This is a genomic window from Pseudomonas sp. Leaf127, assembly GCF_001423155.1.
GTDB lineage: Bacteria > Pseudomonadota > Gammaproteobacteria > Pseudomonadales > Pseudomonadaceae > Aquipseudomonas > Aquipseudomonas ovata.
This window is the reverse complement of record NZ_LMOA01000025.1, coordinates 1-115,343: the sequence shown is the minus strand read 5'-3', so window position 1 is coordinate 115,343 and position 115,343 is coordinate 1. Positions and strand designations below refer to the sequence as shown.

The window sequence follows — 115,343 nt, the reverse complement described above, 5'->3', positions numbered from 1 at the left end:
GCTGACTTCTGGGGCCTTGAAGCCCAGGACCTGTGGCGCCTGGCGCAAACCCCATACGGTAACTTCGCGCTGCAAAGCTCGGCCGACTACACCCGCGCCAACAACCGCGACACCGGCGAGGCCCTGCCCCGCATCGCACCGCTGCGCCTGAATACCGCGCTGCTGTGGGACTACAACCAATGGCAGGCCAGCCTCGGCGCCGAGCACGCCAGCGCCCAGCACCGCGTGCCGCGCGCCGAACGTGACAGCGACGGCTACACCACGCTCAATGCCAGCCTCGGCTACCGCTTCGAGGTGGGCCAGAGCGAGTGGCTGGCGTTTGTGAAGGGCGACAACCTCAATAACCAGACGGTGCGCTACGCCAGCTCGATTCTGCGCGATGAAGTGCCGGCGGCCGGTCGCAGTGTGCAAGCGGGGGTGAAGATGAGCTTTTGAGTGTCGGCCGACTCAACTGTAATCGAACGAAAACAGCACCAGCCCTTCGATGGGCTCGTACAGCATCACGATCAGGTCAGCCCCGGCGCTGCGGTAGTTCCAGCCGTGAGCGCTGGCCACGTGATAAAAGCGGTTGCCGGCCGGGCTCAGGGGATAGACCAGGTAGTCGCCGTTGTCGGGATCGACTTCGATGATCTCCTTGGGAAACTCGATGGTCTCGACCCAGTTGCCCAGCCCCGCCTCGCCGCCCAGTTGCTCGACGAACGTGACCGGTTCGTCGTGATCACAGTCCGGGCGCACCAGGATGCCACGGGCCTTGTACACCTCGGCGGCCTTCGCGTAGGCCTGGTGCTGCTCGGCGTAATGGCGCTCAAGGTCGGCCCGGGCGCCTGGGTGCGGGTCCGGCAGGCCGGCATTGTCCTTGTGCAAGAAGAAATAGCGCGGGTCGCCGCACAGGCGGTAACGCCCGTCTTCGAGCTTGAAGCCGATCCAGTTGGTCTTGAGCAGGTCGCCGTGATAGCCGTCCCATTCGGTGAGTTCACCGACCAGGCTTTCATAGGGCTCCAGCGGGCTGAGCATGTGCAGCACACCCGACCACTCGGGATTGACCGTGCTGATGTCGAGGCTGAACAAGGGGTGCAAGTGGATGGCCAGCTCCTGCTGGTCGGGCACGAACACCGACTCTGGCGCCGGAAACGGCTGCATGCCGGCAGGCACCCGGGTGTAGTCCACGGTTTCATCCTGGGTCATCGATCAACTCCTGTCATTGAATAAGCCCTATGCAGACAACGGTTTGACGCTGAGGATTCATAACGCTCTGCCATAACGCTTGAATTGGTCATTTCTGGCGTGCAGACCCTGCCGAGACCTTTACCTGACCTTTACAGACTCTGTACCTGGATTTACAAAAAACCGGTGTCTTATGGATACATGGCCAATACACAGGCCACATGAGGAGACACACCATGTTTTCGAAGATCACCAGAATTCTGTTGCTGTCCGCCAGCCTGCTGGTGGCCGGTACTGCCGGCGCCGCCGATCGCCACCTGGATGCGCCCGTGTTTGCCGGCGCGTCGGTCGATGCGGCCCCGGCCACCCTGCTCGCGCGCAACGACCGCTACGATGACCGTCATCACTATCGTCGCCCGGCGCCGCGTGAATACCGCAACCACTACTACGCGCCGCGCCGTTCGCACTATGAGCACCGCCGCTATGCACCGCCACCGCGTCATCACTACCGTCAGCATGACCGCCACGATCGTCGCTACTACTATGATCGCCGCCGCGGGTAAGCGCTGAGAGACCGCCGCCGCACGCTCATCAACACAAAATAAATTATTGATTTTATTGGATATTAATTCACTACCGTAGGAGCCCGCTTGCCGGCGACCGGCTGCGCAGCAGTCGTAAAAATAGTGGTGTTTCATCATTTTTTGCGAGCACTACGCACTCGGTCGTCCGAGTACGGCCCAGGCCAAGCGCGCTTTACCTGGCCACACGCTTGCTGCGCGAAAGCGCGCCGCCTTGGCGCTCCGCCTTGGCGCTGTGTCAGTGACACAGGGTGGGCTCCTGCAAGCAGTGAGTTTAATATCCAGCATCTGCCTGATGAGCGCTCGCCCCCAGCCCCTCAACCCTTGCGGGGCTTGATCCGTGCGGTGGCCTCGGCCACCAGCGGGTCATCCGGCCAGTAATGCTTGGGGTAGCGTCCTTTCAAATCCTTCTTGACCTCGCTGTAGGTCGTGCGCCAGAAGCTGGCCAGGTCTTGTGTCACCTGCACCGGGCGGCGCGCCGGGGACAACAGGTGCAGCTTGACGGCCTGGCGGCCGTTGGCGATGCGCGGTGTGTCGGACAGCCCGAACAGCTCCTGCAGGCGCACGGCCAGGATCGGCGGGTGTTCGCTGTAGTCCAGGCGCACCGACGAGCCGGAAGGCACCTGCACATGTGAGGGTGCCAGTTCATCCAGGCGTTGCGGCAGCGGCCAGGGCAGCAGGTTGCGCAGCATCGACGACAGGTCGAGCGCGCCGAAGTGGCTGAGCCGGGTGACCTTGCCCAGGTACGGCAGCAACCAGTGTTCCAGGCTGGCGAGCAACGCGCTGTCGCTGACATCCGGCCAGTCGCTGGCAGGCTGCTGTTGCCTATCCAGCGTGCGCAGCAAGCTGACGCGGGCTTGCCACTGGCGCAGCTCGGGCGTCCAGGCCAGCAATTCCAGGCCCTTGCGCCTTACCAGCCCCAGCAAGGCCTGCCCGCGCGCAGCCTCATCCAGGCTCGGCAGCGGCTCGCTGCCGAGCACCAGTTCGCCGACCTTGCGCTGGCGCTCGGCGCGCAGCACGCCTTCGCGCTCGTCCCAGTCCAGTTGATCGACGTTGCGCACCTGCTCGGCCAGCACCGTATCAAACAGCGCAGGCTCCAGATCGGCGGCCAGGTAAATGCGCTCTTCGCGCTGGCCCTGGCGGCTGCCCAGGTCGGCGACCACCAGCCATTCGTGCTTCATCAGGGCATCGCTGTCGCCAAACAACGCGGCGCGACCGTTGGCCAGGCGGTACTCGGCCCCACCGGGGCGTCGCTGGCGCGCCACCCGGTCCGGGTAGGCCAGCGCCAGCAAGGCGCCCAGCCAGCGCGGATGCTCGGGATCGCTGACGGCCTGGGCCGGCTTGCCGCGCATGTGACTGCGGTACTGACGGGCCAGTTGCCGGGCACGCTGCACACCGCCCTGGGCGTTGCGCTGGGCCTTCTGTTCGCCCGACAGCAACACAAGGCGGCTGTGCAGGTCGGCACCGGCGCCGCGCAGGATATCGCGCTCGCCCAGCAAGGCGGCGACGTCACAGGCCATGTCGGCCAGCCCCAATGACTGACCGCGCAACAGCAGATGGGCGATGCGCGGGTGCGCCGGCATTTCGGCCATCGCCTGGCCATGACCGGTCAGGCGCCCGTCCGCTTGCAGCGCGCCGAGGCGCTGCAACAGGTCGCGGGCCTGGCCAAAGGCGGCCATGGGCGGCAGGTCGAGCCACTTCAACTGGTTCGGTTCCACACCCCAGCGGGCCAGTTGCAAGGCCAGGCCCGCCAGGTCGGCCTGGAGGATTTCGGCACTACCATAAGCGGCCAGTTGCTCGTGCTGGGCCTCGGACCACAGCCGGTAACACACGCCCGGCTCCAGGCGCCCGGCCCGGCCGGCGCGCTGGGTGGCGCTGGCGCGGGAAATACGCTGGGTGTCCAGGCGGGTCATGCCGCTGCCCGGATCGAAGCGCGGCACCCGCGCCAGCCCGGCATCGATCACCACGCGCACGCCATTGATGGTCAGGCTGGTCTCGGCAATATTGGTGGCCAGCACCACCTTGCGCGCACCGGACGGGGCCGGGTCGATGGCGGCGCGCTGGGCGTTGAGGTCCAGCTCACCATGCAACGGGCACAGCAGAATGTCGCTTCGTTCACCCAGGGCGTCGGCCAGTTGCTGATGCACCCGGCGAATCTCGGCCTGCCCCGGCAGGAACACCAGCAGGCTGCCGGTCTCGCTGCCCAGCGCATCGAGCACGGTCTGCACCACGCGCGGCTCGACGAACTCGCCCGGCTGGAACGGCCGCCCCCACTGGATCGTCACCGGGAACATGCGCCCTTCACTGCGCACCACCGGCGCGTCGTCTAGCAGGGCCGACAAGCGCTCACCTTCCAGCGTGGCGGACATCAACAGGACCTTGAGCGGCGGTTCGTCGCGCAGCAGTTCACGGCCGTTGAGGCTCAGGGCCAGTGCCAGATCGGCGTCCAGGCTGCGCTCATGGAATTCGTCGAAGATCACCAGCCCCACGCCCTCCAGCGCCGGATCGTCCTGCAATCGGCGGGTGAGGATGCCTTCGGTGACCACCTCAATGCGGGTCCCGGGCCCGACCTTGCTGTCCAGGCGAATGCGGTAACCCACGGTTTCACCGACCTTCTCGCCCAGTTCGCTGGCCAGCCGTTCGGCCGCGGCGCGCGCGGCCAGCCGGCGCGGTTCGAGCATCAGGATGGTCTGCCCGGCCAGCCACGGCGCCTCAAGCAGCGCCAGCGGCACGCGGGTGGTCTTGCCGGCGCCGGGCGGGGCTTCGAGCACCACCTCGTGGCGCTCGTTGAGGGCTTGGCGCAGGGCCGGCAATACAGCGTCGATGGGCAAGGCAATCATGGGCTACTCCCGAACTGGGCGGGCAGTATACCGAGCAGGCGCCGGGGCAACAGCGCCAGCGCTGCAACCCAGGGGCTACAACGCCTGCAACAGCCCCTCGACCTGTTGCAGTTCCCAGGCGCTGAGAAATGCCACCGGGTCGGTGCCAGCCCGGTGCCAGTCCTGCATCGAGCCGAGCCGGCCATCCGGGGCGCGGCAGAACTGACACAGGGCCAGGCCCTGTTCATCGAACGACAGTGCCAGCAACCAGTCATCGACAGTGACCAGCAGCGGCTCGTCGCCGGTTTCGTTGTCCAGTTGTTCATCGATCTTGCACAAAGTGCGTTGGCCCAATGCCAGTTCCTTGAGCACCTGGTAGACCTCACGGGCGTCCAGCGGGTCGAACTGCTTCAACCAGTCATTGGTTTCCTCCAGGTCGAACAGGGCGGGATCGAACTCATTGCCGAATGCCTCTTTGATTTCCGTGTGCTCGGGATGTGCAGGATCCGCCAGTGCCTCCAGCATGAATTCATAGCCCGGCACGCCTCCGATATCCTCCGGGGGACAGGCATTGGCGCCCTCGAGGCAATAAGCCGCCTGGGGGAACGTGCTGGACGACAGGCCGCGCTTTTCGACCGTGACCTTGTGGTACCAGTCATCGCCAAAATCATAGAGATAGACGAAGCTCTTTTTTCTGCCCAGCGCCTCGCTCAGGGTATACAGGGACTCAGGCTCGGCAGGACTGCGCCACGGGTCATCCTCGAGCGACTCATCGGGCGGACCATAGACCTTGTCGCCCATACGGAAGGAGTGCAGGTGCTCATTGTCCCAGCCCATCACGCCCTGCAAGACCTCGTGCAACTTCTCCAGATCGATATCGGACGGTACGACGAACCGGCGCCAGACAGAAGGTACACAGTCCTGCAACTCGATGTGCAGTAACCAGAAGTCCGCCCTGGACCGGGGAGTGGAAGCTGCCTTGACCATAAATCGTGATCGCCCTGCAAGATTGAAAAGAATCGAACCCGCCAGACTATAACGCGCTTTTCATGCCCTCTTAAACCTGCAGAAAATTTCTGCACCCGAACCTGCGCCGGGCGCAATAGTCTTAGCCCCGCAGTCTTTGCCTTGTATAGTTGCCCTCTTCACTACAGGAGTTTTTCCCATGCGCCTTGCTTCGCGTTTGATCGGTGGTGTTCTGGCCGCCACGCTGCTGACCCAGTTGTCCGCCTGCGGCAGCATTTTCTATCCCGACCGTCGCGGCCAGATCGATGGCAAGGTCGACCCGGCGATTGTCGTGCTCGATGCTTTGGGCCTGCTGTTCTACGTGATTCCGGGCGTGATTGCTTTGGGCGTGGACTTTGCTACCGGTGCGATCTACTACGCGCCCAACGAGCAGGCACAGGTCGATCCGGTCAAGCTCAAGCCAGCCGTCAAGGCCGATGGCAGCGTCGACACGCAGAAGCTGCAGGTCATTCTGGAACAGGAACTGGGCCGCACGTTCCCGCTGGACGATCCGCGCCTGATCCAGCACAAGGGCAGCCTTGAGCAACTGGCCAGCCTGGGCCTGCGCCCGGCGGCCTGAACCTGAAGACCTGCACCTGAAGGACACGCATGCACGCCAACGCTGAACATACCCGCCTGCTGCGCCTGGCCACCCGGGCCTCGCTGACGGTGGCGATCATCCTGATCATCACCAAAGGCGTGGCCTGGTGGATGAGCGGCTCGCTGAGCCTGCTGGCCGGGCTGACCGACTCGCTGCTCGATGGCGCCGCCTCGTTGCTCAACTTGCTGGCGGTGCATTACGCCCTGCGCCCGGCCGACGACGACCACCGCTACGGGCATGGCAAGGCCGAAGCCTTGTCGGGCATGGCCCAGGCGCTGTTCATCACGGTCAGCGGCGTGCTGATCGGCATTCAGGCCATCGAACGCATCCAGAATCCCGAACCGCTCAGCACAGCCTTGCCGGGCATTGTCGTGACCTTGCTGGCGCTGGGGTTGACCCTGGCGCTGCTGGGCTTTCAGCGCAAGGTGATCCGCATCACCGGTTCCAGTGCGATCAAGGCCGATGCCTTGCACTACCGTTCGGACCTGTTGCTCAACGTCAGCATCCTGCTGGCGCTGAGCCTGACCTGGCTGGGCTGGCAGCAGGCCGATGCCTGGTTCGGCCTGGCGATTGCCGGGTATATCGTCTGGAGTGCGGTGCAGATCGCCCGGGAAACCTTCTCGGTGTTGATGGACCAGGAGCTGCCACCCGAGGTCAGCGCCCACATGCTGGAACTGGCGCGCGGGGTGCCTGGCGTGCTGGGCGCACATGACCTGCGCACGCGCATCTCCGGGCAGATCTGGTTTGTGCAGCTACACCTTGAGCTGCCTGGCTCGCTGACGCTGTCGGTCGCGCATGAATTGTGCGACCGCGCCGCCGCCGCCATTCATGCCCAGTACCCGCAAGCCGAAGTGCTGGTGCATGCCGACCCGCAGGAAGTGGTCGGGCAGAAACCGGTCTGATCGTCTAGGCTATTGCACGCTGTAGCCACGCTCGTACAGACACGCCCCCATCGCCTGGCGATAGGTGTCTATGACTTCCTCGGCTGGCGCATAGGTGACACTGGCGGGGTCGAAGCCACTGCGGTCGACGGCCCAGCGGTAGCATTGGTAGCGATCGTACTCGACACGCTCCGGCGTCTGCCCGGCGATGGGCGAGAACGACGGGTCGTACTGACTGGCAGAAGGCGGCGCACCCTGGCTGTCTACCTGAGCCTGCGGCGGGTTGACCACCACATAGTCCTGGCTGTCAGGCTGCCAGGCGTAGTAACTGCCGGCCGCCAGAAACAGCAGCGAGCCCCCCACCCAGAGTTCTTGTGAATAGGCCGGCAGACTGCTCACCCGCACGCCCTGGGGCGGCGTCACCACCACATAGCGCTCACCTTGCGGGCGATACCAGTAGCCGTCGGCATAGTAGTAATCCTGGCCGCGCCACGGAATACGGGAATAGCCGCGTGGCACCTGGTTGAGGCTGTTGCCCGGGCGGTAGCGTGGACCTGTGCCCCAGCCATCGCCGCGCCCATCGGGGCGCCCGGCCCACTGCTGGCGTGGACGTTGGTCGCGCGGCAGGTCCTGATAATTGCCCTGGCGGGGTGGCTGGGTCTGCCACGACTCGCGCGGTGCACTTTGCAGCGGAAGATTGTCCTGGCGTTGCTGTAACTGCTGGCGCTCATCCTGACGCTGTTGAGTCTGGATCTGGCGCTGCTGCTCGCGCTGTTGCTGCTGTTGCTGGTACTGCTGCTGTTGTTGCTGGCGTTCGGCGTTGCGCTGCTGGTTCTGTTGCTGCTGAACCTGGCGGTCCTGCTGGCGTTCGACCTGGCGCTGCTGGTTCTGCTGATCCTGGATCTGCCGTTGCTGCTCACGCTGCTGCTGGTAGATCTGCTGTTGTTGCTGTTGCTCGACGCTGCGCATCTGCTGCTGTTGCTGCTGGATCTGCCGATCCTGCTGGCGCTCGACCTGGCGTTGCGGGTTCTGCTGCTGGGGATTGGCGCCACGCAACTCGCCCGGCGACTGGTCGCCGGCCTGCACAGGGGCGGCCAGGCTCAGGCACAACAGACTCGGAACCGCGAACTGCCAGAGGCCGGTTTTCATGCTGTGTTCACCTGAACAGGAAAGAGACGTTAATTAAGACTGCAAGACGGCGATGGGGTTCTGCGCGGCGTCTTGAGTGCACTTTATCAGAGCTGTGCAAACGCGGTTGGGCGACAAGCCGAAGACAGGGTCCGTAAAACCAATACCGCTGTTGCGCCTGTGCCGCAGCCGTCGCGGGCAGAGCCCCCTCCCACATGAGTTGACCGCGTCGCCCTTTTCTGCAGGGCATGAAAAAAGGGACCCTGGGGCCCCTTTGGGATGCTTCGTCCTGGCTCGACGCTTGTGGCGCCGGCTCACTTCACACCGTCTTCTGGACAGGGTGCAGCCCGGGGGCCTGATCCACCCGGTTGGGTGGGAGGCCGCAGTTGGTCTGATTCGACCGACTGCAGTGGACGTGATGTCCGGGCAGTGATTGGTGTTGAAAAGAATAGGCTTTCAGGCGCAGCAGAGGATTGCGAAGATTGCTTAAAAAAAGCCCGCTTGCGCAATTTTTCACTTGAGATCAATATTTCAGCGCAATAGAACCTAGAAAGGTGAACATCGTGAGCAAGCTCGACAGATACGACCTGAGCATTTTGGCCGAATTGCAGCGCGATGCGCGTATCTCCAACCAGGAACTGGCAGAGCGCATCGGCCTGTCGCCCTCACCCTGCTCGCGGCGGGTCAAGCAACTTGAAGACGACGGCTATATCGTGCGTCAGGTCGCGTTGCTGGACCGCAAGAAACTGGGCCTGAGCCTCACCGCCTATGTACTGATCGGCATGGACCGCCACACACCTGAACGCTTCGAGAACTTCGAGCAGCACATCCGCAACCTGCCCCAGGTGCTCGAATGCAGCCTGGTGACGGGCATGGATGCCGACTATCAACTCAAGGTGGTGGTGCCGGACATGGATCATTACCAGAAGCTGTTGCTGGGCCACCTGACCCGCATCGACGGGGTGACCAGCGTCAAGTCCAGCTTTGTCCTCAACCAGGTGCTGGCCAGCACCGAAATGCCGCTCACCCACCTGCGCCCGTGAAGCAGCGGCAAGCCAACGCGGCGCCTGCCCTGCTTGCAGCTCAAAGCGTGAACTGGTTCAGTTCCCGGTACTGTCCCTGCTCCAGGTCGTCGAGCGACCATGGTCCGATGCGCACGCGCACCAGGCGCAAGGTGGGCAGGCCGACAGCAGCGGTCATCCGCCGGACCTGACGGTTGCGGCCTTCCTTGATCACCAGTTCCAGCCAACAGGTTGGAATGCTTTTGCGAAAACGCACCGGCGGATTGCGCGGCCACAACGTCGGCTCTTCAAGGGCACGGGCCTCGGCGGGCAGGGTCGGGCCGTCGTTGAGCGTCACCCCCTCACGCAGTTGCTGCAGCTGCGCCTCGCTCACCTCGCCTTCGACCTGCACCCAGTAGGTCTTGGCCAGCTTGTGCCGGGGATCGGCAATTTTTGCCTGCAACTGGCCGTCGTTGGTCAGCAGCAACAGGCCTTCGCTGTCACGGTCCAGGCGCCCGGCCGGGTAGATGCCCGGAATGTCGATGAAGTCCTTGAGCGTGGCGCGTCCCTGATCGTCGCTGAACTGGGTCAGGACATCGAAAGGCTTGTTGAACAGGATCAGCTTCGGCTCGGCCGGCGGCGCCTTGGCAGCGCGCCGCGGGGCGGCGGCCTTGCCAGAGACGGGACGCCGGGGCGCGGGACGTTGAATACGGGACATGACGGTAACCGGAAAAAACAGAGCCCGCATTGTAGACGCGTAGGCGCGCGCTTGCCCGCGACCGAGTGCGAAGCGCTCGCAGAAATCTGTGAAACGCTGMAAWTTTACGACTGCTGCGCAGCCGGTCGCGGGCAAGCGCGCTCCTACACCGGGTCCATGTTTGCTGCGCGAAAGCGTTGTGTCAGTGACACAAGGTGATCTCTCATCAAACACAAAGTAACTTATTGATTTTATTGGTTATAAAATTCACACCTGTAGGAGCGCGCTTGCAAGGGGCTGTCAGCGGAACGGTGGCTCGTCGAAGCTGCGCAGTTTGCGCGAGTGCAGGGAGTTGAGTTCGGCGCGCAGCAGGTCCAGGGCGGCGATGCCGATCTTCAGGTGCTGGCTGACAGCGCGGTTATAGAACGCGTTGGCCGAGCCCGGCAGCTTGATCTCACTGTGCAGCGGTTTGTCCGAGACGCACAGCAAGGTGCCGTACGGCACGCGCAGGCGGTAGCCTTGCGCGGCGATGGTGCCGCTTTCCATGTCGACCGCCACGGCCCGGGACAGGTTGATCAGCGGGCGCTCCTGGGCCCAGCGCAGCTCCCAGTTGCGGTCGTCGTAGGTCAGGACCGTGCCGGTGCGCAGGCGTTTCTTGAGTTCTTCGCCGCGCTCGCCGGTGACCTGGGCGGCTGCTTCCTGCAACGCCAGTTGCACTTCGGCCAAAGCCGGGATCGGGATGTGCGGCGGCAGCACGCGGTCCAGGATGCCGTCGCGGCGCATGTAGGCATGGGCCAGCACGTAGTCGCCGATGGTCTGCGACTGACGCAACCCGCCGCAGTGGCCGATCATCAGCCAGCAGTGCGGGCGCAGGACTGCCAGGTGGTCGGTGATGTTCTTGGCATTGGACGGGCCGACGCCGATATTGACCAGGGTCACGCCATGGCCGTCCTCGGCCACCAGGTGATAGGCCGGCATCTGGTAACGGTGCCAGACCACGCTGGCCACTACGCTCTGCGCCTCTTCGGCGTCCATGTCCTTATCGACGATCACATTGCCCGGCAGCACCAGGCGCACGAAACGCGGGTCGTCACGCAGGGTCTCCAGCCCGTGCATGATGAACTGGTCGACATAGCGGTGGTAGTTGGTCAGCAGGATCCACGGCTGCACATGGCGCCAGTCGCTGCCGGTGTAATGCACCAGGCGGCGCAGCGAAAAGTCGGTGCGGGCGGCGTCGAACAGCGCCAGCGGCAACGGGTCGGCGTTGGCCCAGTCGTGCAGGCCGTCAGCGATGCCGTCGGTGGTGGCCGACAGGTCGGTGCTGGGGAAAACCCGCGCCAGGGCGGCGGCGGTGATGCCGGTGCCGGCCAGTTCGTCGCCCTGCTCGACCACGTACGGGTAAGGAATGGTCTTGTCGCTCAGGCCCACTTCCAGGGTGACATTGAAGTCACGGATCAGCGGGCCGAGCTGCTCGAGCAGGTATTTGCGAAACGACGCCGGCTGGGTCACGGTCACGCTGTAGGTGCCGGGCAACTGGACCTTGGCATAGGCACGCGTGGTGGTCGGCACTTCGCCATTGGAGGTATAGGTCAGACGCAGCTCGGGGTAGCGAAACAGCGCGCGTTGCTCGGCATCGGGCTCGATGCGCTCCTTGAGGTAGCGCTTGAGGGCCTGGTTCAAGGCGCCAGTGGCGCGCTCGTGCAGTTCGGCCAGGTGCTGGACGGCTTGTTCAGCGGTTTCTACGACAACAAAAGCGTGGCTCACGGTAAGGATCCTGTCTGACATGCATGCTGCATCCTAACTCACCTGTGGCGCTGCACGCGCCAGTAATGTTGCGCAGTCCACGCCCCTGGGCAGCGCGCCATAGGCCATTGCCGGCGAGCGCAAGCGACCGGCAATGAAGGCATCGCTGACGGCACTGACGCCGGCATCGAGCAACAGTCGCGCCTGCAAGGCCACGGCGATGCCTTCGGTCAGTTGCCGCGCGCGGTACGGCAGGTCCTGATGATCGCCGAGATCCTGTTTGAGCCGGCAAACATGGTCGGCCAGATCAGCATCGCCACGGCCGTCGTCGAGTTCGTCGAACAGGGCATCGAGTACGCCGGGCTCGCGCGCCAGGGCCCGCAGCACGTCCAGGCACTGGACATTGCCCGAGCCTTCCCAGATGGAATTGACCGGCGCTTCGCGGTACAGGCGCGGCAGGATGCTGTCTTCGATGTAGCCGGCACCGCCCAGGCATTCGGCGGCCTCGTTGATCATGGCCGGTGCCCGCTTGCAGATCCAGTACTTGCCCACCGCCGTCACCAGGCGAATGAAACGCGCCTGGTGGTCATCGTCGGCGCGGTCCAGGGCGTGGGCCATGCGCAGGCTCAGGGCCAGGGCGGCCTCGCTTTCCAGGGCCAGGTCGGCGAGCACGTTCTGCATCAAGGGGTGTTGCGCCAGCACTCGCCCGCCCACCTGACGGTGCGCACAATGGTGCATGGCCTGGGTCAGGGCCTGGCGCATCAGGGCGCTGGAGCCGGTCATGCAGTCGAAGCGGGTCATGGCGACCATTTCGAGGATGGTCGCCACGCCGCGCCCCTCCTCGCCCAGCATCCAGGCCAGCGCGCCGCGAAACTCGACCTCGCACGAGGCATTGGAGCTGTTGCCCAGTTTGTCCTTGAGGCGCTGGATCTGGAAGGCGTTGAGGGTGTCGTCGGGGCGGTGGCGTGGCAACAGGAAACAGCTCAGGCCCTTGTCGGTCTGGGCCAGGGTCAGAAAGGCATCGCACATCGGTGCCGAGCAGAACCATTTGTGCCCGACCAGTTCATAGGCCTGCCCCGGACCGCAGCTGCCCACAGGATGGGCACGGGTGGTATTGGCCCGCACATCGGTGCCGCCCTGTTTCTCGGTCATCGCCATGCCGAGGGTGACGCCGGCCTTGTGCGCGATGCCGACGTTGCGTGGGTCGTACTCGGTGGCCAGCACCTTGGGCAACCAGGCACTGGCCAGCTCAGGCTGCAACCTGAGCGCCGGCACGCTGGCAAAGGTCATGGTCAGCGGGCAGCCGCTGCCGGGCTCGGCCTGGGTGTGCAGGTAACTCATGGCAGCGCGGGCCACGTGGGCGCCGGGCTGTGGCTCGCGCCACGGCAGGGATGGAATGCCATGCTCGATGGCCGTACGCATCAGTTGATGCCAGGCCGGATGAAATTCGATCAGGTCGATGCGGTGGCCGTAGCGGTCATGGCTGTGGAACACCGGCTTGTGACGGTTGGCCAGAAAGCCCGCCTCCATCAGCGGCCCGCCGGCCAGAGCACCGTAGGCGTCGATGCGCGGGCTGGCCCAGGCAGCACCGAAGCGCTGCACCAAGGCTTGCAGCGGCAGGTCGATGCGGTACAGGTTGAGGCCGTCGAGCGGAGGCGGCTGGTTGGTGACGTCGTGGGTCCGGGCCAATGAATACAGGTTCATTCAGCGCTCCTCGATCAGTCGCAAACAAGGCCTGTCAGTGAATCACGCACCCCGCAGGTTAAAAAGCGCCATACCGGACGAAGTGTCAGTGCATTTTCCCTCTTGCTGGCAAATGGCAGGGCCCACCGTCGGCAAGGACAGGGTCAGGGTGAAACAACTGCCGCGTCCGGGCTCGGACTGATGGCTCAGGCGCCCGCCTTGGAGCTCGATCAACTGCCGGCAGATCGCCAGGCCAATGCCCAGGCCACCGTATTCGCGGGTCATCGAGCTGTCGACCTGGAAGAAGCGCTGGTACAGCACCGCCTCGTCGAGGCGCTTGAAACCGATGCCGGTGTCCATCACATCGATTTGCAACTGGCAGGTGTCGGCCTGGCGACATTGATTGCGCAAACGCAGCGTGACCGTGCCATGACGGGTGAACTTGATCGCATTGTCGAGCAGGCACTCGATGCACTGGTACAGTTTGTCCGGATCACCGCGCAGGCAACGCGGCAGCCGGGGGTCCATGTCCAGGCGCAATTGCAGGCCCTTGGCCTGTGCAGGCGCCACGAAGCGCGCACGCAGGCGGCGGGTCAGGCTGTGCAGTTCGAAGGCCTCGGCCTGGGCCGACAACGCGCCGGCCTGCAATTCGGTCAGGGTCAGCATGCCGTTGATCAGGTGCATCATGTCTTGAGAAGAGCTGGCGGCCGTCTGCTGATACATCTGCAATTCAACGTCCATGGGCACGGTGCGCATCAGCTCCAGAGAACCGATGATGCCGTTCATGGGCGTGCGCAGTTCATGGGTCAGCGTGGCGAGAAACTCATCCTTGAGGCGGTTGCTGGTAGCCAGTTGCTGGTTGAGCCGCTCCAGATCCTTGCCGGCTTCCAGCAGGTTCTGCGCCTGCAGTTCGCGGGCATGGTTGATACGGTCGGCCAGGGCCAGCGACAACAGGGCCACTTCGATCGCCGAGCCGATCTGGCTGGCATACATGGTCAGGAAGGTATTGGGCAGGTAGCCCATGAGCATCACGGCATTGACCAGGCCGCCAAACAGGAAGGCCGACCAGGCCACCAGAAAATAGCGCGCCACCCTGACCCGCCTGAACGAGGCAATGATGCCGGTGGTGAACACCAGCACGGTGAACACCACGGCCAGCAGGGTCACCATGCGCAACGCCAGGCCGTAGTCGGCAAACAGCGCCAGGGCCATGACCACCCCGGCGCTGCCCATTACCCAGACCAGCGCAGTGTCCAGCCAGCGCCCCAACAGGGCGGTCTGCAGGAAGCTGCGCGTGAACTGGCTGGCAAACAGCACTGAAATGCCGATCAGAAACGGCGTGGCCACATTGGCCCACCAGGGGTTGTCCGGCCACAGGTACTCGATGGCGGCGCCGTTGACCGACACCTGGTACAGCCCGAACGAGGCGATATACAGGATGTAGTACAGGTAACTGCTGTCGCGCACGCTGACATAGATGAACAGGTTGTAGAGCAGCATGCCCAGCAGCACGCCGTAGATCAGTCCGAGGATATAGATACGCGCCGGCTGCTCTTCAAGGTAGGCATGGCTGGACCACAGGTTCAACGGGGCCTGCACCGAGCCGCGGCTGGCGACGCGCACGTAGGCAATCATGGTTTCGCCGGGTTTGAGCGGCAACTCGAAGACAAAGTTGTTCTGGCGGACCTGGCGGCTGGAAAACGGCAGCATGTCACCGGTTTTCCAGCTCATGTGCTGGCGTCCACTGGCGTCGAGCAGGTACACATCGACATGATCGATCGGCGGATAGGCCAGCTCCAGCAGCCAGTCGGCATGCCGGGCCGGGTCGCGTGGCTGGTAGGACAGCCTGATCTTCATCCAGAACGCCGAGTGCGAATAGCCGGCGTTGAGGGTTTTCGCGTCCAGGGGCCGGAACGCCTGGGCCATGCCAGGCGCACTGACCTGATCGATACCCACGGCGGCGCTGGTGTCTTCGAACACTTCGGTCCATTGACCCAGTGACAGGTTGCGGGTGCTTTCGTCGAACTCGACGGCATGAGCCCACAATGGCAGGCAAGCAACCAGCAACATCAGCAAGTAGCGCAACATGAAAGCCCCAAGGTAGTCCGTCGCGCTTGCTCGATCCGTGAAGCGACGCCCTGCAGTTCCCATCCGTGAAGCAGGTTCAATAGGTTCTGTGACCCTGTGCCGGGCGGCGCTGCAGGCCGCAATGGACGGGCCTTTTGCTTGTGTGCACGCACAGACTGTCAAGGATAGCCGTTAATCGCCCAAAGGCACCATGTCTTTGACTCATAAGCCAAAACCGCGACATAGAGCATCGGACGCCGACTGCGGAGCCTGCGGCACAGCGCAATCGGCTACCGTTCCTGCAATGGCGGCGCCCCATGGAAAATTTCAGGCACCGGCAGCGACCGCCGCCGGGTTAGTGATAAGCTCGCGCACCATGAACACTATCTATAGCACCCGCCCCGTAGTTCTCTGCCTGTCCGGCCACGACCCCAGTGGTGGCGCCGGTTTGCAGGCCGATATCGAAGCCCTGCTGGCCCAGGGTTGTCATGCGGCTCCGGCCGTCACCGCCCTGACCGTGCAGGACACGGTCAATGTCAGCGATTTTCGCGTGCTGGATCGTGAGTGGGTGCTGGCCCAGGCCAATGCCGTGCTCAACGACTCGACCGTAGAGGCTGTGAAGCTGGGCATGCTCGGCTCGCTGGAGATGGTCGACACGGTGGTCGGGCTGCTCAGCGCCCACCCGCACCTGCCGGTGGTCTGTGACCCGGTCCTGCGGGCCGGCGGCGGCGGCCGACTGGGCAAGGATGAGGTCGGCTATGCGATGCGCGAGCGCTTGTTGCCGCTGTCGACCATTGCCACGCCCAACCTGCCTGAAGCCCGTATCCTGGCCGAACTGCCCGAAGGCAGCGCCGATGAGTGCGCGGCGCGTCTGCTTGAGTATTGCCAGCACCTGTTGATCACCGGTGGCCATGGTGATGAAGAGCAGGTGCACAACCGTCTGTACATTCGTGGCCAGCCGCCGCTCACCTTTACCTGCCAGCGCCTGCCGGGCAGCTATCATGGTTCAGGCTGCACCCTGGCCAGTGCCCTGGCCGGACGCCTGGCGCTGGGGCAGGAACTGGTCAGCGCCGTCGAGTCAGCGCTGGACTACACCTGGCGCACCCTGCGCGATGCCGACCTGCTGGGCCGGGGTCAGTTCGTACCGCGCCGTCTGCCGCTGGACTTCTGTTCGTGATCACCCTGTCGAGGCCAGTTCCATGAAGCTACGCGGCCTGTACGCCATCACCGACGGCCAACTCCTGGCCGGCCGGTTTCTGTCCTACGTCGAGGCCGCTCTTGAAGGCGGCGTCACGCTGCTGCAGTACCGCGACAAGACCCATGACGAATCACGCCGTCTGCGCGAGGCGAGCGAACTGCTCAAGCTGTGCGAGCGCTACAGGACGCGCCTGATCATCAACGATGACGCCGAACTGGCGGCGCGCCTGGGCGTAGGCGTGCATCTGGGCCAGACCGACGGCTCGCTGTCCAATGCCCGGGCCTTGCTGGGCCACAAGGCGATCATGGGGGCGACCTGCCACGGTCGGCTGGAACTGGCCGAACAGGCCAAGGCCGACGGCGCCAGCTATGTGGCGTTCGGCAGGTTCTTCAATTCGATGACCAAGCCTGAGGCACCGGCCGTCCCGCTGGAGCTGCTCGGGCAGGTGCGGGCACGGATCAACCTGCCCATTGCGGTGATTGGCGGGATTACCCTGGAAAACGCAGCGCCCCTGGTAGAGCACGGTGCCGACCTGCTGGCGGTAGTCAACGGCCTGTTCGGCGCCGACAACACCGCCGAAGTGACCCGCCGGGCCAAGGCGTTCAATGCCCTGCTGGGTCGCTAGACAGCCAATACCGAGCGATCTTTCGCGGCTGAAGCCGCCCCTACCCCAGCTTGAAGCCCTGCGCGCATTCCAGCGCCAGCAGAGCGCGCTTGCGGTCGACGCCGCCGGCATAGCCGGTCAGGTCCCCGGAGGCGCCCACTACCCGGTGGCATGGCACGATGATCGAGATCGGGTTACGCCCATTGGCGGTGCCCACCGCCCGTGAATGACCGGGGCTCAGGCCCATCTTGCGGGCCATGGCGCCGTACGACAGCACCTCGCCATAGGGAATGCGCGCCAGCGCCTGCCAGACCTGCTCCTGAAAGGGCGTGCCCCTGGTACGCAACGGCAGGTCGAACACCTGCAACTCGCCGTTGAAGAATGCCTGCAGCTGTTCACGCGCCCGATCGATGATGCGCGGCACAGGCGTGTCGTCATTCACCAGCAGCAAGCGTTCGGGATAATGTTTCTGGCCGGTGAAGAACACACCGGTCAAGGCATCGTCTTCAGCGCGCAGGACGATATCGCCCAGGGTGCTGCTTAACAGATAACCCGCATTCATTGTTTTGCCTCCTCACTCAAGCGCCACAGGTGCACCACGGCATACGCCCGCCAGGGCGCCCAACGGTTGGCCTGTTCGTCGAGCTGCGCGGTCGTGGCGCAGCCCAGGTATTTTTTCAGCACCGCGTCACCCTGCACGAATGCATTGGGCCAGCCCAGCGCCCGCATGGCAATGTATTGCACGGTCCACTCACCGATGCCGCGAATCCGGCGCAAGGCCGCAAGCGTTGGCTCCAGCGGCACCAGCGGTTCCAACACGATACGGCCCGTTGCCACTTCCTGGGCGACCTGGATGATGGCCTCGGCGCGAATACCGATCAGCCCGGTGGCAATCAGCGCGGCAGGCTCCAGGCGGGCCAGCACCTCGGCGCATGGAAAGGCCTGCACCAGTGTTCCAGGCGCCTGCGCCACCGGCGTTCCGTAGCGCTCGGCAATGCGCGCCAGGATCTGCCGCGCCCTGAGTACAGAGATCTGCTGGCCGACCACCGCACGCACGGCGATCTCGAAGCCATCGAAGGCACCCGGCACGCGCATGCCCGGCAAGCCTTCGGCCAGTGCGCCCAGGTGCGCATCGACCAGGTCGGGCCGGCAACCGGTATCGAACACCCGCCGCAGCAAGCCCAGCACCTGAACAATGGTCGGTTGCAGGGCGCTGGATATCTCGACCCGCAAGGCATGGCGTGCAGGCGCATGACGCACCTGCACCCAGCCGGTCAGGCGCACGCCCGCATGCTCCAGTTCAAGGGCACGGCTGTAGCTGTCAGCCTCGACCCGCTCGACTCCGGCAATGCCGCGATGGGCCAGGAAAGCCAGGACACCGGACCAGGAAAACGGTGGCCGGTACGCCAGCTCAAAGCTCAAACCGTGCGCCGCCGCGACCGACCGCGCCTTGCGCAGGTTCGAGGGATTGAGCCCGTAGCGCGCCTGGAAGACATCGTTGAAGCGGCGCACGCTGCCGAACCCGGCCATCAGCGCCACCTCGACCATGGGCAGCGAGGTTTCGGTGAGCAAGCGCTTGGCAACCAGCAGGCGCTGGGTCTGGGCAAACTCGACCGGGGTCACCCCGAAGTGCGCCTCGAAGAGCCGGCGCAGGTGGCGGGCCGTGACCCCTACCCGCTGCGCCAGGTCCTGAAGAGTGCGACCATTGAGGTAACCTTCCTCGATCAACCGGGCCGCCGCCTGGGCCAGCCGTTCGGAGGCATCCAGGGCCGCGTGACCCGGCGCCAACTCCGGGCGACAACGCAGGCACGGGCGAAAACCGGCCTGTTCGGCAGCCGCCGCCGAGGTGAAGAACGTGCAGTTGCGCGCCAGTGGCGCCCGCACCGGACACACCGGCCGACAGTAGATACCGGTGGAGGACACGCCCATGAAAAACCAGCCGTCAAAACGGCGGTCGCGAGCGACAAAGGCGGTATAACAGATGTGCGGGTCGAGGGTTTTCATAGGCCGACTTTAAGCCAGCCCGGCGCGCAAGTCTGGCTGAAATCGGACATCGACAGCCGCCAGTCAATTTGCATTTGCTATAGTGCCGGCTCCTGCGCCGCCTGGTGTTTACCTCCCGGGCGCAGACACGACTTCCCGTTTCAAAAGCAGAGACCCGATCATGTCCCGTTCCGAAGCACTGTTCGCCAACGCCCAAAAACACATCCCCGGCGGCGTCAACTCGCCGGTGCGCGCATTCAAGAGCGTCGGCGGCACGCCGCTGTTCTTCAAGCACGCCGAAGGCGCCTACGTGACGGACGAAGACGACAAGCGCTACGTGGACTATGTCGGCTCCTGGGGGCCGATGATCCTCGGCCACAGCCACCCGCAAGTGCTCGATGCCGTGCGCGCCCAGCTTGAACATGGCCTGTCCTATGGGGCACCGACCGCGATGGAAACCGAGATGGCCGACCTGGTCTGCTCGCTGGTGCCGTCGATGGAAATGGTGCGCATGGTCAGCTCCGGCACCGAGGCGACCATGAGTGCCATCCGCCTGGCCCGTGGCTACACCGGCCGCGACAGCATCATCAAGTTCGAAGGCTGCTACCACGGCCATTCCGACAGCCTGCTGGTCAAGGCCGGTTCCGGCGCCCTGACCCTGGGCGTGCCCAGTTCGCCCGGCGTGCCGGCGGCCTTTGCCAGGCACACCCTGACCGTGCCGTTCAACGACCTGGACGCCGTGCGCGCCATGCTCGCCGAAGTCGGCCAGGAAGTGGCGTGCATCATCGTCGAGCCGGTGGCCGGCAACATGAACTGCGTACCGCCGGCCCCCGGCTACCTGCAAGGCTTGCGCGCCCTGTGCGACGAGCATGGCGTGGTGCTGATTTTCGACGAAGTGATGACCGGCTTTCGGGTCGCGCTGGGCGGTGCCCAGGCGTATTACGGCGTCACGCCCGACCTGTCGACCTTCGGCAAGATCATCGGCGGCGGCATGCCGGTCGGCTGCTTTGGCGGCAAGCGCGAGATCATGTCGCACATCGCACCGCTGGGCCCGGTCTACCAGGCCGGCACCCTGTCGGGCAACCCGCTGGCCATGGCCGCCGGCCTGACCACGCTGCGCCTGATCAGCCGTGAAGGCTTCCACGACGAGCTGGACACTTACACCCGTCGCCTGCTGGCCGGTTTGCAGGCGCGCGCCGACGCGGCCGGGATCGCCTTTACCACGACCCAGGCCGGCGGCATGTTCGGCCTGTATTTCACCGAGACCCAAGCCATCGTGACCTTCCAGGACGTGATGACCAGCGATGCCGAGCGCTTCAAGCGCTTCTTCCACCTGATGCTGGAAGGCGGTGTGTACCTGGCGCCCAGTGCCTTCGAGGCCGGCTTCACCTCCATTGCCCATGGCGAGGCCGAGCTGCAATTGACGCTAGATGCTGCCGAAAAGGCGTTCGCCGCGCTCGGATAAGGCAAAGGCGCCTGCCTGCGCTCAGGCGGGCGCCCATCGCTTAGTGCCATACCCTCTTAAAACAAGGCTTTTAAAAGCCGTGCAGCAGAAAATCCGTAAACACTTTGTAAGGTGGGCTCCGCTTATTTCATAATGCGCAGCCAGCACCTTTAGCTGCACGGTACGCCCGCATCTTTTTCCAGAGGCACGTCGACTCCCATGAACCGCACCGGCCGCACCCTTGCATTGGGCTGCCTGTTGCTTGTCTATCCCCTGCTGACCCAGGCAGCAGGCGGCAACTCGTTGTTGATCCCAGCGATGGGTCGCTGCACCCTCAATACGCTGCCCGAGAACCTGCCCGACGCCCTGAGCGCCTGCCAGCAGGCCGCGCAATCGGGTGACGCACAGGCGCAATACGAGTTGGGCGAGTTCTACTACGAAGGCAAGCAGGCCGAACGCGACCTGGCCCAGGCCCTGAATTATTTCGAGAAAGCCTCGTTGCAGGGCCATGCCCAGGCGCAATACCGGCTGGGCTCGATGTTCGCGGCTGGCGAAGGCGTACCGGTGAACAACATCCAGGCGTATGTCGTGCTCAAGATGGCGGCGGTCAATGGCTCGGAAGACGCCCTTGATGCCGCCGATGAAGTCTCGGCCAGGATGCAGCGCAACGAACTGGAAATCGCCACCCAGGTGCTGGGGCAGATCTTCCGCAAGTACCTGCTTGAGTTGCAGACTGCCGAAGGCCGCACGCCCTTCTCGCCGCTGCCTTAGACGCAGCCTTGGGCGCGGCGGACCGACAGCCTGCCGGATTATTTCTCCGGCATTGGCACCGGGAATGGCATGACGTTGCTGCCGCCCTTCGCTTCACTGATCTTCGGCGTACCCATGCGCTCGACTTCATCGATGCGCACGATCGAGTGCATCGGCACGAAGCTGCGCACCACGCCTTCGAACTGGGCCTTCAGTTTTTCTTCGCTGGGGTCCACGACCACGGTCGTGCGCTCGCCAAAGACAAACTCCTCTACTTCAAGAAACCCCCACAGATCGCTCTGGTAGATTTGCTTGGCGTACATTTCGAACACCTGGCCCTGATTGAGGAAAATAACTTTGTAGATGGGAGATTCGCGTTTGGTCATGGTCGACAGGCAATGATCACAGAGGTGAAAAGAGCGGAATTATAGCATGCCCGCCGGACAGGCAATGCTAGATCACTGCACGCATCACCCCTATAATGCGCGGTTCTTTGAATCAGCAGACTAGTGAGCATGGCCAAGAAGCTTTACATCGAAACCCACGGTTGCCAGATGAACGAGTACGACAGCTCGCGCATGGTCGACCTGCTGGGCGAACATCAAGCCCTGGAAGTCACCGCACGCGCCGAAGATGCCGACGTGATCCTGCTCAATACCTGCTCGATTCGCGAGCGCGCCCAGGACCGGGTGTATTCCCAGCTCGGCCGCTGGCGTGAACTGAAACTGGCCAACCCCGAGATGGTGATTGCCGTCGGCGGCTGCGTGGCCAGCCAGGAAGGTGCTGCCATTCGTGACCGCGCGCCCTACGTTGACGTGGTCTTCGGTCCGCAGACCCTGCACCGCCTGCCGGAAATGATCGATGCGGCCCGTGTCAGCGGCCAGCCGCAGGTCGATGTCTCGTTTCCGGAAATCGAAAAGTTCGACCATTTGCCCGAGCCCCGTGTCGACGGCCCGACCGCTTATGTCTCGGTCATGGAAGGCTGCAGCAAGTACTGCACCTTCTGCGTGGTGCCCTACACCCGCGGTGAAGAAGTCAGCCGCCCGTTCGATGATGTCCTGGGTGAAGTCATTCACCTGGCAGAAAACGGCGTGCGTGAAGTCACCCTGCTGGGGCAGAACGTCAACGGTTACCGCAGTGTCAACCCTGACGGCAGCGTGGCCGACCTGGCGGACCTGATCCGCGTCGTGGCCGCCATCGAAGGCATCGACCGGATTCGCTACACCACCTCGCACCCGCTGGAGTTCTCCGACAGCCTGATCCAGGCCCATGCCGAGGTGCCCGAACTGGTCAAGCACTTGCACCTGCCGGTGCAGTCCGGCTCCGACCGGATCCTGGCGGCCATGAAGCGCAACCACACGGTGCTGGAATACAAATCCCGCTTGCGCAAGCTCAAGGCGGCGGTGCCGGACATCTGTATCAGTTCAGACTTCATCATCGGCTTTCCGGGCGAAACCGAGAAAGACTTCGAAAACACCATGAAGCTGGTGCAGGACGTGGGCTTCGACTTCTCGTTCTCGTTCGTCTACAGCCCGCGCCCTGGCACCCCGGCAGCCGACCTGAAGGACGAAACCCCTGAAGAAGTGAAAAAGCAGCGCCTGGCTGACCTGCAGCACCGGCTCAACCAGCAGGGCTTCGAGATCAGCCGACAGATGGTCGGCTCGACCCAGCGCATTCTGGTCACCGACTATTCCAGGAAAGACCCGGGCCAGTTGCAGGGACGTACCGAAAATAACCGGATCGTCAACTTCAGCTGCGACAACCCCGCCCTGATCGGCCAGTTCGTCGATGTGCACATCGATGCCGCACAGCCCCACTCGCTGCGCGGCTCGCTGCTGCAATAACGACACCTGGTAGGAGCGCGCTCTGCCCGCGACCGGCTGCGTAGCAGTCGTAAAAATAGTGGTGCTTCATCAATTTTTGCGAGCGCTGCGCACTCGGTCGCSGGCAAGCGSGCTCCTACYRGTCGGYGCCTGCCSGAATAGCCTGCTCTAATGCCGGACCACCGCGACCGGCTGCGTAGCAGTCGTAAAAATAGTGGTGTTTCATCAATTTTTGCGAGCGCTACGCACTCGGTCGCGGCGGTCCGGCATTCCGGCAAGCGCGCGTCATTACAAGTCAGACCTTTCGCACAGGCAGCACTGGGGTTATTCTTCAGTTCAACCCCAACAGCCGTCAGGCGGCCAAAAAGAAGACCTTGAACGCACCCATAGAACCCCATCGTTTTACCCTCGAACCCTTCGAGGCCCATCGTTTCGCCAACCTGTGCGGACAATTCGACGAGCACCTGCGCCTGATCGAGCAGCGCATGGACATCGAGATCCGCAACCGGGGCAATCAGTTCGAACTGATCGGCGATGCCAGTCTCACCGCCTCGGCAGAAAACCTGCTGCGCCGTCTGTATCGGGAAACCAAGGCAGCCGACCTGACCCCGGACATGGTGCACCTGTTTCTGCTGGAAACCGGCGAGCAACAGGACCCGGTCAGCGAAGCCAGTGTCGCCCTGCGCACCAAGAAGGGCATGATCCGCCCGCGCGGGCTCAACCAGCAGCGCTACGTCAAGGCCGTGCTGGGCAACGACATCAACTTCGGCATTGGTCCGGCCGGTACCGGCAAGACCTGGCTGGCCGTGGCCTGCGCAGTCGATGCCCTGGAGCGCGAGCAGATCCGCCGCATCCTGCTGGTGCGCCCGGCAGTCGAGGCCGGTGAAAAACTCGGCTTCCTGCCCGGCGACCTGGCACAGAAGATCGACCCGTACCTGCGCCCGCTCTACGACGCGCTGTACGAGATGCTCGGATTCGAATACGTGGCCAAGCTGATCGAGAAGCAAGTCATTGAAATTGCCCCGCTGGCCTACATGCGCGGTCGCACCCTTAATAACAGCTTCATCATTCTCGACGAAAGTCAGAACACCACCGTTGAGCAGATGAAGATGTTCCTGACCCGCATTGGCTTTGGCTCCACCGCCGTGATCACCGGCGACATCACCCAGGTCGACCTGCCACGCGGCACAAAGTCGGGCCTGGCGCACGTCATCGACGTGCTCAAGGATGTACCGGGCATCAGCTTTACCCATTTCCAGCCCAAGGATGTGGTCCGCCACCCGCTGGTGCAACGCATCGTCGAAGCCTACGAGCGCTTCGAGGCGCGGCCCGAGGAAGGCAACCGCAATGCTTGAGCTGGACCTGCAGATCGCCAGTACCACCGCAGCGCCCACTGAAGCCCAGTTTCGCCTCTGGTGCGAAACAGGCCTGCGCCCGCGCACGGCCGATTCGGAGATGACCATCCGGCTGGTGGATGAAACCGAAGGCCGCGAACTCAATCACACCTGGCGGCACAAGGATTACGCCACCAACGTGCTGTCGTTCCCGGCCGACGTGCCCGATGACCTGCTGGACATCCCGCTGCTGGGCGACCTGGTCATCTGCGTGCCGGTGGTCAACCGCGAGGCGCAGGAACAGGGCAAGCAGTGTGATGCGCACTGGGCGCACATGGTGATTCACGGCTGCCTGCACCTGCTCGGTTTCGATCATATCGACGATGACGAAGCCGAAGAAATGGAAGCGCTGGAACGAACGTTGCTTGCTGAACTGGGCTACCCGGATCCGTATGCGGACGACGACAGCGAAGAACCTCATCATTCAGAAACACCAAGCAAGGACCACGAGTAAGGGCCATGAGCGAAGATCGATCGAGCAACGGGCAAAAGTCATGGCTGGGCAAACTGACCCAGGCTTTTGCCCACGAGCCCAAGAACCGCCAGGAGCTTCTGGAGCTGCTGCGCGAAGCCCACCAGAACAAACTGCTGGACAGCGAGGCGCTGGCCATCGTCGAGGGCGCCATCCAGGTGGCCGACCTGCAGGTACGCGACATCATGGTGCCGCGCTCGCAGATGATCAGCATCCGCGCCACCCAGACGCCGCGCGAATTCCTGCCATCGGTCATCGATGCCGCCCACTCGCGCTACCCGGTGATCGGTGAAAGCCACGACGACGTGCTCGGCGTACTGCTGGCCAAGGACCTGCTGCCGCTGATCCTGCAACAGGACAGCGACAGCCAGGACATCAGGAAACTGCTGCGCCCGGCCACCTTCGTGCCCGAGTCCAAGCGCCTGAACGTGTTGCTGCGCGAGTTTCGCGCCAACCACAACCACATGGCCATCGTCATCGACGAATACGGCGGCGTGGCAGGCCTGGTGACCATCGAAGACGTGCTGGAGCAGATCGTCGGCGACATCGAGGACGAGCACGATGTCGAGGAAGACAGCTACATCAAGCCATTGCCCAGTGGCGACTTCCTGGTCAAGGCACTGACGCCGATCGAAAGCTTCAACGAATTTTTCGACAGCGAGTTCTCCGACGACGAGTTCGACACCGTCGGCGGCCTGGTCATGAATGCCTTCGGCCACCTGCCCAAGCGCAACGAGACCACCGAGATCGGCGCCTACCGCTTCCGCATCCTGAACGCCGACAGCCGCCGCATTCACCTGCTGCGCCTGAGCCCCCTGTCACGGGCCTGACCCGTCATACGTTGTATTAAGGATCTTTGATGCGCTGGATCACCCGCCCCGGCTGGCCCGGTAACCTGCTGGCCGTGGCGGCCGGTGGCCTCACCACGCTGGCCCTTGCGCCGTACGATATCTGGCCGCTGGCATTGCTGGCTGCCGCCCTGTTTTACCTGGGGCTGCGCGACCTGAGTCCGCGCCAGGCCCTGGGGCGCGGCTGGTGCTATGGCTTCGGTCTGTATGGTGCCGGCACCAGCTGGATCTACGTCAGCATCAACACCTACGGCGGGGCTTCGGCCCTGCTGGCAGGCCTGTTGATGCTGGCGTTCATTGCCGCCATCGCCTGGTTCTTCGCCCTGCCCGCCTGGGCCTGGGCACGCTGGCTGCGGCGCACGCCGCAGCCGCTGGCCGACGCCCTGGCGTTTGCGGCCCTGTGGGTGGCCCAGGAAGCCTTCCGTGGCTGGTTCCTGACCGGCTTTCCGTGGCTCTATTCCGGCTACAGCCAGCTCGACGGGCCACTGGCAGGCCTGGCACCGCTGGGCGGCGTATGGCTGGTGTCCTTCGCCCTGGCACTGACCGCTGCCCTGCTGTGCAACCTGCCCCGCTTGCGCATGCAACGTTCATGGTTGGCAGGCGGCGCGGCGCTGCTGGTGGCGCCCTGGGTCATCGGCCTGGCACTGAAGGGCCATGCCTGGACATCACCGTCCGGCAAACCACTGACGGTCGCGGCCGTGCAAGGCAATGTCGAACAGATCCTCAAGTGGGACCCCGAGCACCTCAACGCGCAACTGGCGCTGTACCGCGACATGACGTTTCGCTCGAAACAGGCCGATCTGATCGTCTGGCCGGAAACGGCCGTGCCGGTGCTCAAGGAAATGGCCGAAGGCTACCTGAGCATGATGGGCCGCTTTGCCGCCGACCGGAATTCGGCGCTGATCACCGGCGTCCCTTTGCGCCAGGCCAACCATGAAGGCGAATACCGTTACTACAACGGCATCACCGTGACCGGCGTTGGCGATGGCACCTACCTGAAACAGAAGCTGGTGCCCTTTGGCGAATACGTGCCCTTGCAGGACCTGCTGCGGGGCCTGATCGCGTTCTTCAACCTGCCCATGTCGGACTTTGCCCGCGGGCCGCACGACCAGCCGCTGTTGCAGGCGCAGGGCTACCAGATTGCGCCGTACATCTGCTACGAAGTGGTGTACCCGGAGTTTGCCGCCGGGCTGGCAGCCCGCAGCGACTTGCTGCTGACGGTCAGCAACGACACCTGGTTCGGCACCTCGATCGGCCCGTTGCAGCATCTGCAAATGGCCCAGATGCGCGCACTGGAGGCCGGTCGCTGGATGATTCGTGCGACCAACAATGGCGTCACGGCCTTGATCGATCCGTATGGCAGGATCACCACCCGCCTGCCCTCGTTCGAACGCGGCGTACTCTATGGCGAAGTGGTGCCCATGCACGAACTGACACCGTACCTGCGCTGGCGCTCCTGGCCACTGGGTAGTGTGTGCGTACTGTTGCTGGGCTGGGCGTGGGTTACGGCACGCCGTGCCCGCCACGCAGGACCGTAGAACCGTAGGAGCGACCAACGGTCGCGAAGGGCCCCGCCTGATTCACCGCGGTATTCGCGACCGCAGGTGCTCCTACGGATAAATCCACGGGTAGACCAGCAGGCCTGCGGCCTCGTTGAGCAGCACGGCGCTCTGGCCGAAGGCGCGGCTTTCCGGCAGCCCGCCGCCGAAAGGCCGGGCGTTGTCCACGCCGAGAAACCCCACCGGCGCACCGATGACGGTAAAGCCGGCCTGTTCGAAGCTCCAGCGTGATCGCGGCATGTGCCAGGCGTGGGTCACCAGCACCACGCGCCTGACGCCTTGCGGCAACAACTGTCGGGCGCTCAGGGTGGCGTTTTCCCAGGTTGTACGGCTCTGCTCCTCCAGCCAGCGCACCTCGACGCCGAAATCCTCGCGCAGGGTGTCGCTCATGATCCGTGCCTCGCTGGGCGGCTCGCCGTAGTGCAGGCCGCCGGTCACCAGCACCGGCAACCCGGACACTTTTGCCAGCCGCGCGGCCAGTTGCAGGCGCTCAAGTCCCATTGCCGTCGAGGCATCCGCCCCCCAGGTGGGCGAGTTGCGTTCCCGGCCACTGCCCAGCACCACGATCGCATCAGCCTGCTGCGCCAGCGCCTGCCATTGCTCGCGGGGCAGCGGCGGTACTTGCTCCAGGCCACGGGCGGCGTGTTCGATCACCACCGGCAGGCTCATCAGCCACAGCCCGCCCAGCCCCACTGCAAAGCAGGCAGCCGCCAGGCGCGGCCGTGAATGTCGCCAGCACCAGCCCATCAATAACAGCACGAACAGAATGCCAGGTGGCAGCAGCAGGGTTTTGAACAGGTAGCGTAAAGGCATCGGACATCTCCAGAGATGTCCGAAGCCTAGAAGCAATGATGCCAAGCGACAATGCTTGAAAGACGGGCCCGCAGCCCGCGATGGTCAGAACTTGAACGGGGTCGTCGGGTGACCGCTCGATCGGCCTGCGCGACCTTTGCGTCGCCGGTCCTTGAGCCAGATGACCCTGGCCGGTTCCCGCGCCGCGTGCAGCGAAGCGGATGGCTCCGGCAAAGCCCTTGAACTGTCCTGCGACGTGTCTCCAACAGCCCCGCTTGCCTGCCTTTCGCCGTTTTCCAGGTAGGCCTCAATCAGCTCGATCTCGTCATCGCTCAACCCGTCGAACTCCAGCTCGACAAGCAACTCGTTGCGAAGACGAACGGCGGTGTTTGCCGCTTCCAGCGCAAGCTCCATACGATTGATCAAACGTTCATACAGCTCAGGAGTGCCTGATATGTGCTGCAACTCTGTCATCCGCTCACCTCTTCGAAGATAGGACATACCCTCGTTCTTGAGCTTAGCGCTGCTATCGAAACAGGCGCGAAACTGCGACCAACGGCGGGAACTATTCGTTGAACGCGTCACTCATCGGTGCTTTTGCCACCGGGCTGCGCAATCAGGGTTTCCCTCGGTAGACAGCGCTCATGTATGCTACGGCGTTTCCTTAACCCCACTTGCGCTCACTCGAGTCACGACGCACCGCCCAGGCCATCACCCCCGGTGCACGCCTGACCCGGCGAAGCGATGAAGAGGCCAAGGGTCACCCATCTCTAGTAAAAAAAGCCATGCACGAACTCTATCAGCCCCGCGAAATCGAAGCCGCCGCCCAGTCCTTCTGGGACGAGCAAAAATCCTTTGAAGTCAGTGAACAGCCAGGCAAGGAGACTTACTACTGCCTGTCGATGTTTCCTTACCCCAGCGGCAAGCTACACATGGGTCATGTGCGCAACTACACGATCGGTGATGTAATTTCCCGCTACCAGCGCATGCTCGGCAAGAACGTCCTGCAGCCGCTGGGCTGGGACGCCTTCGGCATGCCGGCAGAAAACGCCGCCATCGACAACAACGTCGCCCCGGCCAAGTGGACGTACGAGAACATCGACTACATGAAGACCCAGCTCAAGAGCCTGGGCCTGGCGATCGACTGGTCGCGTGAAGTCACCACCTGCAAGCCCGATTACTACCGCTGGGAACAATGGCTGTTCACGCGCCTGTTCGAAAAAGGCGTGATCTACCGCAAGAACGGCACCGTGAACTGGGACCCGATCGACCAGACGGTCCTGGCCAACGAGCAGGTCATCGACGGCCGTGGCTGGCGTTCGGGCGCGCTGATCGAGAAGCGTGAAATCCCGATGTACTACTTCAAGATCACCGCTTACGCCGATGAACTGCTGACCAGCCTGGACGATCTGCCGGGCTGGCCCGAGCAGGTCAAGACCATGCAGCGCAACTGGATCGGCAAGTCGCGTGGCATGGAGGTGCAGTTCCCGTACGACCAGGCCAGCATCGGCCAGGCCGGTGCCCTGAAAGTCTTTACCACGCGCCCCGACACCCTGATGGGCGCGACCTACGTCGCCGTCGCTGCCGAGCACCCGCTGGCCACCCAGGCCGCGCAAGGCAATCCCGAGCTGCAAGCCTTTATCGATGAATGCAAGGGCGGCAGCGTCGCCGAAGCCGATGTCGCGACCCAGGAAAAGAAAGGCCTGCCGACCTCGCTGTTCGTCGAGCACCCGCTGACCGGTGAAAAACTGCCGGTGTGGGTCGCCAACTATGTGCTGATGCACTACGGCGACGGCGCGGTCATGGCCGTACCGGCCCACGACGAGCGCGACTTCGAATTCGCGACCAAGTATGGCTTGCCGATCAAGGCCGTCGTGCGCACCAGCGCTGGCGATGAGGTGACCGGCGAATGGCAGGCCGCCTTTGGCGAGCACGGCGAACTGATCAACTCTGGCGAATTCGACGGCCTGGACTTCCAGGGCGCGTTCGATGCCATCGAAGTGGCACTGATCAAGAAAGACCTGGGCCAGTCACGCACCCAGTTCCGCCTGCGCGACTGGGGCATCAGCCGCCAGCGCTACTGGGGCTGCCCGATCCCGATCGTGCATTGCGAGCAGTGCGGCGACGTGCCGGTGCCCGAAGATCAACTGCCGGTCGTGCTGCCTGAAGACGTGGTGCCGGACGGCGCCGGCTCGCCACTGGCGCGCATGCCCGAATTCTACGAGTGCAGCTGCCCGAAATGCGGCGCACCGGCCAAGCGTGAAACCGACACCATGGACACCTTCGTCGAGTCGTCCTGGTACTACGCGCGCTACGCCTCGCCGCACTATGAAGGCGGCCTGGTCGACCCGAAAGCGGCCAACCACTGGCTGCCGGTCGATCAGTACATCGGCGGGATCGAACACGCCATCCTGCACCTGCTCTATGCGCGCTTCTTCCACAAGCTGATGCGCGACGAAGGCCTGGTCAGCTCGGACGAGCCGTTCAAGAACCTGCTGACCCAGGGCATGGTCAACGCCGAAACCTACTTCCGCATGGAAACCAGCGGCAAGAAGACCTGGATCAACCCGGCCGATGTGACCCTGGAGCGTGACGCCAAGGCCAAGGTCATCAGCGCCACCTTGACCAGCGACGGCCTGCCGGTGCAGATCGGCGGCACGGAAAAGATGTCGAAGTCGAAGAAGAACGGCATCGACCCGCAGACCATGATCGACCAGTACGGTGCCGACACCTGCCGTCTGTTCATGATGTTCGCCTCGCCGCCCGACCAGAGCCTGGAATGGTCCGATTCGGGCGTCGAAGGTTCCAGCCGCTTCCTGCGCCGCGTCTGGCGCCTGGCCCAGGCCCATGTGGCCCAGGGCCTGCCAGGTAGCCTGGACCTGGCGACCCTGAACGACGAGCAGAAAGTCATTCGTCGCTCGATTCACCAGGCGATCAGGCAGGCCAGCCAGGATATTGGCCAGCACCAGAAATTCAACACAGTCGTCGCCCAGGTGATGACCCTGATGAACGTGCTGGAAAAGGCCCCGCAAGCCAGTGCACAGGACCGCGCCCTGCTGCAGGAAGGCCTGCAGACCGTCGCCCTGCTGCTGGCGCCGATCACGCCGCACATCAGCCATGAGCTGTGGCAGCAACTGGGCCATGCCACGCCGGTCATCGATGCCGGCTGGCCGGTCGTGGATGAAAACGCGCTGGTGCAGGACAGCCTGCAGCTGGTGATTCAGGTCAATGGCAAGCTGCGTGGCCAGATCGAGATGCCGGCCAGCGCCAGCCGCGAAGAAATCGAAGCGGCTGCACGGGTCAACGAGAACGTGCTGCGCTTCATCGACGGCCTGACGATCCGCAAGGTCATCGTAGTGCCAGGAAAACTGGTCAATATCGTCGCAAGCTGATGGTCCCGGGCGCCCGACAGGTTCGGGCGCCCGGCCTATTTCCAGGGTGCGCACGAGCGCCCCAGACGGATTCAAGGGGAATATAAAGATGATCAAACGCAATCTGCTGGTGCTGGGTCTGGCTGTGATGCTGAGCGCCTGTGGCTTCCAGCTGCGCGGCACCGGCAGCAACGAACTGGCCATCAAGGAACTGGACGTCAGCGCCCGCAACGCCTATGGCGACACGGTGACCCAGCTCACGCGCGTGCTGAGCAGCTCCGGCGTCAATGTCTACACTGGCGCCCAGTACAAGCTGCAGTTGGTCAACGAGTCCGAAAGCCAGCGCACCGCCAGCTATTCCGGTTCCGGCCGCTCGGCCGAGTACCAGCTGACGACCACGCTGGACTACGAGATCCATGGTATCCAGGACCGCTTCCTGCTGGGCGACAAGGTCAGCGTCGACCGCATCTACGTGCATGACGGCAACAACCTGACCGGTTCCGACCAGGAAGCGGCGCAGATCCGTCAGGAAATGCGCAGCGAACTGATCCAGCGCCTGCTTGCCCGTCTGCAACAGCTGACCCCGGAACGCCTGGACCAACTGCAAGTCCGTGCCGACGAAGTCGCCCGTGCCGAAGAGCAAGCCCGCCAGGACGCACAACGCCTGCGTGATGCCACGCCTCAGCAGTCACCTGTCGAAATCCCGAACCGCTAAACCTCTACGGGGCCAGCCTGCTGGCCCCGATCGCCGGCCCCACCATGAAACTCGCCCCCGCCCAACTCGGCAAACACCTGCAAGGCACGCTCGCACCGGTCTACATCGTCAGTGGCGATGACCCGTTGCTGTGCCAGGAAGCGGCCGACGCCATTCGTGCCGCTGCGCGCCAGCAGGGCTTCGATGAACGCCAGGTGTTCAGCGCCGACGCCAACTTCGACTGGGGCACCCTGCTCCAGGCCGGGGCCAGCCTCTCGCTGTTCGCCGAACGACGCCTGCTGGAGCTGCGCCTGCCCTCGGGTAAGCCTGGCGACAAGGGCGCGGCGGCGCTGATCGAATACTGCTCGCGCCCGGCCGAAGACACCCTGCTGCTGATCAGCCTGCCCAAGCTCGATGGCAGCGCGCAGAAGACCAAATGGGGCAAGGCGCTGGTCGACGGCGCACAGTGTCAGTTCGTACAGATCTGGCCGGTGGATGCCAACCAGTTGCCGCAATGGATTCGCCAGCGCCTGTCCCAGGCCGGCCTTGCCGCCACCCAGGATGCCGTTGAACTGATCGCCGCCCGGGTCGAGGGCAACCTGCTGGCGGCCGCGCAGGAAATCGAAAAGCTCAAGCTGATGGCCGAAGACGGGCAGATTACCGTCGAGACCGTCCAGGCGGCCGTTGCCGACAGTGCGCGCTTCGATGTATTCGGCCTGACCGATGCGGTGCTGGCCGGCGATGCGGCCCATGCCTTGCGCATTCTGGAAGGACTGCGCGGTGAGGGCGTGGAAACCCCGGTGATTCTCTGGGCCCTGACCCGCGAACTGCGTGCCCTGGCGACCATGGCCCTGCAGTTCAGCCAGGGCATGCCGCTGGACAAGGTGTTCAGCTCGGCGCGCCCGCCGGTCTGGGACAAGCGCAAGCCACTGATGGGCAAGGCCTTGCAGCGCCTGTCCAGCAAGCGCTGGAACCAGTTGCTGCTCGATGCCCAGCAGATCGACGCACAGATCAAGGGCCAGGCACCCGGCTCACCGTGGAGCAGCCTGGCGCGACTGGCCCTGATGATGGCGGGGCAACGGTTGCAGTTGCCGTAGCAGCCTACATGGGACCGGAGTGTAGGAGCGCGCTCTGCCCGCGACCGGCTGCGTTAGCAGTCGTAAAATTGTGGCGTTTCACAAATTTTGAAAGTGTTCACAGTCGTAAAATTGTGGCGTTTCACAAATTTTGCGAGCGCTGCGCACTCGGTCGCGGGCAGAGCGCGCTCCTACAAAGGGTGAATTCAATATCCAGCAAAATCTGTCAGTACTTGTATGTGTGATTAGTGTGAAGGTCGCTTCATAGCACAGGTCTATTGGACACGCTGCGCGTCGTGTCCGATCATGCGTCCCGCACACACCCGAGGGAATTATTGCCATGAGCAAGAACAAGCGGCCCAACAAGGCCAAATCCATCATTGCCCAGCCATTGTTCCGCAGCCGCCAGGAGCGCCCGGCCAAGGGCAAAGGCAGCTACCGCCGCGAAGCCTTCCAGTCGAAAGACCGGGAGGCTTTTTACTTTATGGCTGCCTGATAAATGTCGTTACTTTCACAGCACCCGCAACCTGGCTGGCGTGTTAAGGTCTGCATCTAACGGTATTTGCCTGGACCCCAGCATGCACTTCTGTTTTACCCCACGCTGGCCCCTGCGCCAGTTGATCGCCGCCTCCAGCCTCATTGCCCTGGTCGCCTGCGCTGAAAAGCCCACTGCGGCCGACGCCACCCCGCTTCAGAACGTCAACACAGCCGCAGCGACTCCCGCGCCGGCTCTTGTTGCCCCGCTGGCGGTCGACGATACCCTGTCCCTCCAGCCTACCGTGAGTTTCAGCGAGTGGCAGGCCGGCTTTCGCAACCAGGCCCTGCAGGCCGGTATCCGCGCCGACGTCTTCGACACGGCCTTCGCCGGGGTCACACCCGACATGAGCGTGGTCAAGGCCGACCGTAGCCAGCCCGAGTTCAGCCGTCCGGTCTGGGAATACCTCGACAACGCCATTTCCAATGCCCGCGTGCGCAAGGGCCAGGCCCTGCTGACCCAGTACGCCAGCGAGTTGCAGGCCATCGAGCAACGCTACAACGTCGACCGCCAGACCCTGGTCGCCATCTGGGGCATGGAAAGCAACTTCGGCCAGTTCCAGGGCAGCCAGTCGGTGATCCGCTCGCTGGCCACGCTGGCCTATGAAGGCCGTCGTCCGGCCTTTGCGCAAAGCCAGTTGCTGGCGGCCCTGACCATCATCCAGCAAGGTGACATCAGTGCCGACCGCATGATCGGCTCGTGGGCCGGCGCCATGGGCCAGACCCAGTTCATGCCGACCACCTACAACACCCATGCCGTGGACTTCGATGGCGACGGCCGCCGCGATATCTGGAGCAGCCCCAGCGATGCCCTGGCCTCGGCCGCCCACTATCTGCAAAGCTCGGGCTGGCAGCGTGGACAGCCGTGGGGATATGAAGTGGTCCTGGCCAGCGGTTTCGACTACGCCCTGGCAGACCCTGCGATTCGCAAGAGCCTGGCGCAATGGCAGGAACTGGGTCTGAAGCTGCCCGACGGCACGCCGCTGCCGCCCGCCGCCGCCCAGCAACAGGCCTCCCTGCTGCTGCCGGCCGGTTACCGTGGCCCGGCCTTTCTGGTATTGGACAACTTCCGCGCCATTCTCAAGTACAACAACTCAAGCTCCTACGCCATGGCCATCAGCATGCTGGGCGATCGCTTCAAGGGCGCCGGTTACGTTGTGGGCAGTTGGCCGCGCACCGACCTGCCGCTCAGTCGCTCCGAGCGCATGGAGCTGCAGAGCCTGCTCAGTGCCCGCCAGTACGACGCCGGCGCGCCTGACGGAATCATTGGCACCAACACCCGCAAGGCGATCCGTAGCGCCCAACAGGCGCTGGGCTGGCCGGCCGATGGCTATCCGACCCACGAGCTGCTCAACAGCCTGCGTCAGCAGTAGGCGCCTTTTCAGCGCACATGAAAAAACGGGCCGCAGATCACTCTGCGGCCCGTTTTTTTATGCCCTGTGATCAGAGCGCTTGCTTGGCGATCTTGGCCTGCTCGTCGGCATGGTACGACGAACGCACCAACGGCCCGGACGCCACGTTCTTGAAGCCCATGCGGTAGCCTTCCTCGGCAAACCAGGCAAAGGTGTCCGGGTGCACGAAGCGCTGCACCGGCAAGTGGTTGCGCGACGGTTGCAGGTACTGGCCCAGGGTCAGCATGTCGATGTCATGCTCGCGCATGCGCTGCATGACTTCGATCACTTCTTCGTCGGTCTCGCCCAGGCCCAGCATCAGACCGGACTTGGTCGGCACGTGCGGCACCATCTGCTTGAAGCGTTGCAGCAGGGTCAGCGACCACTGGTAATCGGAACCCGGACGCGCGGCCTTGTACAGGCGTGGCACGGTTTCCAGGTTGTGGTTGAAGACATCCGGCGGCTCGGCGGCAGTGATTTCCAGTGCCACGTCCATGCGCCCACGGTAGTCGGGCACCAGGGTCTCGAGCTGTACGTTGGGCGACAGCTTGCGGATTTCGCGCAGGCAGTCGGCAAAGTGCTGGGCACCACCGTCGCGCAGGTCGTCGCGGTCTACCGAGGTAATCACGACGTACTTCAGGCGCAGGTCGGCAATCGCCACCGCCAGGTTGTGCGGTTCTTCGGTGTCCAGGGCCTTGGGACGGCCATGGCCCACGTCGCAGAACGGGCAGCGACGGGTGCAGATGTCACCCATGATCATGAACGTGGCGGTGCCGCCGGAGAAGCACTCGCCCAGGTTCGGGCAGGACGCTTCTTCGCAGACGCTGTGCAGCTTGTGTTTGCGCAGCAGTTGCTTGATGCGGTCGACTTCCGGCGAAACCGGGATACGCACGCGAATCCAGTCAGGCTTTTTCGGCAGTTCGACGGTTGGAATGATCTTGACCGGGATGCGCGCTACTTTTTCCGCGCCACGCAGCTTTACGCCTGCTTCGACTTTGGGGCGGGGCGCACGCTCGGACACATCCAGCGTCGGGATCAGGGTTTGCACGGTATCAGTCATATCAGTCTATTCCGCCCGTAAGGGTCGCCTGCTCAGCATAGTCGAGGTGTCTGACGAGCTGCGCGCGCAGCCGGGCACTTACCTCGGCAAATTCTATTGACCCGGCATGCTCACTCAGCTGGGTCATCGTCAGCCCTGCATAACCGCAGGGGTTGATACGCCGGAACGGCTCCAGGTCCATGTCGACATTCAGCGCCAGGCCATGAAAGGAACAACCGTTACGGATGCGCAGGCCTAAAGAAGCGATTTTCGCGCCTTCGACGTAGACGCCTGGCGCTTCGGCCTTGGCCGCCGCCACCACGCCGTAGCTGCCCAGCAGATCGATCAGGCAGTTTTCGATACGCGTGACCAGGTCACGCACGCCACAGCCCTTGCGCCGGACATCAAGCAACAGGTACGCCACCAGTTGGCCGGGGCCATGATAAGTCACCTGGCCACCACGATCGACCTGTACGACAGGAATATCGCCCGGCAGCAGCAAATGCTCGGCCTTGCCGGACTGGCCCTGGGTGAACACCGGCGGGTGCTGCACCAGCCAGACCTCATCGGCGGCCTCGCGGCCACGGGTGTCGGTGAAGCGCTGCATCGCATGCCAGGCCTGCTCGTAGTCGACCAGTCCCAGCTCGCGGATGCCGAGAACATCGCTCATCAGAGCACCATGTGCACGACACCCGTCGCGCGCAGGGCGCTATTGATGTCGCGCAGCTGATCCTCGCCGATGGCGATGATGTGCAACTGGACGGTGGTGTACTTGCCGTTGCTGCTCTGACGCTCGGCCAGGGTCTTGAGATCGACTTCGGCGTGTTTCTTGAGGATCTCGATCACGCTGTTGGTAAAGCCTACACCGGTGTCACCGATCACCTTGATCGGGTAGTCGGCGCAGGGAAATTCGATTCTTGGTGGCTGTACATCGGTATCGGTCATGGCAGTAAAGGTCTCACAAGCCGTGACGACGGACACGCCGCCCGTCCGGATCACGGACGGGCGGCGAGAGAGTCGGCATTGATTTCTGGATTGTCAGTTGAACAAACCGAAGAAGAACAGGCGAATGCTATCCCACACACGGCGGAAAAAGCCACCTTCCTCGACGCCATCGAGGGCGATCAGGTCGGCGGTGTGCACCACTTTGTCTTCCATGCGCACTTCAACCTTGCCGATGACATCGCCCTTGGCGATCGGCGCGACCAGTTGCGGGTTCATGGTCATGCTGGCAGACAGTTTTTTCATCTGCCCTTTCGGCATGGTCAGGCTCAGGTCATCGGCAAGGCCGGCCTTGACCTGGCGGGTAGCGCCTTTCCAGACCGGGGCCTGGGCCAGCTCGGCACCCTTCTGATAGAAGTTCTGGGTTTCGAAGAAGCGGAAACCGTAGGTCAGCAGTTTCTGGGTTTCAGCGGCCCGGGCCTGCTCGCTGTTGGTGCCGAAGACTACGGCGATCAGGCGCATGCCGTCACGCACCGCCGAGGACACCAGGCAATAGCCGGCTTCGTCGGTGTGACCGGTCTTCAGGCCGTCGACGGTCTTGTCGCGCCACAGCAGCAGGTTGCGGTTAGGCTGCTTGATGCCGTTCCAGAAGAACTCTTTCTGCGAGTAGATCGCGTAATGAGCCGGGTCTTCATGAATGATCGCCCGGGCCAGCTTGGCCATGTCGTGCGCCGAGGAGTAATGCTCGGGGTTCGGCAGGCCGGTAGGGTTCATGAAGTGGGTGTTGGTCAGGTTCAGGTCGGCCGCGGTCTTGTTCATCATGTCGGCGAACGCGTCTTCGCTGCCGGCGATGTGCTCGGCCAGGGCGACGCTGGCGTCGTTGCCCGACTGGATGATGACCCCGTGCAGCAGGTCGCTGACGCTGACCTGGCTGCCGACCTTGATGAACATCCGCGAACCGCCGGTGCGCCAGGAATTCTCGCTGACCGTCACCGGATCGTTTTCGCCGATCTGGCCACGGCGGATTTCCAGGGTCGCGATGTAGGCCGTCATCAGCTTGGTCAGGCTGGCCGGAGGCAGGCGCTGGTCGCCGTTGTTCTCAACCAGAACGTTGCCGCTGGAGGCATCCATCAGCACGTAGGATTTGGCGGCCAGTTGCGGTGCCGCCGGTGTCATCTGTTCTACGGCCCAGGCAGCAGGCGTGATGATCAGTGGCACTAGCAGGCACAAACGTTTTGCAAAGGTTGTGATGTTCATCCGTCTCTCTAAATTGCTGATGGCAAACATGCCCTCGCGGGCAAAACTCAAGGATCCGTGAAAGGGCGCGCCTTCCCGTCTCCCGTGACGCCAGGCCAGGCCTGGCAGGCAAGAAGCATCTTGCCGCTGCATCGTCACCTACTGCTCTGCCCGGCAGGTTGAGGCCATGATGCGGTGCGTTTGCCTGCCGTGAAGACGGCAGGCGGCGCGGTCAATCAGGGGTCACCATGCTGGGCGAACCCAGGTTGGCCGACCTTACGCTGTCCTGCAGTTGCTGGGCTTCACCCTGGGTGGCCACCGGCCCCATCCGCACGCGATAGAGTGTCTGCTGGTTGCGTGCGATGGAACTGACGAACACCGGCGCCCGGACCATCGTGCTCAGTTTCGAGCGCAGCAGCTCCGCAGCATCCGGGTTGGCGAAGGCCCCTACCTGGAGAAACAGCCCAGCGGCTGATCCTGAATCGTTTTTTTTTGCCTCAACCTGCAAGGGCACGGTCGGGGCGGCATGCTGCTGGGGCGGCGGCGTCCATTGTTCGATCGTGCCGGTGGAGGCGGTGATCACCGGTGCCACGGCCCTGGGCGCCACTTGCGGCTGGCTGAGCATCAGCGGTGCCTGGCCGCCGCGCTGGTCCCACCACTGTTGCGGGTCGATGCCTTCGACCTTGACCCTGGCGGTACCGCTTTCGGCATAACCGAGCTTCTTGGCGGCGGCGTACGACAAATCGATGATGCGGTCCGAGTAGAACGGCCCACGGTCGTTGACCCGCAGGACAACGGTACGGTTGTTGTCCAGGTTGGTGACCTTCACGTAGGTCGGCAGCGGCAGGGTCTTGTGCGCGGCACTCATGCCGTACAGGTCATAGACTTCGCCGTTGGCGGTGTTCTGGCCGTGGAACTTGGTGCCGTACCAGGAAGCGGTGCCAGTGGCGACATAGCGCCGACCGTCGCTCATGGGAAAGTAGTTCTTGCCCAGTACGGTGTAGGGGTTGGCCTTGAAGGCACCAGTGTGCACGGTTGGCGTGGCATCGGGAATCTTGGTGATGTCGACGTCCCACCAGGGCGCACCGTCCTTGTGGGCACGGTTGATGTCCAGGCCTGGCGTGGCACGCACGACCGGGCCGCTACCGCTTTTCTGGGGAGATCGGCTGGGTGACGAGCAACTGGCAAGCACCAGTCCGAGCCCGGCACACAGCAGCAGTTTCAGTGAGGTACTTGCCCGCATTACTTGAAGCCTCGAGCTTGAACCAGCGATTCGGATAACTGATGCACGGCCATGGCGTACATCACACTGCGGTTGTAACGGGTGATTGCATAAAAATTGTTCAATCCTATCCAGTATTCAGGGCCTTGATCGCCTTCAAGGCGAAAGGCGGTGACCGGCAGGTCGGCGCGCAGCGCATCATGACTTGCCCAGCCCAGGGCTCGCAACTCCCCAAGGCTCATGACCGGGTCGAGTCCGGGGCTCAGCCCCTTGTCGACCTGCGGCCCCTGTACGCTGGCACGGCTGACAACCGGCTGTCCGGCCGTCCAGCCGTGGCGCTTGAAGTAGCTGGCCACACTGCCGATGGCGTCGTCCGGGTCGGTCCAGATATTGATATGGCCATCGCCGTCGAAATCCACGGCATAGGCGCGAAAGCTGCTGGGCATGAACTGCGGCAGGCCCATGGCGCCGGCGTAGGAGCCTTTGACAGTCAGCGGGTCGATCTGTTGTTCGCGGGCCAGCAGCAGGTACTCGCGCAGTTCCTTGCGGAAAAAGTCGGCGCGCGGCGGGTAGTCGAAGCCCAGGGTCGACAACGCATCGATCACCCGGTAGTTGCCGGTGTTGCGGCCAAAGAAGGTCTCGACGCCGATGATTGCCACGATCACCTGGGCGGGCACGCCGTATTCACGCTCGGCACGGGCCAGCACCGCTTCGTGCTGGCGCCAGAAATCCACACCGCGGGCGATGCGCGCCTCGGTCATGAACATCGGTCGGTATTCCTTCCACGGCTTGACCCGTTCGGCCGGGCGCGAGATGGCATCGAGGATCGCCTGCTTGCGCTCGACCTCACGGAAGATGCTCATCAATTGTTCACCGGCAAAACCATGATCGCGGGTCATCTGACCCACGAACTCGGCTACCTGGGGCGAACCTTCGTAGGCACCGGCCATGGCCTCCTGCAGCGAGCCGAGAAGTCCCACCAGGCCGACCAGCGGAGCGTAGCGAGCCCAGTTGCGCACTGCTTGCATTGAATAGTTCACCTTGATCAAGTTTGTGCGATCCATTTGCGATGGGTATGAATCGACATCAAAATTCCAAACGCTGACAGCAGGGTCACCAGCGAAGTTCCCCCGTAGCTAATGAAGGGTAACGGAACCCCCACCACTGGCAGCAAACCGCTGACCATGCCGATATTGACGAACACATAGACAAAGAAGGTCATGGTCAGTGCCCCGGCCAGCAACTTGCCGAACAGGGTCTGGGCCTGGGCGGTGATGACCAGCCCGCGACCGATGAGCAACAGGTAGATGATCAGCAGCGCACAGATGCCGACCAGGCCGAACTCTTCGCCGAGCACGGCGATGATGAAGTCGGTGTGGCTTTCCGGCAGGAAGTCCAGGTGCGACTGGGTGCCCAGCAGCCAGCCCTTGCCGAACACGCCGCCCGAGCCGATGGCGGCCTTGGACTGGATGATGTTCCAGCCGGTGCCCAGCGGGTCGCTCTCGGGGTCGAGAAAGGTCAGCACCCGCTGCTTCTGGTAGTCGTGCATGAAGAAGAACCACATCAGCACGGCCGCTGGTACGGCCGCCGCCAGCACACTGACGATCCAGCGCCAGCGCAGGCCGGCCATGAACAGCACGAAAGCGCCCGAGGCCAGGATCAGCAGCGAGGTGCCAAGGTCAGGCTGGCGCACAATCAGCACAAAGGGCACGCCGATCAGCGCCAGGCTCACGGCCACATGCTTGAGTTGCGGCGGCAGCGTGCGTTTTGACAGGTACCAGGCAATGGTCGCCGGCATCAGGATCTTCAGGAACTCCGAAGGCTGGAAGCGGATGACGCCGGGAATGTTGATCCAGCGGGTCGCGCCCATGGCGTTGTGGCCCATGATGTCGACCACCACCAGCAGGATCACGCCGATCACATAGCCCACCGGCACCCAGCGCGCCATGAAGCGCGGCTCGAACTGGGCAATGATCACCATCGCAACCATGCCCAGGCCAAAGGAGCTGGCCTGCTTGAGCAGCAGGTCCCAGTTCTTGCCACTGGCCGAATACAGGACGAACAGGCTGCCCGCGGCCAGAATCAGCAGCAGCACCAGCAACGGACCGTCGATATGAATGCGCTGCAGCAGCGTGGCGCGGCGACGCATGACGTCTTCGCTGGACAGGATGCGGTCGAAATTACTCTTCACGGGCAGCGGCCTCGGCGGTCGGTGCAGCGCCGCGTTCGGGGTTGAGGGAGCCGGCGTATTCAGGCTTGAGGTGACCGTTCTGGTCCAGCAGCCAGGCGTCCATGACCTGACGGACCACAGGCGCCGCGACGCCGGAGCCGGACTCGCCGTTCTCGACCATCACCGCCACCACGATCCTGGGGTTGTCGGCCGGGGCAAAGCCGACGAACAGGGCGTGGTCGCGATGGCGCTCCTGGACCTTGGTGCGGTCGTACTTCTCGCCCTGCTTGATGGCCACGACCTGGGCCGTACCACTCTTGCCGGCGATGCGGTATTGCGCACCGACGGCGGCCTTGCGCGCGGTCCCGCGGGCACCGTGCATCACTTCCTGCATGCCGTGGTTGACCCGCGCCCAGTTATTGGGGTCGCGCAGGATGATGTCCGGCACCGGATTGGGATCGACCGGCGGCTGGCCTTCGATGGTCTTGGCCAGGTGCGGCCGAATCCACTTGCCCTTGCTGGCCACCAATGCCGTGGCCTGGGCCAGTTGCAGCGGTGTGGCCTGCATGTAGCCCTGGCCGATCCCCAGGATCAGCGTTTCGCCGGGGAACCAGGCCTGGCGGCGCGTGGTGCGCTTCCATTCCCGGGACGGCATCAGGCCGGGGGATTCTTCGAACATGTCCAGCGAGACCTTCTGGCCGATGCCGAACTTGTTCATGTAGACCGACAGCTTGTCGATGCCCAGCTTATGCGCCAGGTCATAGAAGTAGGTGTCGTTGGAACGCATGATCGCGGTGTCCAGGTCGACCCAGCCGTCACCGGAGCGGTTCCAGTTACGGTATTTGTGGTCATAGTTGGGCAACTGGTAATAGCCGGGGTCGAATACCCGCGAGCCCGGCGTGACGGCGCCACCGTCAAGCCCGGCAATGGCCACCGCCGGCTTGATGGTCGAGCCCGGCGGGTACAGGCCGCGCAGGATGCGGTTGAACAGCGGCCGGTCGATGGAATCGCGCAACTCGGCATAGGCCTTGAAGCTGATGCCGGTGACGAACAGGTTCGGGTCGAAGCTGGGGGCGCTGACCATGGCCAGCACTTCACCGGTATTGGGGTCGAGCGCCACCACGGCCCCGCGACGACCGCCCAGTGCCGCTTCGGCCGCTTCCTGCAGGTGAATGTCCAGGCTCAGGACAATGTCCTTGCCCGGCACCGGGTCGGTGCGCTTGAGCACCCGCAGCACCCGCCCGCGCGCATTGGTTTCGACTTCTTCGTAGCCGACCTGGCCGTGCAGTTCGTTTTCATAGAACCGCTCGATGCCGGTCTTGCCGATGTGGTGGGTGCCACTGTAGGCCACCGGGTCGAGGGTCTTGAGCTCTTTCTCGTTGATACGCCCGACATAACCCACCGAGTGCGCGAAGTGCGCGCCCTGCGGGTAATGCCGCACCAGCTGCGCCACCACCTCGACCCCGGGCAGGCGAAACTGGTTGACCGCCACCAGGGCGATCTGCTCTTCGGTCAGCTCAAAGAGAATGGGCACCGGCTCGAACGGCCGGCGCCCCTGCTTCATGCGCTTTTCGAAGATGGCCCGGTCATCGGGGCTCAGTTGCAGCACCTCGACGATGGTGTCGAGCACCCCGGCCCAGTCACCGGCCCGTTCGCGGGTCATGCTCAGGCTGAAGCTGGGCCGGTTATCGGCGACCACCAGGCCATTGCGGTCGAAGATCAGGCCGCGGCTGGGCGGGATCGGCTGGACATGGACCCGGTTGTTCTCAGACAGCGTGGAGTGATAGTCGTACTGGATGACCTGCAGGTAATACAGGCGCGCAATCAGTACGCACACCAGCAGCACGATGGCCACGGCCCCGACCACGACACGGCTGCGCACCAGGCGTGCGTCTTTCTCGTGGTCTTTGAGGCGGATCGGCTGGGACATTTGGAGGGCGAACTACTTGTGGTAAGGGTGCCCGGACAGGACTGTCCAGGCGCGATAGATCTGTTCGCCGATCAGGATGCGTACCAGCGGATGCGGCAAGGTCAGCGGTGACAGCGACCAGCGCTGTTCGCTGCGCGCGCACACCTCTGGCGCCAGCCCTTCCGGGCCGCCGACCATGAGGTTGACCGTGCGGGCATCCAGACGCCAGCGATCGAGCTCACCGGCCAGTTGCTCGGTGCTCCAGGGCTTGCCCTGTACCTCGAGGGTCACGATCCGCTCGCCCGGTTGCACCTTGGCCAGCATGGCTTCGCCTTCCTGACGGATCAGGCGCGCCACGTCGGCGTTCTTGCCACGGGTGTTGAGCGCGATTTCGACCAGCTCAAGGGACAGCTCCGAAGGCAGGCGCTTGGCGTACTCGTGCCAGCCCTCTTCGACCCACTTGGGCATGCGCGAGCCTACGGCAATCAGGCGGATACGCACGACAGCGGCTTATTCGAAACCTGGGGTGTGATGCGCAGCGCTGGCGGCGCGGCTTTGTTCGGCGCCCTGCCACAGGCGTTCGAGGTCATAGAACTGACGGGCAGCTGCGGTCATCACGTGCACTACGACGTCGCCCAGGTCCAGCAGCACCCAGTCGCTGTCGCCCTTGCCTTCTTCGCTCAGCGGTTGCACGCCGGCGGCCTTGACCTTTTCACGCACGCTGTCGACCAGGGCGTTGAGCTGGCGGTTGGAAGTACCGGTGCAGATCAGCATGTAGTCGGCAATGCTGGTCTTGTCACGTACGTCGATGGCCAGGATATCGGCGCCTTTTACATCTTCCAGTGCGGCGGTGGCCAGCTTGACGACTTCTTCACTGTTCAATTTCTGCTTGGTCATAAAAACTCATTCACTCATCAATGTGGACACACCCTGTGGCTTGCCATGCAAGCGTATCAGGGCGCTCCGTCGGTCTTCGGCGCACGGTACAGCCCGTGCGCTTCGATATAGGCCAGAACCGCATCCGGTACCAGAAAGCGTACCGATCGGCCATCGGCCAGTAATTGGCGGATCTGGGTGGCCGACACCGATAGCGGTGTCTGCCAGACAAACGTAATGTTCCCGCCCGGCCCCGGCAGGGCCAACGGGTCGCTGACGGCGCGCGCCGCCAGCAGGTTGCGCAAGGCTTCAGGCGGTTCGCTGTCCGCATCCGGACGTTGCAGCACCACGATGTGGCAATGCTCCAGCAGGTGTTCCCAGCGGTGCCAGGCCGGCAGGCTGCAGAACGCATCCCACCCCAGCAACAGGAACAGTTGATCATCGGGGTCCATCCCGGTCCGCATCGACTCCAGGGTGTCGAGGGTGTACGACGGCTTGTCGCGCGCCAGCTCACGGTCATCCACCGTCAGCGGTGCCACCCCGGCCACAGCGCAACGCACCATGGCCAGGCGATCCCGGGCCGAGACGTTCGGCAGTTCGCGGTGCGGCGGCCGGGCACTGGGCGTCAGGCGCAGCTCGTCGAGACCGAGCAGCTCGGCGACTTCAAGGGCTCCACGCAAATGACCGATGTGCACCGGATCGAACGTGCCGCCCAACATGCCGATGCGCCTGGGCAAGGCGGGCGCGGACTGGCTCAAGTCAGACAGGCTCCTGTCCACGCAACTGGCCGTCGCCGATCACGATGTATTTCTCGCACGTCAGCCCTTCCAGCCCGACCGGGCCGCGAGCGTGCAGCTTGTCGGTGGAAATGCCGATTTCGGCACCCAGGCCATATTCGAAGCCGTCGGCAAAGCAGGTCGGCGCGTTGACCATCACCGAGCTGGAGTCGACCTCGGCCATGAAGCGCCGGATCTGGCCTTGATGTTCGGACACGATACCGTCGCTGTGGTGCGAGCCGTAGTGGTTGATGTGCTCGATGGCCTCATCCAGGCTGGCCACGACACGGATTGACAGGATCGCCGCCAGGTATTCGGTGTGCCAGTCGTCTTCGGTGGCCGGCAGGGCGTCGATCAGGGCGCGGGTGCGCTCGCAGCCTCGCAGCTCGACGCCCTTTTCACGCAATTGCGCGGCCATAGGCGGCAGGAAGTCGGCGGCCACGGCCTGGTCGACCAGCAGGGTTTCCATGGCACCGCAGATACCGTAGCGATAGGTCTTGGCGTTAAAGGCAATCTGTTGGCCCTTGCTCAGGTCGGCATGGGCGCTGATGTAGATATGGCAGATACCGTCCAGGTGCTTGATGACCGGCACGCGGGCATCGCGGCTGATGCGCTCGATCAGGCCCTTGCCGCCACGCGGAACGATCACGTCGACGAACTCGGGCATGGTGATCAGGGCGCCGACCGCTGCGCGATCAGTGGTTTCGACCACTTGCACGACGCCCGCCGGCAGACCGGCTTCGCTCAGGCCACGCGCGATGCAGGCGGCAATGGCGCGGTTGGAGTGAATGGCTTCGGAGCCGCCGCGCAGGATGGTCGCGTTGCCGGACTTCAGGCACAGGCTGGCGGCATCGATGGTCACGTTCGGCCGCGACTCGTAGATGATGCCGACCACGCCCAGCGGCACGCGCATCTTGCCCACCTGGATACCGGACGGTCGATGACTCATGTCGCGGATCGCGCCGACCGGGTCCGGCAGGCTGGCCACCTGACGCAGCCCGACGATCATGCTGTCGATGCGTGCAGGGGTCAGCGCCAGGCGATCGAGCAAGGCCGGCTCCAGGCCATTGGCGCGGCCGTGGGCCAGGTCTTGCTCGTTGGCAGCCGACAGTTCGGCGCGCGCAGCGTCCAGCGCGGCGGCGGTGGCCAGCAAGGCGCGGTTCTTCTGCGCGGTACTGGCACGGCCGATCACACGCGAGGCTTGGCGGGCGGCGCTTCCCAGGCGGGTCATGTAGTCAAGAACAGACTCGGTCATGGTCTCAGGAGGTCTTGGCAAAGAGGAAAGCGGTCGATTATAGCTGTCGGGCCGCCCGAACGACAGCGCAGACAGGCGGATGGTCGACATCCTTGCAAAATCTTCATTAACACCGTGTCTCACAGGCTTTACAGATGACCCCGACTGCCCAAGACCCTATCTTGTCATTTCCAGAAACAACAAAGCGTAGCCAACCCAAGGTTTGAGCTGCATTCCAGCCCGCCCTTGTTATGATTCTGCGCCTTGCCCCTGCACGCGAGCCTTTATGCCCACAGCCCTGCCCGACTATTTCTTCAACCGTGACGCCCAGGTACTGGCCCGCGACCTGCTGGGCAAGGTCATTCGCCACAAGGTCGGCGAGCTGTGGCTGGCCGCACGCATCATCGAGACCGAAGCGTATTACCTGGCCGACAAAGGCAGCCATGCTTCGCTGGGCTATACCGAAAAGCGCCGGGCGCTGTTTCTCGATGGCGGGCATATCTACATGTATTACGCCCGGGGCGGCGATTCGTTGAATTTCAGTGCCCAGGGGCCCGGCAATGCCGTGCTGATCAAGTCCGGCATGCCGTGGACGGACGACGTCAGCGATGCCAATGCCCTGGCGCAGATGCAACTGAACAACCCCGACGCCAGCGGGCACCTGCGTGACCCGCAGCGCCTGTGCGCCGGACAGACCTTGTTGTGTCGGGCCCTGGGCCTGAAAGTGCCGGTGTGGGACGGGCAGCGTTTCGATCCTGAGCGCTTGTTCGTCGAAGACGTGGGCCTTGAGCCGCGCATTATCCAGACCACCCGCCTGGGCATCCCGACCGGGCGCGACGAGCACCTGATGTACCGCTTCGTGGACGCCGAACAAGCCCGCTGGTGCACACGGAACCCACTGCGTCGCGGTCAGGTCGAAGGCCGCGATTACTTTTATCTGGATCAAGGAAACTGACCATGGGTCACTGGCTTGACGGCATTACTGGCTGGCTGACGGCCAACCCTTCCTGGGTGGCGGTGGCCATTTTTGTCGTGGCGTTTGTCGAATGCGTGGCGATTGCCGGGATCGTGGTCCCGGGCACTGTGCTGATGTTCGCCATCGCCGCCCTGGCCGGCAGCGGCATCCTGCCGCTGGGCGAGGTGTTGCTGCTGGGCATTCTCGGCGGCTTGCTGGGTGACCTGGTGTCGTACTTTCTGGGCCGGCACTTTCATCAGAACATCCGCCGCTTGCCAGGGCTGCGCTCGCACCCGGAGTGGATGACAGGCGCAGAAGCCTATTTCCAGCGCTACGGCATTGCCAGTTTGCTGGTGGGCCGCTTCATCGGGCCGCTGCGGCCGATGCTGCCGATGATCGCCGGCATGTGCGACATGCCGTTCATACGTTTCCTGGCGGTCAGCATCATTGCCGCCATCGGCTGGTCGATTGCCTACCTGTTGCCGGGCTGGGCCGCCGGTGCGGCCATTCGCCTGCCGCTGCCGGAAGGATTCTGGAGCGAAGCGGCGGTGGTCGGTGCCGGTCTTGCGATCCTGTTCGGGCTGAGCATCCAGAGCAGCATGCGCCAGCAACGCTATGCCACCAAGCTGATCAGCGGCCTGTGCCTGTTGGTGATGGCGGCCTTGTTCGTTGGCTGGCCGCACCTGGACCGCTTCGATCAGGGCCTGATGACACTGATTCAGGAGCACCGCAGCGCAACGGCGCAAAACATCGTGCTGCTGGTGACCAGCCTGGGCGACTTCAAGGCCCAGTTGCTGGCCGCCTGCGTGGTGATCCTGGCCCTGGCGATCGCCCGCCAATGGCGGCATGCCGCCTTTGCGTTGATGACCCTGCTGGGCACCGCGCTGGCCAACGGTGCGCTCAAGCTGCTGTTCGCCCGCGCCCGCCCGGATGTGCTGCTTGACCCGCTGAGCAGCTACAGCATGCCCAGCGGCCACAGCTCGGCGGCCTTTGCGCTGTTCATGACCCTGGCCGTACTGGCCGGCCGCAGCCAGCCGGTGCGCCTGCGCCTGGCCTGGCTGGTGCTGGGTGCGATTCCGGCGCTGTCGATTGCCCTGTCGCGGGTGTACCTGGGGGTGCACTGGCCGACCGACATTCTTGCCGGCATGATGCTGGCACTGGGCATCTGCGCCGCCAGCCTGACCATCATCCAGCACCGCACGCCGCTGCCGGCCATGTCGCCACGGGTGTGGTGGCTGTTGCTACCGGCCGTGACCGCGCTGCTGGGCGTGTTCGCGGTCAACGCGCTGTCGCATGCGATGCAGCGCTACCAGTACCTGCCCTGAGCGCAGTCAGCCGTCGCCCTGCAGGTCGTCGAGCAGGTTCTGGATCGCTTCAAGACGATCCTCGGGGTCGTCGATTTCCAGCAGGTCGATCTTGTCCTGCTCGCTGAACGGCAGCAGGTAGGCCAACTGATTGGCCAGCGACTGCTGCCCCTGGGCCTCCAGGCCCATGTTCAGCGCGGCGACCATGGGGTGCTCGGCCAGGGCATGCAGCAGCGCCACCAGGTCGGCGTCCTCTTCCTGCAAGGGCCGCTCCGGCAGGTCTTCAAGCCACTGTACGTCGGCGACCAGCAGTTGATCGCGCTGCACCTCGGCATGCGTGACCCGAAAGCGTCGCCCGCCCACTACACGAATGCCCAACAGGCCGTTGTCCTGCTGCTGGAAGTCGCAGACCTGCGCCTCGCAGCCAATCAGCGCATAGCCGTCCGGGGCGACACCGACCTCGCGGCCTTCGGTGATGCATACCACGCCAAAACTCTCACCGCGTTTCATGCACCGGCCGATCATGTCCAGATAGCGGGCCTCGAACAGTTGCAGGTCCAGTACACACCCGGGAAACAGCACCGCATTGAGCGGGAAAAGCGGCAACGTCATAACAGGTTCCTTCAAACGATCAAAGACACCGCCAAGGGCAGGCATAATGCCGTGGCCACGCCCATCAGGCTCATGGCCAGCGCGGCGAATGCCCCGGTTTCTTCACCCTCCTGCAAGGCCAGCGAAGTGCCCACCGCATGTGCAGTCAGGCCCAACGCCATGCCACGCGCTGCAGGATGATCGACCCGGGCCCATGACAGCAAGGCCGGACCGCAGATCGCCCCCAGCACGCCGGTAATCAGCACGAACACCGCCGCCAGCGCGGCGACCCCGCCCATCTGCTCGGCCACCAGCATGGCAATGGGTGAAGTCACTGACTTGGGCGCCATGGTCATCAGCATCATGTGATTGGCTCCCAGTAACGAGCCCAGTAGCAGGCAGGCCCCGGTGGCGAAGACACCACCCAGCACCAGCGTAGTCAAGGTTGGCCAGAACAACTGGCGAATCCGGCGCAGATTCAGATAAAGCGGCACGGCCAGCGCCACGGTGGCCGGCCCCAGCAACACACCGAGGATTTCGGTGCTCTTGCGGTATTCGCCGTATTCGATTGCGCACGCCAGCAGGATGCCGATCAGGATCAGCATCGACACCAGCACCGGCTGCAGGAAGATCCAGCGAGTGCGCTCATAGGCGGCAACCGCCAGTTGGTAGGCGGCCAGCGTGATGCCGATGCCGAACAACGGGTGATGGATCACCGACACCCAGGCGCCATGCCAGTCCAGCATCATGAGGGTTCCTTGCGGCGTGCCTGACGCTCGGCCAGTTTTTGCATCAGGACCCCGACAAAGATCATCGACAGGACCAGCGACACCACCAGCGTTGCGATAATGGCCCAGAAGTCCTCGGCGATGGCGGCGGCATACGCCATCACGCCCACCGCCGGCGGCACCAGCAACAGCGGCAGGTAGCGCAGCAGGCTGCTGGCGGCCTGGCCGATGGGCTCGTCCACCTCGCCGCGTACCAGCAGAAACGCCAGCAGCAGGATCATGCCGATGATCGGCCCGGGCAACACCGGTATGAACAGGTGATTGAGCGCAGTTCCCAGCAACTGGAACAAGACCAGCGCCGTCAGTCCTCGTAGCAGCATGCGTGACTCTCGCAGATGACCATTCGCGGCGCCATTATAGGCATGCTCGGGCGCAGGCTATAGACCACCATCGATAGCCCCTGCAGAACTTGACCAACCCGCCTGCCTCTGCTGATCTTCAGCAGCCCGCACGACGGAGCATCCATTCAATGCACGACACCTCAAGGAGAGAGACATGCCTTATGTACCGGCAGCTCAACTGGCTGATTATGTGGGTCAGGACCTGGGACATTCCGACTGGCTGACCATCGACCAGGAGCGCATCGACCTGTTTGCCGAAGCCACCGGCGACTTTCAATTCATTCACATAGACCCGGTCAAGGCCGCGCAAACGCCGTTTGGCGGCACCATTGCCCACGGTTTTCTGTCGCTGTCGCTGATTCCAAAACTCATGGGCGACCTGCTGGTGTTGCCTGAAGGGCTGAAAATGGTGGTCAACTATGGCCTGGACAGTGTGCGTTTCATCCAGCCGGTGGCCGTGGGTTCACGGGTGCGGCTCAAGCTGCAACTCACCGACGTCACGGAAAAGAAACCCGGCCAGTGGCTGCTCAAGGGCACCGTGACCCTGGAAATCGAAGGCCAGGACAAGCCGGCCTATATCGCCGAACCCCTGACCTTGTGCTTCGTATAACGCCGATGGGCAAGAAACAGTCGTACTGACTGTTTCGCCGCCCTGACACGCTGCGGCATACTCGCGCCTGCTGTATCGCACTTTTGTGCGTCTGGCCCACGCCCGGCGCACACCCCCCGATAGATACCTCGTCGAGACCTGACATGCGCGCGCTTGCACCCCTGGCATTGACCCTTCTGATGGCCGGTTGCGGAGACGGCGAATCCCTGCTGCCACCCGACGGCCGCCTGCCGGACGGCGGGCGCTACCGCGGCGAGCTGGTCAACGGCCTGCTGCAGGGCCAGGGCCGCATCGATTACCCCAACGGCAGTTGGTACGCCGGCCAGTTCGACAACGGCCTGTGGCATGGCCAGGGCGAATGGCATGCCAGCAACGGCGATGTGTACAAGGGTGGTTTCGAGCAGGGCCTGTTCAACGGCCAGGGCAGCCTGACCACGCGCAACGGCAGTTACGTCGGCGGGTTCAAGAAAGGCCGCCGTGACGGCGAAGGCACGCTCAAGGAAAAGGGCGTGTTCTACCGCGGGCAGTTCAAGGCCGACCTCTACGACGGCCCGGGGCGCCTGGAACTGGATGACGGCAGCCAGTACCAGGGCCAGTTCGTCAAGGGCAAGCCCGACGGCGAAGGCGTGCGCAGCGACGCCAACGGCAACCAGTTCAGCGGCCGCTTCGTCAACGGGCAGTTGCAGGGCAATGGCACCTTTACCAGTGCCGAGGGCGACCAGTACCTCGGCAACTTTCATGACAACCAGCTCGACGGCAAGGGGCGCTACGAGAACAGCGAGGGCGACGTCTGGAGCGGCCAGTTCAAGAACGGCGCCCTCACTGGCAAGGGCGAACTGATCGGTGCCGACGGCAGCCGCTACCAGGGCGAGTTCAACAACTGGCGCTTCATGGGTGAAGGGCATCTGCGCCTGGCCGATGGCAGCACCTATGTCGGCCGCTTTGCCAATGACACCTATCAGGGCCCCGGCGTACTGACCCAGGCCGATGGCCGCGTTCTGCGGGGTATCTGGGCCAACGGCCAGCAAGTGCGTGACGAACACGGCAACCTGCTGCCCGACAGCCTGGAAACCGGCCTGCTGGCTCAGGGTGCGCTGCTCGAAAATGCCCTGAAAGCGGTGCCGGCCTCGACGCCGGCAGTTGAGCTGTACAGCCTGGTGGTCGGCGGTGATGGCAAGCAGAGCGTGTTCATGCGTGAAGCCGATTACGTCAGTAACCTGTTGAAGACGCGCTTCGGCGCTCGCGGCCAGGTCAGCCTGGTCAACCATCGCGACCAGATGCAGAACCGACCGCTGGCCACCCGCGAGACCATCAGTCGTGCCGTGCAGACCCTGTCGCAGCGCAGCGGGCCGGAAGACCTGATTTTCATCTACCTGACCAGCCATGGCACCTCGGATCATGAACTGGTGCTCGACCAGCCGCGCCTGTCGCTCTCGGACCTGCCCGCCGACGAACTGGCCGTGCTGCTGGCGCCGCTGAAAAACCGTGACAAGGTCGTGGTGATCTCGGCTTGTTATTCAGGCGGTTTCATTGCGCCGCTCAAGGATGAACGCACCCTGGTGATCACCGCCTCGCGGGCGGACCGGGTGTCGTTCGGCTGCTCCGAGGAGGCCGACTTCACTTACTTTGGCGATGCACTATTTGCCAAGGCGCTGGTCGAAACAGATGACTTGAAACAAGCGTTCGAACACGCCAGCGCCTACGTCGCCCAGCGAGAGATCGAAGACAATTTCGAAGCGTCCGAACCCCAGATGTGGGCACCGAAGGGGGTGATTGCCCGCTGGCAATTGTTGCGCAAACACCAGGCAGAACGAGCACTGACCACAACGCTGATACGCAAGGATGCGAACACCTCAAGTAGCCGTTAGGCGCCGTGGCATCGCCGCTTGGCCATGAGTGTCTAGGCTGTAAGCAGCAAGGGAGAAATTTTATGTACCTGACGCCGCAACATATTCTGCTGGCCGGCGCCACCGGCCTGACCGGCGAGCACTTGCTCGATCGTCTGCTCAGCGAACCGACAGTCAGCCGCGTGCTGGCCCCGACCCGCCGACCGCTGGCCCGCCACGCCCACCTGGAAAACCCGGTCGGCGAACTGGCCACCCTGCTGCCGACCCTGGATGGCCGCGTAGACATCGCCTATTGCTGCCTGGGCACCACGATCAAGCAGGCAGGCTCGCAAGAGGCATTCCGGGCAGTCGACCTGGACCTGGTGGTGGCCTTTGCCGAGCGCGCCCGTGCCCTGGGTGCCCGCCATTTGCTGGTGATCAGCGCGATTGGCGCCGATCCGAAGTCGAGCGTGTTCTATAACCGCATCAAGGGCGAAATGGAGCAGGCGCTGATTGATCAGGCCTGGCCGCAGTTGACCCTCGCCCGCCCTTCGCTGCTGGTGGGCAATCGCACCGAAACCCGCTGGACCGAGCAACTGGCCGCGCCCATTGCCAAGCTGATCCCCGGCAAATATGGCGCCATCGAGGCTTGCAGCCTGGCACGGGCCTTGTGGCGGCTGGCGCTTGAAGAACAGGACGGGATCCGGATCGTGGAGTCCGATGAGCTGCGCAAACTGGGGAAATAGGCGATTCGCTGTGCCGGGTCGCATGAGCGACCCGGCAACGATCAGTCACTGCCCATATGGTGCTCGCCCCAGCGCGGCAGCATGTCCTGGGGAATGTTCAGCAGGTTGAGAATGCGCGCCACCACGAAATCCACCAGGTCGTCGATGGTCTGCGGCTGGTGGTAGAAGCCAGGGGACGCCGGCAGGATGGTCGCGCCCATGTTCGACAGCTTGAGCATGTTTTCCAGATGAATGCTGGAGTACGGCGCCTCACGCGGCACCAGGATCAGCGTGCGGCGCTCCTTGAGGCTGACATCGGCGGCGCGTTCGATCAGGTTGTTGCAGGCACCGCTGGCAATCGCCGACAAGGTGCCGGTGGAGCATGGCACCACCACCATTGCAGCCGGCGCGCCAGAGCCCGAGGCCACCGGCGACATCCAGTCATCACGACCGTAGACACGAATCTGGCCGGCAGCCGCGCCGGTGTACTCGGTCAGAAAGGCCTGCATCATCGCCGACTTGGGCGGCAGGCGAACGTCGGTCTCGGTGGCCATGACCAATTGCGCGGCCTTGGAAATCAGAAAATGCACCTCGCGGTCCTCGCGCACCAGGCAGTCCAGCAGGCGCAGGGCGTATTGCGCCCCGGACGCGCCGGTCACCGCCAGGGTAATGCGCTCCGGGCCGCTCATTGCAGCGCCTCGGCCAGCTTGCCATGCAGCCCGCCAAAGCCGCCGTTGCTCATGATCACCACATGGGTGCCGGGCTGCGCCTGGCTCTTGACCCGGGCGATGATGGCTTCCAGGGAGTCACAGACCACCGCCGGCACCGCGCATTGGGCGGCCGTGGCGCCCAGGTCCCAGCCGAGGTTGGCAGGCGCATACCAGACCACCTGATCGGCCTGTTGCACGCTTTCGGGCAGGCCGTCACGGTGCGCACCCAGCTTCATGGAGTTGGAGCGTGGTTCGATGACAGCGATGATCGGCGCGTCGTTGACCTTCTTGCGCAGCCCGTCCAGCGTCGTGGCAATGGCCGTGGGGTGATGGGCAAAGTCGTCGTAAAGGGTGATGCCATTGACCTGGGCCACCACTTCCATGCGTCGCTTGACGCTCTTGAAGGCACTCAAGGCCTGGACGCCCTGGGTCGGCAGTACGCCGACATGACGGGCGGCGGCCAGGGTCGCCAGGGCATTGGCGACGTTGTGCTGGCCGGTCAATGGCCACTCGACCACACCTTGCACCTGATCGTCGAACAGCACCTCGAAACGCGAACCGTCTTCGCTGAGCAGGCGTGCCTGCCACTGGCCGCCCTGGCCTGTGGTCTGCACCGGCGTCCAGCAGCCCATCTGCAACACGCGCTGCAAGGCGGTCTCGGTGGTGGGGTGGATCACCAGCCCTTCGCTGGGAATGATGCGCACCAGATGATGGAACTGGCGCTCGATGGCCGCCAGGTCGGGGAAGATGTCAGCGTGGTCGAACTCAAGGTTATTGAGGATTGCGGTGCGCGGGCGGTAGTGCACGAACTTGGAACGCTTGTCGAAGAAAGCGCTGTCGTATTCGTCAGCCTCGACCACGAAGAACGGTGTGTCGCCCAGGCGCGCCGACACCGTGAAGTTCTGCGGAATGCCACCGATCAGGAAGCCCGGTGCCATCCCGGCGTGTTCCAGTACCCAGGCCAGCATGCTGCTGGTGGTGGTCTTGCCATGCGTACCGGCCACCGCCAGGACCCAGCGGCCCTGCAACACATGGTCGGCCAGCCATTGCGGCCCGGAGACATACGGCAGGCCGCGGTTGAGCACGTATTCCACGGCCGGATTGCCGCGCGACAGCGCGTTGCCGATCACCACCAGGTCCGGTGCCGGGTCCAGTTGCTCAGGGTCGTAGCCCTGGGTCAGTTCGATGCCCTGAGCCTGCAACTGCGTGCTCATCGGCGGATAGACGTTGGCGTCGGAGCCGGTGACACGGTGTCCCAGTTCCTTGGCGAGGACCGCCAGCGAGCCCATGAACGTGCCGCAGATACCAAGAATATGAATATGCATGACCACCTCGAAAATCGTTCGCGCAGGTTAGCCCAGCGACCGTTAAATCGCACCCTGTGTTTGTGCGCTGTATCGACCGCATCTACGCCTAAAGTTCAGCTTCGGGCGCCGGCTTTATGGCCTACGCTTGAGGCCTGCATGAATCAAACGCTCAAGCGACAGTCCCAGAACAAGAACAACCCGCTCAGGAGGCAACACCATGCGTTACGCTCATCCCGGTACCGAAGGCGCCATCGTCAGCTACAAGGAGCGCTATGGTAACTACATCGGCGGCGAGTTCGTCGCGCCGGTCAAGGGTCAGTACTTCACCACCACCTCGCCGGTCAACGGCCAGCCGATCGCCGAATTCCCCCGCTCCACGGCCGAAGACGTCGACAAGGCACTTGATGCCGCGCATGCCGCTGCCGATGCCTGGGGCGCCACCTCGGTGCAGGCCCGCTCGCTGGTGCTGCTGAAGATTGCCGACCGCATCGAGGCCAACCTGGAAGTCCTGGCGCTGACCGAGACCTGGGACAACGGCAAGGCCATCCGCGAAACCCTCAACGCCGACATTCCGCTGGCCGCCGACCATTTCCGCTATTTTGCCGGTGCCCTGCGCGCCCAGGAAGGCAGCGCCGCCGAGATCGACGGCAACACTGTGGCCTACCACATTCACGAGCCGCTGGGCGTGGTCGGGCAGATCATCCCGTGGAACTTCCCTATCCTGATGGCGGCCTGGAAACTGGCCCCGGCCCTGGCCGCCGGCAACGCCGTGGTGCTCAAGCCGGCCGAGCAGACGCCGCTGGGCATCACCGTGCTGATGGAACTGATCGGCGACCTGCTGCCACCGGGCGTGCTCAACGTGGTCCAGGGCTTTGGCCGCGAGGCCGGTGAAGCACTGGCCAGTAGCAAGCGCATCGCCAAGATCGCCTTTACCGGCTCGACCCCGGTCGGCTCGCACATCATGAAACTGGCCGCCGAGAACATCATCCCGTCGACCGTAGAGCTGGGCGGCAAGTCGCCGAACGTGTTCTTCGAAGACATCATGAGCGCAGAGCCGGAATTCATCGACAAGGCCGCCGAGGGCCTGGTGCTGGCATTCTTCAACCAGGGCGAGGTCTGCACCTGCCCGTCGCGCGCTCTGGTGCAGGAATCGATCTATCCCCAGTTCCTTGAGGTAGTGCTCAAGAAGATCCAGCAGATCAAGCGTGGCGACCCTCTGGACACCGACACCATGGTCGGCGCCCAGGCCTCGCAGCAACAGTTCGACAAGATCCTGTCGTACCTGGACATTGCCCGCGATGAAGGGGCCGAGCTGCTGACCGGCGGCAAGGTCGAATCCCTGCAAGGCGACCTGGCCACCGGCTATTACATCCAGCCGACCCTGCTCAAGGGCACCAACAAGATGCGCGTGTTCCAGGAGGAGATCTTTGGCCCGGTGGTCAGCATCACCACGTTCAAGGACGAAGCCGAGGCCCTGGCGATTGCCAACGACACCGAGTTCGGCCTCGGTGCCGGGGTCTGGACCCGCGACATCAACCGCGCCTACCGCATGGGTCGCGGCATCAAGGCCGGCCGGGTGTGGACCAACTGCTATCACCTGTACCCGGCGCACGCCGCCTTCGGCGGCTACAAGAAGTCCGGCGTCGGTCGTGAAACCCACAAGATGATGCTTGATCACTATCAGCAGACCAAGAACCTGCTGGTGAGCTACGACATCAACCCGCTGGGCTTCTTCTAAGGCACGCTGCCATTGATCTGAAGCGGTCTGACAAACCGCTTTAGATTGCGCTTTCTAAAGCCAGCAGGCAGCATCGAACCGTTGCCCGAAATGCGCATCAGCCCATAGCGAAGTTGAGGCCTCCCCATGCGGATCATCAAAGCCACGCTGGAACATCTGGACCTGCTGACGCCGTTATTCGTGAAATATCGCGAATTCTACGGTGAGCTGCCCTTCCCGGATTCGTCACGGGACTTTCTTGAAAAACGGCTACGCCGTGACGAGTCGGTCATCTACCTGGCTCAACCCAATGACGATGACACCCGACTGCTGGGTTTTTGCCAGCTGTACCCAAGCTACTCGTCGCTGTCCCTCAAGCGTGTGTGGATCCTGAACGACATCTACGTCGCCGAGGACGCCCGGCGTCAACTGGTGGCCGATCACCTGATGAAACACGCCAAGAAGATGGCCAAGGAGACCCAGGCCGTGCGCATGCGGGTGTCGACCAGCATCGACAATGAAGTGGCGCACAAGGTTTACGAATCCATCGGTTTCAAGGAAGACACCCAGTTCAAGAACTACGTGCTGCCCATCAGCGAACGCTGATCGCCGCCTTTTAGCCTTATCCGCTCGTCGACTGCGGTTCGCTCATATTCAGGGGCGAACCCCGTTCATCCCCCCTGCCTGCTCAAGGCGCAAGACGAAGCCGGAATCCGTTGGCCCGGATCGCTTGCATCAATCTGTAACCACCCCTCACATCTGGTTACGCCCTATTGAGCAGTTCTGCCTCTATAATGCCGCGCGTCTGCTCTCGTCGTTTTCTGCGTTATCGACATCGGCGGTCTTAACCACGCTGATTGCCCAGGTACTCAAATGGATTTCAACCCGCTTGACCTCATCCTGCATCTCGATGCCTACCTCGACCTGCTGGTAACCAATTACGGTGCCTGGATCTACGCGATCCTGTTTCTGGTGATCTTCTGCGAGACGGGCCTGGTGATCATGCCCTTCCTGCCTGGCGATTCGCTGCTGTTCATCGCTGGCGCCGTGGCGGCCGGCGGCGGCATGGACCCGGTATTGCTGGGCGGGCTGTTGATGCTCGCGGCGATCATGGGCGACAGCACCAACTACGTCATTGGCCGAACGATGGGCGAGAAGCTCTTCAACAAGCCCAATTCGAAGATTTTCCGTCGCGATTACCTGGTGCGCACGCACCTGTTCTATGAGCGCCACGGCGGCAAGACCGTGACGATGGCGCGCTTTCTGCCGATCCTGCGCACCTTCGCGCCGTTCGTCGCCGGTGTTGCCCACATGCCTTACCTGCGCTTTTTCACCTTCAGCGTGCTGGGTTCGATCCTGTGGGTCGGCAGCCTGGTGACCCTGGGGTATTACTTTGGCAATGTGCCGTTCATCAAGAAACACCTCACGCTGATGGTGCTGGTGATCATCCTGGTGTCGTTGCTGCCCATGCTGATCGGTCTGGTACGCAGTCGCTTTGGCCGTTCGGCGGACGCACGCTGAGGCCATGTGGTCATTCGCCAAATGGCGCCGGCAACGCATTCTGGACCGGCACCCCGTGCCGGCGCCGCTCTGGCAGCAGGTGCTGCAGCATTTGCCGATTCTGGATGGCTTGAGCGAACAGCAACTGGAATGGCTGCGTGACGCCTGCGTGCTGTTTCTGCAAGACAAGCACCTGACCCCCTTGGCAGGCGTGACCCTGAACGATGAGCAGCGCCTGTTCCTGGCCGCCCAGGCGCAGCTGCCGCTGCTCAACCTCGGCGACCTGAACTGGTACAAGGGCTTTCACGAGCTGGTGATCTACCCCGACGATTTCCTCAGCCCCCAGCGCTATCGCGATGCCAGCGGCATTGAACACCAATACGATGGCGAGCACAGTGGTGAGGCCTGGTATCAAGGCCCTGTGATCCTGGCCTGGTCAGGGGTCGAGTCGAGCGGTGGTTGGGATGCCTATAACCTGGTGATCCATGAGCTGGCGCACAAGCTCGATATGCTCAATGGCGACGCCAACGGCCTGCCACCCCTGCACCGAAGCATGTCCATCAGTGACTGGGCCTGCGCCATGCAAACGGCGTTCGATGACCTCAACCGGCAACTGGACGCCCATCCCGAGGCCGAGACGGTCATCGACCCTTACGCCGCCGAGAACCCGGCCGAGTTCTTTGCGGTCACCAGCGAGTATTTCTTTACTGCGCCAGACCTCTTGCATGAAGCCTATCCGGCGGTTTACGGGCAACTTGGGCAGTTCTATCGCCAGGATCCGTTGTCACGCCTGAAAAACCTGCAACAGCTTGATCCGGCCTACCGGACGGTGACCTCTACGCCTGATGGATAATGCCCCACGCATGGCAAGGCACCTGGAATATGCCTATAATCCGGGCCACTTTTTGGCGGTTTGCGTCAAAAACTGTCTGTTCAACTATGGGGACCAAGTCCAATGAGCTACAGCAAGATTCCGGCTGGCAAAGACGTGCCAAACGACATCTACGTCGCGATCGAAATCCCGGCCAACCATGCGCCGATCAAGTACGAGATCGACAAGGACACCGACAGCCTGTTCGTTGACCGTTTCATGGCCACCCCCATGTTCTACCCGGCCAACTACGGCTTCATCCCCAACACCCTGGCCGACGACGGTGACCCGCTGGACGTGCTGGTCGTGACCCCTTACCCGGTGACGCCAGGCTCGGTGATTCGCGCCCGTCCGGTCGGCATCCTGCACATGACCGACGACGGCGGCGGCGATGCCAAGGTTATCGCGGTTCCGCACGACAAACTGACCCAGCTGTATGTCGACGTGAAGGAATACACCGACCTGCCGCCGCTGTTGCTGGAGCAGATCAAGCACTTCTTCGAGAACTACAAGGACCTCGAAAAAGGCAAGTGGGTCAAGATCGAAGGCTGGGGCAACGCTGATGCTGCCCGCGCCGAAATCCAGAAGTCGGTCGAAGCCTTCAAGGGCTGATCGGTTTGTGCGGCTCGAAGTGCCCTGCGGGGCGCTTCGAAGCCTGCCCTCCTCGCGCTGCACCGATGACGCCCTTCCTGTAAAAAAACGCGTAGAAAAATCACGTTTATTGCCCCGCGCCTTTAAACGCAGCGCAACGGGCGGTGTATCCGCTCCGACAGGACATCCCCTGTTTAGCCTCGAAATCCACTCCCGAGAAACATCCTACAAATTCTCTTGGCAGTTGCCACATGGCTTATTCACTGGAATTCGAAGCACTGCGCATTTGAACACTTCGTTCATTTAAACGCCGGCAGCAGGCTCGTAAACTCCGAGCCCATGAATACATCAGGTGATCGACTCCGCATCCTCTTGCGCGAATGCCATCTTTCCGCAACGGACTTTGCTGCCAATCGCAAGGTAACGCCCCAGCACGTGAACAACTGGTTCAAGCGGGGCATTCCCATGGCGCGTCTGGAAGAAGTGGCTGAGCTGCTGACTGTCAATGCCCGCTGGCTGCGCACCGGCGAAGGCCCCAAACACCCTACGGAACCTGCCAACGAAAGCACCGGCGGCGTACGACAGCCTGCTCCGATGCAAGGCCGCAACACCTCGGGCCCGGATGTGGACATCCAGGTGTTCAAGGAAAGCGAAAACGGCCAGAGCGCACTGGTCGAAGTGCCAGGCGAGAAAATCCGCCTGCCCCTCACCATGTTGCATAGCCTGGACATCGACCCGAAGCAGACCCTCTGCGTCAGGATGAGCGGCAACAGCATGGCCGATCGCCTGGAAGACGGCTCGCTGCTGGCCGTCGACCGTGGCACCACCCAGGTGGTCGACGGCGAAATGTATGCCCTGGAGCATGGCGGGCTGTTGCGCATCCGTTACCTGTACCGGCTGCCCAGCGGCGGCCTGCGCCTGCGCAGCCACAATAACCACGAATACCCCGATGAATCCTTCAGCGCCGAACAGATTGCCCGGCAACCCCTGCGTATTCTTGGCTGGATTTTCTGGTGGTCGACCCTCAACCCGCGCAAGCCTTTGATGACCAGTCGCTGACGAGGGCCGGTCTTGAGGTGACAAAGTGTTTCAGGGCTGGGCTTTAAGGGGGAATGCCAGTATCCTGTGCGCCACTTACGGCATCGACCGCTCAACACCGATGCCTGACCAGGCGCTCTACACGAGTGTTCTGGATTCCAGATTAGCGTTCCTTGCGGATGCACCTTTTGCAGGTGGTTGCGGTTTACCAAAAATAAGCCAAGATTGCCAACGAGAAGCCGGCCACAAGCCGGCTTTTTAACGTCTGGAGCCTTTGATTTCAGGGGCTCCCACCTTGACCACCAGCGCCAGCCCATACTTTGGCCCATACGTTGGCGTCAATCTACATCCTCTCCTGGCCAACCGGTAGCGACCAGTAAAAGCTCAGTTGCTCACATTGCGCGCGCCACTGCCGGACAATGACCACCATGCTAAATGGCCCGAGGTGACTTAGATGTCGTCTTGTGACTGGCCCAGCAGCTTCAGGAACTCGATTGCCAGCTTGCGGTTCCTTGGCGTAAGCGCCTGGAAATGACGGCGCACCAGAATCACTTCGTTGCCTTGTTCTGGCGAAGGCTCTGAGACCACCCCGCTGCCGCTATCTGACTCTGATTCGGCCACAGCATATAGCGCGGACGTTTTCGTGCCCAGCGCTTCGCTGAGCTTGTGAAGCAGGTCTAGAGACGGCAGTTGCTGCGCTCGCTCGACCTTGGACAAATTACCCGCATAGGTCCCCGCATCCAGAGCCACTGCCTCAAGCGTGAGCCCCTTCTCCAGTCGAACCTTGCGTATAGCCGCGCCGATATTCATCACGCGATTCTGTGGATGGCTTTCCCTTAGAGCAAAGTTACTGAGGAAAAGTTTTCGCATAAAACTTTTCCATGTGGGAACATTTGTTTTCGTAGGGTTTGCTTTTTAGGCAACCTCCGAAACCTATGCACTCTAGGGATCCGAAGGAATGCACACACAGCACAGAGCTAATCAGCGTCTCGAAGCCAGGCGGCAGATCTCTAGGAGCCAGTTCGGCATCAGTCGCTCCCGCTTGGGATGGCTCAAGGTTCGATTTGATGGCGGGCCGTCATACCCGGATATGGTTGACGTGCTTAAGGGGATGGTGGAGCAGTATGGGTATTTGGTGAGGCGTGGGGAGCGGCTTTCCGGGGTAGAATGGATTAAACGGATTCTGGAAAGCTGTGCTCAGGTGCCTGATGTGCAGATGCGTTCGGTCTCAACCCTTATGAGGAGTTGAATAAACATGGATAGGCCACTATGCGGAAGACGGGAAACAACAAGCCTTGGCATCAGTAAAGGAATCTTATGGTTAGAAAGCGAGACCCCAAACAAGTCAGGGCCTAGTAGAATCGCTGAATGTGCTTCTCGTACCGATACTGACTATATTTTGCTGGCGTTAGGTAGCGAGCCTGCTATTCGCGACAGCAAGAGTTGTACACCGCCCAAGAAGCTTATGAAATCAACAGGAGAAAACAAACAAGCTTGGAATGACGCCCCCACTGTTTAATAAAATATTAAAAGGCAAGATCAAAAGAACTTCCTTACTAGATTAGTGGGAACGCATCATCGGTGCTTGAGTCCGCTCCCATACTCCCAATTTCGCCAAGCCCCTAGACGGCACTACTGGCCGTTAGCGACCCAAAGCAGCCATTGCCGCTCACTGACGCTTCGATGACGTAGATCGGCTCTAACCATATCTGCGATAACCAGCACGCCAGTGCAAAGCGGGCATGTTTGTAAAGCGTACGCTAGTAAATTTTGCTAGTTTCCTGGAGTAGTTGGTGATGCCAGCTTCGCTCGTAATGATAAAAAGCCACTGGATCGTATGACACCGATCCAGTGGCTTTTCTTGCTCTTCATGCTGGTCGAAGAATTATTCCCCGAGAGCTTCCCGTGCATCACGAATCAGCCGACGCTGCTTCCTGACAACGTTGATGGGGCCTGGTATACCTTTACGCAGCAAGTCGCCAGCAACTTTATTGAAGGCGTTAGTAGTGTTCTCACAGCCGTCGATATAAGCCGCTGCCCGATCCAAAGCTTGATCTAAGACAGGATTACTGACTTGCTGAGATTGACCGTTCTTTTTCATGATCATTTTGCTCCAAAGTCTCAAAATACTTGGAAATCAGCTCAATAAAAGCAATGGGCTCTAGACGCTTATCCGCTGACAGTAGCTTGACCTGCCAATCAGGAGGAGGACTAATCTTCAATTTTTTGTCAAAAAGTATAAAAGCAGTCTTAGTCCTGGGGAATAAGATCACTTTGTTTTTTGCAGCTGCTGGCAGAGGAAAAATTTTTGAGGTTAATTGAAATTTGTAATTACGAGAATGAAGCAATTCCTTTACGCGCTTAAACGTTTCGGACGTATTAGGCTCTATTCCAGCGGCCATGATCGCTTTGACACGATCTAGGGGATCAACAAAAACTTCAGCCGCCTTACGTGCTTTTGCTACCTTGGAGAAGTCAATAACGTTGCTCATGGTGACAGTCCCGTTATTCAGCTGGCCTAGCGATAACTTCGTCATGGCGCTGGCAATGACCAGCAGTGTTTCGATAATCCATCCGACCCAACGTAAGCTTCAGCTCCTTCCAAGCTAGCTCGAAGGAAATCAGCGATACGGCTTCCTTATATAGTTCAATGAGCTGCACGTCAATGGGGGTCATAATGCCATCACTGCTCCACGAGTCCGACTCGTACCGTTGCAGACAAAAGACCGCTTCTGGCCGATTTCTGCCGTTAGCAAACGGCAGCTTTGGGTCGAAAGCAGCCATCAGCGACAGGCCGCTCTGGGTCGGATAGCGACGGCCTGTTGCCGCCGCTAAGTGTTCAAACTTCGGTCTGCTCCGAAATCTCCAAAGCATCGTCTACCTCAATACCTAGGTAGCGTACCGTGCTTTCCAGCTTGGTATGGCCGAGGAACAGCTGCACAGCCCTCAGACTCTTGGTTCGTCTGTAGATAAGCGTCGCTTTGGTTCGGCGCAGCGTATGAGTACCGTACAAAACGGGATCGAGACCTATCGACGCAACCAATGCCTTGACGATACGGGCGTATTGCCGAGTGGATAGGTGCGCGGAGTCTCGAATACGACTGGGAAACAAAAAGTCTTCGCCACGAAGATGCGCCAACCGTATCCAGGACTCCAGTGCTTTCCGGGTCTGCTCCATTATTTCAAATTGCACCGGCCGTTTGGTCTTTTGCTGCATCACCATAACTCGGGGCGCGACGTGTTGCCCCTGAGAGACGTCGCTAAACCGCCTTCAACGCACCTGGTCGAACCAATGAAGCAAGCGCAGGCGACGCTGGCGATGCGACATCTGGCCGAACAGATCAAGTGTCGCTTGTGTCACTCGATCACGACATAAAACGGCTCCGACTTCCCGTACAGACGGTTATCGCTCTTGCCGATCAGGAATGCCTCCACGAAGTGCACCCCGCGATAAGCTAAATCCTCTTCACGCGAAAAGCCTGAGTCGCTGGGATAGAAATCACCGCGTAGTGAGTTGGCGTAGTATGCCGCCTGGTCGGTGTTCGTCACGCGCCACCGCACTTTGAACGATGAGGGGAACGGCAGTCCGACGGAGCTGGATGCCGTGAAGCGGATCGAGTTGCCCTTTGGTAACGGTTGCAGCGTCGTCACTGAACACAGACGCCTGCCTTTTTTCTCGGTCAAGAGCTCGGCAGACACCTTGACGTGGTACGACTGCGACGCGGGGCGCCACTTGGGGCGCTGGACATAGGGTAGCCGGGTGATGCGCTCTGGCAATGCTGCGCGACCAAGCTCGATGACACGCTCGACCAAATCCTTGAAGGGGCTTGCCGAAACCAGCGCCTCGTTTCCCGACATGCTCTCGCTTGCCAAAACCAGCACACCACTCTTAGACATGCTCTCGCTCAGCCGAGCAGACTCCTTGGCCTCGTGGGCAGCGAAGCGGTCGCCGAAGACGCGCTGCCACTTGCCGATAGACTCGTCGCGGTCCGCCTCGCCGAAGGCTTCGTCGATCCACGTGCGGTAAAGGTTGATCTTCTCGCGGAAGTTGCCGTATTTCGTTTGATCCCAGACGCGGCTCTGTATGTCTGACCATAGCACTGGGTTTCGGATGACAGGAACATTGGGGCGTGTCTGTAGGTAGTCATCCAGCCGGCCCATCAAAGTCTTCAGGCAGGTTGGTGTGTCCGCGAAGGCAGACGTGCTCCTGTCCGAGTCGTAGATGTGCATCCCCACCAGCGTCGTGAACAGGAATGACGGGCAGGTGAAGTTAGTCTTGATGTCGCGTAGGTACTTCAGCAGCCGCGTGACCTTTTTGAGGTCGTTACCACCCGCTACGCCGTTCCTACCAACCACCCAGGCAGTATATTCCAGCGCGGCGGTTGTCTCGAACTCGTTGGAGGTCCGATTGCAGACCTCGTATGTGTTAGACCAAAGACGACCTTTGACGCAAGGCGCGATGTCGATGCGACGTTCGCCCGCGTACTCGATGGTCACGCAATGCGAATACCGATGCACCTTGTCCTTGTAGGTGCTATGGCCGTCAAAGAAAGCACCTAGCTTGTTGACGTAGTCCTTGGCTTCCCAACCCTCGACGGGGTCCACAATCACCAACAAGTCGGCATCAAACTCGCCGCCCGTACACGGCTTGATGATGGTGCCGTGAGCCCATGAACCGTGAGCGGCAAAATCGAGAATCTTCGGCCCCCAGTTGGCCGCCTTGATCGCTTTTTGAACTGCTTCGACGCTGGCACCCAACTGGCTCACCCGCGTGTCGTTGAGGTTGACCTCGCTGCTGAGGAAGGTCTTGAACTGATCAACCAGCTTCATTCCTTAGCCTCCCCTGCGAGCGCCTTCTCGGCCTTGCGCACAAGATCCTCTGCCGCGTGATGGGCTTCGTCTTCGTTCGCAGACCTAAAGATGGAGTAGACCCAGTCGAAGACCAGCGGACTACGCTCGCGATGCTGGTAGATGGCGTCCTGCAAGGCGCGCGATTCTGCCGAAAGGGCTGCCGCATCGGCGCCACCAAGGGCCTTAGTCCAGATTTTGTCCCACTCGCCGGTCAAATTGGTCAACGAAGTTGCTGCGTTGGCCTGCTGCATGCGCTCTCGCAGAGCCCACGTCAGCACGGGCAGGAACGGCACCACCAAGGTCATAATAAGATCGGGAAACTGCAGCCCCTTATACAAGCCCACGTAAAGCAGTGCCACACCGAACAGGAGGGTGAGCGCCAGCAGCCAGCCCCCGTACCGGCGTCTGAGTCGCGCGTCGTAGCTAATGTTTGTGCGCTGGCCAATCAGCCGGGCCAAGTGCAGGGGCAAACGGCCGATGCACACCTCGTACCAAGCCTGGAAGTGCGCCTCGCGCTTCTTGGACAGCGGCTTGGCCGACAGCCTACGCACGTCTTCATGTTCCACCTGCGCGCCCGCCACGAAGCGGTTCCAAGGCAGACCGAAGACGTCTGTATCAAACTGCTCCTGCAGCTTGGCGCCGCGCTTAAGCCGATCCTTTTGGATACGGTCAAACAACGCCGCCTCCATCACGAGCAAAATCAAGCTGGCCAAGGCCAGAAAGGGCCGAGTCTCGGGCATCTGGGGCCCAATCCAAACACCGATTACGGGCAAGATGATCGATACCAGCACCAACAGACCCTGGGTTACCTTGGCTGCACGGTAGTTGCGGTGGCGGGCCCGTAGTAGGCCCCGATTAACGTCTGACGCCTGCTGCGTCGGGATATCGTTTCGAAGGCTGCTCATTGATCCCTCAGAGCGTGTTTTTTGTTCTGCAACACCTATGTCGCAGCCATCACGTGTATTTTGTGGCGCCTGCTGAAATTACAAGTGCTTATAGGTCGCGGATCGAAAGGTAAGTACATGCAACCGCCGATACTCGGCTTCCAACCCTGAGCGGCTGCAATGGCCGATAGCGGCCATTCACGAACGGCTGCTGTCGATCCATAGCGGACTGTGAGTTTCCGATGGTTGCTTCGACGCTTTCAATGAGAATCATCGGGGGTTCAGCGCACAGAGCGCCATGAAGGACAAAGCTTCCTGATTCGTACCAACCACTAGCCTAATCAGGCGATTGAGCGATATTTTTGGCACAGTTCCATCTGTAGATGAAGCAAAGCACCATTAGGTAACAAGCCGGTAAAGGATGGTCAACAAGGAGAGGATATGAGTCAGGCTTGGCCCTACGCGGGCGCCCGCTGGTGGAAATTCGATTTTCACACGCACACACCAGCATCAAAGGATACAAATGCTTGGCAAGCTGTTATTGGCACCCCCGATGAGCTGACGCCGCAAAAATGGCTGCTCAAGTACATGGCCGCTGCAATCGACTGTGTGGCGGTCACCGATCACAACAGCGGTGAATGGATAGACAGACTCAAAGCCGCTTACTCGGATATGAAGCGTCATGCAGATGCCGGTAACCGACCTGAAGGTTTTCGTGAGCTCCATTTATTCCCTGGCGTTGAGATTTCTGTTCAGGGCGGCTTCCATTTGCTTGCCATTTTCGACCCTTCTGCCTCCAGCCAAACCATCAGTGATTTACTGGCTAAAGTGCATTACTCGGGTACACGCGGGGACAGCGACGGTGTGACACGTGAGGGCGCAGCAAATGTGATCAAGCATGTCATCGCCGAAGGTGGATTAGCGATTCCTGCTCATGTGGAAGGTGACAAGGGGTTGCTGCAGGTCGAGCAGGAAACCCGCAAATGTTTGCTGGATACGAACACCGTCAGACAAGTTCTACAGGAACCAGGCATCCTGGCTCTGGAATGGACTTCAGGAATCAGCTCTCCTCCCATAGTGCTTGAAGAACTAAAGCTTCGCTTCGCCAGTGTTGCTGGGAGCGATTGCCACAGCTTCAAAGGCTCGGCGGTTCCAGGCTCGCGCTTCACCTGGATCAAAATGGCCAGACCTAACATGGAAGGCCTACGCCTCGCGTTGCTGGATGGACAGGAGGTTTCAGTTCGCCGAAGCGACCAAAGCAATGGGTTTGCACCATTTAATACACCCGAGCACTTCATCGAATCTATTGAGATTCAAAATGCACGCTACATGGGACAAGGAAAGAGAGGTGCCTCTCTACCACTCAATCCCTATTTCAATGCATTGATCGGCGGCCGAGGAACAGGAAAATCAACCATCGTGCACGCCCTTCGCTTGGCATATCGAAGGGAAAAGGAACTGTCGCACGCTTCCGAGGCAGGACAGACCTTTCACAAATTCAAAGTTATCGCGAAGAACAAGAATGATAACGGTGGCTTGCGCGACGATACAGTGGTTCGTGTGCAGGTGATTCGTAACGGTTCTACCTATCGCCTCACTTGGCGACAGGGCGACACCGAAAGCGTAGTGGAAGAGCAGGACACCTTATCTAGGGATTTCATGCTTTCCGACAGTCAGATCATCAATGAGCAGCGCTTTCCGGTAAGGCTTTTCAGTCAGGGACAAATTTCTGCCTTGGCCGGTGACAGTCAACAGGCTTTGGTGAAAGTGATCGATGATGCGGCTGACACGCGCCCGCAGAGAAACGCATTTGAAGACGCAAAAAGCGCTTTTCTGGCGTCCCGCGCACGGATGCGCGAGATGGAAGGTAAGTTAGCAGGACTCGAATCCGTAACGCTCGCATTGCAAGACATAAAGCTAAAACTGGAACGCTTCGAAGGTACCGACCATGCAACGGTATTGAAAAACTACCAGCGCACTAGCCAACAAAATCGCGAGCTTGGACGTCAGTTTGAAACTGCTGCCGAGCTTGCTGCTGATCTGGAAAATGTCGCAGCCACGTTGCAGCCTGAAGATCTGCAAGCAGGACTTTTTGATGCCAATGATGACAGCCCGGCACTGGCCTGCCTTCGGTCTTTGAATGCGCTTATCGATAGAGTAAGACAGGATGTCGAGGCATCCGCTGCCGAGTTGGCGGCGGCTGGAGACACACTGAAAGCAGGTCTTGAGTCATCAACCTGGTTTACCCAAATCGCTACCGCCAAAGAAGCTTATGATCAACTAAAGGAGGGTCTTCAGCAGCAAGGGGTCAACGATCCCAGTGAATACGGCCGCTTGGTTCAAGAAGCGCAGCGGCTGGAAACCGAGTTGAGGAGCTTGAACACGCTGAGGACGCAATATGCTGACCTGCGCAACATCGCGATGTCACATCTGGAGCAAATCCAGATGGCACGGCGCGCTATCAGTCACCGACGCAGCGCGTTCCTAGAATCCACCCTCCATGACAATCCATATGTGAGAATTGAGCTCATCCCGTATAGCCGTGATACGCATGGGATTGAGCGATCATTGAGGGAGGCGCTTGGTGTACAAGACAGTAAGTATGCGGACGACCTCTATCAAGAGCAGGAGGGCGCGTCGCCAAGGGGGCTGATAGCGGACCTCATGGTGGCTGCCGAGCTAACGGGAGACACGCCTAGCTTTGAGGAGTCGTTGAAGGGTTTAAAGTCGCGGCTATCTCATGCCTGCCGTGGTAAGGCTGAGTTCGGAGGTTGGTTCAATAAGTTTTTAAAAGTCGAAACCGATAGGCGACCCGAATACATTGATCACCTGCTGTGCTGGTTCCCTGACGACGGTCTACGGGTGGAATACAGTCGCAAAGGTAACGGACGAGACTTCCAATCCATCGGTCAAGCTTCTGCCGGACAGCGTGCAGCCGCCATGCTGGCTTTTCTGTTGGCACATGGGGGGGACCCCCTAGTACTCGACCAGCCAGAAGACGATTTGGACAACCACCTCATCTATGGATTGGTTGTTCAGCAGATCCGCTCTAACAAACAGCGCCGGCAGCTCATCATTGTTACTCATAACCCTAACATCGTAGTCAATGGTGATGCCGAGCTAATCCATGTACTGGATTTCAACAACCAGTGTCATGTGAAGCAGACTGGCTCACTACAGGAGCAGGACATGCGACAAGAGGTTTGCCAAGTGATGGAGGGGGGCGCAGAAGCGTTTGAGCGACGCTATAAACGTTTGGGAGGTGAGGTCTAGCAGGTGGCTGAAAATACCCACGTCGGGATGTGAAGGGCCATAAAAAAGCTGACGACCTGGTGCACCGTACAGGTTTTGGGGTCGGCCTGAGGCGTGGGGGCTATGTGCTTTAGCATCGCCTGCTAATCATCTGTGATCGAAAACAGCTATCCAATGTCTTCCATGGGGCGCCTGCTGCATTGAGGACATAAAATCCCCATCAAACGTGGTTCCACCACGTTTGGCTATTGCTTTTTGCAGATCAGCCCTATCTAAGCGCGTGGAAACATTAGGTTTTGTGAGCATTTGTCGCACCTGCCCACAGGTCTAGCATGCGTTGCCCGATAAGTGTACGGTCAATACACCTTCCTGATGCCATAGCTTAAGGCGATGGTGTCCACCTAATTTAAGTGGACACCATTCTTAGCCTTTTTAAGCGGACGCCCATGCTACAACAACGTCGTTCCTATTCCAAAACCTTCAAGGCCCAAGTCATTGCCGAATGTGCGCAACCTGACATCTCGATTGCCAATGTCGCTTTGACCCACAATCTCAACACCAACCTCGTCCATAAATGGATTCGGGTGCATGCACAGAAAACTCTGGCGCTGCAAACCGCCTTCATCCCGGTCAAGTCATTGCCAGCGCCAGCAGTGCATCAAGTCCTTCGTGCCACGATCAGGATCGAAGTGCCTCATTCAAAAGGCGTAGTTGTGGCGAGTTGGCCGGCAGAAAATGCAGCGGCATGTTCCGCTTTTCTGCGAGACCTGCTGCGATGATTCGCATCGACACCATCTGGCTCGCCATCGAGCCCATGGACATGCGCGCCGGTACGCACTGTGCCTAGCCCAGTTAGTACGTCCTTTAAATACGCATACGGATCATGGCCAGTCAGCCGCGCAGACTGGATCAAGCTCATGATCGCTGCCGCACGTTTACCGCTGCGAAGCGGTCCAGAAAAGAGCCAGTTCTTGCACCCGAGAGCCCATGACCTGACTTGGGTTTCTGCCCAATTTTTGTCTATGGGTACAGCCCCGTCATTGAGGTAGCGTGACAGTGCTGCCCAGCGTTTCAGGCTGTATTCAAGTTCTCTGCTGATTACCGAACCTTCGGGTACAAGCGGCGAACGCCATGAGGCCATCAGGGCTTGGGTACATTCCTAAAACAGCGAGGCAAGCCCTGCATTTCCTTTAAGGCTAGCTACCGTGGATCGAACCTTTGATGGAAAACTTTTCGGTCGTTCCGTCAAAACGATTAACCCAGAAGCACTTAGTGCCGAAGTCAGCACTTCGAACACTGAAGTCGGTGATACCACACCCAATTTTTTCGGCGGCTTTTGGATGATTCTCCAACGCCGCTCGCAATATCACTGCGTCGCCAGCATTGACACGATCACCTACGTCATACCGGTGAAGCATTGCCGTTAGGTGTGCGACTGCGTCCCCTCTCTTTTCGAATTGCAGGGGACCTAGTGTGATGGGCTTCGCGGGCATGTGTAACCTCCAATTCAGCGGTGGGATTATGTGGCAACGTCGCCAGGTAGCGCGAGACGTTCGCGTACCTCGCGAATGATGATGGCTGGGATATCCATTACATGAAGTTGCCCTACACGCTCGGAGATCCACAATACGCATCCCTCTTTGTTCAGGTCGTCGCGGGCAATTTTCTCGTACAAAGCGACCGCGCTCATTCGGGAAAGGCCGAGCTCCATGAGCGAAAGAAGCGTCGTCGATGAAACGCCGAACTCAAGTTGGGTTCCGATATCCAAACCGTCATCAATCAAGTCTTTACGGCCAATCTCGTTAAGATGCAGATGCAGCACATCCATATAAGCGGAAAAGTACTTCGGCGCCTTAAAGCGCGCAATCTGCTCTACTAGCTCCATCGTGCTTCGGATAAGCTCCGGGAGCTTGAAAGACCTGCCTACGTCTTGGTGCCATTCGATGCTATCGCGGATGATCCTGGCCAACGAGTAACCCTTTAGCCATTTGAAGATGATCAACGCAAAAAGCCTGATACGATTCTCAGGGGTGAAGGCGAGAAACAAGTGTTTGTTGATCCTCGTCATAATAGTGATAAATCGGTCGTAGCTGTCATTACTCGCCACTTCGGCCGGAAGCAGGTTTTCGACATCACCTTCGTAGGAGCGGAAAGCTTCGAGAAGACGCTGAAGGCCAACTGCGCTCACACCTGGGTGCCGAGCGGCCAAATCTATGTTGATTTCAATCTGCGTCACCAAGGCACTGAGAGCCTCGTCAAGCTTCGCTATTGACGCAGCGTCATGGCGTTTCGCGAGGCTTGCTGCTGATATAGAACCAAGTCGCATGAAGGTAGTGAGCAGATAGGCGCCAACCTGCTCGAACGTATCAGCATCTTCGATGCTGGACAGATCTGATTGTCCACGACGCAAGAGATAGTCCGCCATGCTGTCACCCAGTTCGAGAACAGCGTCGCTTTCCCGTTTAATGGGATAGCGTGCGCGGCTGGGAACTCCAGAGGGCCAAGCCTGCCTATCCTCAGGATCGATGCAGATGATGTTTCCTTGGAACTCGTCACCCCATCGGCCCGCGCGTCCAGCCAAGTTCCAGAAATCGTGCGGTTCCATCGGGTGCCCCTTCCCCTTGCGAGGTCCGCGCACCACGATTGTGCGACACGACAGGTTCACGCCTTCAATCAAAGTTGAAGTGCATACAAGGAAGCGAATCTTCCCTGTCCGAAATAGTCGCTCTATCTCTAGCCTAAGCAAGGATGGCATGTTGCCATAGTGAAACGCGACCCCTAGCTCAACTAAAGGTGCAAGGCGGAAATCCTGATGCACGCCCTTCCGAGCAAGCTCAGCGAGCTGTGAGAGCTCCCAATCGATGAATCCAAGCTTGGGTAAAAGTTGGCTGATCAGATCCGCGACATCTTCCGCCTCACTAGCACCATTCGTGTAGACAAGCGTACCACCTCTCTCTCCGGCAGCCGCAGCGATAAACGCAAGGCGCTTTTTTAGTCCATCCGGCGTGCTCGCGAGCTGAAGTGTTCCTACTGGAAGTGTCGAACCCTGCTGCCGAAGAGTAAGCGTCCAGAGCTTCGATTTTCGCGGCATCTGGGTGGCGACCATCAGATTCTGAAGGACCGTGGAGGAGTCGCTATCAACAGCAATGGTCTGCACACCAACAGGCGCATCCATAAGCAACTCTTCGGGGTTTTGGGTCGCTGGGCTTAAAAACACAGCCTTCAACTTAGGATTTGCACGGGTAGCCCGCTCTACCGCATCCTGTAAAATTACACCACGCTGGTTATCACCGATTTTGTGCGCCTCGTCCACAATAAGTAGGTCGATAGAGAACACATCATTGAGCACATTCGCGAGAAGGTGCAACCGTTCCTGAGTGAACACAAGAATCACTCGCGCGCCGCCAGTGCGAGCAGCTTTGTACTTATCGGCAAGCGGAAGAGACGACACCTCGATTAGCTCGGTATTACCTAGAAGTCCCTTGAGGTTGGTCTCTATCTCGGAGACCAGCGCGCGGGTTGGGGCGAGATAGACCGCTACCCGAGTTTCGCCCGTAATCACTTGGTCGATCAGCCACTGAAGTACAAGAAACGTCTTGCCAGAGGCCGTAGGTGCTGATGCCGAAAGCCAGCGGTCACCGGCAGCATTGATCCAAAAGCGTTGCTGAAAGTCGTTTACTTGTAGCCAGGCGCCGCTAGATTGCACCAGGATGGAACGGTCCATTTCACGACGCTGAGCTTCGAGGCGCAAAGCAACCCCCAACCGTCCGTCAAGGCCGGATTCTACCAAGCCCCGATCAGTGGCTAATGCAATAGCCCGGAAGTTTGAGAGCTTGCCCAAAAGTACAGCACCTGCGTCTTTAAATGCCTGATTGTCCGTCAATGAAATTGCAGCAGTTGCAATTCGGAGCGCTGCTTCTTGATCGCCCCTTTGATCGGATCGCGCCAGAATGCTGCCAGCGAGTAACAACCTAGGCCAATCAATAACCGAAGCTGTCGGTGCGGAAAGGTCGAGCACCAAATTATCAAGTTCATTGCGCACGGTGAATCGAGTGACCGCATCGAGATCTTCCCGAATACCTTCTTGGAGAAGCCACGATTGGAGGTTGGCGAGGCTCATTCGTCCTTAATCCCCATCGCTTTGAGGAATGCGGCGCGGAAACCTTCGGCCGACGGCAGAGGTACACAGAACACCTCGATTTCCATCTGCTCAAGCTTCTCGAGCTTAAGCCGATTCCCGATGCTTTTACTCCAACTAGTCAATTCCGCGCGGGATGCCTTAACGATCTCTTCCGCAACCCCCTTCGCATCGCCTTTGGGATAGAACGGTGCGTCGAAACCCACAAGGACAACACCGCAATACTGAACCCGTTTAGACATAACCGACGATTTATCAAAATACTTTTTGAGCGCATCGGTGAGTGCTGGATTACTAAGGTCAGCCTTGTCACTCAGGAGTATCAGATCACTTTCCCGTTCCGCCTCTTCGTGTTCGTGCTCGATAAGGAAGGGGGCAAGGGAATTGAAACAGTCGCGAATCGCAGAACTTGCATCCCCGTAGACTTTCGATTCGCCCCAGTAGAGTTTCAAGATACCTTCCGGTGTCACCCCTGCATACACTCCATCCGCGCCGTGATAGTGCATACGATTATCTGTCTTGAGATCCATCTTGCAGAGAATCTGTGGCAGTTTGAGGAAGCGCTCCGCCAGCAGAAACAGCAGCATCTCTCCACCTTCGCCGGTGTTCGTCAAATCAGTAAACGAGCGTTTGGCCCGCTCAACGAGCTCGGCGACTGCCTCGGTGCTATTGAACCTACGATCTCGCGCTTTCGCCTCAGCGAGCTTCGAGCGTGGGATCGCATAATCAGCAACGGTATTTCGCATGAACTCTGCTAACCGGCGTGGTTGAACACGGCCGTTACCATCCACCGAAAGACAGTGACAGTGAATCTTGACCAAATGTCCGTCAATGAGTACGTCACGTTCTACGAGCTCAAGGTGAACCTCAAGCGCTTCTGGATCTCCTGTAAGAGCAGATTCGAGATCGTTGGGAGTGATGGTTGACAAGTGGCCTCCATGGCATCTACCCGGCTGCCTTCAGATGGGTATTAGCAGCAAATGTAACCGCCCGCGCTTCCTTAGTCCACGGGCTCGCTAACGCACCTATCTGGCTCATTTTCTGTGTGGGTACCCCTTACCCAAAGGGAAAACGGTGCGCTGTCTTTCATGGGGCTCGTTCAGGAACCGAAACGCATGGCTTACCAGAGAGCCCCTTTACTGACATGACTGTCTTTGCCCATGTTTCAATCACCTGTAGGCCTAGCCTTTATCCGCCAACGACACCAAGTCGTTCAGCAACCCACTGCTCCACCTCAAGGGAGTCCCAACCCACCGCCCGCCGCCCGATGCGCTTAGCCTGAGGGAAACCGCCCTCTTTCATCAGCGCATAGATATGACTGCGCCGGAAACCGCTCATCTGCTCAGTTTCGGCCAAGCGCATGATACGGCGGGCGCTGCGCGACATGGACACAGTCGGGAAGTCTCGTTCGATCTGCTTCACTGCTAAACCCTTACGCCTTGCTGGCGCTCAATGGACGTCATGGCAGTGAAAGCTACGCATGCAAACGCGCACGTTAAGATAATGCGCGCATTTATTTTTTGGCTTTGCTCAGAACCCTTCTCACCTGAGACGCAGATTTTTCAAGACGCCTAGCGATTACCGATGCGGGGAGTTTCTTCGCAGCCAGTTCAAGCGCTTCCTCATGCCATGTGGGCACTGACTTTTTCGATCTATTCTTCGCAACGGTGGCCCGTTTCTTATCTAAGGCGATGGTCTTCCGCTCGCTGGCCAGTTCGTCGAGCAAACCCTCAGTCGTGCCGAACTCTTCTGCTCTCGCCATCTGCACCAAGCAGTGGATGAGATTCAAGCTCACCGGCACCGTACCGTCATACTTGGCTCGGTGAGGTCCTTTACGCGCGCTGTAGTAAAGAGCCAAGGCAGCAGTTTCGATACGACTAAATTCGTCCCACTGATCCACCTCTTTCATCCAATCCACAGCGTTATCACTGTTGAGTTCAAGCCCTTCCAAGACATGTGCTGGCGCAAACGTTAAAAGCAGTCCGGCAATCGCCTCGCTATCCATTCAGCCTGCTCCTTGCTGAGCCTGCTTTAGCTCAAGGTGCATAACATCGCCAAGGGTAGGAGTGGTAACAAACTTCGCCCAAGCTTCCATCAGCAGCCGACGCTTGTTGAAGAGGTCTGAGCGGGAGTAAGCGCCTTCGGTCTGGTCTCGTTCATCATGAGCGAGAGCTAGCTCACAGACCTCACGCGGATGATGAGTGCATTCCCCAGCCCAATCACGAAACGAGCTGCGGAAGCCGTGCCGAGTGATGTCAGCATGCCCCATGTCATGCAATAAATTACGAATGGCATTGGCGTGCATGATTCCACTGGCTCCACGACCAGGGAAAAGAAAGTTACTTTCTTCAATACGCGGCAAAGCCTCAAGCATTGCCACGACCTCTGGTGCTAATGGAATGCTGAACGCTTTTCTCATTTTCATGCGTTCGGCAGGCAGGGTCCAAATTCCGGTTTGCAGGTTGAACTCCGACCATCTGGCAGCCTGCACCATGTGAGCTCGAGATGCCGTCAAGATCAGCAAACGAGCCGCCACTGCGGCGCGGAATTCGATTTCGGCAAGTCTGGCCATCAGAGCAGGCACCTCTTGCCAACTCATAGCAGGGAAATGCTCTCGTATCCGGGCCTTTTTCTTTTCGGCTCGGCTTAACAGCTTGTCCAGGTGACCGCGCCAGCGGGCTGGGTTTTCACCTTGCCGGAGGTTGCGTGCTTTAGCTGCGTCCAGGACCAGCTCGATTTGCCCTCGAACCTCATCAGCAGTCCGAGTCTTGGTTAGCCAAATCGGTTTCAGCACCCTCAGTACATGGTCGGTCTCGATCTCGCCTACTGGCAGCTTTCCGAGTATGTCGAAGGCATATAACTCCAACTTGCGTAGCCAGCCCCTTCGCCACTTATCAGACCAGCCAGGGCCATGAGCCTCTGCATACTCATTGGCCATCTGCTCGAATACAACCCGCTTGGCGTCCTCGGCACGAAGCTCACTACTCAGGCGCTCACGCTCAGAATCGCGCGCCGCTTTTGGATTAATACCATTGGCCAGTAGCTTGCGCGCATCCGAGGCTTTACCGCGCGCATCTGACAACGAAACCGAAGGGTATCCGCCCAATCCCATATCGGTGGACGACTTGTTGAATTTGTAGCGGAAAATCCAACTGGTGCCGCCCGTTGCCCCGACCTTGAAGTACAAGCCATTACCATCCGAGGTCAAGCTCTTGGAGCCCGCTCTCGTGAGTTTCTCGATGGCTTTGACAGTCAGCTTGCTCATGCATATCTCCGCATACCCGATCCTTCCAGCCCACACTTCAGCCCATACTTTAGAGGCTGGCTTTTGTTGGAGGGGTCTGGATTTCAGCGGACGAAGATACACGTAAACCCCAGTAAAACCTAGGCTTTGCAAGCATCTCTTATATGTACACTGGAGTTCTATGGAGAATATATAAACCGGCCACAAGCCGGCTTTTTAATGTCTGAATTTCCCCGTTTCAGGAGTTTCCGTCCTGGCCCTACCGCAGATCGTAACCTGACTCAGGTTGTTGGCCCGCGCTGTAAGGCTGATCAGATGGAGCGCTGATTGACGCGACTGGACAGCGCCTCGGCCGACTCCTTGCGTTCGGAATATCGATCCACCAGATAGTCCTGGCGATCACGCAGCAACAGGGTGAACTTCATCAGTTCTTCCATCACATCCACCAGGCGGTCGTAGTAGGAAGAGGGCTTCATCCGGCCAGCTTGATCAAACTCTGCGAACGCTTTGGCCACCGATGACTGGTTGGGGATGGTGAACATGCGCATCCAGCGCCCCAGCACCCGCAGTTGGTTGACGACGTTGAACGATTGCGAGCCGCCGCAGACCTGCATCACCGCGAGCGTCTTGCCCTGAGTGGGCCGTACAGCGCCGATGGCCAGTGGCACCCAGTCGATCTGAGCCTTGAATACTGCGCTCATGGCGCCGTGTCGTTCAGGAGAGCACCACACTTGCCCTTCGGACCACTGCATCAGTTCGCGCAGCTCCACAACCTTCGGGTGGGTGTCGGGAGCATCATCCGGCAATGGCAGGCCTGACGGGTTGAAGAGCCTGGTTTCAGCGCCAAGGGCCTCCAGCAGACGCGCAGCTTCTTCTGTGACCAACCGGCTGAAGGAGCGCTCTCGGGTCGAGCCGTACAGAAGCAGGATCCTGGGTTTATGAAGTGACGGGGCACGCGGTGTCAGTTGCTCCAACGATGGCGTATCGATCAGATCGGCTTGTACGTTCGGTAATTCATCCTGCATATAACTCCCCTCGACTGGGCGGTTGAGCCCAGCCACAGTGCGCGCTTGATCTTAAAGAGTCCCGATCCGGCTCAGTTCAGTCTTGAGCGCATCAACACTCATGGTGTGCAGAGGCAGAGCCAGGAACGCACTTACACGCGCCTGGATGCGGGCCAGCGTCGATTCGAACGCAGCCTTCACTTGCGCCTCCGTTCCCGTCGCTTCTGACGGATCCGCCAGCCCCCAGTGCGCCTTCAGCGCCGGACCGAAAAACACCGGGCAAGCTTCGCCGGCCGCTCTGTCGCAGACGGTAATCACGATGTCTGGCGGCGAGCCTGCAAAGGCATCCGAAGACTTGCTGCTCAGCCCTTGCGTGGAGATACCAGCCGCTTCGAGGGTCTGTAGCGCTCGGGCATTGACACGCCCGCTTGGAAAACTTCCGGAGCTGACCGCCTCAATACCGGACGGCGCCAGATGATTGAACAGCGCTTCGCTCAGGATGCTGCGACAGCTGTTGTGGGTGCACATGAACAACACTTTCATCGGGCGATTCCTTGATTCAGAAACTGAGGCGCACGGCCAGGGCGCAAAGCGTGGCGATCAGGATGGGCAGGGTCAGCACAATCCCGGTCTTGAAGTAGTAACCCCAACTGATCGTGATGTCCTTTCTGGCCAGCACATGCAGCCACAACAGTGTGGCCAGGCTGCCAATCGGCGTGATCTTCGGGCCAAGGTCGCAGCCAATGATGTTGGCGTAGATCATCGCTTGCTGAACCACGCCATCGGCGTCGGCGGCATGGATCGACAAGGCGCCCACCAGCACCGTAGGCATATTGTTCATGATCGAAGACAGCAAGGCGGTCAGCAGGCCTGTGCCCAGCGACGCTCCCCAGACGCCATAACCGGCAAACACGTTGAGGATCTGCGCGATGTAATCGGTCAGGCCGGCGTTCTTCAGGCCGTAGACGACGAGGTACATGCCCAGCGAGAAAATCACTACCTGCCAGGGCGCGCCTTTGAGCACCTTAGCGGTGTCAATCGCGTGGCCACGGGCTGCAATGGCATAGAGGATGACTGCGCACACCGCTGCAATAGCGCTGACCGGTACACCCAAAGGCTCGATGACGAAAAAGCCCACCAACAACAGCACCAGCACCCACCCGCCAGCAACAAACGTAGCGCGGTCGCGAATAGCCGCCTCTGGAGGCTCCAGTTGATTGAGGTCGTAGGCGTTGGGCAGTTCTTTGCGAAAGAACCACATCAGCATGGCCAGAGTCGCCGCCACGCTGACAATGTTTACCGGCACCATGACTGAGGCGTACTCGTTGAAGCCAATCCCGAAGTAGTCAGCTGAAACGATGTTCACCAGGTTTGATACCACCAGAGGCAGGCTGGCCGTGTCGGCAATAAATCCGGCCGCCATGACAAATGCCAGTGTGGCAGCCGGTGAAAAGCGCAGCGCCAGCAACATCGCAATGACAATCGGGGTGAGGATCAGCGCCGCACCATCATTGGCAAACAGCGCCGAGACGGCTGCACCCAGCAAGATGATGAACGCGAAAAGCTTGCGTGTACTGCCGCCACCCCAGCGAGCCACATGCAAGGCGGCCCATTCGAAAAAACCGGCCTCATCGAGCAGCAGGCTGATGATGATCACGGCAATGAATGTCGCCGTGGCATTCCAGACGATGTGCCAGACCGCAGGGATATCGCCCAGGCTGACCACGCCGCTCAACAGGGCCAGAACCGCACCCAGGGCCGCACTCCAGCCGACGCCCAAGCCTTTGGGCTGCCAGATGACCAGCGTAATGGTGATGATGAAAATCAGAACGGCAATCAGCATTTCAACAACTCATTCTGGAGTGGGCGTCAGTCACACAGGGCCTGATTGACGGGACGACCATCCATACGGCACAGGCGCCTGGCTTCGGCCTCCAGCCAGTGCTGATTGGCATCCACAACGTCTTTCAATACAGCCGTCACCCAGTCGGGCAGGTCAGGGTGCAGTCGGTAGTACACCCATTGCCCCTGGCGACGGTCCATCAACAGACCGGCTGAACGAAGCAACGCCAGATGACGAGAAATCTTGGGCTGGCTCAGTTCCAGCGCAGCGGTGAGCTCACAGACGCACAGCTCGCCTTCACTGACGACCAGCAACGTGATTCTGGTGCGCGTGTCATCTGCCAGGCACTTGAACAGTGTGGTGGGGGTCATGGGCTCGGTCATGGACTCTCCGGTTTTCAGGGCTTGACCAACACGAAGGGCTTGATGTGTTCGTGAATGTCATGAGTGCATGGGCTCATCGCCTGGCTACTGCATACGGAAAATCGAATATACGTTTTATCGAATATGCAGTAAAGCAGATATCAAAATGCGCAAATTGTCGTTTTGATAGTCAACACCAGCTCATCGCTCAGCCCTTGCGGCTACCAGCGCACAAACCGTCCATTACCAGGTCCATCAATCTGGCGAGACGCGGCCGCCATTCGCTCTGGGCATCTACTTGCCACAGGCCGGCAATAGCCAGAAAGAAGTCATCGTGCGTGACCCCGCTACGAATCGTACCGGCCTGCTCGTTTGCCCTTAACAGCAGCTCGGCGGCAGCCTGGATCGGGGCATATCCCGATTTTCCTGGAAATTCGTAAGCCGAGGCGGCTTGTCGTATGGCCGTCGCAAGACCCGCCTTGGTCATTGCGTATTCAGCGAGGCGGTCCATCCACTCTCGCAAGGCCTCTTTAGGGGGCATTGTCGCGAGCAGTTGCTCCGCCATTGAGGCCACCTGCTGCATTTCGAACTGATAGACCTCGAATACCAGGCTTTCCCGGGTAGCGAAGTGGCGATAGAACGTGCCCTGCCCTACCCCGGCTTTCTTCGCAATCGCGTTCAGGGGAACGGCGGGGTCAAGGGTCAGTTCGACCACCGCGACCTGCAGTATCCGCTCGCGGTTCTTGCGGGCGTCAGAACGCATCACCAACTCGTCACTCATGGGTAAAGCTTTTCCTTGATTACGCAATATCTCATTGTAAAGCGGACAACTGTCCGGTAGATTTCGCAAATGGACAATTGTCCGGTTGCGGATCCTTCTGGAGTTTACTATGAACAGCACTGGCAATACGATTCTGGTTACCGGCGGCACCTCAGGCATAGGCCTGGGTCTGGCGCTCAGGCTCCATCAGGCAGGCAACAAGGTCATTATCGCGGGACGTCGCCAGGCCTTGCTCGACAAAATCGTGGCGCAGCATCCAGGCATCGAGTCGGTATTGCTGGACGTCTGCGACCCGGAATCCATCCAGCGCAACAGCGAAGCGCTTAAAAGCAGTCACCCGGACCTGAATGTCCTTATAAACAACGCCGGCATCATGCTGTGGGAGGACCTGGCCAATCCGGACAATCTGAGCACGGCCGAAGATACCGTGACCACCAACCTGCTTGGCACCATCCGCATGGTGTATGCATTTACGCCACACTTGATCAGCCAGCCCAGTGCCACGATCATCAATGTCAGCTCGGCGCTGGCATTCGTCCCGCTGCCTGCAACACCGACCTACAGCGCCACCAAAGCGGCTGTCCATTCATTCACCCAAAGTCTGCGGGTGCAATTGGAGCATTCGTCGGTCGAGGTGATCGAGCTTGCCCCACCCGGTGTGCGCACCTCTTTACTGGGGCAGGAAAATGATGAAAACGCCATGCCGCTGGAGGCGTTCCTCGATGAGATCTTCGAGCAGCTCAAGATCAATCCGACCCCGCACGAACTTGTGGTCGAGCGTGCCAGGCCGCTGCGCTTTGCTGAAGCAACCGGCTCACATGACCAGGTGCTGAAAATGCTGTCAGGCTATAAGCCACCGGCACCCTGATGGTCCCATTGAGATAGCACCCGATGCCATCGCCTTGGGCAGATGGCATCTGCTTGTCGCTGCACATCGTCATCCAGGCAAGGCGCATGCCCTGACAACTAGGCATGTTCGGAGCGCGACGCTTTCTGCAGGGTCTGGCCGGTCGATGCCGGCTCGGGCAAGGAAGCGACATAGACGGTACGCGAAGGGAAAGCGAAGCGGGCTTCGACCTCGGCAATCATTTCCATGATCTGCAGATTGATGGTCTGTTGCACGTCCATGTAGACGTTGTAACTGGCGTCCAGAACGATGTACACCGTTTCAAACTCCAGCGCATGCTCACCAAAGCTTCTGAAATGGCAGCGGTCGAACCTGGCCTTTTCCTCGCGCCTGATGATCGCTTCGACCCGCTGCGTGACTTGCCTGATCTGCTCGGCCGAGCAGTCATAGGTCAGGCGAAACTCGAAGACGATACGGCGTTCCTGAAGCCGCTTGTAGTTCTGGATGGTGCTGCCAATCATGTCGGCGTTGGCCATTACAATCTGCTCGCCACCCAGGCTTCTGATACGCGTGGTTTTCAGACCAACATGTTCAACGGTGCCAGCGAGCGCACCCACGACAATGAAGTCACCCACTTCAAACGGCTTGTCGACCGCGATCGACAGCGACGCGAATACATCACTCAGAATGTTCTGTACCGCCAGGGCAACGGCAATACCGCCTACACCCAGGCTGGCCACGAAGGCCGTGATGTTCACCCCCACATTCGACAGCATCGCCAACAGGACCACCGCCCAGAGCAATACCTTGGCGCCCCAGAGGCTCAAGGTCGCCAGGGCGCTGGCCTGAAAAGCACCGACGCCACTGTGGCGAGAAAAGTAGCGATGCAGGGCCAGCGCGATGGCCCGGTTCAGCCAGAGTCCGACCTGCAAGGCAGCCACGACAAACCAGAGGCTGCTGACGCGACCGAGCCAACGCTCGGGTAGATCGAGAATGCCGATGCCGATCAGGATCGATGCCAGAAGCAGCAGTGTGTGGCTGGTGCCTGAAAGCACCTGGCCTGCGATATGGCTCAAATGGCCATTGGCGGTGGTTGATCGTGCCTGTATGCGCTTGAGCACGAAACGAATCGCGGTTCTGGCCAGAATATAGCTCAACGTGGCGGCGCAGAATGCAAAAATCCAGCTTGCCAGCGAGATTCCCAAAACCGTGTAGTGCGTGAAAAGTCCTGTCAAACCCTCAGTCATTGAAGCCCCCTATCAACGTCTGCAGGCTCCGCCTGCGGTATCGCAGGCATCACGTGCAGTCAGGTAAAACACCACCTGGCCTGCATCCAGAATCAGGTGGCTTGTTGGGACTTAGTCGGCAGGTGTACCTGAGCGTTCAATGAATCGGGCTGAACGAGTTTGAGCCGGGGACGGCTACGGCGCATAAACCTTATGCATTCTCCCCCGGCAGCCAAGCCGGCAAGGCACCCACGCCTCGCGTTGCAATTGCACGAAGATGCGCCAGGCGCTGAGCCCGCCGGTCACCCCCCGTTCAAGGCCAACCCCAGCGCCAGCACGCAGGTAATGCGCAGAGCCAGAAAGCGTCTCCGGCCGCTCATCGTGCATCGGCTTTGCCGGAAGCGGCGCCATCAAGCGTCGAGACCACGCCCATTTTGCGCGCAATATCGCCTATTGCCCGCTGCGCGGCGGCATCGTCACGCAAGGACACCACCAGCAAACGTTGCGCCTTGTTGCCGGTTGCCGTTTGCGCGACTTCACGCTGGGTCGCCAGTCCCAAGGTGCGCAATTGCGCTTCCAGGTTTCTCAGGCGCGTTTCGTCGTCGTAGAGACCCAGGTCCAGGCGCAGCCCTTGACCGGCGGCCAGCCCGGTATCCACCGGACGGGGCGTCCAGCACCAGGCAATCTGAGTGGGGGGCTGGATACTGGCAACACCTTGCTGGGCCGGTGATCCCAGTGCGGCAAGGCTGACATTCATGGCCGCCACCTGGGCATCCATTGCCATCAGTTGTTCGGCAATGGCCTTGAGGCGCTCATCGAGGAGATTGGCCTGCAACTGCAACTCATCGGCCTGGGCATATTGAGCCAGCAGCACCTGCTCACCCTCCTGACGATAGGTCAGCTGGATGCCGGTCAGGCCTTCGCTACCCATCACATTGCGCTGGCTCGGAAAGTCGGCCGCCGTGAAAGTGTGTTGGCCACCGCTGAACACTCTCAGGAAATCGACGAAAGCACGGTCGCCGGTCCAGTGCCGGGTCAGTTTGAAGTTGGCGAAGTCGATGTCCAGCGAGACATCCGTACACGCCCCTGGCGCCCAGACGAAACTGGCGCTAGTGGGGAAGTTGAAGTTATCCAGCACCGTCGAGCGGCCACTGCACTGCAGCGTCAGGCGTGTCTGCCGCGGCAGGGAGCGAGCACTGATATTGACCTGCGGTGGAGTGGCGGATAATTCCACCACCGCAGCGGTGGTCTGCAGCGCAGTAATGCTTTGCTTGAGGTCGGCTCGTTGTGCCAGGAGGGTTTTCTGTTCGGCTTCCAGTGTCTGCCTGCTTTGTTGCTCGGTGGCCTGGCGGGTCTGGCTTTGACGCTGGGCACTGACCAGATCGTTCTGAGCGTGCTGCATGCGGCTGACGTAGGCGTAGAACGCACCAGTCAGGGGAATATGGACGCCCAATGACTCGCGACCGCTATAACGCTGCACATCGCGCTGCACGAAGGTCTTGACCGGCCCACTCATGAAGGCCGGCAACTGGCCGCGCTCACCGTATAACAACTCGTTGAGCATGACCGGGTCGCGCACCCCTTGAATGGAACTGAGCAGTTGCCCGCTCCAATCGCTTTGCAAGCGGCAGGCAGCCACTTCAGCGACATAATGCGAAGAAAAATCCAGTTGTCCGGTGGCCAGCGCCCAGACCACATCTTCACGCGGGTCAACCCCCTTGAGGGCCTTGATCAACGCGGTACGGATGGCGTCGGCCTCCCAGAGTGGCGCCGCCTTGACCGCAGGATCGGCTCCAAACCCCCAGGTGTCCAGAGCCACCTGGAACGCTTGCGCGTCGTTTTTCTGCAGTTCGCCCACCACCCCGGCCATCAACTGCTGGAACCTGGCCAACGCCCGCGCCTGAGTGAGTTCACTGCGCAGGTCATTGACGCCACTTTCAATCGACCCGCCGTTGACCACACCTTTAAGGACATCACCGCCCAGTGCGTTGGTCACCTTGATATTGGCCAGTGCACCCGACTCGGTGTGCAGGTCATTGTTGGCCGCCAGCTTGAGCAAACGGTCCATGGCCACCGCACGACTTGTCCAAGGGACGCGATGCTCGACCGGAATCAGCTCGAAACGACTGGCACTGCGGTGCAACAACCGCAGGAAAGGGTCGTTGGCAGTGCCTACGACACTGAGCGTCTGCTCCCAGTCACTGCGGGTTTTCAATCGCGTCTGCGCGCTGAGCAAGCTGCCCTGGATAAACCGGTACCAGGCGTCCTGAGTGTCGCTCTGATACTGCTCCAGAAACTTCACGCGCTGGGCCTTCCATAATGTCTGGTCGCGGCTGGCGCGACCCAGCTCATCAATAAACCCCAGAATCGCGCTGTGACCTTGCGCGGTGTAGGCACCGGACAGACTCAGGCCGGGATTGTCCGTATCGCTCCAGTATTCGCTGAGTAGAATCGGCGGCAGGTTACCCTGTTGATCCGCCCACGCCGTCAGCCACCCCAAAGGACGATTTTCCAGTCCCATACTGTCCAGTTGCGACAGCAAGCCGGCGCGCTGGCTTTGCATCCGGGAGATGTCGGTGTCCCATTCCAGATAGGAGCGATAGCTGGCGCCAACCGTTGCCATCTGGCCAGCACTGATCGTTTCTCTGGAACCGTAGATCTGGTTCAGAACGGCCAGTTCGCTGCCCGGCAGAGGCAGGCTGCCCATCGATTGGTCATTCAGGCGCGCATCCAGCAGGTTGATCCGGCGTACCAGAAATTCTGCGTAAGCCGCAATCAGGCGTGGGTCACCGCTGTTGAGCGCCTTGTTGAGATTTTGCGAGATGAAGCCGTCGAACACCGGGGTGCGTATCTGGCTGTCAAACAACCTGACGTAATCAAGGCGATATTGCTGCACCAGCTCATCGATGTTCCGCGAAAACGGCAACAGCCCTTGCCAGCCATCCTGTTGATCCTGGGAGAGGTTGAGCAAGGCCTGGCGGAAACGGCGCAGGGCATCAAGATCGGTTTCCAGCCCCCCGGCAAAGTCGGCTGGCGCAGGCGGGTCGTTAAGCGCTTCGGTCAATACTGCCTGGGTATGCCGGTCGGCATAAATCATCAATGCCCCGAACCCCAGGCACAGCGCCAGCCAGGTAATGACGGCCGTATGCACCAACAGCCTGCGCCAGCGCCGCCAGCTGTCGATTGGACGATACGCATCGCGTTGCGACGGCAACACATGGTCCAGCAAGTCATGGCTGAACCAGCCTTCATCGCGGGCTTCACTTGTCTGATCCTGAGCGGTAAGGAACAGGCCGCACAGTAAGGGCGGCTCGCTGTAAGGGTTGGCAGAAAAGGCCGGTACCAGCAACTTTTCAAGGCGTGGGCGCAACGCGCCAATACGCTCCGGCAGGCTGAAGGCCTCGGCGTCAGGCACACCGCGCACCCCAAGTTCGATACGCAAATCGAACAAACGCCGGTTAATGCCGCTGAACATTTCGTCGAGAAAGGTCATCGCCGTGCCATCGCGCTGGCGGCTCAGCAAGCCAAACGGCTGCTCGCGCTGGGCCGGGGTCAACGCCAGACTCCATGGCCTGAAGCCCGGCACAACCTGGGCACCGGTGAGGACGAAGTACACCGCCACCCGGGCACCGAATACCTTGACCAGATCATCAAGGCGACGGCGTAAATCCTGACCTCGTTCAGCCAGGCGCTCATCGGAATCACCCAGCAGGTGCGCGCTGTCAATCACCAGAATCAGGCCATTGAGCGGCTCGCGACGCCGCGACCGGAGCAGCCAGTACAACAAGCGCCGCCACTCGGGTCCCGTATCGCTATTGCCTTGCGCCAGGCGACCGGCCGGGTCCAGCACCACGCTTCTCTCAAGAAACCACCAGTCCAGGGTGCCGGTGGGGGCCTGCTGCTTGTCGTGCGGATTGGGGCCTAATGCCGACGTCAGTCCACTGTGGTGCAACAGGCTGCTTTTGCCGCTGCCGCTCTCACCCAGCATCAGAAACCAGGGCAAGGCATACAGCGGCGCGCCCATGCGACCCAGCCGTGAACCGCGCAACAGCGCGACCCCGGCTTTCCAGTCCTGATCCAGATTGACGGCCTCGTCACGACGACGCTGTGGCAACTCGCTTTGCATGCGCACGCGCAGGCGCCAGGCATACCAGCGGCGTGCGACCCAGCGCACAGCCAGCACCACGGCCACAAGACCGATAATGATGAGCGGCACATACCACAACGGCCAGTCCTTATAGAGCGACAGCCCCCACGTACCCAGTGTCAGGATCGCCAGGGCCAGCACCCAAAGCAGAAAAATCCCTGTTTTCCTTAACATCAGCGTACCTCCAGAATGGCGCTGACTTGTCGCGCCAGGGAGATATCCAGGCCGATGTACATGGCCGAAAGAATAACCAGGGGAACGCCGACCAACAGCGCCAGGGAAATACCCGGCAGGCCACGCCGAACCATGCGCACACGCCTGGATGGGCGCTCCTGAGGCTGCTCGAACAAACGGCTGGCGATATCCAGCGGTACCATTTTGTTATCGAGGATGATGCGCTCCAGGCACAAGCGGCGATAGTGGTCCAGCTCGCCCTTGGGACGGCCGGTGTAGCGCCCCTCAAAACCGCTCAGCAAGGCCAGACCGAAGACTTCGCGGGCACCCACGGCCGCTTCGGGCAGGGCTTCTAGCCGCTGAAAGAATTCGACGCCGGCACGACTGGTCGAAAAATAGTGGCGCTGCAACGGTGCCCGGCGCCAGCTCGCCGAGCCTGGCCACTCTTGTGACATGGCCATTTCATCGATCCAGGCCACCACCGCGAACAACGCTTCACGCACTTCAGCTTCGACAAAGCCCAGTTCGCGGGCGCGATTGGCAGCCGCATCAAGCTGCTCTATCAATGACGGCGAGAGGGTTTCCCAAGCCTGCGCAGGGTCGACAATACCCTCTCTGGCTGCAGCGAAGATTGGCATCCAGCAGTCCGCCAGGCGAAGAGTCATCATGTACGCACCACTACCAGATCAATAATCAGATCAGCCGGCGGCTGAGGCAGGAAAAAAGCCGCCTGCCGCTCATGCTGCAGAGCCTCCCAGCCATCGCTGAGCGTTTCCAGACGGAAATACAGCGCTCCCGCTACGCGCGGCAGGCCCGGTGGTGGCACCTGCAGATAAATGAGCTCGACACCTGGCAGCGCGCGATTGACCAGTGCTTCCATGGCACTGAGGGCGCCCAGCTTGCCGTCCATGGGCAGGCTTTGCGCCAGCCAGACCGGGTCGACCGCACTGCGCGCCACCAGAAAATAACGATGCCGAGGCCCGAAAAAGGCTGGCGGCAACTCGGCCTGGTGGAGCCCTTCGGTTACAGACAGGCGCACCAGCAACTCCGAGCCGATACTGATTTCATTGAGCTGCTGACCGATCAGGGCCACCAGGGCGATGCTGGTGGCGCCCGCCTCTTCGTGCTTGTAAGGCGGCACCAGTTGGCGTCCATCCGGGGTTTCACCCAGCATGTCGCAGACATCGGAAAACAGGCTCAGCTCACCGACCAGTTGACGCAGCGTGCCGTAAAGCAGCCATGGCGACACTTGCGGCGTTTCCAGCAGGTGGGTCAACAAGGGCACGTAACGATTAAGCACTGCCAAGGCCATCATATGGTTGACCTGAGCGGCGTCGATGTCGCCGCGCCGCGACTCTCCCGACGGCTTGTACACCGACAATTGACGGGCACGCCCCACCAGTTCGTCACGCACTTCGCGCAAGGTCTGCACCAGCATCGGTGACGCGGCGAGGTTGACCGACGGCGGCACGTAGCGTTGAACCGGCCGCACACGGTCACCATCCAGATCAAGGCGCGCAATCGGCATCAGTTCATAGGCGCTCAGGTGCTCCAGTTCATCTTCCCAAAACAATCGCAGAACGTAAGACATCGAGCGCACCCGGGCCTCCGGGGAGTTACCAAGACGGTCGCGAATCACCTCGGGGTCGGCGGCCACGACAAAACGGGCCTCGGCCCGGGCGCCGTCGGCCAGGGTCTCAAAGACCTGGGCATTGGCATCGCCTGGCAGCAGGCGACGAAGCCCGACGAACAGGGTGCGGCCGCCACTGAACTGGCCAGGGTCCAGCACACGGGACTCCAGCATGGCATTACCGGGGTATTCGGCCAGGGTGCCCTCGGGGAAACGCACCGACAATTGATCCAGCAGGCACTGCCTGGCAACCAGCGCAGGCTCGTTGATTTTCAGCGAGATCAGGCCCCACGAGTAGGGATGGTTCAGTTCGGTGGTACGCGCCAGCCGGTATTCGATACGCGCATCATTTTGCTGAAAATGCTGAGGCTGGAGAAACAAGCCCTGGTGCCAATACAACAACTGATCGATATTCATAGGGCTCGCGTTCAGGCAAAAAAGGAAAAGGGAATGGCGATAACGGTCAAGATAAAAGGATCAGTCCCGCGCGCCGGGCAGGCGCACCTCACCCTCGCGCGGTTGTACCGGCCTGGGTAACGCAAGCCGACTTTCCTTGCCGCGCAGCAATGCATCGGGTCCGGCCAGCAAGTCGATGGCAATGGGACGCGGCCTGGCGGTCCAGACCTTGTTGAACCAGCCACTGGAGGTCACATCGACACCGATCTGATAAAGCCTGGCACTGCGCGCCGGATCCAGATGGGCGTAGCCGGCAGCGATACCGATCATCCGGGCGCCTTCAAGCCGTGGCAGGCTCAACTGCTTGCTTTGTCCAGGCTCAATGAACACTCGGGTCAAACCGATCATCCCGGTCGGTGCGCTGTTCATCAGCAACAGGCTGCTCAGTTGCTGGTCACTGCCGGTGTAGCCCGTAAATGCACTGGCCTGATCGAACTGGGTCACCACCACCATCAGGTTATGGGCCTGTCCGTCGTACTGATTGAGGTCTTTATCGGCGCTGAAGCTCAGCTCGATGGCGTTCTCGGTGTACTCCCACTTGAGCTCGCTGAGCGCCTTTTGCTCGGGGGTGAGGTCTTGTGTGCTGCACGCTCCCAGCAGCATGAACACCAGCAGTAGCGATGCCTTGGCCCAGCTCATGACATCACCATTACGCACGTCTGGCTGCCTGCCGACACCACACCGATCGTGTTACCGGGTGCGCCGTTCTGCAGGGTTTGCGTCGTCACCCGGACCGCCGGTTTACCGCCTACCGTGACCTTGGTGCTGCCATCGGTAAACGTCATTTCGCCCATGACCTTGCTACTGACCAGGCCGCCTTGAGCGCCGGCTTCATCGCCACTGCTCAGGGTGACCTTGCTCATCTGATTCATGGCCGGCAGACCGGCGATCAACACATCGTTCACCAGCCCGCCCGGATCGGCCATGCGGGTATTGGCAATGTTGGGATAAGGCATGGGCACCGGACCTGCCGGTGTGGGTGTCTTGCACATATCGGGCTGTGAAGCCGTGGCGATGGCACCGCCGTTGTTGAGCATGTACATGGTGATTTCCTTATCCCAGCTTGATGCGTTGGGCATCGATGGCAACGGCGATATCGGCGAACAGGTCCAGGGTTTCACCGCGCACGCTCCAGTCCCCTTCGATTCGCTGGCGCAGCGAGCCGGCGCGTACCTCTTCATGCCCTTTGACATGTCGGCGGCTGTCGTCGTATTGCACGTTGTGCAGGGAGACGTGCTGACTAAGCCGCTCGGCATGTTCGTTGACCGTCTGCCAGTGGCTGTCGCAGCGCACGCCGGCCAGGCTCAAGCGCTCGACATGAACGTCGGTCTGCCCCAGTTGCACCGAACTGCTTTGGGCGGCAATCGACAAAGCCGCGCCAGACTCCAGCGCCAGACCATCACGCGCCTTGATCGTGAGGGCACCCTGGGGCAGGTTGAGAGACACATCACCGGGCAGGCGCAATTCGCAATCCTGTGCATGGCTGCGCTCCAGCACCGCCAGAATGTAGCCTTGGTCTCCCGACAGGGTAATCAGCACACAATCGCCTACCGCCGGTTGCAGCAGACAGCCCAGGGCCGGCTTGAGCCAATATCGATGGCCGGTGGCGCTGACCACACCGAAGCGCTCGCCGTCGACCGCGTTGATGCGCGCATGCCGCACGGTGGCGGGCTGATCAGAAAACTGCAGGGCTTCTTGCATGAGGCGAGCACCTAAAAAGTGGGTTGCCAGCGTTGCGCCGCCAGGCGTTCGCTGTCTTGGGGACGGATGGATTCGCGATCAGTACTGCGCCAGTCGCAGTCATTGAGTTCAGCGGCATGAAAGTCTGTGCCGTTGAGGTTGACGGCAACGAATGAGGCCCGGCTGGCCTTGAGCGCCTGGCATTGAGCGTATTGCAGCGAGGCCCCGTTAAAGAGGCTGCCGGTCAGGTCTGCACTGTTGAGATTGGCTCGGTCCAGGCTGGCACCGGTGAAGTCGGCCGACGGGAACTGCGCGTGGGTGAACAGGGCCTGAGCGAGCTGCGCCTGGACGAAGCTCATGCCCTGGCCCTGACAGCGGTAGAATGATGTCGCCATGGTATCGGCCGCGTCGAAAACGCCCGCCACGAAGGTCGATTCATCGAAGGCGCATTGATCCAGCGTGGCCTGGGCAAAATCCGGATGGTCAAATTGGCATTGGGTCATGCGCGCGTGTTGCCAATGCACGGCGCGGGCCTGCAAGTCACGAAAGCTGCAGCCTTGCCACTGACATTGCGAAACCTGCACGCCCTCCAGGTTCAGCCCATCGAGCACGGTGTCGATAAAATTCACATCGTGCAAAGTGGCGCCGCCAAAATCCACGCTGGCACTGTGAATGCGCAACCAGCGACCACCACGCAGGTGGGTGCCCGTGAACTTCGCCAGCGCCAGCACGCAGTCGGCCAACAGGACACTGTCAAACGTACAGCCGGAAAAGTCCGTGCCGCTCAATTGGCAACTGCGCCATTGGCTGGCACTCAGGATTGCCCCGCAAAACAAGGCACCGCGCGCATCCACGCGCTCGAATCGAGCCCCCTGAAAGTCAATATTGCGGTAATCACCGCCGGCCAGAGCCAGATCGCGCAAGGGCATACCCTGAGCCACAAGCGCCCGCAAAGTGTCCGCTGACAGGGGTGCAACCGAGACGGCACTCATGCTTTTGTCTCTGGCGGGCTGCTCTTGGGACCGTCAGGGTTGCCGCCCGACACCTCGACCTTACCGCCCGAGCTTACGAAACTGGCGGTGCTGGTAGCGGCGGTAGTGACCGCCGAAGTGACCGCCGAAGTGACGGTGTGAGTCGTATCCGAAAGGCCCTTGGCCGCTGTAGAGGCACCCGGGATATCGACATCAGCCGCAGCATTGAAAACGGCCTGCGTGGTCGCCACGGTTGAAGCGGCTGCCTGTAAGCCCGCCATCGCAATCCCTGCAGCCGACTCTGCAAAACTTTCTTCGACCCTGTTGATAATGGGCTTGCTGATGGTTTTATCGTTGAGCTTGTCTTTTATTCGATCGCCCCTGGCCTTAATCAAATTGGCCACATTCCTGACCAACTGGGCGGTATGAAGGACTTTTTTTATCATTGCCTGGGAGGTATAGACGGTCTCTGCCACACCGGATGGCAACTTGACCGGGCTCGTCAAGCCACCGGCCTTGCTTTGCAGAAGAATGTTTTCCAGGCTCAGGATGACGTTATTGGCAGCGGCCAGCCTGTTGAGGTTTTTCTTGAAAAAGCCTCGTTTGTCGGCGTACAGCAGTTGGGCATCCGCCTTGAACTTTTCGAGCTGCAGCGGCACCGCATTAGGCATTGAAACGAGCCCAAGCTTGCCAGTATTGGAGAAGGCAGACTCACAATGCACTTCGTTGCTGACCACAATGTCGGCAATTATTTTGTCCCGCGCACACACATCGCCTTCAATGTGCAGAGTGTCCTTGACCAATAGAGAGCCACCCACGACCACGTTACCGTCAAGGATGATTGGCGCATTGTTCTTGGTCTTGATGACCAGGCCGCTGCTGTCCAGCGTAATGGTGTGGTCATTGCCCGTGATCTTGAACGAATTGATCCCTGCCACGTTGCCGATGTCGCAAGTCACGCCAAACTGGGACGCATCGACTGACGCAATCACCGCATCGATGGCATAGCTGGTCGTTTGTACCCGGTGGGCGCTGGACTGCTCTTTCTTGTGGTGGTCATACCGATAGCCATTGCCACCATTGACCTCGGACTTGATGCCGCCCTTGTTGTAGTCGAGTACCGTCGTGTAGTCGGTGTAGTGGCGTTTCTGACTGTCAGCTCCGCCAATACTGACCGTGCTGCAGGTGTTGGCCCGGGTGATTTCAGCGGTATAGGTCTTTGCTGCCGTGGCCGTGGCTACCGTGTCAGGAACGGCCCACTGACGGAACAGTGATTCGGCGGTGGGCGTGGGGGCGCCGGCAAATCCTTGAAAACCGTCAGCGCGAATGCGCCTGCCCTGGAGAAAGTCATTGGTCGTAAAGTCGGCACCTTGCCCCCTGCTGACGCGATAGACATCGCCGACATAGTGCGTATAGGTGCTCGACGAAAGCTCCATATGCTCCTGGGTCGTCAAATGGGCGCCCTTGATCGCGCCCTGGCCCATCGTCAGATTAGTCTTGTTGACCCCTGCCCCCAGTGTCATGAAGGTCGCGGTTTGACGGTCATCCATGACCAGGTAGTTTTTACCCGAGCTGGAAAAACCACTTTGGGTCGCGTTTTTTTCCGTGGCCCGATTAGGGTGTTCCGAGTTAGCAACCGTACCGATGATCACCGGCCGATCCGGATTGCCATCGATAAACGAAACCAGCACTTCGGTACCTTTGTGCAGTGGAAAGTGCATGCCATGCCCGGCACCGCTGGACAGGGACGCCATACGCAGCCAGGCAGACCCATTACGCGGTGGCTTGTCAGAGCGCAGAAACGGAAAAATGACCTTGTAACAGCCATTGCTATCAAGCAGCGGTTGATTGTCGTCATCACCGTCGATGCGCGCACTCAAAACCCCCTTGATATCGGGTTTGGGCGTGCTGCACAGCGCCCTGTACTGCACATCGGCCGGCAAGGCTACAAACGACGTATGGCATTGCGCGGTGCTCTCTGTTTTACGGTGTTCAAGAGAGGGCAATGGCTGGCGGCCCTCATGCCGGACCTCGATTACCCGGTACTTGCCGTCGAGTGCCTTGCGCGTATGGTCCAACAGCTCCATGAGGTCGCCGGCCCTGAGTCCTGGCGCACAACCCGTGCCGTGGAACTCGCGGCTTTGGCAGAGCAACGCCTGGGCACGTCGCACGGCCAACCATTGTCCTTCGCCGGTATTGCCGAAATGCTCGCCTGGTACCTCATAGTCCCCCAGGAACGCGCTGGTGTGCTGCGGCGGCGAGCCGGTGCTCGACATGGGTGCACTGCCATTGGCAGTGTCTGTGACAGGCGTACGCATGTCGGCGACCGAGACCATGGCCTGCTGGTTCATTTGCGCATTGGTGGCCGAGAAGTCATGCAGCACCACCTTGCTGGCCAGGCTGACCATCCTGCGCTTGAATGTCCTGGCAACAACCAGCGCCTGCTCGGGCTGTAACTCAGCGCTCAATGCTCGGTAATGGATCCGGGTCACCGGGCTCGGCTGCAAACTCTGGTCGCTGCACATGACCAGGGTTTCGTATGCCTTGCCCTGTTTGAAGTAGTAATAGACGCCGTAGTGCTCCAGCAACCGCGACAGAAAATCAAAACTGGTCTCTTCAAACTGGCAGGTAAAAGAGCGGGTCATGAAGGCATCGTCTGCGTGCGTGACAGTCAGAGCGAAATCGCCTTCTTCAGCAGCGCCTCCCGCAGCCTGTTCGGCCCTGGCAGCTTTCAGATCGATGCCTTGCAAAACATCTTCAACAATCTGCTTCAGACTTTTATCCAGCCAGATCTCGGAGAACCGAAACTGACGCAGCAGCACCATTTTCGGTTCCAGCACCACGCGAAAGAAAAAATAGTTGCCGTCAGCATCGCTATCGAGCTGTTCAATATCCGTGATCACGCCGTGATAAGGCTGCAGCACCGATTGGGCATCGGTCATCCACAAGGTGGCGCGAGCCCCCAGCATGGCCTCGTCGTCCAGTTCGGCATTGTCCGAGACCAGTCGCACTTCAAAGCGATAAGGCCGGGATATGGCCTCTTCTCCCTTCCAGTCCAGTACCCGAAAACTGTTCTCAGGCAAGGCGGTGCTGACGAAGCGGCACAGGGGCGTATCAGTCGTCGCCTGGGAAGCGTCCAGAGAAAACAATGGGTCATAAGCCATCAGAGATGCCTCCAGAAGAAAAGGGGGTGGTCATGCACGGGACAGGTCCTCCAGCACTCGGCAACGGGTCAGCAGGGCGTGCTGAAACAAAGCGCCGCTACCGTGCGCGCCCTCGGTGATACAGCCATGCAGATTGCTGCCACGAAGGTCCGTAGCGGTCAGGTTGACCTTGCGCAGGCGCGCCTCCAGCCAGTTCGCGCCGACACAGGCGGCATGACTGAAATCGGTCCCGGTAAAGTCCGCGTCACGGGCATCCATGCGGTAACCATCGCAGTGGCTCAAATCGCAATGGATAACCAGCGCACGGAGCAGACGCGCATTACGCAGGCTGGCGCGATGCAAGAACGCGTGTTGCAGGCTGGCATCGTCGAGCGTGGCATCGTCCAGGCAGGCTGACGGCAGGTGACAGCCCTGATCGAGCTGCCAGTGCTGCAGGCAGGCGTGACGCAGATCGATATCGGCCCCTTTGCAGGCGGACCATGCGGCGCCTTGCAGGTCTGCCCTTGTAAGCTTCACACCTGCGAGGTCGCACGTCTGAAAGCGAGTCTTGCCCAGTTTCGCCTCGCTCATGTCAGCCCCGCTGAGATCACTGTGCAGCCAGAGTGCGCCGCTCCAGTCAGCGGCGTGCAAGCGGGCAGCAACGAAGCTGCACTCGACCCAGTACATCTGGCGCCCCTTGGCGCCACTCAGCTCTGCGCCGTCGAGGCTGCAGTACCGTGCGTAAACGGCATTGAAGCCGGCACCCGGTGCCTGGATGCGGTCCATTGCACAGCGCTCGAAAATAGCGCCGTCCAGGTTCGCACCGGTCAAGGAGGCATCGCTGATCGTGCAGTCGATAAAGCGGCTGTGCGACAGGTCGGCACCGTCCAGAGACGCGCGCAGGAACTGGCACTGCTGAAATTGACAGTGGGTTAATACCGCTGCGCGCAAATCCAGGCCGGACAGGTCCAGTGATACGAACAACTCTCCGTCGAGCGCCTGTTGCCGGCCATGGCTGGCCTGTAGCAACTCGCGTGTCCAGTCGGGCGCAATGCCGTCTGAAACCGCTTGGGGAGAGCGGTTTTTCATCGTGACAATCAGCGCTTCCAGCTCGCCGATGTGTTGTGCCCTGATCTGCGCCTCAAGCGTGCCTTCATCCGGCAAGGGACCAGACAGCAAGGTGGTGAATCGAACCACTGGATCCTCGGCCTTGGCAACACCCATCAACTGTTGGGCAGACAGGCCAATGCTGCCGGCCGCCTCTTCCAGTTGTTGCTGCAAGGTTGTCTCAAGCTCGACGAGCACCGCGTCCAGATCCGTATCACCAAGCAACGTATCGAGTTGTATCTGCGCGGCAGCTGGCTCGGGCGGCATCGCGACAGCTTCAATCTCGGCACGCAACACCTGAGGGTCTTTATCCAGCAGGCGAGCCAGTTCATGCACCTGTTGATCAAGGACCGCCTCGTTTGCAGCCAGCAGGGTTTCTGGCTGATGGGTCCGGGCGAGGGTTTCGATCTGCACGCGGTAGGCCTCGGCATCAGCGGGTGTCTGGATGCCGCCCAGTGAGCCCAGGGCCGAAGACAAAGGCTCCTCCTGGCCATCCGCCAGAATCTGGCAAGCCCCCGTGAGGGAGGCCTGCAGCCGGGGCAGCAATGCCCTGAGCCCCTGCTCCATCGCTTGTGCGGCCTGCAGGCTTTTCACGGGATCGACAGGGCCGGTCACGCTCAGGCTCTTTTCATGTACGGCGAGAAACGCAGCCATATCGGCCTCGACGTCGGCGCTCAGACGAGCCAGCTTTTCTTCCTGATCATCTGCCAGGGCAGCGTCACCGGGCAGCCCTGGCAGGTCCGCTGCCGGGTCCAAACGGTGCGGCCATAGCTCGGCAAGCCATTGCTGCTCGCTCTGGCACGGTTCGGTTGCCCGCTCGCAACGCACGGCCACGGCGGCCAGGTCGTGACCGTCAATGTCGTGGACCGGGACCTGTGCACGATAGAGCAGCAGCACCCGCTCACTGTCGGGAAACAGCCAGACCGTATCCAGTTCAAGCGTTGCCTCCTGCGCCTCGCTTATCACTGGCGCATCCGGCATCAGATGACGCTTGATAAACAGCCGCGGGCGAAAGCCTGGCAAATGCCCGCTGATGTCCGGGTGCCGAGGATGCATACCGGCAACCGACCACGCTTCATTGCCAACCCAATAGCCGGGGCGTACCTGGTCCTGAGCGACCTCATCGAACCAGCGCGGGTCGGTATCGATCGGCACGAAGGGGGCACGCTGACGCACCCACGCATCGTCGCAGTAGCCAAGAAAAGCCCGGCGCTCTCTGGATTGGGGCAGCAGCGGTAGCAGGCTGGCGACGGGCGCGGCTTCGCCAGGAGCCCGTAACGGACTGTGCGGGGTTTCGATCTGCGGCAAGGCGAGGTTTTCAGCGGTATCCGGGCTGAGTGTGTAGCCGCTGCCATATTGATTGTCAGGGCTGTCAGCACTGCCATAGGCATGCTGCAAATCCACCGGCACCGGCGTCAATGCACCCGTTACGGAGGGGCTCCAGCCCAGCAAGCCTTTACGCCATACCCTGGGCGGATATACATGCAAGGTTTTGTTGATAAAACCGACATTGACGCGCACGGACATGCCGGTCTGTTGCGCGGCGCTCAAGGGGTAGGCACTGCCGTGGACGGCAAATGTGCCGCGGCTTTTTTTCAAGCCGCGGTCAAAGGGTTGCCCGGCGAATCGCTCGGTCAGCCAATGCTGAGCCAGGTCGGGCGCAACGATGCTGTTGCCGGCATCGTAAAGCAGCCCTACGGTCACCACCATGCAAGGGCCTTGCTTGAGACGATCACGGGTCACGAGCAACAGGCTGGCATGGTCGTAATCAAGCAGCATGACGGCGAACCCGCTTGAGCGGCGTTGCAGCCAATGCAAAGCCGCCCGCAAACGGTATGCACAGCCATCCGGGCATTGGACAGGCCATCACTTAAACCGACTCGGCCAGAGGCGCAACAGGCATGGCTGCCGGAGCTTTATCCGTGGCGTCAACGCACGTGATCGCCCAGCCGCCTGTTGCATCCACTGCCACCTGCACCTCAGCCAGCGAACGCTGATCGGCAATTGCACCCAGCAGCACATCGGACAAGCGTGGCGTCAGACTCTTGCGCAGGATGAAGTCGATGTTACGCGCCCCACTCTCCACTTCGGTGCAGCGGGCAGCGATGGCGTCGGCGACTTCGTCGCCAAAGCTCAGGCGGACTTTTGATGAGGCCAGCAGACGCTCGCTGAGCCGGGCCAGCTTCAGGCGTACAATGCCTGCCAGTTGCTCACCGCCCAGGGTGAAAAATGGCACGATGGTCATGCGCGCCAGCAGTGCGGGCTTGAAATGACGTGACAGGATGGGACGGATCTTTTCCGCCAGCGTGTCCGGGTCAGGACGCCCGTCGGTGCACAGATTCTGGATTTCTTCGGTGGCCAGGTTGCTGGTCAACAGCACCACGGTATTAGAGAAATCGATCTGCCGCCCTTCGCCGTCGGACAAACTGCCTTTGTCGAAGACCTGATAGAAAATATTCACCACATCCAGGTGGGCTTTCTCCACCTCGTCGAGCAGCACCACCGAATACGGACGCTTGCGCACCGCCTCGGTCAGCAGGCCACCTTCACCGAAGCCGACATAACCGGCAGGCGAGCCTACCAGGCGGCTGACGGTATGCTTCTCCTGATACTCGCTCATATTGATCGAGATCATTGCCTGCTCACCGCCGAACAAATGCTCGGCTACGGCCAGCGCCGTTTCGGTCTTGCCTACCCCCGAAGGGCCGACCAGCAAAAAGACGCCCAGCGGCTGTTGCGGATCGCGCAGGCCTGATTGCGCGGCTTTCAGGATTTGCGCAATCTGCTCGACGGCCGTGTCCTGGCCCCGAATGCGCGTCTTGATGTTGTCCGCCAGGGCCAGCACGCCGCCGGCAGCGTCGCGCAGGACTTTACCGAGCGGTACGCCGGTCCAGTCGGAGACAACCTTGGCGATGGCGTCCGGGCTGACCTCGGTAAACACCAACGGCTCATCGCCCTGCAGGGTCGACAACGCTTCACGGGCCTGCTCCAGTACCGCCTGGCGTTCTTCCAGCGATGCCAGCACCTGAGCCGCTTCGCCTTCGGCAGGGGCTGGCAAGTCTTCTTCTTGCAAGGCCAGTTGCTTGCGCGCTTCCAGCACCCGGGTGGCGGCTTCACGCTCGGTCATCCAGCGGGTTTGCAGCGCGATGCGGCACGTGTCAATGCGAGCCTGTTCGTCGGCAATATCGACAAGGCGCTGGGTCTCGACCGGAAAGCCATCGGCATGGTCACGCTCAAGCGCTGCTCGCTCGCGAGCCAGGCCAGACAACTGCCGCTCCATACGCTCCAGCTCGGCCGGCTTGATGCCCAGGCCGATGCGCACGCGGGCACTGGCGGTATCCAGCAAGTCCACGGCCTTGTCTGGCAACAGGCGCCCGGTGATGTAGCGATCCGACAACTCGGCCGCGGCCACGACAGCGTCGTCGCGTACGCTGACACCGTGGACCTTCTCGTAATGGCCCTTGAGTCCACGCAGGATCAGCACCGCAGTCTTGACGCTCGGCTCATCGAGCTTGACCAACTGGAAGCGGCGCGCCAGGGCCGGGTCCTTTTCAAAGTACTTTTTGTATTCTGACCAGGTGGTGGCGGCAATGGTGCGCAACTCGCCGCGTGCCAGGGCCGGCTTGAGCAGGTTGGCTGCGTCGGACCCGCCAGCCGCGCCGCCGGCACCGATGAGCATGTGTGCTTCATCGATAAACAGAATGACAGGCGTGGTGGAGGCCTTGATCTCGTCAATGACGCCGCGCAGGCGGTTTTCAAATTCGCCCTTGACGCTGGCCCCCGCCTCCAGTGCCCCAAGGTCGAGGCTGAGCAGGCGGGTCTTCTTGAGGAAGTCCGGCACTTCGTCCTGGCTGATCAATAAGGCCAGGCCTTCGACCACCGCCGATTTGCCAACACCCGGTTCGCCTACGGCAATGGGGTTGTTTTTACGACGGCGGGCCAGGATATCGATCATCTGGCGGATTTCATCGTCGCGCCCGAATATCGGGTCGATACGGCCTGCGGCGGCCTTGGCGGTGAGGTCTTCGCAAAAGCGGGCGATGTTATCTTCGCCTGCCGGCGCCAGGCCGCCAGCGCTGGCCAGCGTCGAAGACGCCGGACCGCTCTGCAGGCTCTCCAGCGGCCCCTCACTGGAGCCGGCCAGCACCTGCGCAAACTCGGCACTCAAGGCATCGATGGAGATGGGCTTGAGGCATTCGCCGTAGCGGGTGCCGGCCGTGTAGTACCCCAGCCGTGACACCAGCGCCAGCAGCAGCGAACCGCCGCGAATACGACCAGTGCCCATCACCAGCGAGGCCATCAGCCAGGCATCCTGAATCCATTCGGTGAGCAGGCTGGCAAAGACCGGGCGTCCCGGATTGCCGTTCTTGAGCTGCGTCAGACCGTCATCGAGCAGCGCACGCAGACGCACAGGGTCAATTTCAAAGCGGGTCAGGATGAGCGTCACATCGGCATGCGGGTCGTCCAGCAACTGACGCAACAGGTGTTCCAGGGAAATTTCATAGTGCGTACGTGCCAGAGTCAGCCCCGCCGCGTTCTCCAAAGCCTTGGTGCCATATACATTCAGCCGTGCGAACAGCGGTTTGAGTTCTACCTGAATCATCTATTGAGTCCTCTCCTGAAGCATGGGTCCGTATTCGGCTGTCAGCATGAATACAACATCGTCTTGTGTGTTCCCGCTGCCCAGCCAGGTGTCCAGGCCCAGCTGTTGCCAACCGTGCCCGAGCGAGGCGCATTGCTGTTGATCCGGTGCAAGCCGCATGACCAGCCGGCTAAGCAGCGGCGTCTGCAAGTACAACCTCACCAGTCTTTCGAGCTTTTGATACAGCACCTGCCCCGGCAACAGGTCGTGAAACCGCTGCGCACCCAACGCGCTCAGCCCAATATCCAGCGTGCCACTGCGATCCATGACTTCTCGGCCGAGCAGGCTGTCTTCGCCCAGCACACCGCACTGCGCCCCCAGGTAGGTGCGCGCCGTGCGATCAATGCGCAGGCGGGTCTCGACACAGGGCACCACCTCCACAGTGACATCGCCCAGGACGGCCTTGACCAGTTGTTGCAAGCCAAGGGCAGAGCGTGGGTGCTGATTGAACACACCGGCATAACGCAGCAAATCCAGAGAGTGATCGCGCAGTTCAGGACGCGCATCGGTCACACCGATGAATGCCTGTAGCTGGCGCAGGCTCTTGAGGTCGCGGCGCTCGGTGATGTCGATCCAGAGCCGGTGTTTTTCCCAGGCCCGGAACAGCAGTGGATAGAGCGCAGCATGCACGATGTCGAAAAAATCGCGCCCCGCCGAATGGCCCTGTAATTGCTCGTCGATCAAGTCTTCGGTGTAGAACGTGGGCAGGGGTGAAGTGACGCCATACAGGCCAAAAAAGTTGGCTTCGATGCGGTAGCGTCCGTCGTCACCTTGCTCGATGCGCTCAATATCGCGCTGTGCAAAGCCAAGCCCCAGCTTCGGCCTGACCCGCACGTTTTCAGCAAAATGCTTGTCGCTGGGAAAGCGCAGTCGCAACAGGCGTAACGCCTGGAAAAAACCGAAATCACCGCCGTCATCGATCAGCGGATCGATCACAGCAGGCGTTGGTGCCCGATCTTCGCTGGCCATTGCAAGGTCTCATGGTGGACGCTGTCGAACAGCGTGAAAGCGGTGAAACTGTTGACTGCCGTACAGCCGGCGAAAAACTCGTCAAGCACACAGCCAAACAGGTAAAAGTTGCCTGGGCTCAGAAAGTGGTCGGCCCGGCACTCGACCCGCACGACACTGCCTTCGATCGGCAAGCCACGAATGAAGCGCCGTTGCTGGGTGACCGTGACTTTTTCGATGGCATCGATGCGGCGTTGATTGGCGTCCTGGGCACCTTCGCCGATGCTGGGCAGATAGGTTGCCAGCAGACCGCGCAGGTAATCACGGTCGGCCAGGTGAAAGTGGTTGGCATTAAGCCGCGAGAGCATCCGCCACAGGAGTTTGTCGTCGAACCTGGGCGGCTGGCAGGGTGTAATGCCGCGGATGCTCTTGAACTCCACCCTGGGCGGGGTGTTGTCAGTGGGCTGGTTCAAGTCACCTGGGCGCAAGCTTTCAGGCAACTTGCCATTGGTGCACAGCAAGTCGATGGACAGGGTCATTTCGGCCGGCACCACACCTTCTCGGTAAGGCAGGCTCAGATAGTGGTCATACCCATGGGCGTCGATGCTCGACGAGCGGATACGCAAGTTGTAGGTTTCGTTCTGCGAAAAAGTATTGAACGGCTGCAGCAGTCGCTCGCCGATGCCGGCCGAATAGGCACTGACCTTGAGCACCGAGTGAATGCGCATGCTCATGCGCTGGCCATGATCGGCCGGCTGGATGCGGTAATCGACCTGCTTGTGATCGATACGCAGTGGATGCGCTTGCTGCTCGAACAGATTGATCGCAGCCGTGACGCCCATCATGAAACTGTTGGCTGATACCTCGGGCGTCCAGTCCGGCAGGCGCTCAAACATCAGGCGCACACTGAAACGTCCTTCATTGCCACGTGCGCGCCACTGTTTGAACCCGGCCAGCTCCACGAACAGAAATTTCTCCGGCAAGGCGAAGTATTCCTGCAGGCAGCGATAAGCCGGATGCGCCGTGTCGGGAAACGGCAGCAATGTATTGCTGGCATCGAAGCCCAGGCCGCGTATGGCTTTTGCAGGCAATACCGTCAGAGGCTGGCCGGGGGCGAAGATGCGCACCTCATTGAGATTGAGCTGTAACAACCGCAGGAGCTTGCTGCCATCGACCAGGCCATCGCCGAGGTAGAAGCGCAGGCTGTCGGCCTCCCAACTGTCCGGGTCGGCGGTCGTAAACGCAAAATCGAGTACCAGACTGCGGGCCTCACCGTTACCGCCCTCCCAGCGCGTGTCGAGCAGTTGCAGCGGCTCAAGGTTTACCGCTGAGGTACTGCGAAAACGCACCCGCTGCCCATCGACGGGTATCGAGGCGACTTCACACCCGGCCTCGATAGTGGTGACGTGCTGCAAGACGCCGCGCGGCTGGAATTGCAACAGTGTCAGGCAAGGCAAGGGTTGCAGGTCATGCGGATACAGCAGTTGCGCCAGTTCCTGAATAAACTCGGGAAATTCGTCATCCAGCCGTTGGCGAACCATCCCGGTAAGGAAGGCCACGCCCTCGAGCAGGCGCTCGACATCAGGATCATTGGCCGAGTCCACACCCAATAACGGTGCCAGCGCCGGGTTGCGGCGGGCAAACTCATCGGCCAGGCGTCGCAGATGATTGAGTTCACTTTGATAATGGCTGTTGAGCATGATTTAGTGCATCGCCAGGGACACACGGCCATCTGAAGAAACGCGCGTTGCCAGATGGATGGGAATGTCGCGGTCATTGATCGCCACCAGGCCTTCGAGGCTGAAGCTCAGCGACAGCACTTCCTGGGAGCTTTCGGCAACCAGGATGCGGGGTGATTTCAGCCGAGGCTCGTAGCGGGCGATCATGCGCGTCATGTTTTCAATCATTTGCGTGGTCTGGCCGGTCGCGAACGAACCGGCCAGATTGGTAAAGTCGGGTACGCCAAATTCGGCATCGATGGGCACGCTGCCGCGCTTGGTATTCAAGATGCGTTGCAAGTGCTGGACGATGGACTGCGTGAGGATTTCGGCCTGAGTCAAATGCGAGCGATGGGTCTCGTCTTGCAACTGGATGATGCGCTCGAGCAATCGTTTTTCTCTCAACACCCTGTTCCTTCTGTAATCGAAAGACCGCCGCCCTGAAGCAGGACGGCGTAGAACGCTCGACCCTGGCTTACGCCTTCGGCGCCAGCCAGGAATCTTCGGCTTCGATACCGTCCGGCACCCAGGTCCAGACGATTTTTTCGTAAGTGATGCCGATGTCTTCCATGTGCCCCATCTGCTTGAACTCAGGGCTTAGTACATTCGGTACCCATGTACGCGAGGAGACCAGCACCGCGTTGCTCAGGGTGATGGTGTAGTATTTTTCTTCGGTGCCCTTGGGCGAGATGCGATAGAACTCGAGCACGACGGTCTTGAGCTGCTCGCCAGAAGTCAGGGCTTGCAACAGCTTTGGCGAGGCCTTGTCGATTTCCTTGGTCAAGGTCATGCCCTGATGCACACGCTTGCCGGCAGGCAGACCGGTTTGCGGGTTTTTGGGGATGTCGATCAAGTGCTCGACCGCCTGGACGAGGATCTTGGCCTCGTGTCCGGCAACGGTACTGGAACCGTCGATCTTGCCTTGGTTATGGCCTTCGATACTCAAGTAGCATGGCATTGGCATAACGGGTACTCCGGATGATCCGTGAATGTTCAGGCCCTGATCAGGATCATCGGGGCCTGGGTCGTTGTGTTGAATCCATCGCAGGGAACCTCCGGGGTCATGCCCCCCGGATGAACCTCTGAACAGGCATTGACAGGCATTGATACCTGTCGCTCATCAGCTCTTGTCGAGCTTGCCTACCAGCGAAAGCGTGAAGGACGCCCCCATGTACTTGAAGTGCGGGCGAACCTTCAGGCCGACGCGGTACCAGCCCGGATCTCCTTCGACGTCACTGACGGTAATCTCTGCCTGGCGCAGTGGACGGCGGCTGCGCACACCGGCAGCAGGGTTATCCATATCGGCCACGTATTGGCGAATCCAGGTATTGAGCTCCGACTCCAGGTCACCCCGCTCTTTCCAGGTGCCAATGTTTTCGCGCTGGATGACCTTGATGTAGTGCGCCAGGCGGCTGACCACAAAGATGTAAGGCAACTGGGTGCCGAGCTTGTAGTTGAGTTCGGCTTCCTTGCCCTCTTTGTCATTGCCGAAATACTTGGGTTTCTGGCAAGAATTGGCGGAGAAGAAGGCGGCGTTATCGGTGTTCTTTCGCATGGTCAGCGCGATGAAGCCCTGCTCGGCCAATTCAAACTCGCGGCGCTCGGAAATCAGCACTTCGGTCGGGATCTTGGTCTGTGTTTCGCCCATTGCTTCGTAGTTGTAGACCGGCAGGTCACTGACTGTACCGCCGCCCTGCGGCCCGATGACGTTGGCGCACCAGCGATACTGGCCAAAGCTTTCGGACAAGCGACTGGCGAACGCAAAGGCAGCGTTCCCCCACAGGAAGTCTTTGTTGCCGCCACCGACGTTCTCGTTATAGCGAAAGGTCTTGGCCGGAATGGTGTCTTCACCATACGGCGTGCGCAGCAGAAAATGCGGCAAGGTCAAGCCGACAAACCGGGCATCGTCGCTTTCACGAAACGCATTCCATTTGGCAAACTGCGGCCCTTCAAAGACCGCTTGTAGGTCCTTGAGGTTGGGCAGGTCGGCAAAGCTGTCGACGCCGAAGAACTGCGGGCCTGCCGAGGCAATGAACGGGGTGTGGGACATGGCTGAAATGGCGGCGACCGATTGCAGCAGTTTCATGTCCTGCGGACCCGGGTTGAATTCGTAGTTACCGATGATCGAGCCGAATGGCTGACCGCCGAACTGACCGAACTCGGCGGTATAAACCGCTTTGTAAAGGCCCGAACGAGTAATTTCCGGTGCATCCTCAAAGTCTTCGAGCAGCTTCTCCTTGGAGACGCTGAGAATTTCCAGCTTGTTGTTCTCGCGAAAATCGGTACGGTCGACCAGGAATTTCAGCGAGCGCCACGAGGATTCCAGTTTCTGGAATTGTTCGTGGTGAATAATGGCATCCACCTGGCGACACAGTTTGGCATCCAGCGTGGCGATCATGTCGTCGATCAGGCCCGCACTGACTTTCTCGGTCTGGCGAGCAGGCTCGAGCAGTTCGGTGACGAAGGCTTCAAGCCCTTGACGGGTGACGGCATAAGCTTCATCGCCGGGTTTGACACGGGTAGCTTCTACCAGTTGATCCAGCAAGGAAACCGACTCAACGGCTTGCCCCGCGAGCTGCGTGGCCTGGTTTTTTTCTTCACTCATGGGTCATTCCTTGTCCTTGACGCCCAGTTCCGCGAGCAAACGCTCACGGGCACCGTCATCGTTCATCAGGGCCTGAAGTTGCTTGCGAAATTCCGGCAAATTGCCCATCGGGCCTTTCAACGCCTTGAGCGAGTCACGCAGGGCGATCAACTGTTGCAACTCGGGAACCTGAGCAACGATGGCATCAGGCTCAAAATCGCGGATGGATTTGAACGTCAACGACACGGGGATCTGTTCGTCTTGCGGCGCGTTTTCCGACAGTCGATTGGCGACCGCCAGTTGCAGGCTCAGGTTTTGCCCCTTGAGCACGTCGGTAAAGTTGTCCTTGTCGACGCGTATCGGTTTGAGGTCTTCGACTGGCGTATTGTCTTCACGCAAGGTGAAATCACCGATGACGAGTTGCTTCAAGGGCAGTTCAACCTGCTCTTGAGCTCCCCCGGTATCAGAGCTGTACACAATATTGACGCGCTCTTTGGGCGCGACCGAACCTTCACTAGCCATTTATTCCCCACTCCTGTTTACCGGGCACGCTTAACGCGGCCGTTGAAAAACTCATGGCATGGATATGCACACGTCTATCGGGCTCTGCCTGTGGCGTGTTTCAACTCGCCTGTGGGCTGGCCAGACGCCAGAACGCAGGCAGATCGATCGCGGCCAATTGCTGCATCCATATCGCTTTAAAACCACTGTCCTGTTGACTCAACGCCAACTCCAATAAAGGCTGCACAAGATCGGGCTCCCATTGATCCAGGCCTTGTGCCTGTGCTTCCTGCAACAAGACATCGACCGCCACGTGCAATTGGCTGCGCGGGTCAAAACGCTGCAGCAACACGCATTGAGCGCAGCGCAAACGGAATCGGTCACGGCCACCGCCGGCCTCACGCAGGCTGCCCTGCAGTCGACTCATTGCCTCGTTCAGCCGGCCATCGGCAGCCTCGTGGGCAGCCTCATCGATCAGGCTTTGCAAGGTGTCTGCAGTACTCGTATGGGCGGGTGGCACCAATCCTTCTAGCCAGTTGCGCGTTGTGCCATCGGCAAATGGCTGGCCGTCGGCAAATGTCAGCCCGCCGAGCGTCGGAAGACGCGCCAGAAAACTCCGCGTTTCCAGAACCAGGCTTGTCGCCGCTGCCTGGGCTTTGACGCCAAGACGGGAAAGGGCTGTATGGCTGGCTCGATTAAGGTCCAGCCAGAAGGGATAGGTGCTGAGTCGGCCTTCGCAAAAACGCACGATATCCAGAGGTTCGCCGACATTCTGCAAACGGTTGAAGCTCTCGAACTCAGCGTCTGAGGGTGCCGGCAGACGTGTTGCAGGTCCTTGCGAAGGCGGCGGCTGATCCAGTGTGATCCAGGCCAATTGGCGATTCAGGCGAAACAGCAACGGCAACGTGGTCTGTAAATCAAGACAGGATCCGATCAGGGGCTTAAGCGAGGCAAACACGCTGCTGATGGCATTTTCGATCGCTTCGTCGCTTGCCAGGCTTGCCAGGCTTGCCAATGGTTGAGCGGCGGCGAGTATCGGCGCGGCCTTTGCAGGAGGCGCAGGCATGGGCGTGTCGACAACCTGCACCGGCGCAGAAACGATATCCGGCACGGTGATTGTGGGTGCTACAGCAGCGTGAACGGGCAGTTGTGAAAGGCGCCGACGCAAGGTAAAGAAACGCGGTCCTTCAGCATCACGATCACGCCATTGCGTGTCCATGGCATCCCAGTCTTCGAGCAACGCAGCCAGTTGCCCTCCAGGCACTGGCTCGAAGCTTTCCTCGACCTTGGCTGTCAGCCACTCCAGCATCCACTCGATCTGATTGCGGCGGGCACGCAGTCGCGCAGGCGGTGGTGTCAGGGTGTCCCAATACAGCTCAAGCATTTGGCGCAGAACATGTACCCCGCTGACCAGCCCCGGCAGACCTTTGATTGAGGTCCAGGCACATACCAGCCAGACAGCCGCATTGAGGTCTTTGCCTTCGTCACGAAGCACCCGGGCGCACGCATCGGCCACCTTGTGCCAGTCGACGCCGGACTCAGCATGAATATTGACCAGTTTTTCAATTTCGACTTGTGCAAGCGAAAAGGCCGCCCCCTCACGGGGATTGTTTCCCGACGGACTGACTCCACTGATCGCTGACGCGCCCAACGTTTGATCGAAACCACTCATACGTATTCCTGCTACACCACACATCACTCGGCACATCGTCACTGGCACAAAAAGCGGCCGTCGATGCCTGGATCTTGAACAGCGGGCCCTGACAGGTCTGTCCGTTAGAAAATAATGAAGTCTTGCCGTACTTGAAGGCATCAGGTGAACACCTGAAATGAACGCGCGCACTGCTCTAAAACACCACTTTCGGCGAAATTATCAGATACCTGCCACACGGCTTGACCCTGCGTTGCAGTTCTTGAATTTTTTTTGGACCGGGCTGTTGCGCGCCTTACGATCAGGAAACGGAGGCGCTAGACAATGACAAAGTATTCGCCGTACATTGCCGATCGCGCAGCAATTACAACGCAGGGACGTAGGGGATTGATGACACGGAGGTGGCCTGTTGCTTGACTGAAACGTCACCCACCACGATGGGTTATTAATACAACCCGATCATTTGGCTCGCCGTGAAATCATGAATATTCCACCCTCTGGCCAGGCGTTGCGCCAAACAGGCACCCGGCAACACCATGATCATTTCGATGTCGCTGCCGAGCCGGTGGCCAATCAATTGTTGGCATGGCGGCGTCGTGTCGGCCATGTTATCGATGTACTTCCGTCCTCGGCTGACGTGAACCGTCCGTTCAGGGCCTCCATCGATCTGTACAGGCTGGGCGGGCGCGTATTTACTGATTGTTCCAGCGATAACCTGCTGCTTGATCGCCCGGTGGCCCGCATCTCTACCGACAGCATGCGTGACTATGTATTCCAGGTGTACACCCAAGGCGGAATCGATTGCATTGAAAGTGCCGGCCTCGAGCGTCGACAGCTTGCTTCGGCCAGTATCATGGCGCTTGACCTGAATCAGCCGATACGGATGCATCGCAGCCGGTGCCGAGTACTGACGTTTTTCGTACCGCGCCTGATTGTCGAGCAGACGCTGCCGCATGCAGAGTCCCTGCATGGGCGTGTCTTCGAGAATGACGATCCGTTGACCAGGCTGCTGATCAAACATGTCGCCGGGCTGTCAAAAAACCTTCCAGGCATGAGCGAAAGCGAAGGCATCCATGCATTCGATATCAGTATTCAGCTAATGCTAGGGGCCTTTGCAAAACAGGCCAAATTAAGCGGGAATGTGCGAGCAGCGGCACGCAGTGCCATGTTCGATCAAGCCAGGCGCTATATAAAAGAGCACTTGTATCAACCCTGGCTGACACCGGAAAGTGCGCTAAGTGCTTTACAACTCCCCCGGGCAACGGTGTACCGCCTTTTTCAACATGAAGGGGGGTTGGGCCGCTACATTATAAACTGTCGTTTGCGTGAAGCCGCCGATGAAATCGTGCGCTACCCTAATCGACAAATTATTGAAATTGCTTACAGCCTGGGCTTTAACAGTGCATCAGACTTTACCCGGGCCTTCCGCCGACACTATGGAATGTCGCCGCAGGACCACCGTTATCTGGCCCTGCAGAAAAAAGCACCCTCCTTTTCTTTCGCCCGTGCCTGTCAGGGCACCTGACACACTCAGGTTGCGCGGGGAAATCGAATCAAGGCATACAGGCTGATTATCATCGTGCCCAGTAAATACCAAGCCGGGGCCATCGGGTTATGGGTTGTGCCAATAAGCCAGGTCACGAAGAACGGACTGAAGGCCCCAAATACCGTCACGCCAATGCTGTACACCATCGACATGCCCGTGGCGCGGTGATGGTGCGGAAAAGACTCCATAATCATCACGGTCGTGACCCCGTTATTGCCCAGGGCCACCAAGGAATAGCCGGTAATGATCAGGATGGATGCCCATTCGTCGAGCCCTTGGGTCAAGGCGAGAAACACCGGGTAGACCAACATGATGCTGGCCAGCATTGTTATGTATTGAGTGGGTTTGCGGGCCAAGTACCGGTCCGCAAGACGAGCGAACAAAGGCGCTGCGATAAATAACATGGCGCTCGAAAAACACGCTGAAATCAGGCTCATGGTGGGCGACATGCCTAGATTGCGGACCAGGTAAGTCGGCATGTACAACACCATCAGATAGATACTTGCCGTGGGTGTAGCAATCAACAGAATCCCCAGCAACAACGGGGTGCGGTGCACGCTTAACAAGGCTCTGAATGAGGGTCGTGGCTCATGGGAGCACAGGGTCTCGACCATGTTACGCCGAATGATCCAGCCCACTGGAGCGATCAATAAGCCCAGCATAAAAGGAAGGCGCCACCCCCAGTCCAGCAGTTGCTCAGGTGTCAGAAACGCCGTTGTTGCAGCGCCTGTCAGGGCCCCCGTCAATGCTGCTGCTGCTTGACTGGCCGAGCGCCAACTGACCATGTAACAACGCCTACCCTTTGGCGCCAGTTCCATTAAGACCGCCGACGCAACGCCTATTTCGCCACCGGTGGCGAACCCCTGTAGCAAACGTGCAAGTACAATAAACAGTGTCGCGGTTACGCCAATAGAAGCATAGGTCGGCATAAACGCAATCAAGGCGGTGCCTATGGCCATTAACAGGTTGGACGCATTAAGCCCTGCCTTTCGACCTTTACGGTCGGCCAGACGGCCAATAACCATTGCCCCCAACGGCCTCATGAAAAAGCCGATACCAAACGTCAGCAATGACATCAGCAACGAAGAGAGCGGATTATCCGATGGAAAGAAAAGCTGACCGATGATCGCGGCCGAAAAACCATACACCGTGAAATCATAAATCACCAGTCCATTGCCGATAACGACCGCCAATACGATTTTTCTGGATTGTTGATTCATGATCGGCAAAGGGTCCGATACAAGCGTCGACGTCATTCGCAGGCCCTCGCCGGGCAGACCCAGATATCGGGGAGCTGAACGCCCTTGGTTTCAATCGACATAACGCCCTCGGCGAAACAATCTGATGTATCCACGGCCACGACAGACCCGGATCGATTCACGGACTGGGTTCAGCCCATGAATATTTGACCGGTGCGTTTTCTGCGACCTGCAAGTCTACATGCAGACTTGCAGGACCGACCACCTGAAATTAACACAGGCCAGTCACCGCCCATGGAAGTGCGCCCGATAATTAGTCAGGCCGGGCATAACGCGTTGTGACTTCACACATCAGGAGTGTCTTTGACTCAAGCGCTGCTATCAATTACCCGGATAGTGAACCTCAATATCACTGTCGAGGGCACCTGCACCGCCCTGATAATCTCTTGGCACCCGCTCGATATCGGCAGCGACCTTTTCGATCACATTGCGTAACTCCAATCGTTCAAGCCAACGGGCCGGTATCGCCGTCGGGCCGTACTGGATGCCCAGTAAATGCCCGGCAATCAGTCCGGTGCTGTCGCTGTCGCCGCTGTGGTTTACAGCGTTGATCACACCCTGCTCGAAGGAAGGCGCCGAGAGTGCGCACCAGACGCCGATGGCCAGAGCCTCTTCGGCAATCCATCCCCCACCGAACTCGTCGATACGATCCGGGGTTGGCTGGTAGCCTTCATAGAAGTAGAACAAGACCTTTTCAAGACTGGTGCGTACTTCGTCCATGCCGGGCTTCTGGCCGTGGGCAGCAAGGCTTTCACTCAGGGCATGTTCAAGGCTGACGGTCTGCTCGCTCATGCGTTGCAGGATGTCGGCGAACAGGCCCGCAGCGTGGTAACCGGCCGGGTGTCCGTGGGTCAGGCGCCCGGATTCGCTGGCGGTTTCAAAAGGTTCTGCGAAAAAGGCACAAGGCGCAACACGCATGACTGCGCCGCATCCCTTGCTATTGTTTTCGGCCGCAAAGCCAAGATGCCGGCTGGCCATGAGCGCGCTGACGCACGTGTTACCCGGCGCACGTCGGGACCAGAGTGCACGTTCCTGAACCAGCCAGCCGTTGAGTGTTACAGCGGTTAGCGGCTCGTGATCCTGGGTCATCAGCCAGCGCAGCAAAGCGTGGTGGATCACGGATGGAACGTTGCAGAGGCCTCGCGAGTACCCGCGTACCCAACTCCGCAATAACCCTTCGGCAGTAAACAGCATCATTTGCGTATCATCGGTAATCGCGCCCATTACCCCATAGGCTGATTGAAGATCCGCAATCCCTGCCGCTCCGAATTGTTTCTCAATGGCCGTCCACCCGAGAAACTCCACCGGAGCTCCCAAGGCATCACCGACCGCACCGCCCAGCAGACAGCCCCTGATTCGTTCAAGTCTGTTCATGGGTAGCCTGCTTGCCGCAGCGCGATTCGGCTCATTGCCAATAGCGCTCCTGGTGAAATGAAATCCGACGTCATGTCTGTTTCCTTGCATGAATCATTTAGGGTCGAAAACCAATCCAGAATATGTAGAGTTTGGCGACACGTATAGAATGTAGACTTATACAGGTAAATAATTCACGCCTATGGAGCCATCATGAAACGGCAGCAGGACATCAGGCAGGTACGCTGGGACCTGGCACTTCGCTATCGATTGATCGAGACGGTTGCGTGGTGGGAAGGCCGGCTGACCACAGTGCACTTGATGCAGAGCTTTGGCATCAGCCGTCAGCAAGCGTCCAAGGACATCAATACCTACATCAATGAACATGCGCCTGAAAACCTTACATATGACAAGCAGCTCAAGGGCTATATACCCAGCCCGGTATTCAGCCCGCGGTTCATAGACAACAGTGCAAGCGCTTATCTGCACCTGCTTTACCAGAACAGTGCACGGGCGCCACACATCGAAGGCCTGGCACTGGCGTATGCGCATACTCGAGTGCTTGAGGTGCCGGATCGCACGATCAAAGCTGAAATCCTGCGGCCGCTGCTCAAGGCGTGTCGCGAGCATCTACGCCTGGACATCGAGTATGTCTCTTTGAAAAGTCCCATTCCTGAAGGACGGATCATTGCGCCTCATACGCTGGTCTATACCGGAATGCGCTGGCACGTCCGGGCCTATTGCGAGAAGAACCGCGAATACCGTGATTTCGTCTTGAGCCGATTCAGGGGTATTCCTGACCTGCGCGACGACAAGACAGAAAACGGGATAGAGGCAGATACCGAGTGGAATACCGAGGTAATGGTACTCATACAGCCCGATGGGCGTCTGGACAAGGCACAACAGGCTATTATCGAAACCGATTTTGGCATGCAGGAGGGACAATTGATCGTCCCCAGCCGCAGCGCACTGGTGAAGTATGTGCTGCAACGCTACCAGATCGATCACAGGAATCTGGATCCTCACCCTGAAGCGCAGCAGATCGTGGTAGCCAATCTCAAGGAGCTCAAACCCTGGCTCTATGATTGAGCTGTTTTTAAACGCATACCAGGATGATTTCATATGACCCGTAACGATATTCAGCCTCTCTACAACAAGGCCTGGCTCTTCGCCTCCCAAGCCCATCTGGGGCAAAAGATGAAAGCCTCTGAGCTGCCTTATGCAACGCACGTCGCCATGGTTGCCAATGAGCTGATCTTCGCGGAGCGACAGGAATCCGTGGGCGAGCTTGAGGTTGCCCTTCCGGCAGCTCTCTTGCATGACGTGCTGGAGGATACGAACACCGCCCAGGAAACGCTGATAGAAGTCTTTGGGGTGAAGGTTACTTCAACGGTTGCCAGCCTGAGCAAGAACCTGATAGTGCCTTTTTCGGAAGAGCGTTACTTACAGGCAATCGCCAATCACTCGCGCGAGGCGGCAGTGATCAAACTGTGCGATCGCATTACCAATCTGCAATCGGCACCTGTGACATGGACACACGCCAAGCGGACGTCTTATCACGCTGAGTCGGCGCAGATCCTGCAATGGCTGGGGCATGTACATGCCTATCTCGGACAGAGGCTTGCCGAGAGCATGGCGCGGTATGAGCAGCTTTATGTGGCTGGCGGGGAGGGCATGTTGCCTGAGTGAGGATTGATCGTAAGCGACCGGGGAATGTTTTATTCCGCGCAAAGCAAAACCCCCGATCGCAGAGCGATCAGGGGTTCTGGGTTTGAATCTTGACGATGACCTACTCTCACATGGAGAAGCTCCACACTACC

General features: G+C 60.6%; 102 protein-coding genes and 2 pseudogenes (1 of these 104 running past the window's edge). 37 read left to right on the top strand and 67 right to left on the bottom strand.

Annotated elements, in window-relative coordinates; all coding sequences use genetic code 11:
- Positions 1-435: the end of a TonB-dependent receptor gene (locus tag ASF84_RS26630; protein ID WP_056841899.1), read on the top strand. Its footprint begins 1,602 nt before the window's first position; 435 of the gene's 2,037 nt are visible here — the last part of the coding sequence; its start codon lies off the left edge, out of view; its stop codon occupies positions 433-435.
- Positions 436-447: 12 nt separating this feature from the next.
- Here ASF84_RS26630 and ASF84_RS26625 read toward each other — a convergent pair whose 3' ends face one another.
- Entirely contained in the window at positions 448-1,185 is a 738-nt protein-coding gene (locus ASF84_RS26625; protein ID WP_056841898.1) for a hypothetical protein, read from the bottom strand.
- Between the two features lie 215 nt (positions 1,186-1,400).
- On the opposite strand from ASF84_RS26625, the gene ASF84_RS26620 reads away from it, so the two are divergent.
- Positions 1,401-1,727, top strand: coding sequence for a hypothetical protein (locus tag ASF84_RS26620; protein WP_056841897.1), 327 nt, complete (start codon positions 1,401-1,403; stop codon positions 1,725-1,727).
- Between the two features lie 335 nt (positions 1,728-2,062).
- Here the strand turns inward: ASF84_RS26620 and hrpB are convergent, their stop codons facing one another.
- Together hrpB and ASF84_RS26610 are read right to left on the bottom strand one after the other, a co-directional pair.
- Positions 2,063-4,585 carry an ATP-dependent helicase HrpB gene (hrpB, locus tag ASF84_RS26615; RefSeq protein WP_056841896.1) on the bottom strand — a complete coding sequence of 841 codons (2,523 nt, stop codon included), beginning with the start codon at positions 4,583-4,585 and terminating at the stop codon, positions 2,063-2,065.
- 75 nt (positions 4,586-4,660) lie between these two features.
- A complete protein-coding gene (locus ASF84_RS26610) occupies positions 4,661-5,551 on the bottom strand; it encodes a plasmid pRiA4b ORF-3 family protein (RefSeq protein WP_082481869.1) in 891 nt (296 codons plus the stop codon).
- A gap of 178 nt (positions 5,552-5,729) precedes the next feature.
- Between ASF84_RS26610 and ASF84_RS26605 the strand changes: the two genes are divergently transcribed.
- Both ASF84_RS26605 and ASF84_RS26600 read left to right on the top strand, forming a co-directional pair.
- Positions 5,730-6,149 carry a hypothetical protein gene (locus ASF84_RS26605; protein ID WP_056841895.1) on the top strand — a complete coding sequence of 140 codons (420 nt, stop codon included), beginning with the start codon at positions 5,730-5,732 and terminating at the stop codon, positions 6,147-6,149.
- Positions 6,150-6,178: 29 nt separating this feature from the next.
- Positions 6,179-7,072, top strand: a complete 894-nt coding sequence (locus ASF84_RS26600; protein WP_056841894.1) for a cation diffusion facilitator family transporter — start codon at positions 6,179-6,181, stop codon at positions 7,070-7,072.
- Between the two features lie 9 nt (positions 7,073-7,081).
- On the opposite strand, the gene ASF84_RS28835 is transcribed toward ASF84_RS26600, so the two are convergent.
- Complete coding sequence (locus tag ASF84_RS28835) at positions 7,082-8,200, bottom strand: DUF6515 family protein (RefSeq protein WP_082481867.1); 1,119 nt, start codon at positions 8,198-8,200, stop codon at positions 7,082-7,084.
- Positions 8,201-8,742: 542 nt separating this feature from the next.
- On the opposite strand from ASF84_RS28835, the gene ASF84_RS26590 reads away from it, so the two are divergent.
- The gene (locus tag ASF84_RS26590; RefSeq protein WP_056842011.1) at positions 8,743-9,222 is read left to right on the top strand and encodes an Lrp/AsnC family transcriptional regulator; all 480 of its coding nucleotides are present in this window, start codon (positions 8,743-8,745) and stop codon (positions 9,220-9,222) included.
- A gap of 40 nt (positions 9,223-9,262) precedes the next feature.
- On the opposite strand, the gene ASF84_RS26585 is transcribed toward ASF84_RS26590, so the two are convergent.
- The 4 genes from ASF84_RS26585 to ASF84_RS26570 form a co-directional block, all read right to left on the bottom strand.
- Positions 9,263-9,898 carry a pseudouridine synthase gene (locus tag ASF84_RS26585; protein WP_056841893.1) on the bottom strand — a complete coding sequence of 212 codons (636 nt, stop codon included), beginning with the start codon at positions 9,896-9,898 and terminating at the stop codon, positions 9,263-9,265.
- A gap of 279 nt (positions 9,899-10,177) precedes the next feature.
- Positions 10,178-11,662, bottom strand: a complete 1,485-nt coding sequence (gene amn, locus ASF84_RS26580) for an AMP nucleosidase (protein WP_162241280.1) — start codon at positions 11,660-11,662, stop codon at positions 10,178-10,180.
- A gap of 12 nt (positions 11,663-11,674) precedes the next feature.
- The gene (locus ASF84_RS26575; protein WP_056841891.1) at positions 11,675-13,324 is read right to left on the bottom strand and encodes an acyl-CoA dehydrogenase family protein; all 1,650 of its coding nucleotides are present in this window, start codon (positions 13,322-13,324) and stop codon (positions 11,675-11,677) included.
- Positions 13,325-13,366: 42 nt separating this feature from the next.
- Positions 13,367-15,388, bottom strand: coding sequence for a sensor histidine kinase (locus ASF84_RS26570; RefSeq protein ID WP_056842010.1), 2,022 nt, complete (start codon positions 15,386-15,388; stop codon positions 13,367-13,369).
- Between the two features lie 358 nt (positions 15,389-15,746).
- Between ASF84_RS26570 and ASF84_RS26565 the strand changes: the two genes are divergently transcribed.
- Complete coding sequence (locus ASF84_RS26565; RefSeq protein ID WP_056841890.1) at positions 15,747-16,547, top strand: hydroxymethylpyrimidine/phosphomethylpyrimidine kinase; 801 nt, start codon at positions 15,747-15,749, stop codon at positions 16,545-16,547.
- A gap of 22 nt (positions 16,548-16,569) precedes the next feature.
- Entirely contained in the window at positions 16,570-17,193 is a 624-nt protein-coding gene (gene thiE / locus ASF84_RS26560) for a thiamine phosphate synthase (protein ID WP_056841889.1), read from the top strand.
- A gap of 40 nt (positions 17,194-17,233) precedes the next feature.
- On the opposite strand, the gene ASF84_RS26555 is transcribed toward thiE, so the two are convergent.
- Both ASF84_RS26555 and ASF84_RS26550 read right to left on the bottom strand, forming a co-directional pair.
- Positions 17,234-17,734, bottom strand: a complete 501-nt coding sequence (locus ASF84_RS26555) for a methylated-DNA--[protein]-cysteine S-methyltransferase (protein ID WP_056841888.1) — start codon at positions 17,732-17,734, stop codon at positions 17,234-17,236.
- Positions 17,731-19,176 (bottom strand): DNA-3-methyladenine glycosylase 2 family protein, encoded by a 1,446-nt coding sequence (locus ASF84_RS26550; protein ID WP_056841887.1) that lies wholly within the window; start codon positions 19,174-19,176, stop codon positions 17,731-17,733. The genes ASF84_RS26555 and ASF84_RS26550 overlap by 4 nt, the downstream gene beginning before the upstream one ends.
- A 160-nt stretch (positions 19,177-19,336) precedes the next feature.
- On the opposite strand from ASF84_RS26550, the gene hemL reads away from it, so the two are divergent.
- Complete coding sequence (hemL, locus tag ASF84_RS26545) at positions 19,337-20,620, top strand: glutamate-1-semialdehyde 2,1-aminomutase (RefSeq protein WP_056841886.1); 1,284 nt, start codon at positions 19,337-19,339, stop codon at positions 20,618-20,620.
- A gap of 198 nt (positions 20,621-20,818) precedes the next feature.
- A complete protein-coding gene (locus tag ASF84_RS26540) occupies positions 20,819-21,370 on the top strand; it encodes a tetratricopeptide repeat protein (RefSeq protein WP_056841885.1) in 552 nt (183 codons plus the stop codon).
- Positions 21,371-21,408: 38 nt separating this feature from the next.
- On the opposite strand, the gene ASF84_RS26535 is transcribed toward ASF84_RS26540, so the two are convergent.
- Entirely contained in the window at positions 21,409-21,735 is a 327-nt protein-coding gene (locus ASF84_RS26535; protein WP_056841884.1) for a DUF1820 family protein, read from the bottom strand.
- Between the two features lie 129 nt (positions 21,736-21,864).
- Between ASF84_RS26535 and miaB the strand changes: the two genes are divergently transcribed.
- The 5 genes from miaB to lnt all read left to right on the top strand — a co-directional run bounded on the left by miaB (position 21,865) and on the right by lnt (position 27,424).
- Positions 21,865-23,193 carry a tRNA (N6-isopentenyl adenosine(37)-C2)-methylthiotransferase MiaB gene (gene miaB, locus ASF84_RS26530; protein ID WP_056841883.1) on the top strand — a complete coding sequence of 443 codons (1,329 nt, stop codon included), beginning with the start codon at positions 21,865-21,867 and terminating at the stop codon, positions 23,191-23,193.
- Between the two features lie 353 nt (positions 23,194-23,546).
- Entirely contained in the window at positions 23,547-24,527 is a 981-nt protein-coding gene (locus tag ASF84_RS26525) for a PhoH family protein (RefSeq protein WP_056841882.1), read from the top strand.
- Positions 24,520-25,020, top strand: coding sequence for an rRNA maturation RNase YbeY (ybeY, locus tag ASF84_RS26520; RefSeq protein ID WP_056841881.1), 501 nt, complete (start codon positions 24,520-24,522; stop codon positions 25,018-25,020). Before ASF84_RS26525 ends, ybeY begins: the two co-directional genes overlap by 8 nt.
- 5 nt (positions 25,021-25,025) lie before the next feature.
- Positions 25,026-25,868, top strand: a complete 843-nt coding sequence (locus ASF84_RS26515) for an HlyC/CorC family transporter (protein WP_056841880.1) — start codon at positions 25,026-25,028, stop codon at positions 25,866-25,868.
- Positions 25,869-25,897: 29 nt separating this feature from the next.
- Positions 25,898-27,424 (top strand): apolipoprotein N-acyltransferase, encoded by a 1,527-nt coding sequence (lnt, locus tag ASF84_RS26510; protein WP_056841879.1) that lies wholly within the window; start codon positions 25,898-25,900, stop codon positions 27,422-27,424.
- Between the two features lie 72 nt (positions 27,425-27,496).
- Here the strand turns inward: lnt and ASF84_RS26505 are convergent, their stop codons facing one another.
- The gene (locus ASF84_RS26505) at positions 27,497-28,258 is read right to left on the bottom strand and encodes a YdcF family protein (RefSeq protein WP_056841878.1); all 762 of its coding nucleotides are present in this window, start codon (positions 28,256-28,258) and stop codon (positions 27,497-27,499) included.
- Positions 28,259-28,342: 84 nt separating this feature from the next.
- Positions 28,343-28,711, bottom strand: a complete 369-nt coding sequence (locus ASF84_RS26500) for a hypothetical protein (RefSeq protein WP_056842009.1) — start codon at positions 28,709-28,711, stop codon at positions 28,343-28,345.
- 311 nt (positions 28,712-29,022) lie between these two features.
- Here ASF84_RS26500 and leuS point away from each other — a divergent pair, with 311 nt between their 5' ends.
- The 5 genes from leuS (at position 29,023) to ASF84_RS26475 (ending at position 35,285) form a co-directional block, all read left to right on the top strand.
- Positions 29,023-31,629 (top strand): leucine--tRNA ligase, encoded by a 2,607-nt coding sequence (gene leuS, locus ASF84_RS26495; protein WP_056841877.1) that lies wholly within the window; start codon positions 29,023-29,025, stop codon positions 31,627-31,629.
- An 88-nt stretch (positions 31,630-31,717) separates the two neighbouring features.
- Positions 31,718-32,323 carry an LPS-assembly lipoprotein LptE gene (locus tag ASF84_RS26490; protein WP_056841876.1) on the top strand — a complete coding sequence of 202 codons (606 nt, stop codon included), beginning with the start codon at positions 31,718-31,720 and terminating at the stop codon, positions 32,321-32,323.
- A gap of 44 nt (positions 32,324-32,367) precedes the next feature.
- Positions 32,368-33,399 carry a DNA polymerase III subunit delta gene (gene holA / locus ASF84_RS26485; RefSeq protein ID WP_056841875.1) on the top strand — a complete coding sequence of 344 codons (1,032 nt, stop codon included), beginning with the start codon at positions 32,368-32,370 and terminating at the stop codon, positions 33,397-33,399.
- A 319-nt stretch (positions 33,400-33,718) separates the two neighbouring features.
- Complete coding sequence (arfA, locus tag ASF84_RS26480) at positions 33,719-33,874, top strand: alternative ribosome rescue factor ArfA (protein WP_056841874.1); 156 nt, start codon at positions 33,719-33,721, stop codon at positions 33,872-33,874.
- An 82-nt stretch (positions 33,875-33,956) separates the two neighbouring features.
- Positions 33,957-35,285: a lytic murein transglycosylase gene (locus ASF84_RS26475; protein ID WP_056841873.1), complete on the top strand. Its 1,329-nt coding sequence runs from the start codon at positions 33,957-33,959 to the stop codon at positions 35,283-35,285.
- A gap of 70 nt (positions 35,286-35,355) precedes the next feature.
- On the opposite strand, the gene lipA is transcribed toward ASF84_RS26475, so the two are convergent.
- From lipA to ASF84_RS26415, 12 genes are all read right to left on the bottom strand, one after another.
- Positions 35,356-36,363, bottom strand: coding sequence for a lipoyl synthase (gene lipA, locus ASF84_RS26470; protein WP_056841872.1), 1,008 nt, complete (start codon positions 36,361-36,363; stop codon positions 35,356-35,358).
- Between the two features lies 1 nt (position 36,364).
- Positions 36,365-37,012, bottom strand: coding sequence for a lipoyl(octanoyl) transferase LipB (lipB, locus tag ASF84_RS26465; protein ID WP_056841871.1), 648 nt, complete (start codon positions 37,010-37,012; stop codon positions 36,365-36,367).
- Positions 37,012-37,287: a DUF493 domain-containing protein gene (locus ASF84_RS26460; RefSeq protein WP_056841870.1), complete on the bottom strand. Its 276-nt coding sequence runs from the start codon at positions 37,285-37,287 to the stop codon at positions 37,012-37,014. The genes lipB and ASF84_RS26460 overlap by 1 nt, the downstream gene beginning before the upstream one ends.
- 93 nt (positions 37,288-37,380) lie before the next feature.
- On the bottom strand, positions 37,381-38,541 hold the full coding sequence (locus ASF84_RS26455) for a D-alanyl-D-alanine carboxypeptidase family protein (RefSeq protein ID WP_056841869.1): 1,161 nt from the start codon (positions 38,539-38,541) through the stop codon (positions 37,381-37,383).
- A 211-nt stretch (positions 38,542-38,752) separates the two neighbouring features.
- Positions 38,753-39,763 (bottom strand): septal ring lytic transglycosylase RlpA family protein, encoded by a 1,011-nt coding sequence (locus tag ASF84_RS26450; RefSeq protein ID WP_056841868.1) that lies wholly within the window; start codon positions 39,761-39,763, stop codon positions 38,753-38,755.
- Positions 39,763-40,770, bottom strand: coding sequence for a lytic murein transglycosylase B (gene mltB / locus ASF84_RS26445; protein ID WP_056842008.1), 1,008 nt, complete (start codon positions 40,768-40,770; stop codon positions 39,763-39,765). Before mltB ends, ASF84_RS26450 begins: the two co-directional genes overlap by 1 nt.
- Positions 40,771-40,787: 17 nt before the next feature.
- Positions 40,788-41,891 (bottom strand): rod shape-determining protein RodA, encoded by a 1,104-nt coding sequence (gene rodA, locus ASF84_RS26440; RefSeq protein WP_056842007.1) that lies wholly within the window; start codon positions 41,889-41,891, stop codon positions 40,788-40,790.
- Between the two features lie 31 nt (positions 41,892-41,922).
- Positions 41,923-43,842, bottom strand: a complete 1,920-nt coding sequence (gene mrdA, locus ASF84_RS26435; RefSeq protein ID WP_056841867.1) for a penicillin-binding protein 2 — start codon at positions 43,840-43,842, stop codon at positions 41,923-41,925.
- 12 nt (positions 43,843-43,854) lie between these two features.
- Entirely contained in the window at positions 43,855-44,322 is a 468-nt protein-coding gene (gene rlmH / locus ASF84_RS26430) for a 23S rRNA (pseudouridine(1915)-N(3))-methyltransferase RlmH (protein WP_056841866.1), read from the bottom strand.
- Positions 44,323-44,331: 9 nt separating this feature from the next.
- Positions 44,332-44,718: a ribosome silencing factor gene (gene rsfS / locus ASF84_RS26425; RefSeq protein WP_056841865.1), complete on the bottom strand. Its 387-nt coding sequence runs from the start codon at positions 44,716-44,718 to the stop codon at positions 44,332-44,334.
- A 56-nt stretch (positions 44,719-44,774) separates the two neighbouring features.
- Positions 44,775-45,434: a nicotinate-nucleotide adenylyltransferase gene (gene nadD / locus ASF84_RS26420; protein ID WP_162241281.1), complete on the bottom strand. Its 660-nt coding sequence runs from the start codon at positions 45,432-45,434 to the stop codon at positions 44,775-44,777.
- A 22-nt stretch (positions 45,435-45,456) separates the two neighbouring features.
- Entirely contained in the window at positions 45,457-46,728 is a 1,272-nt protein-coding gene (locus ASF84_RS26415) for a glutamate-5-semialdehyde dehydrogenase (RefSeq protein ID WP_056841863.1), read from the bottom strand.
- Between the two features lie 265 nt (positions 46,729-46,993).
- Here ASF84_RS26415 and ASF84_RS26410 point away from each other — a divergent pair, with 265 nt between their 5' ends.
- A complete protein-coding gene (locus tag ASF84_RS26410) occupies positions 46,994-47,662 on the top strand; it encodes a DNA-3-methyladenine glycosylase (RefSeq protein WP_056841862.1) in 669 nt (222 codons plus the stop codon).
- Positions 47,663-47,664: 2 nt separating this feature from the next.
- Positions 47,665-48,987 (top strand): bifunctional DedA family/phosphatase PAP2 family protein, encoded by a 1,323-nt coding sequence (locus tag ASF84_RS26405; RefSeq protein WP_056841861.1) that lies wholly within the window; start codon positions 47,665-47,667, stop codon positions 48,985-48,987.
- A 6-nt stretch (positions 48,988-48,993) separates the two neighbouring features.
- On the opposite strand, the gene ASF84_RS26400 is transcribed toward ASF84_RS26405, so the two are convergent.
- The 3 genes from ASF84_RS26400 to ASF84_RS26390 are packed head-to-tail and all read right to left on the bottom strand — an operon-like array spanning position 48,994 to position 50,665.
- Complete coding sequence (locus tag ASF84_RS26400) at positions 48,994-49,578, bottom strand: LON peptidase substrate-binding domain-containing protein (protein WP_056841860.1); 585 nt, start codon at positions 49,576-49,578, stop codon at positions 48,994-48,996.
- An 11-nt stretch (positions 49,579-49,589) separates the two neighbouring features.
- Positions 49,590-50,300: an LrgB family protein gene (locus tag ASF84_RS26395; protein ID WP_164708386.1), complete on the bottom strand. Its 711-nt coding sequence runs from the start codon at positions 50,298-50,300 to the stop codon at positions 49,590-49,592.
- Between the two features lie 2 nt (positions 50,301-50,302).
- Positions 50,303-50,665 carry a CidA/LrgA family protein gene (locus ASF84_RS26390; RefSeq protein ID WP_056841858.1) on the bottom strand — a complete coding sequence of 121 codons (363 nt, stop codon included), beginning with the start codon at positions 50,663-50,665 and terminating at the stop codon, positions 50,303-50,305.
- Positions 50,666-50,840: 175 nt separating this feature from the next.
- Between ASF84_RS26390 and ASF84_RS26385 the strand changes: the two genes are divergently transcribed.
- The 3 genes from ASF84_RS26385 to ASF84_RS26375 all read left to right on the top strand — a co-directional run bounded on the left by ASF84_RS26385 (position 50,841) and on the right by ASF84_RS26375 (position 53,868).
- Positions 50,841-51,296 (top strand): MaoC family dehydratase, encoded by a 456-nt coding sequence (locus ASF84_RS26385; RefSeq protein ID WP_056841857.1) that lies wholly within the window; start codon positions 50,841-50,843, stop codon positions 51,294-51,296.
- A 143-nt stretch (positions 51,297-51,439) separates the two neighbouring features.
- The gene (locus tag ASF84_RS26380; RefSeq protein ID WP_056841856.1) at positions 51,440-53,164 is read left to right on the top strand and encodes a C13 family peptidase; all 1,725 of its coding nucleotides are present in this window, start codon (positions 51,440-51,442) and stop codon (positions 53,162-53,164) included.
- 62 nt (positions 53,165-53,226) lie between these two features.
- Positions 53,227-53,868 (top strand): oxidoreductase, encoded by a 642-nt coding sequence (locus tag ASF84_RS26375; RefSeq protein ID WP_056841855.1) that lies wholly within the window; start codon positions 53,227-53,229, stop codon positions 53,866-53,868.
- A gap of 41 nt (positions 53,869-53,909) precedes the next feature.
- Here the strand turns inward: ASF84_RS26375 and ubiX are convergent, their stop codons facing one another.
- Together ubiX and mpl are read right to left on the bottom strand one after the other, a co-directional pair.
- Positions 53,910-54,536, bottom strand: a complete 627-nt coding sequence (gene ubiX, locus ASF84_RS26370; protein ID WP_056841854.1) for a flavin prenyltransferase UbiX — start codon at positions 54,534-54,536, stop codon at positions 53,910-53,912.
- Positions 54,533-55,882, bottom strand: coding sequence for a UDP-N-acetylmuramate:L-alanyl-gamma-D-glutamyl-meso-diaminopimelate ligase (gene mpl / locus ASF84_RS26365; protein ID WP_056842006.1), 1,350 nt, complete (start codon positions 55,880-55,882; stop codon positions 54,533-54,535). Before mpl ends, ubiX begins: the two co-directional genes overlap by 4 nt.
- A gap of 199 nt (positions 55,883-56,081) precedes the next feature.
- Between mpl and exaC the strand changes: the two genes are divergently transcribed.
- The 6 genes from exaC to ASF84_RS26335 all read left to right on the top strand — a co-directional run bounded on the left by exaC (position 56,082) and on the right by ASF84_RS26335 (position 61,602).
- The gene (gene exaC / locus ASF84_RS26360) at positions 56,082-57,602 is read left to right on the top strand and encodes an acetaldehyde dehydrogenase ExaC (RefSeq protein ID WP_056841853.1); all 1,521 of its coding nucleotides are present in this window, start codon (positions 56,082-56,084) and stop codon (positions 57,600-57,602) included.
- A 126-nt stretch (positions 57,603-57,728) separates the two neighbouring features.
- Positions 57,729-58,187, top strand: a complete 459-nt coding sequence (locus ASF84_RS26355) for a GNAT family N-acetyltransferase (protein ID WP_056841852.1) — start codon at positions 57,729-57,731, stop codon at positions 58,185-58,187.
- A 267-nt stretch (positions 58,188-58,454) separates the two neighbouring features.
- The gene (locus ASF84_RS26350; protein ID WP_056841851.1) at positions 58,455-59,102 is read left to right on the top strand and encodes a DedA family protein; all 648 of its coding nucleotides are present in this window, start codon (positions 58,455-58,457) and stop codon (positions 59,100-59,102) included.
- 4 nt (positions 59,103-59,106) lie between these two features.
- Positions 59,107-59,934 carry a zinc-dependent peptidase gene (locus tag ASF84_RS26345; protein WP_056841850.1) on the top strand — a complete coding sequence of 276 codons (828 nt, stop codon included), beginning with the start codon at positions 59,107-59,109 and terminating at the stop codon, positions 59,932-59,934.
- 102 nt (positions 59,935-60,036) lie between these two features.
- Positions 60,037-60,564 (top strand): inorganic diphosphatase, encoded by a 528-nt coding sequence (ppa, locus tag ASF84_RS26340; protein ID WP_056841849.1) that lies wholly within the window; start codon positions 60,037-60,039, stop codon positions 60,562-60,564.
- A gap of 318 nt (positions 60,565-60,882) precedes the next feature.
- Positions 60,883-61,602 (top strand): S24 family peptidase, encoded by a 720-nt coding sequence (locus tag ASF84_RS26335; protein WP_056841848.1) that lies wholly within the window; start codon positions 60,883-60,885, stop codon positions 61,600-61,602.
- A 429-nt stretch (positions 61,603-62,031) separates the two neighbouring features.
- On the opposite strand, the gene ASF84_RS26330 is transcribed toward ASF84_RS26335, so the two are convergent.
- Positions 62,032-62,451, bottom strand: coding sequence for a helix-turn-helix domain-containing protein (locus ASF84_RS26330; RefSeq protein WP_082481863.1), 420 nt, complete (start codon positions 62,449-62,451; stop codon positions 62,032-62,034).
- A 967-nt stretch (positions 62,452-63,418) separates the two neighbouring features.
- Here ASF84_RS26330 and ASF84_RS26320 point away from each other — a divergent pair.
- On the top strand, positions 63,419-63,640 hold the full coding sequence (locus ASF84_RS26320; protein ID WP_056841846.1) for a hypothetical protein: 222 nt from the start codon (positions 63,419-63,421) through the stop codon (positions 63,638-63,640).
- 7 nt (positions 63,641-63,647) lie between these two features.
- On the opposite strand, the gene ASF84_RS26315 is transcribed toward ASF84_RS26320, so the two are convergent.
- From ASF84_RS26315 to ASF84_RS26300, 4 genes and pseudogenes are all read right to left on the bottom strand, one after another.
- Positions 63,648-64,073 carry a hypothetical protein gene (locus ASF84_RS26315; RefSeq protein WP_156684403.1) on the bottom strand — a complete coding sequence of 142 codons (426 nt, stop codon included), beginning with the start codon at positions 64,071-64,073 and terminating at the stop codon, positions 63,648-63,650.
- A 347-nt stretch (positions 64,074-64,420) separates the two neighbouring features.
- A pseudogene (locus ASF84_RS26310) lies at positions 64,421-64,831 on the bottom strand (tyrosine-type recombinase/integrase); the annotation flags it as partial.
- A 107-nt stretch (positions 64,832-64,938) separates the two neighbouring features.
- Positions 64,939-66,411 carry an SMODS domain-containing nucleotidyltransferase gene (locus ASF84_RS26305; RefSeq protein ID WP_056841844.1) on the bottom strand — a complete coding sequence of 491 codons (1,473 nt, stop codon included), beginning with the start codon at positions 66,409-66,411 and terminating at the stop codon, positions 64,939-64,941.
- Complete coding sequence (locus ASF84_RS26300) at positions 66,408-67,337, bottom strand: S-4TM family putative pore-forming effector (RefSeq protein ID WP_056841843.1); 930 nt, start codon at positions 67,335-67,337, stop codon at positions 66,408-66,410. Before ASF84_RS26300 ends, ASF84_RS26305 begins: the two co-directional genes overlap by 4 nt.
- A gap of 420 nt (positions 67,338-67,757) precedes the next feature.
- Here ASF84_RS26300 and ASF84_RS26295 point away from each other — a divergent pair, with 420 nt between their 5' ends.
- Positions 67,758-70,589: a TrlF family AAA-like ATPase gene (locus tag ASF84_RS26295; protein WP_056841842.1), complete on the top strand. Its 2,832-nt coding sequence runs from the start codon at positions 67,758-67,760 to the stop codon at positions 70,587-70,589.
- 425 nt (positions 70,590-71,014) lie between these two features.
- The gene (gene tnpA, locus ASF84_RS28830; protein WP_156684402.1) at positions 71,015-71,347 is read left to right on the top strand and encodes an IS66-like element accessory protein TnpA; all 333 of its coding nucleotides are present in this window, start codon (positions 71,015-71,017) and stop codon (positions 71,345-71,347) included.
- Positions 71,348-71,400: 53 nt separating this feature from the next.
- Here the strand turns inward: tnpA and ASF84_RS28825 are convergent.
- The 12 genes and pseudogenes from ASF84_RS28825 to ASF84_RS26245 form a co-directional block, all read right to left on the bottom strand.
- Positions 71,401-71,688: pseudogene (locus ASF84_RS28825) on the bottom strand (IS66 family transposase); the annotation flags it as partial.
- A 76-nt stretch (positions 71,689-71,764) separates the two neighbouring features.
- A complete protein-coding gene (locus ASF84_RS28820) occupies positions 71,765-71,986 on the bottom strand; it encodes a DCL family protein (RefSeq protein ID WP_236709485.1) in 222 nt (73 codons plus the stop codon).
- Between the two features lie 101 nt (positions 71,987-72,087).
- A complete protein-coding gene (locus tag ASF84_RS26290; protein WP_056841841.1) occupies positions 72,088-74,688 on the bottom strand; it encodes a DEAD/DEAH box helicase in 2,601 nt (866 codons plus the stop codon).
- Positions 74,685-75,635: a HamA C-terminal domain-containing protein gene (locus tag ASF84_RS26285; RefSeq protein ID WP_056841840.1), complete on the bottom strand. Its 951-nt coding sequence runs from the start codon at positions 75,633-75,635 to the stop codon at positions 74,685-74,687. Before ASF84_RS26285 ends, ASF84_RS26290 begins: the two co-directional genes overlap by 4 nt.
- A gap of 259 nt (positions 75,636-75,894) precedes the next feature.
- Positions 75,895-76,092 carry a helix-turn-helix transcriptional regulator gene (locus ASF84_RS26280; protein ID WP_056842004.1) on the bottom strand — a complete coding sequence of 66 codons (198 nt, stop codon included), beginning with the start codon at positions 76,090-76,092 and terminating at the stop codon, positions 75,895-75,897.
- 127 nt (positions 76,093-76,219) lie between these two features.
- Positions 76,220-76,711, bottom strand: coding sequence for a hypothetical protein (locus ASF84_RS26275; RefSeq protein ID WP_056841839.1), 492 nt, complete (start codon positions 76,709-76,711; stop codon positions 76,220-76,222).
- Positions 76,712-77,971: a tyrosine-type recombinase/integrase gene (locus tag ASF84_RS26270; RefSeq protein ID WP_056841838.1), complete on the bottom strand. Its 1,260-nt coding sequence runs from the start codon at positions 77,969-77,971 to the stop codon at positions 76,712-76,714. It lies immediately after the preceding gene.
- Between the two features lie 290 nt (positions 77,972-78,261).
- On the bottom strand, positions 78,262-78,975 hold the full coding sequence (gene arsH / locus ASF84_RS26265; RefSeq protein WP_056841837.1) for an arsenical resistance protein ArsH: 714 nt from the start codon (positions 78,973-78,975) through the stop codon (positions 78,262-78,264).
- A gap of 51 nt (positions 78,976-79,026) precedes the next feature.
- Positions 79,027-79,497 carry an arsenate reductase ArsC gene (locus tag ASF84_RS26260; RefSeq protein WP_056841836.1) on the bottom strand — a complete coding sequence of 157 codons (471 nt, stop codon included), beginning with the start codon at positions 79,495-79,497 and terminating at the stop codon, positions 79,027-79,029.
- Positions 79,498-79,513: 16 nt separating this feature from the next.
- Positions 79,514-80,797 carry an arsenic transporter gene (locus ASF84_RS26255; protein WP_056841835.1) on the bottom strand — a complete coding sequence of 428 codons (1,284 nt, stop codon included), beginning with the start codon at positions 80,795-80,797 and terminating at the stop codon, positions 79,514-79,516.
- A gap of 26 nt (positions 80,798-80,823) precedes the next feature.
- A complete protein-coding gene (locus ASF84_RS26250; RefSeq protein ID WP_056841834.1) occupies positions 80,824-81,180 on the bottom strand; it encodes a metalloregulator ArsR/SmtB family transcription factor in 357 nt (118 codons plus the stop codon).
- Positions 81,181-81,367: 187 nt separating this feature from the next.
- Positions 81,368-81,940 carry a TetR/AcrR family transcriptional regulator gene (locus tag ASF84_RS26245; RefSeq protein WP_056841833.1) on the bottom strand — a complete coding sequence of 191 codons (573 nt, stop codon included), beginning with the start codon at positions 81,938-81,940 and terminating at the stop codon, positions 81,368-81,370.
- 109 nt (positions 81,941-82,049) lie between these two features.
- Here ASF84_RS26245 and ASF84_RS26240 point away from each other — a divergent pair, with 109 nt between their 5' ends.
- A complete protein-coding gene (locus ASF84_RS26240; protein ID WP_056841832.1) occupies positions 82,050-82,808 on the top strand; it encodes an SDR family oxidoreductase in 759 nt (252 codons plus the stop codon).
- A 98-nt stretch (positions 82,809-82,906) separates the two neighbouring features.
- Here the strand turns inward: ASF84_RS26240 and ASF84_RS26235 are convergent, their stop codons facing one another.
- The 18 genes from ASF84_RS26235 to tssA form a co-directional block, all read right to left on the bottom strand.
- Entirely contained in the window at positions 82,907-84,034 is a 1,128-nt protein-coding gene (locus ASF84_RS26235) for a mechanosensitive ion channel family protein (protein ID WP_056841831.1), read from the bottom strand.
- 355 nt (positions 84,035-84,389) lie between these two features.
- Positions 84,390-88,334: a type VI secretion protein IcmF/TssM N-terminal domain-containing protein gene (locus tag ASF84_RS26230; RefSeq protein WP_056841830.1), complete on the bottom strand. Its 3,945-nt coding sequence runs from the start codon at positions 88,332-88,334 to the stop codon at positions 84,390-84,392.
- Positions 88,334-89,002, bottom strand: coding sequence for a DotU family type IV/VI secretion system protein (locus ASF84_RS26225; protein ID WP_056841829.1), 669 nt, complete (start codon positions 89,000-89,002; stop codon positions 88,334-88,336). Before ASF84_RS26225 ends, ASF84_RS26230 begins: the two co-directional genes overlap by 1 nt.
- Entirely contained in the window at positions 88,999-90,381 is a 1,383-nt protein-coding gene (gene tssK, locus ASF84_RS26220) for a type VI secretion system baseplate subunit TssK (RefSeq protein ID WP_056841828.1), read from the bottom strand. The genes ASF84_RS26225 and tssK overlap by 4 nt, the downstream gene beginning before the upstream one ends.
- Positions 90,382-90,441: 60 nt before the next feature.
- Positions 90,442-91,059, bottom strand: coding sequence for a type VI secretion lipoprotein TssJ (locus tag ASF84_RS26215; RefSeq protein WP_056841827.1), 618 nt, complete (start codon positions 91,057-91,059; stop codon positions 90,442-90,444).
- Positions 91,056-91,463: a DUF4150 domain-containing protein gene (locus ASF84_RS26210; protein WP_056841826.1), complete on the bottom strand. Its 408-nt coding sequence runs from the start codon at positions 91,461-91,463 to the stop codon at positions 91,056-91,058. Before ASF84_RS26210 ends, ASF84_RS26215 begins: the two co-directional genes overlap by 4 nt.
- 10 nt (positions 91,464-91,473) lie before the next feature.
- On the bottom strand, positions 91,474-92,121 hold the full coding sequence (locus ASF84_RS26205) for a DUF3540 domain-containing protein (protein WP_056841825.1): 648 nt from the start codon (positions 92,119-92,121) through the stop codon (positions 91,474-91,476).
- An 11-nt stretch (positions 92,122-92,132) separates the two neighbouring features.
- Positions 92,133-93,023, bottom strand: coding sequence for a pentapeptide repeat-containing protein (locus ASF84_RS26200; RefSeq protein WP_162241279.1), 891 nt, complete (start codon positions 93,021-93,023; stop codon positions 92,133-92,135).
- Between the two features lie 65 nt (positions 93,024-93,088).
- On the bottom strand, positions 93,089-96,235 hold the full coding sequence (locus tag ASF84_RS26195) for a type VI secretion system Vgr family protein (protein WP_056841823.1): 3,147 nt from the start codon (positions 96,233-96,235) through the stop codon (positions 93,089-93,091).
- Positions 96,236-96,265: 30 nt separating this feature from the next.
- Positions 96,266-99,100 carry a DUF2169 family type VI secretion system accessory protein gene (locus ASF84_RS26190; RefSeq protein WP_056841822.1) on the bottom strand — a complete coding sequence of 945 codons (2,835 nt, stop codon included), beginning with the start codon at positions 99,098-99,100 and terminating at the stop codon, positions 96,266-96,268.
- Between the two features lie 91 nt (positions 99,101-99,191).
- The gene (gene tssH, locus ASF84_RS26185) at positions 99,192-101,924 is read right to left on the bottom strand and encodes a type VI secretion system ATPase TssH (RefSeq protein ID WP_056841821.1); all 2,733 of its coding nucleotides are present in this window, start codon (positions 101,922-101,924) and stop codon (positions 99,192-99,194) included.
- Positions 101,925-102,932, bottom strand: a complete 1,008-nt coding sequence (gene tssG, locus ASF84_RS26180; protein WP_056841820.1) for a type VI secretion system baseplate subunit TssG — start codon at positions 102,930-102,932, stop codon at positions 101,925-101,927.
- A complete protein-coding gene (gene tssF / locus ASF84_RS26175) occupies positions 102,896-104,611 on the bottom strand; it encodes a type VI secretion system baseplate subunit TssF (protein ID WP_056841819.1) in 1,716 nt (571 codons plus the stop codon). Before tssF ends, tssG begins: the two co-directional genes overlap by 37 nt.
- 3 nt (positions 104,612-104,614) lie before the next feature.
- On the bottom strand, positions 104,615-105,019 hold the full coding sequence (gene tssE, locus ASF84_RS26170) for a type VI secretion system baseplate subunit TssE (RefSeq protein WP_056841818.1): 405 nt from the start codon (positions 105,017-105,019) through the stop codon (positions 104,615-104,617).
- A gap of 85 nt (positions 105,020-105,104) precedes the next feature.
- Positions 105,105-105,593, bottom strand: coding sequence for an Hcp family type VI secretion system effector (locus ASF84_RS26165; protein WP_056841817.1), 489 nt, complete (start codon positions 105,591-105,593; stop codon positions 105,105-105,107).
- A 156-nt stretch (positions 105,594-105,749) separates the two neighbouring features.
- On the bottom strand, positions 105,750-107,234 hold the full coding sequence (gene tssC, locus ASF84_RS26160; protein ID WP_056841816.1) for a type VI secretion system contractile sheath large subunit: 1,485 nt from the start codon (positions 107,232-107,234) through the stop codon (positions 105,750-105,752).
- A 3-nt stretch (positions 107,235-107,237) separates the two neighbouring features.
- A complete protein-coding gene (tssB, locus tag ASF84_RS26155; RefSeq protein WP_056841815.1) occupies positions 107,238-107,735 on the bottom strand; it encodes a type VI secretion system contractile sheath small subunit in 498 nt (165 codons plus the stop codon).
- Between the two features lie 100 nt (positions 107,736-107,835).
- Positions 107,836-109,386, bottom strand: a complete 1,551-nt coding sequence (tssA, locus tag ASF84_RS26150) for a type VI secretion system protein TssA (RefSeq protein WP_056841814.1) — start codon at positions 109,384-109,386, stop codon at positions 107,836-107,838.
- A gap of 460 nt (positions 109,387-109,846) precedes the next feature.
- Here tssA and ASF84_RS26145 point away from each other — a divergent pair, with 460 nt between their 5' ends.
- Positions 109,847-110,890, top strand: coding sequence for a helix-turn-helix domain-containing protein (locus tag ASF84_RS26145; protein ID WP_056841813.1), 1,044 nt, complete (start codon positions 109,847-109,849; stop codon positions 110,888-110,890).
- 5 nt (positions 110,891-110,895) lie between these two features.
- Here ASF84_RS26145 and ASF84_RS26140 read toward each other — a convergent pair whose 3' ends face one another.
- Together ASF84_RS26140 and ASF84_RS26135 are read right to left on the bottom strand one after the other, a co-directional pair.
- Positions 110,896-112,167 carry an MFS transporter gene (locus tag ASF84_RS26140; protein ID WP_056841812.1) on the bottom strand — a complete coding sequence of 424 codons (1,272 nt, stop codon included), beginning with the start codon at positions 112,165-112,167 and terminating at the stop codon, positions 110,896-110,898.
- 324 nt (positions 112,168-112,491) lie between these two features.
- The gene (locus tag ASF84_RS26135; protein WP_056841811.1) at positions 112,492-113,544 is read right to left on the bottom strand and encodes an ADP-ribosylglycohydrolase family protein; all 1,053 of its coding nucleotides are present in this window, start codon (positions 113,542-113,544) and stop codon (positions 112,492-112,494) included.
- Positions 113,545-113,736: 192 nt separating this feature from the next.
- On the opposite strand from ASF84_RS26135, the gene ASF84_RS26130 reads away from it, so the two are divergent.
- Positions 113,737-114,612 (top strand): helix-turn-helix transcriptional regulator, encoded by an 876-nt coding sequence (locus ASF84_RS26130; protein WP_056841810.1) that lies wholly within the window; start codon positions 113,737-113,739, stop codon positions 114,610-114,612.
- A gap of 33 nt (positions 114,613-114,645) precedes the next feature.
- Positions 114,646-115,212 carry an HD domain-containing protein gene (locus ASF84_RS26125; RefSeq protein WP_056841809.1) on the top strand — a complete coding sequence of 189 codons (567 nt, stop codon included), beginning with the start codon at positions 114,646-114,648 and terminating at the stop codon, positions 115,210-115,212.
- The last annotated feature ends 131 nt before the right edge of the window (positions 115,213-115,343 follow it).

Coding starts and splice junctions, on each gene's coding strand:
- leuS (WP_056841877.1), top strand. CDS start 29,023: ATGCACGAACTCTATCAGCCCCGCGAAATCGAAGCCGCCGCCCAGTCC.
- hemL (WP_056841886.1), top strand. CDS start 19,337: ATGTCCCGTTCCGAAGCACTGTTCGCCAACGCCCAAAAACACATCCCC.
- thiE (WP_056841889.1), top strand. CDS start 16,570: ATGAAGCTACGCGGCCTGTACGCCATCACCGACGGCCAACTCCTGGCC.
- hrpB (WP_056841896.1), bottom strand. CDS start 4,585: ATGATTGCCTTGCCCATCGACGCTGTATTGCCGGCCCTGCGCCAAGCC.
- ASF84_RS26195 (WP_056841823.1), bottom strand. CDS start 96,235: ATGGCTTATGACCCATTGTTTTCTCTGGACGCTTCCCAGGCGACGACT.
- ASF84_RS26210 (WP_056841826.1), bottom strand. CDS start 91,463: ATGTACATGCTCAACAACGGCGGTGCCATCGCCACGGCTTCACAGCCC.
- miaB (WP_056841883.1), top strand. CDS start 21,865: ATGGCCAAGAAGCTTTACATCGAAACCCACGGTTGCCAGATGAACGAG.
- ASF84_RS26335 (WP_056841848.1), top strand. CDS start 60,883: ATGAATACATCAGGTGATCGACTCCGCATCCTCTTGCGCGAATGCCAT.
- ASF84_RS26450 (WP_056841868.1), bottom strand. CDS start 39,763: ATGCGGGCAAGTACCTCACTGAAACTGCTGCTGTGTGCCGGGCTCGGA.
- ASF84_RS26565 (WP_056841890.1), top strand. CDS start 15,747: ATGAACACTATCTATAGCACCCGCCCCGTAGTTCTCTGCCTGTCCGGC.
- ASF84_RS26535 (WP_056841884.1), bottom strand. CDS start 21,735: ATGACCAAACGCGAATCTCCCATCTACAAAGTTATTTTCCTCAATCAG.
- ASF84_RS26555 (WP_056841888.1), bottom strand. CDS start 17,734: ATGAATGCGGGTTATCTGTTAAGCAGCACCCTGGGCGATATCGTCCTG.
- ASF84_RS26300 (WP_056841843.1), bottom strand. CDS start 67,337: ATGAGCAGCCTTCGAAACGATATCCCGACGCAGCAGGCGTCAGACGTT.
- ASF84_RS26315 (WP_156684403.1), bottom strand. CDS start 64,073: ATGAGCAACGTTATTGACTTCTCCAAGGTAGCAAAAGCACGTAAGGCG.
- mltB (WP_056842008.1), bottom strand. CDS start 40,770: ATGCAAGCAGTGCGCAACTGGGCTCGCTACGCTCCGCTGGTCGGCCTG.
- ASF84_RS26295 (WP_056841842.1), top strand. CDS start 67,758: ATGAGTCAGGCTTGGCCCTACGCGGGCGCCCGCTGGTGGAAATTCGAT.
- ASF84_RS26410 (WP_056841862.1), top strand. CDS start 46,994: ATGCCCACAGCCCTGCCCGACTATTTCTTCAACCGTGACGCCCAGGTA.
- ASF84_RS26415 (WP_056841863.1), bottom strand. CDS start 46,728: ATGACCGAGTCTGTTCTTGACTACATGACCCGCCTGGGAAGCGCCGCC.
- exaC (WP_056841853.1), top strand. CDS start 56,082: ATGCGTTACGCTCATCCCGGTACCGAAGGCGCCATCGTCAGCTACAAG.
- ASF84_RS26575 (WP_056841891.1), bottom strand. CDS start 13,324: ATGAACCTGTATTCATTGGCCCGGACCCACGACGTCACCAACCAGCCG.
- ASF84_RS26245 (WP_056841833.1), bottom strand. CDS start 81,940: ATGAGTGACGAGTTGGTGATGCGTTCTGACGCCCGCAAGAACCGCGAG.
- ASF84_RS26610 (WP_082481869.1), bottom strand. CDS start 5,551: ATGGTCAAGGCAGCTTCCACTCCCCGGTCCAGGGCGGACTTCTGGTTA.
- lipA (WP_056841872.1), bottom strand. CDS start 36,363: ATGACTGATACCGTGCAAACCCTGATCCCGACGCTGGATGTGTCCGAG.
- ASF84_RS26550 (WP_056841887.1), bottom strand. CDS start 19,176: ATGAAAACCCTCGACCCGCACATCTGTTATACCGCCTTTGTCGCTCGC.
- rsfS (WP_056841865.1), bottom strand. CDS start 44,718: ATGACCAAGCAGAAATTGAACAGTGAAGAAGTCGTCAAGCTGGCCACC.
- ppa (WP_056841849.1), top strand. CDS start 60,037: ATGAGCTACAGCAAGATTCCGGCTGGCAAAGACGTGCCAAACGACATC.
- ASF84_RS26165 (WP_056841817.1), bottom strand. CDS start 105,593: ATGCCAATGCCATGCTACTTGAGTATCGAAGGCCATAACCAAGGCAAG.
- ASF84_RS26140 (WP_056841812.1), bottom strand. CDS start 112,167: ATGACGTCGACGCTTGTATCGGACCCTTTGCCGATCATGAATCAACAA.
- arsH (WP_056841837.1), bottom strand. CDS start 78,975: ATGCAGGATGAATTACCGAACGTACAAGCCGATCTGATCGATACGCCA.
- ASF84_RS26620 (WP_056841897.1), top strand. CDS start 1,401: ATGTTTTCGAAGATCACCAGAATTCTGTTGCTGTCCGCCAGCCTGCTG.
- tssG (WP_056841820.1), bottom strand. CDS start 102,932: ATGGCCAGCGAAGATCGGGCACCAACGCCTGCTGTGATCGATCCGCTG.
- ASF84_RS26455 (WP_056841869.1), bottom strand. CDS start 38,541: ATGAACATCACAACCTTTGCAAAACGTTTGTGCCTGCTAGTGCCACTG.
- ASF84_RS26215 (WP_056841827.1), bottom strand. CDS start 91,059: ATGAGCTGGGCCAAGGCATCGCTACTGCTGGTGTTCATGCTGCTGGGA.
- ASF84_RS26390 (WP_056841858.1), bottom strand. CDS start 50,665: ATGCTGCTACGAGGACTGACGGCGCTGGTCTTGTTCCAGTTGCTGGGA.
- ASF84_RS26240 (WP_056841832.1), top strand. CDS start 82,050: ATGAACAGCACTGGCAATACGATTCTGGTTACCGGCGGCACCTCAGGC.
- ASF84_RS26385 (WP_056841857.1), top strand. CDS start 50,841: ATGCCTTATGTACCGGCAGCTCAACTGGCTGATTATGTGGGTCAGGAC.
- lnt (WP_056841879.1), top strand. CDS start 25,898: ATGCGCTGGATCACCCGCCCCGGCTGGCCCGGTAACCTGCTGGCCGTG.
- tssH (WP_056841821.1), bottom strand. CDS start 101,924: ATGATTCAGGTAGAACTCAAACCGCTGTTCGCACGGCTGAATGTATAT.
- ASF84_RS28835 (WP_082481867.1), bottom strand. CDS start 8,200: ATGAAAACCGGCCTCTGGCAGTTCGCGGTTCCGAGTCTGTTGTGCCTG.
- ASF84_RS26600 (WP_056841894.1), top strand. CDS start 6,179: ATGCACGCCAACGCTGAACATACCCGCCTGCTGCGCCTGGCCACCCGG.
- ASF84_RS26250 (WP_056841834.1), bottom strand. CDS start 81,180: ATGACCGAGCCCATGACCCCCACCACACTGTTCAAGTGCCTGGCAGAT.
- ASF84_RS26350 (WP_056841851.1), top strand. CDS start 58,455: ATGGATTTCAACCCGCTTGACCTCATCCTGCATCTCGATGCCTACCTC.
- ASF84_RS26330 (WP_082481863.1), bottom strand. CDS start 62,451: ATGCGAAAACTTTTCCTCAGTAACTTTGCTCTAAGGGAAAGCCATCCA.
- ASF84_RS26260 (WP_056841836.1), bottom strand. CDS start 79,497: ATGAAAGTGTTGTTCATGTGCACCCACAACAGCTGTCGCAGCATCCTG.
- ASF84_RS26205 (WP_056841825.1), bottom strand. CDS start 92,121: ATGCAAGAAGCCCTGCAGTTTTCTGATCAGCCCGCCACCGTGCGGCAT.
- ASF84_RS26225 (WP_056841829.1), bottom strand. CDS start 89,002: ATGATGACTCTTCGCCTGGCGGACTGCTGGATGCCAATCTTCGCTGCA.
- ASF84_RS26190 (WP_056841822.1), bottom strand. CDS start 99,100: ATGCTGCTTGATTACGACCATGCCAGCCTGTTGCTCGTGACCCGTGAT.
- ASF84_RS26405 (WP_056841861.1), top strand. CDS start 47,665: ATGGGTCACTGGCTTGACGGCATTACTGGCTGGCTGACGGCCAACCCT.
- holA (WP_056841875.1), top strand. CDS start 32,368: ATGAAACTCGCCCCCGCCCAACTCGGCAAACACCTGCAAGGCACGCTC.
- ASF84_RS26490 (WP_056841876.1), top strand. CDS start 31,718: ATGATCAAACGCAATCTGCTGGTGCTGGGTCTGGCTGTGATGCTGAGC.
- tssA (WP_056841814.1), bottom strand. CDS start 109,386: ATGAGTGGTTTCGATCAAACGTTGGGCGCGTCAGCGATCAGTGGAGTC.
- ASF84_RS26280 (WP_056842004.1), bottom strand. CDS start 76,092: ATGTCGCGCAGCGCCCGCCGTATCATGCGCTTGGCCGAAACTGAGCAG.
- ASF84_RS26305 (WP_056841844.1), bottom strand. CDS start 66,411: ATGAAGCTGGTTGATCAGTTCAAGACCTTCCTCAGCAGCGAGGTCAAC.
- tssC (WP_056841816.1), bottom strand. CDS start 107,234: ATGAGTGAAGAAAAAAACCAGGCCACGCAGCTCGCGGGGCAAGCCGTT.
- ASF84_RS28820 (WP_236709485.1), bottom strand. CDS start 71,986: ATGCTTCACCGGTATGACGTAGGTGATCGTGTCAATGCTGGCGACGCA.
- tssK (WP_056841828.1), bottom strand. CDS start 90,381: ATGAATATCGATCAGTTGTTGTATTGGCACCAGGGCTTGTTTCTCCAG.
- ASF84_RS26475 (WP_056841873.1), top strand. CDS start 33,957: ATGCACTTCTGTTTTACCCCACGCTGGCCCCTGCGCCAGTTGATCGCC.
- ASF84_RS26345 (WP_056841850.1), top strand. CDS start 59,107: ATGTGGTCATTCGCCAAATGGCGCCGGCAACGCATTCTGGACCGGCAC.
- ASF84_RS26460 (WP_056841870.1), bottom strand. CDS start 37,287: ATGACCGATACCGATGTACAGCCACCAAGAATCGAATTTCCCTGCGCC.
- ubiX (WP_056841854.1), bottom strand. CDS start 54,536: ATGAGCGGCCCGGAGCGCATTACCCTGGCGGTGACCGGCGCGTCCGGG.
- mrdA (WP_056841867.1), bottom strand. CDS start 43,842: ATGTCCCAGCCGATCCGCCTCAAAGACCACGAGAAAGACGCACGCCTG.
- ASF84_RS26380 (WP_056841856.1), top strand. CDS start 51,440: ATGCGCGCGCTTGCACCCCTGGCATTGACCCTTCTGATGGCCGGTTGC.
- ASF84_RS26515 (WP_056841880.1), top strand. CDS start 25,026: ATGAGCGAAGATCGATCGAGCAACGGGCAAAAGTCATGGCTGGGCAAA.
- mpl (WP_056842006.1), bottom strand. CDS start 55,882: ATGCATATTCATATTCTTGGTATCTGCGGCACGTTCATGGGCTCGCTG.
- rodA (WP_056842007.1), bottom strand. CDS start 41,891: ATGCGTCGCCGCGCCACGCTGCTGCAGCGCATTCATATCGACGGTCCG.
- ASF84_RS26275 (WP_056841839.1), bottom strand. CDS start 76,711: ATGGATAGCGAGGCGATTGCCGGACTGCTTTTAACGTTTGCGCCAGCA.
- ASF84_RS26375 (WP_056841855.1), top strand. CDS start 53,227: ATGTACCTGACGCCGCAACATATTCTGCTGGCCGGCGCCACCGGCCTG.
- tssF (WP_056841819.1), bottom strand. CDS start 104,611: ATGCTCAACAGCCATTATCAAAGTGAACTCAATCATCTGCGACGCCTG.
- ASF84_RS26505 (WP_056841878.1), bottom strand. CDS start 28,258: ATGCCTTTACGCTACCTGTTCAAAACCCTGCTGCTGCCACCTGGCATT.
- ASF84_RS26235 (WP_056841831.1), bottom strand. CDS start 84,034: ATGACTGAGGGTTTGACAGGACTTTTCACGCACTACACGGTTTTGGGA.
- ASF84_RS26320 (WP_056841846.1), top strand. CDS start 63,419: ATGACACCGATCCAGTGGCTTTTCTTGCTCTTCATGCTGGTCGAAGAA.
- ASF84_RS26500 (WP_056842009.1), bottom strand. CDS start 28,711: ATGACAGAGTTGCAGCACATATCAGGCACTCCTGAGCTGTATGAACGT.
- ASF84_RS26135 (WP_056841811.1), bottom strand. CDS start 113,544: ATGAACAGACTTGAACGAATCAGGGGCTGTCTGCTGGGCGGTGCGGTC.
- ybeY (WP_056841881.1), top strand. CDS start 24,520: ATGCTTGAGCTGGACCTGCAGATCGCCAGTACCACCGCAGCGCCCACT.
- ASF84_RS26230 (WP_056841830.1), bottom strand. CDS start 88,334: ATGTTAAGGAAAACAGGGATTTTTCTGCTTTGGGTGCTGGCCCTGGCG.
- ASF84_RS26540 (WP_056841885.1), top strand. CDS start 20,819: ATGAACCGCACCGGCCGCACCCTTGCATTGGGCTGCCTGTTGCTTGTC.
- ASF84_RS26585 (WP_056841893.1), bottom strand. CDS start 9,898: ATGTCCCGTATTCAACGTCCCGCGCCCCGGCGTCCCGTCTCTGGCAAG.
- ASF84_RS26400 (WP_056841860.1), bottom strand. CDS start 49,578: ATGACGTTGCCGCTTTTCCCGCTCAATGCGGTGCTGTTTCCCGGGTGT.
- amn (WP_162241280.1), bottom strand. CDS start 11,662: ATGTCAGACAGGATCCTTACCGTGAGCCACGCTTTTGTTGTCGTAGAA.
- ASF84_RS26255 (WP_056841835.1), bottom strand. CDS start 80,797: ATGCTGATTGCCGTTCTGATTTTCATCATCACCATTACGCTGGTCATC.
- ASF84_RS26605 (WP_056841895.1), top strand. CDS start 5,730: ATGCGCCTTGCTTCGCGTTTGATCGGTGGTGTTCTGGCCGCCACGCTG.
- ASF84_RS26270 (WP_056841838.1), bottom strand. CDS start 77,971: ATGAGCAAGCTGACTGTCAAAGCCATCGAGAAACTCACGAGAGCGGGC.
- ASF84_RS26625 (WP_056841898.1), bottom strand. CDS start 1,185: ATGACCCAGGATGAAACCGTGGACTACACCCGGGTGCCTGCCGGCATG.
- ASF84_RS26290 (WP_056841841.1), bottom strand. CDS start 74,688: ATGAGCCTCGCCAACCTCCAATCGTGGCTTCTCCAAGAAGGTATTCGG.
- ASF84_RS26130 (WP_056841810.1), top strand. CDS start 113,737: ATGAAACGGCAGCAGGACATCAGGCAGGTACGCTGGGACCTGGCACTT.
- lipB (WP_056841871.1), bottom strand. CDS start 37,012: ATGAGCGATGTTCTCGGCATCCGCGAGCTGGGACTGGTCGACTACGAG.
- tnpA (WP_156684402.1), top strand. CDS start 71,015: ATGCTACAACAACGTCGTTCCTATTCCAAAACCTTCAAGGCCCAAGTC.
- ASF84_RS26145 (WP_056841813.1), top strand. CDS start 109,847: ATGAATATTCCACCCTCTGGCCAGGCGTTGCGCCAAACAGGCACCCGG.
- tssB (WP_056841815.1), bottom strand. CDS start 107,735: ATGGCTAGTGAAGGTTCGGTCGCGCCCAAAGAGCGCGTCAATATTGTG.
- ASF84_RS26355 (WP_056841852.1), top strand. CDS start 57,729: ATGCGGATCATCAAAGCCACGCTGGAACATCTGGACCTGCTGACGCCG.
- ASF84_RS26125 (WP_056841809.1), top strand. CDS start 114,646: ATGACCCGTAACGATATTCAGCCTCTCTACAACAAGGCCTGGCTCTTC.
- arfA (WP_056841874.1), top strand. CDS start 33,719: ATGAGCAAGAACAAGCGGCCCAACAAGGCCAAATCCATCATTGCCCAG.